The organism is Microbacterium meiriae (assembly GCF_040702565.1).
Lineage (GTDB): Bacteria > Actinomycetota > Actinomycetes > Actinomycetales > Microbacteriaceae > Microbacterium > Microbacterium meiriae.
Window position 1 is genome coordinate 164520 of the sequence record NZ_JBFBLJ010000003.1, and the last position, 110366, is coordinate 274885.

At 69.4% G+C, this 110366-nt stretch carries 124 protein-coding genes and 1 tRNA gene (1 of these 125 only partly in view); 107 read left to right on the plus strand and 18 right to left on the minus strand.

The features are described from left to right. Both menD and AB0310_RS14425 read left to right on the plus strand, forming a co-directional pair. On the plus strand, positions 1–202 hold the 3' end of the coding sequence (menD, locus tag AB0310_RS14420) for a 2-succinyl-5-enolpyruvyl-6-hydroxy-3-cyclohexene-1-carboxylic-acid synthase (RefSeq protein WP_366237691.1). The gene continues 1448 nt to the left of window position 1, outside the view; only the last 202 of its 1650 coding nucleotides appear in the window; its start codon lies beyond the left edge, outside the window; its stop codon occupies positions 200–202. A 16-nt stretch (positions 203–218) separates the two neighbouring features. Then, positions 219–1061, plus strand: coding sequence for a polyphosphate kinase 2 family protein (locus AB0310_RS14425; protein WP_280564565.1), 843 nt, complete (start codon positions 219–221; stop codon positions 1059–1061). 12 nt (positions 1062–1073) lie between these two features. Here the strand turns inward: AB0310_RS14425 and AB0310_RS14430 are convergent, their stop codons facing one another. After that, positions 1074–2324, minus strand: a complete 1251-nt coding sequence (locus tag AB0310_RS14430) for an isochorismate synthase (protein WP_366237519.1) — start codon at positions 2322–2324, stop codon at positions 1074–1076. A 55-nt stretch (positions 2325–2379) separates the two neighbouring features. Here AB0310_RS14430 and AB0310_RS14435 point away from each other — a divergent pair, with 55 nt between their 5' ends. Genes AB0310_RS14435 through AB0310_RS14460 form a run of 6 tightly spaced genes read left to right on the plus strand, consistent with a single transcriptional unit; the run spans position 2380 to position 8334 of the window. Next, positions 2380–2943 (plus strand): DUF402 domain-containing protein, encoded by a 564-nt coding sequence (locus AB0310_RS14435; protein WP_187662290.1) that lies wholly within the window; start codon positions 2380–2382, stop codon positions 2941–2943. Beyond that, positions 2940–3659: a class I SAM-dependent methyltransferase gene (locus AB0310_RS14440; protein ID WP_259955222.1), complete on the plus strand. Its 720-nt coding sequence runs from the start codon at positions 2940–2942 to the stop codon at positions 3657–3659. The genes AB0310_RS14435 and AB0310_RS14440 overlap by 4 nt, the downstream gene beginning before the upstream one ends. A 43-nt stretch (positions 3660–3702) precedes the next feature. After that, positions 3703–4764, plus strand: coding sequence for a polyprenyl synthetase family protein (locus AB0310_RS14445; RefSeq protein ID WP_187662288.1), 1062 nt, complete (start codon positions 3703–3705; stop codon positions 4762–4764). Positions 4765–4820: 56 nt separating this feature from the next. Beyond that, complete coding sequence (locus AB0310_RS14450; RefSeq protein WP_187662287.1) at positions 4821–6194, plus strand: FAD-dependent oxidoreductase; 1374 nt, start codon at positions 4821–4823, stop codon at positions 6192–6194. Between the two features lie 60 nt (positions 6195–6254). Further along, the gene (locus AB0310_RS14455) at positions 6255–7286 is read left to right on the plus strand and encodes a hypothetical protein (RefSeq protein ID WP_187662286.1); all 1032 of its coding nucleotides are present in this window, start codon (positions 6255–6257) and stop codon (positions 7284–7286) included. A gap of 37 nt (positions 7287–7323) precedes the next feature. Then, positions 7324–8334 carry an alpha/beta hydrolase gene (locus AB0310_RS14460; protein ID WP_292794183.1) on the plus strand — a complete coding sequence of 337 codons (1011 nt, stop codon included), beginning with the start codon at positions 7324–7326 and terminating at the stop codon, positions 8332–8334. Here the strand turns inward: AB0310_RS14460 and AB0310_RS14465 are convergent. The 3 genes from AB0310_RS14465 to AB0310_RS14475 form a co-directional block, all read right to left on the minus strand. Beyond that, a complete protein-coding gene (locus AB0310_RS14465; RefSeq protein ID WP_366237520.1) occupies positions 8325–8957 on the minus strand; it encodes a GntR family transcriptional regulator in 633 nt (210 codons plus the stop codon). The two genes, AB0310_RS14460 and AB0310_RS14465, sit on opposite strands and share 10 nt — an antisense overlap. Positions 8958–9371: 414 nt before the next feature. Continuing rightward, a complete protein-coding gene (locus AB0310_RS14470) occupies positions 9372–9860 on the minus strand; it encodes a YajQ family cyclic di-GMP-binding protein (protein ID WP_187662263.1) in 489 nt (162 codons plus the stop codon). A 192-nt stretch (positions 9861–10052) separates the two neighbouring features. Beyond that, entirely contained in the window at positions 10053–10475 is a 423-nt protein-coding gene (locus AB0310_RS14475) for a hypothetical protein (RefSeq protein WP_366237521.1), read from the minus strand. Positions 10476–10709: 234 nt separating this feature from the next. Between AB0310_RS14475 and AB0310_RS14480 the strand changes: the two genes are divergently transcribed. The 44 genes from AB0310_RS14480 (at position 10710) to rplQ (ending at position 40595) form a co-directional block, all read left to right on the plus strand. Continuing rightward, positions 10710–11921 carry a sugar ABC transporter substrate-binding protein gene (locus AB0310_RS14480; protein WP_187662260.1) on the plus strand — a complete coding sequence of 404 codons (1212 nt, stop codon included), beginning with the start codon at positions 10710–10712 and terminating at the stop codon, positions 11919–11921. A gap of 72 nt (positions 11922–11993) precedes the next feature. Beyond that, entirely contained in the window at positions 11994–13598 is a 1605-nt protein-coding gene (gene malF / locus AB0310_RS14485) for a maltose ABC transporter permease MalF (protein ID WP_366237522.1), read from the plus strand. Positions 13599–13600: 2 nt separating this feature from the next. Then, positions 13601–14509, plus strand: a complete 909-nt coding sequence (locus tag AB0310_RS14490) for a sugar ABC transporter permease (protein ID WP_187662258.1) — start codon at positions 13601–13603, stop codon at positions 14507–14509. Positions 14510–14557: 48 nt separating this feature from the next. After that, positions 14558–14884, plus strand: a complete 327-nt coding sequence (locus AB0310_RS14495; protein ID WP_187662257.1) for a PadR family transcriptional regulator — start codon at positions 14558–14560, stop codon at positions 14882–14884. A 2-nt stretch (positions 14885–14886) separates the two neighbouring features. After that, positions 14887–15537: an HAAS signaling domain-containing protein gene (locus AB0310_RS14500; protein ID WP_187662256.1), complete on the plus strand. Its 651-nt coding sequence runs from the start codon at positions 14887–14889 to the stop codon at positions 15535–15537. 64 nt (positions 15538–15601) lie between these two features. Continuing rightward, on the plus strand, positions 15602–15754 hold the full coding sequence (locus AB0310_RS14505) for a hypothetical protein (RefSeq protein ID WP_177173821.1): 153 nt from the start codon (positions 15602–15604) through the stop codon (positions 15752–15754). Between the two features lie 113 nt (positions 15755–15867). After that, positions 15868–16983 (plus strand): acyltransferase family protein, encoded by a 1116-nt coding sequence (locus tag AB0310_RS14510; protein WP_366237523.1) that lies wholly within the window; start codon positions 15868–15870, stop codon positions 16981–16983. After that, the gene (locus AB0310_RS14515) at positions 16983–17483 is read left to right on the plus strand and encodes a DUF6121 family protein (RefSeq protein ID WP_522727345.1); all 501 of its coding nucleotides are present in this window, start codon (positions 16983–16985) and stop codon (positions 17481–17483) included. Before AB0310_RS14510 ends, AB0310_RS14515 begins: the two co-directional genes overlap by 1 nt. 49 nt (positions 17484–17532) lie before the next feature. Beyond that, positions 17533–18180: a hypothetical protein gene (locus tag AB0310_RS14520; protein WP_062765222.1), complete on the plus strand. Its 648-nt coding sequence runs from the start codon at positions 17533–17535 to the stop codon at positions 18178–18180. Between the two features lie 227 nt (positions 18181–18407). Continuing rightward, positions 18408–18776 carry a 30S ribosomal protein S12 gene (gene rpsL, locus AB0310_RS14525; RefSeq protein ID WP_018187369.1) on the plus strand — a complete coding sequence of 123 codons (369 nt, stop codon included), beginning with the start codon at positions 18408–18410 and terminating at the stop codon, positions 18774–18776. 5 nt (positions 18777–18781) lie between these two features. Next, positions 18782–19252: a 30S ribosomal protein S7 gene (gene rpsG / locus AB0310_RS14530; protein WP_017201608.1), complete on the plus strand. Its 471-nt coding sequence runs from the start codon at positions 18782–18784 to the stop codon at positions 19250–19252. A gap of 96 nt (positions 19253–19348) precedes the next feature. After that, positions 19349–21463 carry an elongation factor G gene (gene fusA / locus AB0310_RS14535; RefSeq protein WP_025102411.1) on the plus strand — a complete coding sequence of 705 codons (2115 nt, stop codon included), beginning with the start codon at positions 19349–19351 and terminating at the stop codon, positions 21461–21463. A 164-nt stretch (positions 21464–21627) separates the two neighbouring features. Continuing rightward, positions 21628–22821, plus strand: coding sequence for an elongation factor Tu (gene tuf, locus AB0310_RS14540; RefSeq protein ID WP_025102410.1), 1194 nt, complete (start codon positions 21628–21630; stop codon positions 22819–22821). A 148-nt stretch (positions 22822–22969) separates the two neighbouring features. Further along, positions 22970–23182: a hypothetical protein gene (locus AB0310_RS14545; protein WP_062632875.1), complete on the plus strand. Its 213-nt coding sequence runs from the start codon at positions 22970–22972 to the stop codon at positions 23180–23182. A gap of 861 nt (positions 23183–24043) precedes the next feature. Continuing rightward, complete coding sequence (gene rpsJ / locus AB0310_RS14550; RefSeq protein WP_017201594.1) at positions 24044–24352, plus strand: 30S ribosomal protein S10; 309 nt, start codon at positions 24044–24046, stop codon at positions 24350–24352. Between the two features lie 8 nt (positions 24353–24360). Next, positions 24361–25020, plus strand: coding sequence for a 50S ribosomal protein L3 (gene rplC, locus AB0310_RS14555; protein WP_025102408.1), 660 nt, complete (start codon positions 24361–24363; stop codon positions 25018–25020). Positions 25021–25022: 2 nt separating this feature from the next. Continuing rightward, positions 25023–25685, plus strand: coding sequence for a 50S ribosomal protein L4 (gene rplD / locus AB0310_RS14560; RefSeq protein ID WP_187662253.1), 663 nt, complete (start codon positions 25023–25025; stop codon positions 25683–25685). Further along, positions 25682–26005 carry a 50S ribosomal protein L23 gene (gene rplW, locus AB0310_RS14565; protein ID WP_025102406.1) on the plus strand — a complete coding sequence of 108 codons (324 nt, stop codon included), beginning with the start codon at positions 25682–25684 and terminating at the stop codon, positions 26003–26005. Before rplD ends, rplW begins: the two co-directional genes overlap by 4 nt. A gap of 21 nt (positions 26006–26026) precedes the next feature. Next, positions 26027–26866 (plus strand): 50S ribosomal protein L2, encoded by an 840-nt coding sequence (rplB, locus tag AB0310_RS14570; protein ID WP_025102405.1) that lies wholly within the window; start codon positions 26027–26029, stop codon positions 26864–26866. 12 nt (positions 26867–26878) lie between these two features. Beyond that, on the plus strand, positions 26879–27160 hold the full coding sequence (gene rpsS / locus AB0310_RS14575; RefSeq protein ID WP_017201589.1) for a 30S ribosomal protein S19: 282 nt from the start codon (positions 26879–26881) through the stop codon (positions 27158–27160). 25 nt (positions 27161–27185) lie between these two features. Continuing rightward, complete coding sequence (rplV, locus tag AB0310_RS14580; RefSeq protein ID WP_060927232.1) at positions 27186–27584, plus strand: 50S ribosomal protein L22; 399 nt, start codon at positions 27186–27188, stop codon at positions 27582–27584. Further along, positions 27584–28336 carry a 30S ribosomal protein S3 gene (gene rpsC, locus AB0310_RS14585; protein WP_025102403.1) on the plus strand — a complete coding sequence of 251 codons (753 nt, stop codon included), beginning with the start codon at positions 27584–27586 and terminating at the stop codon, positions 28334–28336. Before rplV ends, rpsC begins: the two co-directional genes overlap by 1 nt. Next, the gene (gene rplP / locus AB0310_RS14590) at positions 28336–28755 is read left to right on the plus strand and encodes a 50S ribosomal protein L16 (protein ID WP_187662252.1); all 420 of its coding nucleotides are present in this window, start codon (positions 28336–28338) and stop codon (positions 28753–28755) included. The genes rpsC and rplP overlap by 1 nt, the downstream gene beginning before the upstream one ends. Further along, complete coding sequence (rpmC, locus tag AB0310_RS14595) at positions 28755–29072, plus strand: 50S ribosomal protein L29 (RefSeq protein ID WP_025102401.1); 318 nt, start codon at positions 28755–28757, stop codon at positions 29070–29072. Before rplP ends, rpmC begins: the two co-directional genes overlap by 1 nt. Continuing rightward, the gene (gene rpsQ / locus AB0310_RS14600) at positions 29072–29404 is read left to right on the plus strand and encodes a 30S ribosomal protein S17 (protein ID WP_021201120.1); all 333 of its coding nucleotides are present in this window, start codon (positions 29072–29074) and stop codon (positions 29402–29404) included. The genes rpmC and rpsQ overlap by 1 nt, the downstream gene beginning before the upstream one ends. Next, positions 29401–29769 (plus strand): 50S ribosomal protein L14, encoded by a 369-nt coding sequence (gene rplN, locus AB0310_RS14605; RefSeq protein WP_025102399.1) that lies wholly within the window; start codon positions 29401–29403, stop codon positions 29767–29769. The genes rpsQ and rplN overlap by 4 nt, the downstream gene beginning before the upstream one ends. A 2-nt stretch (positions 29770–29771) precedes the next feature. Next, complete coding sequence (rplX, locus tag AB0310_RS14610; protein ID WP_187662251.1) at positions 29772–30131, plus strand: 50S ribosomal protein L24; 360 nt, start codon at positions 29772–29774, stop codon at positions 30129–30131. Next, positions 30131–30721 carry a 50S ribosomal protein L5 gene (rplE, locus tag AB0310_RS14615; protein WP_187662250.1) on the plus strand — a complete coding sequence of 197 codons (591 nt, stop codon included), beginning with the start codon at positions 30131–30133 and terminating at the stop codon, positions 30719–30721. Before rplX ends, rplE begins: the two co-directional genes overlap by 1 nt. A 133-nt stretch (positions 30722–30854) precedes the next feature. Then, a complete protein-coding gene (rpsH, locus tag AB0310_RS14620; protein ID WP_025102396.1) occupies positions 30855–31253 on the plus strand; it encodes a 30S ribosomal protein S8 in 399 nt (132 codons plus the stop codon). Positions 31254–31259: 6 nt separating this feature from the next. After that, complete coding sequence (gene rplF, locus AB0310_RS14625; RefSeq protein ID WP_187662249.1) at positions 31260–31796, plus strand: 50S ribosomal protein L6; 537 nt, start codon at positions 31260–31262, stop codon at positions 31794–31796. Between the two features lie 2 nt (positions 31797–31798). Continuing rightward, complete coding sequence (rplR, locus tag AB0310_RS14630; protein ID WP_187662248.1) at positions 31799–32158, plus strand: 50S ribosomal protein L18; 360 nt, start codon at positions 31799–31801, stop codon at positions 32156–32158. 20 nt (positions 32159–32178) lie between these two features. Beyond that, complete coding sequence (rpsE, locus tag AB0310_RS14635; RefSeq protein WP_269474805.1) at positions 32179–32853, plus strand: 30S ribosomal protein S5; 675 nt, start codon at positions 32179–32181, stop codon at positions 32851–32853. Continuing rightward, on the plus strand, positions 32853–33038 hold the full coding sequence (rpmD, locus tag AB0310_RS14640; protein WP_017201575.1) for a 50S ribosomal protein L30: 186 nt from the start codon (positions 32853–32855) through the stop codon (positions 33036–33038). The genes rpsE and rpmD overlap by 1 nt, the downstream gene beginning before the upstream one ends. Further along, a complete protein-coding gene (gene rplO, locus AB0310_RS14645) occupies positions 33038–33655 on the plus strand; it encodes a 50S ribosomal protein L15 (RefSeq protein ID WP_232089087.1) in 618 nt (205 codons plus the stop codon). The genes rpmD and rplO overlap by 1 nt, the downstream gene beginning before the upstream one ends. Before the next feature lie 152 nt (positions 33656–33807). Next, entirely contained in the window at positions 33808–35130 is a 1323-nt protein-coding gene (gene secY / locus AB0310_RS14650; protein WP_187662246.1) for a preprotein translocase subunit SecY, read from the plus strand. After that, positions 35127–35771: an adenylate kinase gene (locus AB0310_RS14655; protein WP_187662245.1), complete on the plus strand. Its 645-nt coding sequence runs from the start codon at positions 35127–35129 to the stop codon at positions 35769–35771. Before secY ends, AB0310_RS14655 begins: the two co-directional genes overlap by 4 nt. 1 nt (position 35772) lies before the next feature. Continuing rightward, positions 35773–36624, plus strand: a complete 852-nt coding sequence (gene map / locus AB0310_RS14660; protein ID WP_187662244.1) for a type I methionyl aminopeptidase — start codon at positions 35773–35775, stop codon at positions 36622–36624. Further along, positions 36624–37295 (plus strand): DsbA family protein, encoded by a 672-nt coding sequence (locus AB0310_RS14665; RefSeq protein ID WP_187662243.1) that lies wholly within the window; start codon positions 36624–36626, stop codon positions 37293–37295. Before map ends, AB0310_RS14665 begins: the two co-directional genes overlap by 1 nt. 173 nt (positions 37296–37468) lie before the next feature. Then, the gene (infA, locus tag AB0310_RS14670; protein ID WP_017201569.1) at positions 37469–37690 is read left to right on the plus strand and encodes a translation initiation factor IF-1; all 222 of its coding nucleotides are present in this window, start codon (positions 37469–37471) and stop codon (positions 37688–37690) included. Positions 37691–37754: 64 nt separating this feature from the next. Continuing rightward, positions 37755–37871, plus strand: coding sequence for a 50S ribosomal protein L36 (gene rpmJ, locus AB0310_RS14675; protein ID WP_005050492.1), 117 nt, complete (start codon positions 37755–37757; stop codon positions 37869–37871). Between the two features lie 193 nt (positions 37872–38064). After that, positions 38065–38439, plus strand: coding sequence for a 30S ribosomal protein S13 (gene rpsM / locus AB0310_RS14680; RefSeq protein ID WP_187662242.1), 375 nt, complete (start codon positions 38065–38067; stop codon positions 38437–38439). A gap of 30 nt (positions 38440–38469) precedes the next feature. Further along, positions 38470–38868, plus strand: coding sequence for a 30S ribosomal protein S11 (gene rpsK, locus AB0310_RS14685; RefSeq protein WP_017829189.1), 399 nt, complete (start codon positions 38470–38472; stop codon positions 38866–38868). 130 nt (positions 38869–38998) lie between these two features. Continuing rightward, on the plus strand, positions 38999–39988 hold the full coding sequence (locus AB0310_RS14690; RefSeq protein ID WP_025102386.1) for a DNA-directed RNA polymerase subunit alpha: 990 nt from the start codon (positions 38999–39001) through the stop codon (positions 39986–39988). 34 nt (positions 39989–40022) lie between these two features. After that, positions 40023–40595: a 50S ribosomal protein L17 gene (gene rplQ, locus AB0310_RS14695; RefSeq protein ID WP_187662241.1), complete on the plus strand. Its 573-nt coding sequence runs from the start codon at positions 40023–40025 to the stop codon at positions 40593–40595. A 55-nt stretch (positions 40596–40650) separates the two neighbouring features. Here the strand turns inward: rplQ and AB0310_RS14700 are convergent, their stop codons facing one another. Further along, a complete protein-coding gene (locus AB0310_RS14700) occupies positions 40651–41871 on the minus strand; it encodes a PAS domain-containing protein (RefSeq protein ID WP_187662240.1) in 1221 nt (406 codons plus the stop codon). A gap of 160 nt (positions 41872–42031) precedes the next feature. Between AB0310_RS14700 and AB0310_RS14705 the strand changes: the two genes are divergently transcribed. From AB0310_RS14705 to AB0310_RS14790, 18 genes are all read left to right on the plus strand, one after another. After that, positions 42032–43051, plus strand: a complete 1020-nt coding sequence (locus AB0310_RS14705) for a Bug family tripartite tricarboxylate transporter substrate binding protein (RefSeq protein WP_280564620.1) — start codon at positions 42032–42034, stop codon at positions 43049–43051. A 1-nt stretch (position 43052) separates the two neighbouring features. Then, positions 43053–43613 (plus strand): tripartite tricarboxylate transporter TctB family protein, encoded by a 561-nt coding sequence (locus AB0310_RS14710; RefSeq protein WP_366237525.1) that lies wholly within the window; start codon positions 43053–43055, stop codon positions 43611–43613. Next, entirely contained in the window at positions 43613–45160 is a 1548-nt protein-coding gene (locus AB0310_RS14715) for a tripartite tricarboxylate transporter permease (RefSeq protein ID WP_366237526.1), read from the plus strand. The genes AB0310_RS14710 and AB0310_RS14715 overlap by 1 nt, the downstream gene beginning before the upstream one ends. Positions 45161–45206: 46 nt before the next feature. After that, the gene (locus AB0310_RS14720) at positions 45207–46004 is read left to right on the plus strand and encodes a sulfite exporter TauE/SafE family protein (RefSeq protein ID WP_366237527.1); all 798 of its coding nucleotides are present in this window, start codon (positions 45207–45209) and stop codon (positions 46002–46004) included. Between the two features lie 190 nt (positions 46005–46194). Continuing rightward, a complete protein-coding gene (locus AB0310_RS14725) occupies positions 46195–47199 on the plus strand; it encodes an SIS domain-containing protein (RefSeq protein ID WP_366237528.1) in 1005 nt (334 codons plus the stop codon). Positions 47200–47218: 19 nt separating this feature from the next. Further along, positions 47219–48502, plus strand: a complete 1284-nt coding sequence (locus AB0310_RS14730; RefSeq protein WP_366237529.1) for an ABC transporter substrate-binding protein — start codon at positions 47219–47221, stop codon at positions 48500–48502. 64 nt (positions 48503–48566) lie between these two features. Next, positions 48567–49448 carry a carbohydrate ABC transporter permease gene (locus tag AB0310_RS14735; RefSeq protein ID WP_187662233.1) on the plus strand — a complete coding sequence of 294 codons (882 nt, stop codon included), beginning with the start codon at positions 48567–48569 and terminating at the stop codon, positions 49446–49448. 1 nt (position 49449) lies between these two features. Then, positions 49450–50292: a carbohydrate ABC transporter permease gene (locus tag AB0310_RS14740; protein ID WP_187662232.1), complete on the plus strand. Its 843-nt coding sequence runs from the start codon at positions 49450–49452 to the stop codon at positions 50290–50292. Next, on the plus strand, positions 50289–51203 hold the full coding sequence (locus tag AB0310_RS14745; RefSeq protein WP_292797502.1) for a PfkB family carbohydrate kinase: 915 nt from the start codon (positions 50289–50291) through the stop codon (positions 51201–51203). Before AB0310_RS14740 ends, AB0310_RS14745 begins: the two co-directional genes overlap by 4 nt. 14 nt (positions 51204–51217) lie before the next feature. Continuing rightward, positions 51218–51955: a GntR family transcriptional regulator gene (locus AB0310_RS14750; RefSeq protein ID WP_025102374.1), complete on the plus strand. Its 738-nt coding sequence runs from the start codon at positions 51218–51220 to the stop codon at positions 51953–51955. Positions 51956–52046: 91 nt separating this feature from the next. Next, positions 52047–52502, plus strand: a complete 456-nt coding sequence (locus tag AB0310_RS14755) for an FAS1-like dehydratase domain-containing protein (RefSeq protein ID WP_259954427.1) — start codon at positions 52047–52049, stop codon at positions 52500–52502. Further along, entirely contained in the window at positions 52499–52903 is a 405-nt protein-coding gene (locus AB0310_RS14760; protein ID WP_062632840.1) for a MaoC/PaaZ C-terminal domain-containing protein, read from the plus strand. The genes AB0310_RS14755 and AB0310_RS14760 overlap by 4 nt, the downstream gene beginning before the upstream one ends. After that, the gene (locus tag AB0310_RS14765; RefSeq protein WP_187662229.1) at positions 52900–54030 is read left to right on the plus strand and encodes a UDP-N-acetylmuramate dehydrogenase; all 1131 of its coding nucleotides are present in this window, start codon (positions 52900–52902) and stop codon (positions 54028–54030) included. The genes AB0310_RS14760 and AB0310_RS14765 overlap by 4 nt, the downstream gene beginning before the upstream one ends. Next, positions 54027–54737 carry a FadR/GntR family transcriptional regulator gene (locus tag AB0310_RS14770; protein WP_187662228.1) on the plus strand — a complete coding sequence of 237 codons (711 nt, stop codon included), beginning with the start codon at positions 54027–54029 and terminating at the stop codon, positions 54735–54737. The genes AB0310_RS14765 and AB0310_RS14770 overlap by 4 nt, the downstream gene beginning before the upstream one ends. Before the next feature lie 136 nt (positions 54738–54873). After that, positions 54874–56301 (plus strand): four-carbon acid sugar kinase family protein, encoded by a 1428-nt coding sequence (locus tag AB0310_RS14775; protein ID WP_259954424.1) that lies wholly within the window; start codon positions 54874–54876, stop codon positions 56299–56301. After that, on the plus strand, positions 56298–57188 hold the full coding sequence (locus tag AB0310_RS14780; RefSeq protein ID WP_259954422.1) for an NAD(P)-dependent oxidoreductase: 891 nt from the start codon (positions 56298–56300) through the stop codon (positions 57186–57188). Before AB0310_RS14775 ends, AB0310_RS14780 begins: the two co-directional genes overlap by 4 nt. Before the next feature lie 39 nt (positions 57189–57227). Continuing rightward, positions 57228–58649 carry a GntP family transporter gene (locus AB0310_RS14785; protein WP_187662225.1) on the plus strand — a complete coding sequence of 474 codons (1422 nt, stop codon included), beginning with the start codon at positions 57228–57230 and terminating at the stop codon, positions 58647–58649. A gap of 94 nt (positions 58650–58743) precedes the next feature. Beyond that, a complete protein-coding gene (locus tag AB0310_RS14790) occupies positions 58744–59145 on the plus strand; it encodes a VOC family protein (protein ID WP_187662224.1) in 402 nt (133 codons plus the stop codon). Between the two features lie 83 nt (positions 59146–59228). Here AB0310_RS14790 and AB0310_RS14795 read toward each other — a convergent pair whose 3' ends face one another. Further along, positions 59229–60458: a pyridoxal phosphate-dependent aminotransferase gene (locus tag AB0310_RS14795; RefSeq protein WP_187662223.1), complete on the minus strand. Its 1230-nt coding sequence runs from the start codon at positions 60456–60458 to the stop codon at positions 59229–59231. Positions 60459–60539: 81 nt separating this feature from the next. Beyond that, on the minus strand, positions 60540–61634 hold the full coding sequence (ald, locus tag AB0310_RS14800) for an alanine dehydrogenase (RefSeq protein WP_268776668.1): 1095 nt from the start codon (positions 61632–61634) through the stop codon (positions 60540–60542). Positions 61635–61740: 106 nt separating this feature from the next. Between ald and AB0310_RS14805 the strand changes: the two genes are divergently transcribed. Further along, complete coding sequence (locus AB0310_RS14805; RefSeq protein WP_187662221.1) at positions 61741–62259, plus strand: Lrp/AsnC family transcriptional regulator; 519 nt, start codon at positions 61741–61743, stop codon at positions 62257–62259. A 16-nt stretch (positions 62260–62275) separates the two neighbouring features. Here the strand turns inward: AB0310_RS14805 and AB0310_RS14810 are convergent, their stop codons facing one another. The 3 genes from AB0310_RS14810 to aceA form a co-directional block, all read right to left on the minus strand. Next, positions 62276–62707, minus strand: a complete 432-nt coding sequence (locus AB0310_RS14810) for a hypothetical protein (RefSeq protein WP_366237530.1) — start codon at positions 62705–62707, stop codon at positions 62276–62278. A gap of 89 nt (positions 62708–62796) precedes the next feature. Then, positions 62797–64431 (minus strand): malate synthase A, encoded by a 1635-nt coding sequence (gene aceB / locus AB0310_RS14815; RefSeq protein ID WP_187662219.1) that lies wholly within the window; start codon positions 64429–64431, stop codon positions 62797–62799. 126 nt (positions 64432–64557) lie between these two features. Continuing rightward, the gene (gene aceA / locus AB0310_RS14820; RefSeq protein ID WP_363446757.1) at positions 64558–65883 is read right to left on the minus strand and encodes an isocitrate lyase; all 1326 of its coding nucleotides are present in this window, start codon (positions 65881–65883) and stop codon (positions 64558–64560) included. Positions 65884–66129: 246 nt separating this feature from the next. Here aceA and AB0310_RS14825 point away from each other — a divergent pair, with 246 nt between their 5' ends. The 7 genes from AB0310_RS14825 (at position 66130) to AB0310_RS14855 (ending at position 74049) form a co-directional block, all read left to right on the plus strand. Continuing rightward, on the plus strand, positions 66130–67575 hold the full coding sequence (locus tag AB0310_RS14825) for a helix-turn-helix domain-containing protein (RefSeq protein WP_366237531.1): 1446 nt from the start codon (positions 66130–66132) through the stop codon (positions 67573–67575). A 22-nt stretch (positions 67576–67597) separates the two neighbouring features. Beyond that, positions 67598–68725, plus strand: a complete 1128-nt coding sequence (locus AB0310_RS14830; protein WP_366237532.1) for a DUF6226 family protein — start codon at positions 67598–67600, stop codon at positions 68723–68725. A 218-nt stretch (positions 68726–68943) separates the two neighbouring features. Further along, positions 68944–70047 carry an ABC transporter substrate-binding protein gene (locus tag AB0310_RS14835; RefSeq protein WP_259954413.1) on the plus strand — a complete coding sequence of 368 codons (1104 nt, stop codon included), beginning with the start codon at positions 68944–68946 and terminating at the stop codon, positions 70045–70047. Further along, positions 70047–70844 carry an ABC transporter ATP-binding protein gene (locus AB0310_RS14840; protein WP_187662214.1) on the plus strand — a complete coding sequence of 266 codons (798 nt, stop codon included), beginning with the start codon at positions 70047–70049 and terminating at the stop codon, positions 70842–70844. The genes AB0310_RS14835 and AB0310_RS14840 overlap by 1 nt, the downstream gene beginning before the upstream one ends. Next, the gene (locus tag AB0310_RS14845; protein ID WP_187662213.1) at positions 70837–71685 is read left to right on the plus strand and encodes an ABC transporter permease; all 849 of its coding nucleotides are present in this window, start codon (positions 70837–70839) and stop codon (positions 71683–71685) included. Before AB0310_RS14840 ends, AB0310_RS14845 begins: the two co-directional genes overlap by 8 nt. Positions 71686–71792: 107 nt before the next feature. Then, complete coding sequence (locus AB0310_RS14850) at positions 71793–73172, plus strand: NtaA/DmoA family FMN-dependent monooxygenase (RefSeq protein ID WP_280564653.1); 1380 nt, start codon at positions 71793–71795, stop codon at positions 73170–73172. After that, positions 73165–74049 carry a ribokinase gene (locus tag AB0310_RS14855; RefSeq protein WP_187662211.1) on the plus strand — a complete coding sequence of 295 codons (885 nt, stop codon included), beginning with the start codon at positions 73165–73167 and terminating at the stop codon, positions 74047–74049. Before AB0310_RS14850 ends, AB0310_RS14855 begins: the two co-directional genes overlap by 8 nt. Before the next feature lie 22 nt (positions 74050–74071). Here the strand turns inward: AB0310_RS14855 and AB0310_RS14860 are convergent, their stop codons facing one another. Then, complete coding sequence (locus tag AB0310_RS14860) at positions 74072–74659, minus strand: PadR family transcriptional regulator (RefSeq protein ID WP_187662210.1); 588 nt, start codon at positions 74657–74659, stop codon at positions 74072–74074. Between the two features lie 103 nt (positions 74660–74762). Here AB0310_RS14860 and AB0310_RS14865 point away from each other — a divergent pair, with 103 nt between their 5' ends. Together AB0310_RS14865 and AB0310_RS14870 are read left to right on the plus strand one after the other, a co-directional pair. Beyond that, positions 74763–75272 carry a flavin reductase family protein gene (locus tag AB0310_RS14865; RefSeq protein WP_187662209.1) on the plus strand — a complete coding sequence of 170 codons (510 nt, stop codon included), beginning with the start codon at positions 74763–74765 and terminating at the stop codon, positions 75270–75272. Next, positions 75269–75682, plus strand: a complete 414-nt coding sequence (locus AB0310_RS14870; protein ID WP_280564656.1) for a riboflavin kinase — start codon at positions 75269–75271, stop codon at positions 75680–75682. Before AB0310_RS14865 ends, AB0310_RS14870 begins: the two co-directional genes overlap by 4 nt. Here the strand turns inward: AB0310_RS14870 and AB0310_RS14875 are convergent, their stop codons facing one another. Next, entirely contained in the window at positions 75683–76333 is a 651-nt protein-coding gene (locus AB0310_RS14875; RefSeq protein WP_366237533.1) for an amino acid deaminase, read from the minus strand. A gap of 118 nt (positions 76334–76451) precedes the next feature. Between AB0310_RS14875 and AB0310_RS14880 the strand changes: the two genes are divergently transcribed. The 6 genes from AB0310_RS14880 to AB0310_RS14905 are packed head-to-tail and all read left to right on the plus strand — an operon-like array spanning position 76452 to position 81436. Next, positions 76452–77144 (plus strand): HAD family hydrolase, encoded by a 693-nt coding sequence (locus AB0310_RS14880; RefSeq protein ID WP_187662206.1) that lies wholly within the window; start codon positions 76452–76454, stop codon positions 77142–77144. A gap of 2 nt (positions 77145–77146) precedes the next feature. Next, positions 77147–78136, plus strand: coding sequence for a phosphate/phosphite/phosphonate ABC transporter substrate-binding protein (gene phnD, locus AB0310_RS14885; protein ID WP_280564663.1), 990 nt, complete (start codon positions 77147–77149; stop codon positions 78134–78136). 1 nt (position 78137) lies between these two features. Next, entirely contained in the window at positions 78138–78962 is an 825-nt protein-coding gene (gene phnC / locus AB0310_RS14890; protein ID WP_232089084.1) for a phosphonate ABC transporter ATP-binding protein, read from the plus strand. Between the two features lie 26 nt (positions 78963–78988). Continuing rightward, on the plus strand, positions 78989–79783 hold the full coding sequence (phnE, locus tag AB0310_RS14895) for a phosphonate ABC transporter, permease protein PhnE (RefSeq protein WP_363590150.1): 795 nt from the start codon (positions 78989–78991) through the stop codon (positions 79781–79783). Next, positions 79780–80595: a phosphonate ABC transporter, permease protein PhnE gene (phnE, locus tag AB0310_RS14900; protein ID WP_280564668.1), complete on the plus strand. Its 816-nt coding sequence runs from the start codon at positions 79780–79782 to the stop codon at positions 80593–80595. Before phnE (AB0310_RS14895) ends, phnE (AB0310_RS14900) begins: the two co-directional genes overlap by 4 nt. Continuing rightward, entirely contained in the window at positions 80582–81436 is an 855-nt protein-coding gene (locus AB0310_RS14905) for a MurR/RpiR family transcriptional regulator (protein ID WP_259951349.1), read from the plus strand. Before phnE (AB0310_RS14900) ends, AB0310_RS14905 begins: the two co-directional genes overlap by 14 nt. Before the next feature lie 130 nt (positions 81437–81566). On the opposite strand, the gene AB0310_RS14910 is transcribed toward AB0310_RS14905, so the two are convergent. Continuing rightward, positions 81567–83075, minus strand: a complete 1509-nt coding sequence (locus tag AB0310_RS14910; protein ID WP_366237534.1) for a PucR family transcriptional regulator — start codon at positions 83073–83075, stop codon at positions 81567–81569. Positions 83076–83168: 93 nt separating this feature from the next. On the opposite strand from AB0310_RS14910, the gene gabT reads away from it, so the two are divergent. The 8 genes from gabT (at position 83169) to poxB (ending at position 93641) form a co-directional block, all read left to right on the plus strand. Then, positions 83169–84530 carry a 4-aminobutyrate--2-oxoglutarate transaminase gene (gabT, locus tag AB0310_RS14915; protein WP_366237535.1) on the plus strand — a complete coding sequence of 454 codons (1362 nt, stop codon included), beginning with the start codon at positions 83169–83171 and terminating at the stop codon, positions 84528–84530. Between the two features lie 91 nt (positions 84531–84621). After that, positions 84622–86004 (plus strand): flavin monoamine oxidase family protein, encoded by a 1383-nt coding sequence (locus tag AB0310_RS14920; protein WP_101848465.1) that lies wholly within the window; start codon positions 84622–84624, stop codon positions 86002–86004. Next, a complete protein-coding gene (locus AB0310_RS14925; protein WP_366237536.1) occupies positions 86004–86888 on the plus strand; it encodes a universal stress protein in 885 nt (294 codons plus the stop codon). The genes AB0310_RS14920 and AB0310_RS14925 overlap by 1 nt, the downstream gene beginning before the upstream one ends. Next, on the plus strand, positions 86888–88444 hold the full coding sequence (locus tag AB0310_RS14930) for an APC family permease (RefSeq protein ID WP_025102346.1): 1557 nt from the start codon (positions 86888–86890) through the stop codon (positions 88442–88444). Before AB0310_RS14925 ends, AB0310_RS14930 begins: the two co-directional genes overlap by 1 nt. A gap of 14 nt (positions 88445–88458) precedes the next feature. Beyond that, the gene (locus AB0310_RS14935; RefSeq protein WP_187662198.1) at positions 88459–89925 is read left to right on the plus strand and encodes an NAD-dependent succinate-semialdehyde dehydrogenase; all 1467 of its coding nucleotides are present in this window, start codon (positions 88459–88461) and stop codon (positions 89923–89925) included. Between the two features lie 25 nt (positions 89926–89950). Continuing rightward, positions 89951–91315, plus strand: a complete 1365-nt coding sequence (locus AB0310_RS14940; protein WP_366237537.1) for an NAD-dependent succinate-semialdehyde dehydrogenase — start codon at positions 89951–89953, stop codon at positions 91313–91315. Between the two features lie 123 nt (positions 91316–91438). Continuing rightward, on the plus strand, positions 91439–91876 hold the full coding sequence (locus AB0310_RS14945; RefSeq protein WP_315637815.1) for a pyridoxamine 5'-phosphate oxidase family protein: 438 nt from the start codon (positions 91439–91441) through the stop codon (positions 91874–91876). Positions 91877–91916: 40 nt separating this feature from the next. Then, on the plus strand, positions 91917–93641 hold the full coding sequence (gene poxB, locus AB0310_RS14950; protein WP_366237538.1) for a ubiquinone-dependent pyruvate dehydrogenase: 1725 nt from the start codon (positions 91917–91919) through the stop codon (positions 93639–93641). A gap of 61 nt (positions 93642–93702) precedes the next feature. On the opposite strand, the gene AB0310_RS14955 is transcribed toward poxB, so the two are convergent. After that, the gene (locus AB0310_RS14955) at positions 93703–96495 is read right to left on the minus strand and encodes a hypothetical protein (protein ID WP_366237539.1); all 2793 of its coding nucleotides are present in this window, start codon (positions 96493–96495) and stop codon (positions 93703–93705) included. Positions 96496–96523: 28 nt separating this feature from the next. Next, positions 96524–98344, minus strand: a complete 1821-nt coding sequence (locus AB0310_RS14960) for an HSP90 family protein (RefSeq protein ID WP_366237540.1) — start codon at positions 98342–98344, stop codon at positions 96524–96526. A 192-nt stretch (positions 98345–98536) separates the two neighbouring features. Between AB0310_RS14960 and AB0310_RS14965 the strand changes: the two genes are divergently transcribed. The 9 genes from AB0310_RS14965 (at position 98537) to AB0310_RS15005 (ending at position 104297) form a co-directional block, all read left to right on the plus strand. Further along, a tRNA-Trp gene (locus tag AB0310_RS14965) sits at positions 98537–98609 on the plus strand. Positions 98610–98648: 39 nt separating this feature from the next. Further along, a complete protein-coding gene (gene secE, locus AB0310_RS14970; RefSeq protein WP_025102339.1) occupies positions 98649–98921 on the plus strand; it encodes a preprotein translocase subunit SecE in 273 nt (90 codons plus the stop codon). A 42-nt stretch (positions 98922–98963) separates the two neighbouring features. Beyond that, a complete protein-coding gene (gene nusG / locus AB0310_RS14975) occupies positions 98964–99998 on the plus strand; it encodes a transcription termination/antitermination protein NusG (protein ID WP_025102338.1) in 1035 nt (344 codons plus the stop codon). 305 nt (positions 99999–100303) lie between these two features. Further along, positions 100304–100735 (plus strand): 50S ribosomal protein L11, encoded by a 432-nt coding sequence (gene rplK, locus AB0310_RS14980; protein WP_025102337.1) that lies wholly within the window; start codon positions 100304–100306, stop codon positions 100733–100735. An 11-nt stretch (positions 100736–100746) separates the two neighbouring features. Then, positions 100747–101436 (plus strand): 50S ribosomal protein L1, encoded by a 690-nt coding sequence (gene rplA / locus AB0310_RS14985; protein WP_025102336.1) that lies wholly within the window; start codon positions 100747–100749, stop codon positions 101434–101436. Between the two features lie 189 nt (positions 101437–101625). Then, positions 101626–102441 (plus strand): amino acid ABC transporter substrate-binding protein, encoded by an 816-nt coding sequence (locus AB0310_RS14990; RefSeq protein WP_366237541.1) that lies wholly within the window; start codon positions 101626–101628, stop codon positions 102439–102441. A 3-nt stretch (positions 102442–102444) separates the two neighbouring features. Next, the gene (locus AB0310_RS14995; protein WP_187662191.1) at positions 102445–103110 is read left to right on the plus strand and encodes an amino acid ABC transporter permease; all 666 of its coding nucleotides are present in this window, start codon (positions 102445–102447) and stop codon (positions 103108–103110) included. After that, entirely contained in the window at positions 103097–103900 is an 804-nt protein-coding gene (locus AB0310_RS15000) for an amino acid ABC transporter ATP-binding protein (protein ID WP_269474804.1), read from the plus strand. The genes AB0310_RS14995 and AB0310_RS15000 overlap by 14 nt, the downstream gene beginning before the upstream one ends. Before the next feature lie 31 nt (positions 103901–103931). Next, a complete protein-coding gene (locus tag AB0310_RS15005) occupies positions 103932–104297 on the plus strand; it encodes an iron chaperone (protein WP_313366738.1) in 366 nt (121 codons plus the stop codon). Positions 104298–104301: 4 nt separating this feature from the next. Here AB0310_RS15005 and lysE read toward each other — a convergent pair whose 3' ends face one another. Further along, on the minus strand, positions 104302–104955 hold the full coding sequence (gene lysE / locus AB0310_RS15010) for an L-lysine exporter (RefSeq protein ID WP_187662189.1): 654 nt from the start codon (positions 104953–104955) through the stop codon (positions 104302–104304). 69 nt (positions 104956–105024) lie between these two features. On the opposite strand from lysE, the gene AB0310_RS15015 reads away from it, so the two are divergent. Then, positions 105025–105909: a LysR family transcriptional regulator ArgP gene (locus AB0310_RS15015; protein ID WP_366237692.1), complete on the plus strand. Its 885-nt coding sequence runs from the start codon at positions 105025–105027 to the stop codon at positions 105907–105909. A gap of 34 nt (positions 105910–105943) precedes the next feature. On the opposite strand, the gene AB0310_RS15020 is transcribed toward AB0310_RS15015, so the two are convergent. Then, entirely contained in the window at positions 105944–106624 is a 681-nt protein-coding gene (locus AB0310_RS15020; RefSeq protein ID WP_187662188.1) for a YqaJ viral recombinase family protein, read from the minus strand. Positions 106625–106872: 248 nt separating this feature from the next. Between AB0310_RS15020 and AB0310_RS15025 the strand changes: the two genes are divergently transcribed. From AB0310_RS15025 to rplL, 3 genes are all read left to right on the plus strand, one after another. Then, positions 106873–107847: a hypothetical protein gene (locus AB0310_RS15025; RefSeq protein ID WP_366237542.1), complete on the plus strand. Its 975-nt coding sequence runs from the start codon at positions 106873–106875 to the stop codon at positions 107845–107847. Positions 107848–108185: 338 nt separating this feature from the next. Next, entirely contained in the window at positions 108186–108674 is a 489-nt protein-coding gene (gene rplJ / locus AB0310_RS15030; RefSeq protein ID WP_025104226.1) for a 50S ribosomal protein L10, read from the plus strand. A gap of 48 nt (positions 108675–108722) precedes the next feature. Then, positions 108723–109106: a 50S ribosomal protein L7/L12 gene (gene rplL, locus AB0310_RS15035; RefSeq protein ID WP_025104227.1), complete on the plus strand. Its 384-nt coding sequence runs from the start codon at positions 108723–108725 to the stop codon at positions 109104–109106. 67 nt (positions 109107–109173) lie between these two features. Here rplL and AB0310_RS15040 read toward each other — a convergent pair whose 3' ends face one another. Beyond that, positions 109174–110178 (minus strand): LacI family DNA-binding transcriptional regulator, encoded by a 1005-nt coding sequence (locus AB0310_RS15040; RefSeq protein ID WP_268776698.1) that lies wholly within the window; start codon positions 110176–110178, stop codon positions 109174–109176. Positions 110179–110366 lie beyond the last annotated feature (188 nt).

Genomic DNA, 110366 nt, shown 5'->3' on the forward strand with positions numbered 1-110366 from the left:
CGACGGCCTGGAGGTGGCGGGCACCGCCCCCTCCGCGCACCTGGATCGTGTGTTCTACACCCCGCACGGTGTCCGCGTGGAGCACCTCGCGCTCGCCTACGGCTGGGAGTATCAGCGGGTCACCACGCGCACCGCTCTCGACCAGGCGCTGACGACGCCGCGCGGCGGTCGCCAGATCATCGAGGTGCCGCTGCCGCGGTGACTGGCATCATGTGCGTATGAACGCGCACACCTGGACGCAGAACCTGCGGGTGCGGCCCGGCTTCCGCCTCGCCGACGTCGACCCCGAGAGCAAGCCCGGCTACGACCACGGCAAGTCCCGCGGCACGGCCGACCTCGAAGCGGGTCTCGAGCAGCTGAACGACCTGCAGGAGCGGCTGTTCGCCGAGAGCCGGGTGGGCACGGCGCAGGATGCGGTGCTGCTCGTCCTGCAGGCGATGGACTCCGCGGGCAAGGGCGGCATCGTGCGGCACGTGGTCGGCGGTGTCGATCCGCAGGGCGTGGCGCTGGCGGCGTTCAAGGCGCCGACGGAGGAGGAACGCCGGCACGACTTCCTGTGGCGGGTCGAGAAGCGGCTCCCGGAGCCCGGGTTCATCGGGGTGTTCGACCGCTCGCACTACGAGGACGTGCTCATCGGACGGGTGCGGCAGCTGGCCGATCCCGCGGAGATCGAACGCCGCTACGATGCGATCAACGCGTTCGAGGAGCGCGTCGCGGCCTCCGGCGTCCGCATCGTCAAGGTCATGCTGCACATCTCGCCGGAGGAGCAGAAGGCGCGGCTCATGGAGCGTCTGGAACGCCCGGACAAGCACTGGAAGTACAACCCGGGCGACGTCGACGAGCGGATGCTCTGGCCGCAGTACATGGAGGCGTACCAGACCGTCTTCGACCGCACGTCGACGGAGGCCGCTCCCTGGTACGTCGTGCCGGCGAACGCGAAATGGTACGCCCGGCTGGCCGTGCAGGAGCTGCTGCTCGCCGCCCTCGAGGACATCGATCCCCAGTGGCCGGTCGCCGGCTTCGATGTCGAGGCCGAGAAGAAGCGCCTCGCCGCGAGCTGACCGCGGCGGACGTCAGGCCAGCGCGTCGACGAGGGGACGGAACTTCACCCGCGTCTCGAGGAGTTCGCTCTCCGGATCCGATCCGGCGACGATCCCGGCCCCGGCGTAGGCGGTGACCGTGATCGCGTCCTCGGCCGTCGTGAACTGTGCGCACCGCAGGGCGATGGCCCACTCGCCGTTGCCGTCCGCGTCGACCCAGCCGACCGGCCCGGCGTAGCGGCCGCGGTCGAACGGCTCGAGCTCCCGGATGGCGGCGATGGCCGTCGGTGTCGGAGTGCCCGCGACGGCCGCGGTCGGGTGCAGGGCGCGCACGAGGTCGAGGGCCGAGCGGCCGTTCTCCATCTCGCCTTCCACGTCGGTCGCGAGATGGAAGAGGTTGGGCAGCTTGAGGAGGAAGGGCTGCTCGCTCGCCGCCAGCGCCCTCGTGTATGGGCGGAGCGACGCGAGCACGCTCTGCACGGCGTACTGGTGCTCGTCGAGGTCCTTGGTGCTGGAGGCGAGGTGCGCGGACGCGGCGGTGTCCGCGTCGGCATCCGCTCCGCGTCCGATCGTGCCGGCGAGCACGCGGGCGGTCACCGTCCGGTCCTGCACGGTGACGAGGGTCTCCGGGCTCGCGCCGATGAGCCCGTCAACCGCGAAGACCCAGGTGTCCGGGTACCCGGTGGCCAGTGCCCGGACGAGTCGCCGCAGGTCGGAGCCCGCGGGGATGGTGCCCTGGAGGTCGCGGGCGAGGACCACCTTGCTGAGCTCGCCGTCCGCGATGCGGGCGAGCGCTCCCCGCACGGCGTCCTGGTAGCCCTGGGGGCTCTGCGCTCCCGGGCCCACGGTGCCGGCCCAGTGCGGTCCGTACTCCGCGGTCTCGACGGCGCCCGGCGCACGGTCGTCGCTGCGACGGATGCGGGTCTCCCAGAAGCGGTCCCCGTGGCGGCCGAGGATCCGCGACGGGATCACGAGCACGCTGTCGGCGTGCGAGTCCTCGTCGAAGGTGAAGGCCCCGAACGCGACGAGCCCGGTCCCGGGGAGTCGCAGCGGATCGGAGACCGCGGCCTCCGCCGAGAGCCCCTGCCAGAGCGCCGCGAGGGATTCGGCGCGGGTGCGTCCCTCCTCGGCCGGCGGGCGGAGCTCGGCGAGCGGCTCGCCCACCGCCACGATCCCGTCGCCGCGGCGGAACCAGGCGAGCGGGCGGGCGGGGTCCGCGAAGGAGAGGAGGTCTTCGACCGGGTCGATCTCTCGGGTCTCCACGACCAGGGGGGTGTGCTGCACGACTCCAGCCTATTCCGCGGGGCGTCGGCGGAGCCCGCGGACGTAGGGTGGGCGGATGAGCGATGCGCGTCCCGCAGCCGGTGCCGAGATGATCTTCCAGTGGCGCAAGTGGGACGGGTCGCCGCACTGGCGTCACGAGTGCGTGTACCTCGGCGCCGACCGGTGGGGCGACTGGGTGGGGCAGCCCGCCGGCTGGCACAGCGCCCGTCCGGGGGCGGAGTTCCATGCGGCCACGCCCAACGTCACCCTCGTCCCGCCGAGCGCCGACTTCGCGCTCACCGTCAATCGCCGCCACCCCCGGGGCATGCGCGTCTACATCGATCTCGGGTGGGACGTCCGGTGGTCGGACGATCCCCTGCTCGCGATCGGCATCGACATGGATCTCGACGTCGTCCGCGTGGAGGGCGAGCGCGGCACCTGGGTCGATGACCGGGACGAATGGGCGGAGCACAGCGCCCGCTACGGGTACCCGGCCACCGTCATGCGGCATCTGGAGGAGCTGGCGCTCGACCTCGAGACGCGGGTCAGGGAGCGCACGGCGCCGTTCGACGACGCCACGGCCGATCCGTGGCTGGACCGGCTGGAAGCGCTGGAGCTCGCGCCTAGACTGGACGCGTGACCGCGAACGACAAGAACCGCGCCGATCTCGGCAAGGACCCCGCCCGCGTCAGCGGCATGTTCGACCAGGTCGCCGCCGGGTACGACCGCACGAACACGGCGATGACGTTCGGCAACGACGCGCTGTGGCGGGCCGCGACCACCCGCGCCGTCGCCCCGAAGCCGGGGGAGCGCATCCTCGACCTCGGCGCGGGGACCGCGTCTTCCTCCGCCTCCCTCGCCCGCAGCGGCGCGCAGGTCGTCGCGGCGGACTTCTCGCCCGGCATGCTCGCCGAGGGTCAGCGCCGCCACGGAGCGATGCGGAACCTCTCCTTCGTGCAGGCGGACGCCACGGCCCTGCCGTTCGCGGACGACGAGTTCGACGCGGTGACGATGTCCTACGCGCTGCGGAACGTCAACGACCCGAAGAAGGCACTGCGCGAGCTCTACCGGGTGACCAAGCCGGGCGGCCGCCTCGTCATCAACGAGTTCTCCACGCCGCCCGGGAAGCTCTTCCGCGGGGCCTACCGGTTCTACAACGCGCAGGTGCTCCCGCGCGTGGCCCGCGTCGCCGGCACGAACGGCGACGCCTACGACTATCTGAACGAGTCGATCCGCGACTGGCCCGACCAGAAGCGGCTGTCCGAATGGATCAGGGAGGCGGGCTGGCGCGACGTCGCGTACCGCAACCTCACCTTCGGCATCGTGGCCCTGCACCGGGCTCGCAAGCCCGCGTGACCACGGCGCGAACGGCGGCACCCGACGCAGGTAGGCTGGGACCGTGACTTCGAGCCCCAGCGCCCCGGGTTCGCGACTCGCGAGCCGTCTCGGCTTCAGCGATCGCGTCTTCGTCGGTCCCGCCGCGCGTCGCATCGCCCGCACCATCGAGGACGGACTGGAGCTGGTGGAGACCGGGCTCGCGGACGACGTCCGCGTCGCCGACCCGCTCGCCGACGCCGCCAGCCGCTACCTCTACGAGGCCGGTGGCAAGCGCATCCGTCCCGTGCTCACGCTGCTCGCGGCCCAACTCGGCGACGGGAACACCCGAGAGGTGATCGACGTCGCGAAGGCGCTGGAGATCACGCACCTCGGGTCGCTCTACCACGATGACGTCATGGACGGCGCCGACCGCCGACGGGGGGTTCCCGCCGCGCAGACGGTGTGGGGCAACAACATCGCCATCCTCACCGGCGACATCCTCTTCTCGCGGGCCAGCCAGCTCATGTCCCGCCTGGGTGAGCGGGCCATCCGACTCCAGGCCGATACGTTCGAGCGCCTGGTCCTCGGGCAGATGCACGAGACCCTCGGCCCGCAGCCGGACGACGACCCGATCGCGTTCTACATCCAGGTCCTCGCCGACAAGACCGGTTCGCTGATCGCGGCGGCCACCCAGGGCGGCGTGATCTTCTCGAACGCCCCCGCGGAGTACGAGGAGCCGCTGCGCGCCTACGGCGAGAAGATCGGTGTCGCCTTCCAGCTGCTCGACGACGTGATCGACCTGTCGGCCAAGCCCGAGGAGACCGGCAAGGTCCCGGGGACCGACCTCCGCGCCGGCGTCCCGACCATGCCGTACCTCCTGCTCAAGGCGGAGGACGACGACGCCGCGGCCGATCTCGCCGCCCGCATCGACGACGGCGTGGCCCTCATCGCCGACGGCGCCGACCCCGCCATCCTCGACGGACCGCTGGACGAGCTCCGCGACCACGCCGTCACCCAGAAGACACTCGAGCTCGCCCACGCCTGGACGCAGGAGGCGATCGACGCCCTCACCGCCCTTCCGCGCGGCACCGTGCGCGAAGCGCTCACCCGATTCGCCGAGACCCTCGCCGAGCGCTCCAGCTGACATCGCGCGGGCCGAAGGCCCGGGTGTCTGCCGCGACGGCACACGAAAGGACCTCCATGACCAAGCTGAGACTGGCCATCGTCGGTGCAGGCCCCGCGGGCATCTACGCCGCGGACATCCTGCTGAAGGCCGAGCGCAAGTTCGACGTGTCCATCGACCTGTTCGAGCAGCTCCCCGCCCCCTACGGACTCGTCCGGTACGGCGTCGCCCCCGACCACCCGCGCATCAAGGGCATCATCACCGCCCTGCGCGACGTGCTCGACCGCGGCGACATCCGTCTCTTCGGCAACGTCCGCTTCGGTGAGGACATCACGCTCGACGACCTCAAGAAGCACTACAACGCGGTCATCTTCGCTACCGGAGCGATCCGCGACACGTCGCTGGACATCCCCGGCATCGACGCGGTGGGCTCCTACGGCGCCGCCGACTACGTGAGCTGGTTCGACGGGCACCCCGACGTGCCGCGCGAGTGGCCGCTGGACGCCGCGTCGGTGGCGGTCCTCGGCAACGGCAACGTCGCCCTCGACGTCTCCCGCATGCTCGCGAAGCACGCCGAAGACCTCCTCGTCACCGAGGTCCCCGAGAACGTGTACGAGGGCCTCAAGGCGAGCGCCGTCACGGACGTGCACGTGTTCGGCCGCCGAGGCCCGGCTCAGGTGAAGTTCACGCCGCTGGAGCTCCGCGAACTGGGGGAGCTGCGCGACGTCGACATGGTCGTCTACGACGAGGACTTCGACTACGACGAGGCCTCGAAGGACGCGGTCGCGAGCAACAAGCAGGTCATGGTCATCGACCGCATCCTGCAGTCGTGGCGCACGCGCGACTCCGTCAACAATGCCGGCGGCACGGCATCGCGCCGCCTGCACCTGCATTTCTGGGCCCGCCCGGTCGAGGTCCGCACCGACGAGAACGGCCGTGTCGCGGCCCTCGTGTACGAGCGCACCCAGCCGGACGGCCAGGGTGGTGCGGTCGGCACCGGGGAGCTGCGCGAGGTGCCCGTGCAGGCGCTGTACCGCGCGATCGGCTACTTCGGCTCGCCGCTGCCCGGTGTCCCCTTCGACAAGAAGCACGGCGTCATCCCGAACCACGAGGGCCAGGTGCTCGCGAAGGACTCCAACGATCGCGTGCCCGGCGTGTACGCGACCGGCTGGATCAAGCGCGGCCCGGTCGGCCTCATCGGCCACACGAAGTCCGACGCCATGGAGACCGTCCGTCACCTCATCAACGACCAGGGGTCGTGGTGGCACCCGGAGGACCCGTCCGAGGAGGCCATCCCGGCACTGCTCGCCGAGCGCGGCGTCGCCTGGACCGATCTGGACGGCTGGCACCGCCTCGACGAGCACGAGATCGGCCTCGGCGCGCCCCAGGAGCGGGCGCGTGTGAAGGTCGTCCCGCGCGACGAGATGGTGCGCGTCTCCCGCGGCGAGTGAGTCGTCTCGGCGCCGGGGCGTGCTCCCGGCGCCGGGTCCCCGCAGCCCTAGGCTGAGGCCATGCGACCTCGTGCACTCCTGGCCCTCGGCGCCGTGGCCGTGCTCCTGCTGTCCGGCTGTGCGCCCGAACCCGAGGTGAAGCCGACCGGGACGCCGTCGGCCGCGATCACGCCCGCCCCGACGGACGCGGCGGCGCAGGCGCCCACCCCGGCTTTCGACGTGGACTGCGCCGATGTCGAGGCGGCGATGTCGACCGCCGGCGGCGATGTCGGCGGTGAGGTGGCCGAGGTGCTCGGCGTGTGGTCGTCGCCGAGCTGGTACCCCGGTCCGGCGCAGCACATGTTCCAGCGGGCGGGCGGTATCGCCTGCTCGGCGGGAACGGCGGAGCACAACTGGGAGGTCACGATCCTCCCCGGGGCCGAGGAAACGGTCGCGGGCGCGGAGTCGCGCGGCGGCTACTACGGTGAGGAATCCCGCTGCGAGACCGGCGGGTACTGCTTCTTCCAGCTCCTCGACGGCGAGGTGCTCGTGTCGGCGACCGTCGTGGACCCGGAGAAGGGGCCGGACGACACCGCGGCGTTCGAGGAGGCCCTGCGCGCGCTCGGCGCCGCGGCCGTGGCGTCGCTGCGGGAGGTGGATGTGACGGAGAGCCCGGTGGAGGGTGTGGACTGCACGCGGTTCCTCACCGCGACGGAGCTCGCGGAGCAGGTCGACGCCGAGGTGTACGTGGTCGACGCGTTCGGCGGGTGGTCCATCCCGGCCGAGGTCTACCAGGAGCGCAACGGTGCGCGGATCTGTTACTACGCCTCCGGGGACGACGAATACGCCGCGCAGGGGTACATCATGCTCACCACGCTGCCCGGTGGCGCGTGGGCGTTCGACGAGCTCGAGGGCGAGGAGGAGATCGAGGTCGAGGGAGCGGATGCCGCCCGTACCGGCGTCGACGAACTCCGCCGTCCGGTGCTGGATCTCCGCGTGGGCGCGGACTGGCTGCGTCTCACGACGTTCGACGGGTCCGGAATCGACGACCTCGCGCCGATCGCGGCCACCATCGCGGACGACTTCGCCGTGGCCCGTCCCGGCGGACAATGACCGCCGTGGGCTAGCCTGGGCGCGAGGGGGAGGACGCATGGCCGAGTGGGTTCCGGATGTTCTCGGCGATGAGTTCGCCCAGCTCACCCTCGACCTCGGCAGCGACGAGCAGGGTCCTGTGGTCGCCACTCTCGTGCGGGCTCTGCCGACTCCCGTCCCGTGGTGGGAGCGTGCCCGGCGCCGTCGCCCGCTGCTGGAGGGCGTGGACGTGCTGTACGTCCACGGATGGTCGGACTACTTCTTCCAGAAGCGGTTGGCGCGGTTCTGGACGGCTCGCGGCGCCCGCTTCTTCGCCCTCGATCTGCGCAAGTACGGGCGCAGTCTTCGGGAAGGACAGACCCCGGGCTACATCACCGATCTGTCCACCTATGATGAGGACATCGCCGCGGCCCTGGACGCCATGGGACGCGGCGACGGCGGCGAGGAGAGCGGTCGCCGTCTGATCCTGTTCGGACACTCGACCGGTGGCCTGACGCTGAGCCTGTGGGCATCGCGGCATCCCGGTGCGGCCGATGCCCTCGTCCTCAACAGTCCCTGGCTCGAGTTCCAGTTCGCCCCCGTGCGGGCCGCCATCGCTCCGATGGTGGAGTTCCAGGCGCGGATCCGGCCGCTCGACGTCGCGCCGCAGATCGACCTCGGCTACTACACGCGGGCGCAGCAGGAGGTGGCCGACCCGGACGACCCGATGGAGGTCAACACCGCGTGGCGCCCGGTTCAGACGATGGCCGTCTACGCCGGCTGGCTCAACGCGATCCTCTCCGGGCACAAGACCGTCGCGGCAGGTCTGAACATCGCGGCACCGGTCTGCGTGCTGCTGTCGGCGCGGTTCGTTCCGCCGACCCGCTGGTCGGAGGAGCTCACCTCGGCCGACTCCGTTCTCGTCGTCGACGACATCGCCCGCGCGGCCCTGCGGCTGGGTTCCACGGTGACGGTCGAACGGATCGACGGCGCCCTGCACGACGTCTTCCTGTCCCGGCACGACGCCCGGGAGGACGCCTACCGTCGCCTGCACCGCTGGGTCGTCGGCTGGCGCGCCGCTCACACGTAGTACATCGCGCGGGCGAGAAGCTCCGCCTCGTCGCCGTCACCGCTGCGCACCGCCTCGGCGAAATCGGCATACACCTCGCGCATGCGTTCGCGATCGCCGGGACGCACGACCCATCCGCGCAGGTTCCGGGTCACGGCCACGGCGACATCGTCGATGAGCATCCGGTGCTGGCGGTTGCCGCTGTGGTCGGCGAGGTAGGCGAAGACCGCCCACCGCGCCCGCGCCGTCGACGCCCCGTCGGTGAGCGATTCCTGCATCCGTGCGATGAGATCCTGCACGCGCTCGCGGTGGACGGCGCTCAGTCTCGGCACCGCCATCCGCGCCGTGATGCCGCCCTGGTAGCCGGCGAACTCCAGCGATTCGGCCACCACCTGCGGCGTGACCATCGTCACCTCCGTGTACCGGCTCGGGTACATCGTCACCAGTCCCAGTCGCTCCAGGCGCTGGAGTGCTTCGCGCACCGGCGTCCGCGAGACGTGGAGTTCGTCCGCCACGTCGACGTCCCGGATCCGGTCACCCTCGGCGAACTCTCCCTCCGTGATCAGCCGCCCGATGTGGTGGAACACCTCATCCGCCAGCAGCTGCTTGTTCTCTCCGATGCTCTTCGACTCGATCTGCCCCATGGCCCAGCCCCCGGTCGTTCTTGGTCTGCCACCGGCGTCCACTCCCGGGCGGTGAGGGGAGCGACGGTCGCAGGATTGCCGTCATGCCTCCACGGGGGGCCGATCCGCGTGGGGGCGCGCAGCGGGCGGGGAGGCTTGTCATGAACCCGGGACCGGTCGACGTGCGACGCCGGCAGACCCCAGGCCGACGCGAGCTTCGGGGGCCCGCGCCGCTCCCTCCCCTGAGCCGGCATGGCATCCTCGAAGCGCATCCACCGCGGCGATCGGGTGTCGGACGGGGATGGCGTCGGAGTCGTGACGAGTCACGACCGCTTCCAGTCTCGACGAAGAACACCGATATCCCGATATGCGTTGACCGGAGAAAAGAAGGGGCTCGGGATGACTCCCGAGCCCCGATCGCCGACGCGAGTGTTGTCAGCGGTAGTTGATGAACTGCAGATCGATGTCGAGGTCGCTGCCCTTGAGGAGCGCGATCACGGACTGAAGGTCGTCGCGGCTCTTGGACTGCACGCGCAGCTCGTCGCCCTGGATCTGGCTCTTCACGCCCTTGGGGCCCTCATCGCGGATGATCTTGCCGATCTTCTTCGCGTTCTCGGACGAGATGCCGTCCTTCAGGCTCGACAGGATGCGGAACTCCTTGCCGCTGGCGAAGGGCTCGCCCGAGTCGAGGCTCTTCAGCGAGATGCCGCGCTTGATGAGCTTGGACTGGAAAACGTCGAGGACGGCGTTCGCGCGCTCCTCCGTGTTCGCGGTGATGAGGATCTGCTCGCCGCTCCAGGCGATCGAAGCGCCGGTCCCCTTGAAGTCGTAGCGCTGCTCCACCTCTTTGCGCGCCTGGTTCAGGGCGTTCTCGGCCTCCTGGCGATCCACTTTCGAGACGATGTCAAAGGAACTGTCAGCCATGACTCAACTGTATCCGCGGGTGTGCGGAAAGTCCCGTGGGTGAGGCACGACTTCCTCCTTCTGCCCGGCGTCACCGCCGTCATCCGCGACGGCGAGCAGTTCCTGCTGGCCCGGCACGCGCACTCCGGCGCGTGGAGTCTGTTCGGGGCCGGCGCGCGCTGGCCCTCTGGCTCCCGCCCGGGGCGGGGCCCGCTAGCTTCCGGTCGCCGTGTAGACGTTGTCGGACACCCGAGTCATCCCGTCTGGAGCAGGCGCATCGTCGGGGACCACGGTGAACGTGCCCGTGACGCCTCCGATCGAGAAAGGGGCCCCGTTCCCACCGCACCCGATCACCCACGTGTCAGCGTCGACGTAGGCGAGGAGACACGCTGCGGCATCGTCACGAGCGCGAGCGAGCCACAGGGACGTCCCGTCGCCTTCTCCGACGAACCGGGCTGTCGCCTGGTCCACGTCGTCCCACGCGTAGCCGGGCAGATCGGCAGGAACCTCGTCCCGCGCCTCGGCTTCGCGATCGAGCACGGAGTATGCGCCTCCCGCAGCCGTGCACCCGCTGAGTGCGACCGCGGACAGGACGACGGCGAGGGCGGCAGCAGACGGTCGAACGTGGAATCCCATCCGGCGATGCTCTCGCAGATGAGCCCCATGCGGAACCCCGCAGACTCTGCCGCGGAGCCTCGAAAGGTCTGACCTCTGTCCGATATGGAAGCGTTTTCATAACGCGTGCCTCGCGTCGGGCCGATCACGGGTTGATATCAACGCCTTCGCGGATTGTGATCGCCTCTCGAAACGATGCATACTGTAAGCGCTTGCAGTCTTGCAGGCGCTCAGCACTGAGAGAGGCACACACCAATGAAGGTGAACAAGAGGGGCATGGTCGCCGCGGGCGCCATCGCCATCGTTTCGGCTCTGACGCTCGCCGGCTGCTCGACCGGCTCCGGCGGCGACGACTCTTCCTCCGGTGGAGACAGCGGCGGCACGCTGACCGTCTGGGTCGACGCCGAGCGGGTCGACGCGCTGCAGGGCGCGGCGGACGCGTACCAGGAGAAGACCGGTGTCACGGTCAAGCTGGTGGGGAAGTCCGTCGACGACATGAAGGACGACTTCATCCAGCAGGTCCCGACCGGCAAGGGCCCCGACGTGGTCATGGGCGCTCACGACTGGCTCGGCGAGCTCTCGACCAACGGTGTCGTCGCGCCGATCGAGCTCGGCGACAGCTCGGAGGACTACCTCCCCGTCGCCCTCCAGGCGGCGACCTACGAGGGCACCGTCTACATGCTTCCGTACGCCGTCGAGAACATCGCCGTGCTGCGCAACGCCGACCTCGTCCCCGAGCCCGCGACGAGCTTCGACGACATGGTCTCGAAGGGCACGTTCGTCGTGGAGCAGGGCGCCGAGGGCAACCCGTACCACCTGTACCCGTTCCAGACCGCGTTCGATGCACCGGTCTTCGGCACCGACGACAGCGGCAGCTACGACCCCACCGACCTGCAGCTCGGCAGCGAGGGCGGCTTCGCCTTCGCCGACTGGCTGGGTGCACAGGGCGCCGCAGGCACGCTGAACACCGACATCGACGGCGAGATCGCCAAGCAGCAGTTCCTCGACGGCACCGCCGCCTTCTGGCTGACCGGTCCGTGGAACGTGGGCGCGGCCACCGATGCGGGCATCAACGTCGAGATCGACCCGATCCCGAGCCCGACGGGCGAGACGGCCTCGCCGTTCGCCGGCGTCAAGGGCTTCTTCGTGAGCGCCGAGTCGAAGAACAAGGTCGCCGCGAACGACTTCCTCGTCAACTACCTCGGCACGGAGGACGTGCAGCTGGAGCTGTTCACGGCCGGCAACGTCCTCCCGGCCCTCACGGCTGCCGCCGACACCGCGGCGTCCGACCCGATCATCGCCGGCTTCCAGGCCGTCGGTGCCGACGCGGTCCCCATGCCGGCGATCCCCGCCATGGGTGCGGTCTGGCAGTTCTGGGGTGTGGCCGAGGCCGCCATCATCAACGGCGAGGACCCGCAGGCGACGTGGCAGAAGCTCGTCGACGACGTGACCGCCGCGATCGAGTAACGGCCGACCAGATGACGACCCTGCCGGGGCGGGCCGCCCAGCCCGCCCCGGCAGGACCATGACGAGGACGACATGACAGATACCGAAGAGCGCACCGCGCCCCCCACGCCTCGGCAGCGCCAGGCGGCGAAGATCGCCGAGGCGGCCTCCCGACCCCTCGGGTGGATGCTGCTCAAGATCCTGTTGCTGGCCATCGTGGACGCGATCGCCGTCTACGCCGTGTTCGTGCTGCTCGTGCAGCGGGAGTGGCTCGTGCTCGGCCTCGTCGTCGCGGTGACGGTCGTCGTCAACTACATCTACTTCTCCCGCAAGCGCATCGCGGCGAAGTACCTCACCCCCGGGATCATCTTCCTGGTCCTGTTCCAGGTCTTCACGCTCCTCTACACGGGCTACATCGGCTTCACGAACTACGGCACCGGCCACAACGGGAGCAAGGAGCAGGCGATCTCGTCGCTGCTCGCCTCCGCGCAGGAGCGCGTCGAGGACTCTCCGACGTACCCCGTCACCGTGGTGGAGCAGTTCGGAACCTACGGCCTCCTCGTCACGGATCCCGAGGACGGCGACGCCCTCCTCGGCACCGCGGAGCAGCCCCTCGCCGAGGTCGACGCGCAGTTCGAAGGCGGCAAGGCCGTCGCCGTCGACGGGTGGACCACGCTTCCGCTCGCCACCGTCTTCACGCTGTCGGAGGAGCTGGAGCAGCTCTCCGTCCCGTTCAGCGACGATCCGAATGAGGGCAGCCTCCGCGCCCCCGACGGGCAGAACGGCTACCTCTACGTCTCGACGCTGGCGTACGACGCCGATGCCGACACGATCACGGACACCGCGACCGGCACCGTCTACAGAGATACCGGCGACGGCGCGTTCACCGCCGAGGACGGCGAGCAGCTGCTGCCCGGCTGGCAGACGACGGTCGGCGTCGACAACTTCGTCCGCGCGGTGACCGACGAGTCCATCCGCGGCCCGCTCATCTCCGTCACCGTCTGGACCTTCGTCTTCGCGCTGGTGTCCGTCGCGACGACCTTCTTCCTCGGCCTGCTGCTCGCGCTGGTCTTCAACAACACCCGGATGCGCTTCCGCAACGGCTACCGCATCATCCTCATCCTTCCGTACGCCTTCCCCGCGTTCCTCTCCGCGCTCGTCTGGGCCGGGATGATGAACGAGAGCTTCGGGTTCATCAACCAGGTGCTGTTCGGCGGCGCGGCCATCCCGTGGCTCACCGACCCGGTGCTGGCGAAGGTGTCCGTGCTGCTGGTGAACCTCTGGCTCGGCTTCCCCTACATGTTCCTCGTCTGCATGGGGGCGCTGCAGGGCATCCCGGAGGACGTCAACGAGGCCGCCGTGATGGACGGCGCGAACCCGTGGCAGGTCTTCCGCCGGATCAAGCTGCCGCTGCTGCTGGTGACCGTCGCGCCGCTGCTGATCTCGTCGTTCGCGTTCAACTTCAACAACTTCAACCTGATCTACATGCTGACCAAGGGAGGCCCGCGCTTCAGCGATGTGTCGATCCCCGTGGGCCACACCGACATCCTGATCTCGATGGTCTACAAGGTGGCCTTCACCGGACAGACCCGCGATTACGGGCTTGCCTCCGCCTTCACGATCCTGATCTTCGTCGTGGTCGCGACGATCTCGATCATCAGCTTCCGCAAGACCAAGGCCCTCGAGGAGCTGAACTGACAATGAGCACCGTCCGCAGCACCGCCACAGCCCGCCGCACCGCCCCGCCGCGTCGCTCGTTCGGCGCCTGGTTCGCCGACACCGGATGGCGCCACCTCGTCGCCATCGTGGTGAGCGCCTTCGCCCTCTTTCCGCTCCTGTACGTCGTGTCGGCGTCGCTCAACCCGCAGGGCACGCTCACCGGGTCGAACCAGCTCTTCTCGGCCATCGGGATCGACAGCTACGTGCGCATCCTCAGCGACCCGCAGAACCCGTATGGTACGTGGTTCCTGAACACCCTGCTCATCGCGGTCGTGACGGGCGCGGTCACCGTCTTCATCGGAGCCTGTGCGGCATATGCGTTCTCCCGCATGCGCTTCGCCGGGCGCCGCGTGGGACTGGTCACCATCGTCGTGGTGCAGATGTTCCCGCAGCTGCTCGCGGTCGTCGCGATCTTCCTGCTGATGTCGACGCTGGGGGACTGGTTCCCGGCGATCGGCCTGAACACGCATACGGGGCTGATCCTGGTGTACCTCGGCGGCGCGCTGGGCGTGAACACGTACCTCATGTACGGGTTCTTCAACACGATCCCGAAGGAGATCGACGAGGCCGCCCGCATCGACGGCGCGGGGCACGCGCGGATCTTCTTCACGATCATCCTGCGCCTGGTCGCCCCGATCCTCGCGGTCGTCGGTCTGCTCTCCTTCATCGGCACGGTGAACGAGTACGTGATCGCCAGCGTCATGCTGGTCGACGTGGATCAGCAGACCCTCGTCGTCGGTCTGACCAAGCTGGTGGCGAACCCCCGCTACGCCGACTGGTCGGCCTTCTCCGCCGGTGCGGTCATGGCGGCGATACCGGTGATGGTGCTCTTCCTCTTCCTGCAGAAGTACATCGTGGGCGGTCTGACCGCGGGGGCGACCAAGGGCTGATCTCGCACCGTTCGGTGCTAGCGTGCGTCACATGCTACCTTGTGAGGCATGACAGCTGATGTCGGGGCGCAGATGCGCAAAGGAGTGGTCGAGTACTGCGTGCTCGGCTTGCTCTCGCGTGAGCCCATGTACGGCTGGCAGCTGTCGGAGGCACTCACCGGAGCCGGGCTGATCGCCAGCATCGGCACGCTCTACCCGTTGCTCGGGCGCTTGCGGGACAACGGCTGGGTGACGACGTTCGACCGGCCGTCCGGAAGCGGTCCGGCGCGCAAGTACTACCGGCTCACGGATGCCGGTATCGATCAGCTCGCGCGCTTCCGGGCGCAGTGGGCGCCGTTCGCCCGTGCCGTCACGGGCATGGTGGGGGAAGGATGACCATGACCGAGAAGACCGCAGCCGAGTTGCGTGACGACTACCTGGCCCGGCTCGACGAGGCGATGCGCGGACTTCCGCACGGTGTCGCATCCGACATCCGTGGCGGGATCGCGGAGGAGCTCGACGGGCTCGACGCGGCAGCGACCGCGGAGCGGATCGACCGCCTGGGAGATCCGAGGGGGATCGCCCGCGAGGCGGAGGACGAGGTGCCGACCGCGCCGCCCCTCGTGCTCCCCGCGCCCGCCCCCGCGCCCTCGGCTCCGCGCACGCCGACGACCGCGACGCGGGGTTTCGCGATCGCGGCGGCGCTCACCCTGAGCTTCGGCGGAATCGTGGTGCCGGTCGTCGGCTGGTTCGTGGGCGCGGTGCTCGTGAGCCTCAGCCCGCTGTGGCGCACGTGGGAGAAGGCCGTCGCGATCCTGGTGCCCTTCGTCGCCACCGGGCTGTCCTTCCTGATCGCCTCGACGATGACCGGATTCTCCACCGGATCGGCGTCCGGCAGCTCGAGCGACGGCGACGTGATGTCGGAGGTGGTGAACCCGCTCGTCCCCGCTTTCGGCGAATGGCACCTCCTCCTCCTGCTGGGCGGACTGCTGGTACCGATCTCGGGACTCTGGCTGCTGTGGCGGATGCGCGGCCGCGGCACCCGCTGAGCGACACCACCTCGACGCGGCGTTGCTCCGCACCCGCGCGGGGGCTGGGGCCTACGGTGGGACCATGGCGCGAGTGGGGGGACGAAACCTCGGGATGAGCTGGTTCGCCGGCATCGTGTGCGCAGGGATCGTCGCCGGACTCGTCTGGCTCTCACTGCCGATGGTGCCGATCCTCGCGCAGTTCGCCGGGGACGCCCTCCGCAACACCTTCCCGTGAATCGCGCAGACCCGCGGAAGCACGCGTATGGCGACACGTCGGCACGCCTAAGGAAGCGTCGGGAGCCGCGGCGGTAATCTCGCACTGCACATCCCCGATGAGAGGCGCATCCCATGAGTGATCCCGAGGCTCGTCAGCCCGAGAAGTCGAACGACGTCGACGACGTCGTCGGCAGCGCGAACGCCGGTCTCGACGCCGCGGCGGCGGCCCGCGGAGATGTCCCCGGCCACGTCGACGACGCACGTGCGGATGACTCCCGCGCCGCAGACACCACCGCGGCCTCCTCCGAGCCTGCGGCCGACCAGGCCGCGACGCGTCAGGAGCCCGCCGTCGACCCCGATCTCGCCGCGTTCGAGGCCGCCGAGCGCGACCACCCCGGTACTTTCAGCTCCGCCGCCCCGGCGCCCTCGCGCACCGACGGCGACCGCTTCGACGCCGATGGCCGTGAGGCGGGCCTCCGCGACGCCGACCGCCGCGATGCGACCCCGGAGACCTCGCTGTACGCGACGCCGGAGACCTCGCTGTACTCCACGCCGAGCACTCCCGCGCACGAGGAGTCGGCCATGGCCGGCGCAGCCTACGCGTCGCACGCTGACGACACCGACACCAGGATCGTGCCGTCCGAGCCGCTCACGAACGGCGCGGCCGCCGCACCGCAGCAGCCGCAGCCGATCTTCGTGCAGGCACCGGAGCCGCCGCGCGAGCGCGGCAACCGGGGCACCGCCGGCGCGATCGGCCTGCTCGCCACCGTCGCCTTCGCGCTGCTCTACCTCGCCACCACGCTCGGCCTCGTCGCCCTCGCCGGCGACGTGAACGGGGAGAACATCGGCGAAGCGCTCGTCGCCCCGCTGCTCACCTGGGGGTTCTGGACCCCGGTGGTCGTGTTCTTCCTCGGCTTCTGGCTCCTCGGAGCCATCATCAACCGCGGCCGCTGGGGCCTGTGGGTGGTGTTCGGCATCGTCGTCGGGCTCATCGCCTACGCCGGGCACATCCTGGGTCAGCTCTTCGAGGCGCCCTTCTGGAAGCTCACCGCATCGCAGGGTCTCGAAGTCGCGGGGGAGCAGCTGTTGGCCCCGCTCGCCATCGCGGCCTTCGTCTTCGCCCGCGAGCTCACCATCTGGTTCGGCGCCTGGGTGGCCCGCAGCGGTGCCCGCAAGACCGAGCTGAACGAGGAGGCGCAGCGCGAGTACGAGCGCACCCTCGAGGCCGGTCCCACCCTGTCGAGGTAATCACGAACACCACCACACCGAACCCCCGCGGGCCCGAGTCCGCGGGGGTTTCGGCTGTCCTCGCGGCGGTGATGGCCACCATCGCCTTCTTCGCCCTCGCCGTCTTCGGACTCGGTGCGCTGAGCGTCGCCACCGACCGGGACATCATCGGCGTTCCAGGTCTTGGCCAGGTGCCCGGAGTGTCGGGCATGGTCGCGGCCGTGGTGGTCCTCGCGCTCGTCCTCTGGGCGACGGTGCGACGAGGGCATGCCTCCTTCGGCTCTGCTCCGGTGATCGCCCTGCTCACGGCGCTGGTGCACCTGATCACCGTCTGGATCGCCGTGCTCGTCGCGACGAGCGATGTGGTCGTGGCCACGGCCGTCGCCGGCGACCTCGTCCGCGGTGGCGCGAGCATCGTGCTCCTCGCCGCGGCGGCGGTGGCGGCGTGGGGCGGCATCGCCCTCCGCCGGACCAGGTCGGCGCAGCCGCGATGGCCGTGGGAGCGCGACGAGGAGGAGTGACACCCCGCAAATCCGCACGGTGAGCGGCGACGCGCCGTACGCTGGTGGGGTGGAGCGCTCATTGGAGACGCAGGTCGACCAGGCCGTCGAGGCCTGGTTGCGCTGGGTGCCGCGCTGGGAGCCGGCGACGCACCGCGGCCGCACCGCGCCGTGCCGGCGCTGCCTCGGCTCGCCCATCCTCGCCGCCGCGGGCATCGCGGGCACCACGCCGCATGGCGTCCAGCACGGCCTGTCGACGCGCATCAAGACGATCGTCGACCACGCGGTCGCGGAGTACACCGCGCGCAACCTGCCGACCCTGCAGCGTGAACTCGATCAGCAGGCCGCGCGCAACCGGGCTCGCAGCTACCGGCCGACGGAGGACCTCGATCCCGAGTTCGAGGGCATGCCGCTGGATCCGGAGCCGGTGCCGGGCGCCCCCTTCCTCTTCACGATCGCGGGTCTCGCCGACGATTCGGCCGCCGAGTTGCCGCCCCTGCCCCCGCTGTCGGACGAGGCCAAGACCGCTCTGCGACAGGAAGTCGCCTTGGCGGACGAGTACGCGAACCTCGTCGGGCGCGAGATCTGCGGGATCCTGCTCCGACACCGGATCACGATCCAGGCGGCGGTGTCGCGACACGTCGAGCCGCAGATCGAAGCGCTCCTGGCCGAGCTCACGGAGTCGCTGGACTCGCCGTTCGACCCCGACATCCCCTGACTTCGGGCGGCGCCGCGGAGCGCGACCGTCATTTGACCGTCAGGTTACGCGGCATTACACTTGATCAGGTGTGTGCACGTCCTGACGTGCGCGCTGGGCGTCGGCACCTCGCCGGTCCGCCCCCACGGCATACCCACCACACCAAAAGCTCGTCGGTTCCGGCGTGCCGGTGGGTCATGATGTGAAACCCATCACGCTGTCACCGTGCAGCACTATGAGGAGAGAACGTGCCAACCATTCAGCAGTTGGTTCGCAAGGGTCGCTCGCCCAAGGTCACGAAGACCAAGGCGCCCGCGCTCAAGGCGAACCCGCAGCAGGCCGGGGTCTGCACCCGCGTCTACACCACCACCCCGAAGAAGCCGAACTCGGCGATGCGCAAGGTCGCTCGTGTGAAGCTCCGCAACGGGACCGAGGTCACCGCGTACATCCCGGGTGAGGGCCACAACCTGCAGGAGCACTCCCTGGTGCTCGTCCGCGGCGGTCGTGTGAAGGACCTCCCCGGTGTGCGTTACAAGATCGTCCGTGGTGCCCTGGACACCCAGGCCGTCAAGAACCGTAAGCAGGCTCGTTCCCGCTACGGCGCGAAGAAGGGTTGAGTTAGATGCCTCGTAAGGGTCCCGCCCCCAAGCGCCCCGTCGTCAACGACCCGGTCTACGGCGCACCGATCGTCACCTCGCTGGTGAACAAGATCCTCGTCGACGGCAAGAAGTCGCTGGCCGAGTCGATCGTCTACGGCGCCCTCCGCGGCGTCGAGGCGAAGAACGGCCAGGACGCCGTCGCCACCCTGAAGAAGGCGCTCGACAACGTGCGCCCCACGCTCGAGGTCCGCAGCCGCCGTGTCGGTGGCTCGACCTACCAGGTTCCGGTCGAGGTCAAGCCGCACCGTGCGAACACCCTCGCGCTGCGCTGGCTCGTGAGCTACGCCAAGGGTCGTCGTGAGAAGACGATGACCGAGCGTCTTCAGAACGAGATCCTGGACGCGTCGAACGGCCTGGGTGCCGCGGTCAAGCGCCGTGAGGACACCCACAAGATGGCCGAGTCGAACCGCGCGTTCGCTCACTACCGCTGGTAACCCCTTCGACGGGCTCAGGGACCCTTCCGCGTTCCTGGGCCCGTCGCACCCCCTCTTCGCAGTACACCTGCTGCTCCAATAGATAAGGACACTCCTGTGGCACAAGACGTGCTCACGGACCTGAGCAAGGTCCGCAACATCGGCATCATGGCGCACATCGATGCCGGCAAGACCACGACGACCGAGCGCATCCTGTTCTACACGGGCGTCAACCACAAGCTCGGCGAGACGCACGACGGCGCGTCGACCACCGACTGGATGGAGCAGGAGAAGGAGCGCGGCATCACGATCACGTCTGCCGCCGTGACCTGCTTCTGGAACAAGAACCAGATCAACATCATCGACACCCCCGGTCACGTGGACTTCACGGTCGAGGTGGAGCGCTCGCTCCGCGTCCTCGACGGCGCGGTCGCCGTGTTCGACGGCAAGGAGGGCGTCGAGCCCCAGTCCGAGACCGTGTGGCGTCAGGCCGACAAGTACAACGTCCCCCGCATCTGCTTCGTCAACAAGATGGACAAGCTCGGCGCGGACTTCTACTTCACGGTCGACACGATCATCAACCGCCTCGGCGCGAAGCCGCTGGTGCTGCAGCTCCCGATCGGTGCCGAGAACGACTTCGTCGGCGTCATCGACCTCGTCGAGATGCGTGCTCTGGTCTGGCCCGGCGACGCCAAGGGTGACGTGACCATGGGCGCCTCCTACGAGGTGCAGGAGATCCCGGCCGACCTCAAGGACAAGGCCGAGGACTACCGCCAGCAGCTGCTGGAGACGGTCGCCGAGACCGACGAGGAGCTTCTCGAGAAGTTCTTCGGCGGCGAGGAGCTCACCGTCGCGGAGATCAAGGGCGCCATCCGCAAGATGGTCGTCGCCAGCGAGATCTACCCGGTCCTCTGCGGCTCCGCCTTCAAGAACCGCGGTGTGCAGCCGATGCTGGACGCCGTCGTCGACTACCTCCCGTCCCCGCTGGACGTGCCCGCCATCGAGGCGCACGACCCGAAGGACGAGGAGAAGATCATCGAGCGTCACCCCGACGCGAAGGACCCGTTCGCGGCCCTGGCCTTCAAGGTCGCCGTGCACCCGTTCTTCGGTCGTCTGACGTACGTGCGCGTCTACTCGGGCGAGCTCGAGTCGGGTGCCCAGGTCATCAACTCGACCAAGGGCAAGAAGGAGCGCATCGGGAAGATCTTCCAGATGCACGCCAACAAGGAGAACCCGGTCGACAAGCTGACCGCCGGCAACATCTACGCCGTCATCGGCCTGAAGGACACCACCACCGGTGACACCCTCGCCGACATCGCGCAGCCGGTCGTCCTCGAGTCGATGACGTTCCCGGAGCCGGTGATCGAGGTCGCCATCGAGCCGAAGACCAAGGCCGACCAGGAGAAGCTGGGTCTCGCGATCCAGAAGCTCGCTGAGGAGGACCCGACCTTCCGCACGGAGCTCAACCCCGAGACCGGTCAGACGACCATCAAGGGTATGGGCGAGCTGCACCTCGACATCCTCGTGGACCGCATGAAGCGCGAGTTCCGCGTCGAGGCGAACGTCGGCAAGCCGCAGGTCGCGTACCGCGAGACGATCCGCAAGGCCGTCGAGAAGCACGACTACACGCACAAGAAGCAGACCGGTGGATCGGGCCAGTTCGCCAAGATCCAGTTCAACATCGAGCCGCTCGAGCTCGACGGCGAGAAGACGTACGAGTTCGTGAACGCGGTCACCGGTGGCCGTATCCCGCGCGAGTACATCGGCTCGATCGACGCCGGTTTCCAGGACGCCATGAACGTCGGTGTCCTCGCGGGCTACCCGATGGTGGGCGTCAAGGCGACCATCGTCGACGGTGCGGCGCACGACGTCGACTCCTCGGAGATGGCGTTCAAGATCGCGGGCTCCATGGGCTTCAAGGAGGCCGCTCGCCGTGCCAACCCCGTGCTGCTCGAGCCGCTGATGGCCGTCGAGGTCCGTACTCCGGAGGAGTACATGGGCGACGTCATCGGCGACCTGAACTCGCGTCGTGGCCAGATCCAGTCGATGGAGGACGCCGCCGGCGTCAAGGTCGTGCGCGCCGCGGTGCCGCTGTCCGAGATGTTCGGCTACATCGGCGACCTGCGCTCGAAGACCTCGGGCCGTGCCGTCTACTCCATGGAGTTCGACAGCTACGCCGAGGTCCCGCGCGCGGTGGCCGACGAGATCGTCCAGAAGGCCAAGGGCGAGTAATTCTTCTGGGAGCCCTGGGTCGCTGAGCCTGTCGACGCACCCGGGGTTCCCAGGTCACCTACAACTTCACATTCCCTCTCTACTAAACTGAGAACCTAACCCGTAGAGAACCGGTCGCAAACCAGTGCCCGGCATCTCTACAACGACGTCCTGAGGAGGACCCAGTGGCTAAGGCCAAGTTCGAGCGGACCAAGCCGCACGTCAACATCGGAACGATCGGTCACGTCGACCACGGCAAGACCACGCTCTCCGCAGCGATCTCGAAGGTGCTTGCCGACAAGTACCCGTCCGACACGAACGTGCAGCGCGACTTCGCTTCCATCGACTCGGCGCCGGAAGAGCGCCAGCGCGGTATCACGATCAACATCTCGCACATCGAGTACGAGACCCCGAAGCGCCACTACGCACACGTTGACGCCCCCGGCCACGCCGACTACGTCAAGAACATGATCACGGGTGCGGCGCAGATGGACGGCGCGATCCTCGTCGTCGCGGCCACCGACGGCCCGATGGCGCAGACGCGCGAGCACGTTCTGCTCGCCAAGCAGGTCGGCGTCCCCTACCTGCTCGTCGCGCTGAACAAGTCCGACGCGGTCGACGACGAGGAGATCCTGGAGCTCGTCGAGCTCGAGGTCCGCGAGCTGCTCTCGAGCCAGGGCTTCGACGGCGACAACGCTCCCGTCGTCCGTGTCTCCGCTCTCAAGGCCCTCGAGGGCGACGAGAAGTGGGTCGACGCGATCCTCGAGCTCATGCAGGCTGTCGACGACAGCGTTCCGGACCCGGAGCGTGACCGCGACAAGCCGTTCCTCATGCCCGTCGAGGACGTCTTCACGATCACCGGTCGTGGCACCGTCGTCACGGGTCGCGCCGAGCGTGGCACCCTGGCCATCAACTCCGAGGTCGAGATCGTGGGTCTGCGCCCGACGCAGAAGACGACCGTCACCGGTATCGAGATGTTCCACAAGCAGCTCGACGAGGCATGGGCCGGCGAGAACTGTGGTCTGCTCCTCCGCGGCACCAAGCGCGAGGACGTGGAGCGCGGTCAGGTCATCGTGAAGCCGGGTTCGGTCACGCCGCACACCAACTTCGAGGGCACGGCCTACATCCTGTCCAAGGACGAGGGTGGCCGCCACAACCCCTTCTACACGAACTACCGTCCGCAGTTCTACTTCCGCACCACGGACGTCACCGGCGTCATCTCGCTGCCCGAGGGCACCGAGATGGTCATGCCCGGCGACACCACCGACATGACGGTCGAGCTGATCCAGCCGATCGCCATGGAGGAGGGCCTCGGCTTCGCCATCCGTGAGGGTGGTCGTACGGTCGGCGCCGGTACGGTGACGAAGATCATCAAGTAAGCATCCGCTTCCTCGCAGAGGGGTCGAGCCTTCGGGCTCGGCCCCTCTGTCGTTTTCCGCATCGAGGGTTCCGTCGCTCGGCTCTGCCCTGCACAATGAGGTGGTCCGGCGGGATCGCCGGACGCACACACCTCCGAAGGGGATTCACATGGGTATCGAGGACGCCGTCAACAAGGGCAAGGACCTGTACGAGCAGAACAAGGACAAGCTCGCCGAAGCGGTCAAGAGCGAGCAGGCCGAGGACATCAGCGACAAGGTCCTCGACGGCGTCGCCGACTTCGCGAAGAAGATCGCACCCGGCGCCGCCGACAAGATCGACGAGATCCGCGAGAGCGCTGACAAGAGCATCGGCAACGAGTAGAGCCGGACGTCTCCGCGAAGAGCGGCGGTCCCCGCACCCGGGACCGCCGCTCTTCCGCGTCGGGGAGAAGCGCGGCGCCCTCGGATGTGGCGGATTCTCCGAGGGATCGAGTAGGATCGTCTCGACCGCCTGGGGATCTTGCGGTCGGGGCGCCGAAGGGGTTCGGCTCCCGAATCACGCGGGTCATCCGCGTTCACACTGGGGAAAGCGATCTTGGGGATCATCGTGCGACGCGCGCACTCCGTGCGCCTGAGCGTCTCCCCGCCTGCGCGGCGGGTCTTCCGCCGTGCCCTCGGTCGAGGCGTCCGGCGTCCCTTCACGCCGGATTCCTCGCGTTCGGTGTGCCCCCTCGCACCGGACGCCCTCCCCAAGCGGGGCGAGGCATGGGGATGCCTCGCCCCGCGCTCCTCTGCGCGCTGAGCTCCCGCGGCGACGAGGTTCGCTGGGAGTCCGGTGAGCGCGACACGCCCGGGTTTGCAGAAGTGAAATCCGCCGTGGCAGAATAGACAGGTTCGATATTCCGTCGCCGCTGTGCGTGCGCCGGATCACTGCCAGGGCAGTGCATAGACGGCGCCTCCTCCGGGAGGCTGCAGGGTTCTAGGCCGCGGGTAGCAGAACACAATCCCGACACCTTCATCATCGAGGGCACTGCCGTGCGCGGCGGGGGTCGGGCATCCGTTCACCTTCGGGTGGGCGGCTGACAGCAGAACAGTGGTGCAGCCTCTTCGACAGGCTCCCGGGCCGCGAGGTCGAGGAGTCCGAGAAGACGAGTGCCGAGGCGCGAACAGCGCCGACGTGCGTCCAATGCCCCAGGGCCACCCGGTCCAGGACGGTAAGACGCTGAAAGAGAGAGAGCAGACAATGGCGGGACAGAAGATCCGCATTCGCCTGAAGTCGTATGACCACGAGGTCATCGACACGTCCGCACGCAAGATCGTCGACACCGTGACCCGTGCGGGCGCGACCGTCGTCGGCCCCGTGCCCCTTCCGACCGAGAAGAACGTCGTGTGCGTCATCCGGTCGCCCCACAAGTACAAGGACAGCCGCGAGCACTTCGAGATGCGCACCCACAAGCGTCTGATCGACATCGTCGACCCGACGCCCAAGGCCGTCGACTCGCTGATGCGTCTCGACCTGCCGGCTGACGTCAACATCGAGATCAAGCTCTGAGGTCCGCCATGGTTGACATCAACTCCAAGGTTTCCAAGGGCATGCTCGGCACCAAGCTCGGCATGACCCAGGTCTGGAACGAGAACGGCAAGCTCGTTCCCGTCACCGTCATCGAGCTCGCCCCGAACGTGGTCACCCAGATCCGTACCCCCGAGAAGGACGGCTACAACGCCGTGCAGATCGCGTACGGCCAGATCGACCCCCGCAAGGTGAACAAGCCCCTCTCGGCTCACTTCGAGGCTGCCGGCGTCACGCCGCGTCGCCACGTGACCGAGGTCCGCACGGCCGACGCCGCCGACTACACCCTGGGCCAGGAGCTCACGGTGGACGGCACGTTCGAGGCCGGCCAGCTCGTCGACGTCGTCGGCACGAGCAAGGGCAAGGGCACCGCCGGTGTCATGAAGCGCCACAACTTCAAGGGCGTCTCGGCATCGCACGGTGCACACCGCAACCACCGCAAGCCCGGCTCCATCGGCGCATCGTCGACCCCGAGCCGCGTCTTCAAGGGCATGCGCATGGCCGGCCGTATGGGTGGCGAGCGCGTGACCGTCCTCAACCTCACGGTGCACGCCATCGACATCGAGAAGGGACTCATGCTCGTCAAGGGCGCCGTCCCCGGTGCTCGCGGCCGCATCGTCTACGTCCGCAACGCAGTGAAGGGTGCCTGATCATGGCTGACTCCACTCTCGCGCTCGACGTCCTCAAGGCAGACGGCAAGAAGGCAGGCTCCGTCGAGCTTCCCGCCGCTCTGTTCGACGTCAAGACGAACATCCCGCTCATCCACCAGGTCGTCGTCGCGCAGCTCGCGGCGGCTCGCCAGGGCACGCACTCGACCAAGCGTCGTGGTGAGGTCTCCGGTGCCGGCCGCAAGCCCTTCAAGCAGAAGGGCACGGGTAACGCCCGTCAGGGCTCGATCCGCGCGCCGCACATGACCGGCGGTGGCATCGTGCACGGCCCGAAGCCGCGCGACTACTCGCAGCGCACCCCCAAGAAGATGATCGCGGCCGCCCTGCTGGGCGCGCTCAGCGACCGCTTCCGCGGCGACCGCCTGCACGCGATCGACACGTTCGGCACCGACGGCGCGCCGTCGACCAAGGCTGCTGCGGGCTTCCTCGCCCAGGTCGCCACGTCGAAGAACGTCCTCGTGGTCATCGAGCGCGGCGACGAGCTCGCGCTCAAGAGCCTGCGCAACCTCGGCAACGTGCACCTGCTGTCGTACGACCAGCTCAACGCCTACGACGTGCTCGTCTCCGACGACATCGTCTTCACCCAGGCCGCGCTCGAGGGCTTCATCGCCTCCAAGTCCGGCGCCAACCAGGAGGTCTCCGCATGAGCGAGCAGGCATCTGTTCTCCAGACGGCCCTGAACAAGGACCCGCGCGACATCATCCTGAAGCCTGTCGTGTCCGAGAAGAGCTACGGCCTGATCGACGAGGGCAAGTACACGTTCCTCGTCGACCCGCGCGCTTCGAAGACCGAGATCAAGCTCGCCATCGAGAAGATCTTCGGCGTCAAGGTCGCGTCCGTCAACACGATCAACCGCGTCGGCAAGGCCCGTCGCACCCGCTTCGGCACCGGTAAGCGCAAGGACACCAAGCGCGCCATCGTGAGCCTGAAGTCGGGCACCATCGACATCTTCACGGCAATCGGCTGATCCGGGGGATAAAGGACAATCATGGCTATTCGCAAGTACAAGCCCACGACCCCGGGCCGTCGCGGCTCGTCGGTGGCTGACTTCGCCGAGATCACCCGATCGACGCCGGAGAAGTCGCTGCTGCGCCCGATCTCGAAGACCGGTGGTCGCAACAACCAGGGCCGCATCACGACCCGTCACATCGGTGGAGGCCACAAGCGCCAGTACCGCGTCATCGACTTCCGTCGCAATGACAAGGACGGCGTGAACGCCAAGGTCGCTCACATCGAGTACGACCCCAACCGCACCGCGCGCATCGCGCTGCTGCACTACTTCGACGGCGAGAAGCGCTACATCCTCGCGCCGGCGAAGCTGAAGCAGGGCGACATCGTCGAGTCGGGCCCCGCGGCGGACATCAAGCCGGGAAACAACCTCCCGCTGAAGAACATCCCGACGGGTACCGTCATCCACGCCATCGAGCTCCGCCCCGGCGGCGGCGCGAAGATGGCGCGCTCGGCCGGTGCATCGGTCCGCCTCGTCGCCAAGGACGGCCCCTACGCCCAGCTGCGTCTGCCCTCCGGTGAGATCCGTAACGTCGATGCGCGCTGCCGCGCGACCATCGGCGAGGTCGGCAACGCCGAGCAGTCGAACATCAACTGGGGCAAGGCCGGCCGCATGCGCTGGAAGGGCGTCCGCCCGACCGTCCGCGGTGTCGCGATGAACCCGGTCGACCACCCGCACGGTGGTGGTGAGGGCAAGACGTCCGGTGGACGTCACCCCGTCTCCCCGTGGGGTCAGGCCGAGGGCCGCACCCGCCACGCCAACAAGGAAAGCGACAAGTACATCGTGCGTCGTCGCAACGCCGGCAAGAAGCGCAAGTAGGAGTAAGAGAAGATGCCTCGCAGTCTCAAGAAGGGCCCCTTCGTCGACGAGCACCTGCTTCGCAAGGTGGTCGTGCAGAACGAAGCCGGCACGAAGAACGTCATCAAGACCTGGTCCCGCCGGTCCATGATCATCCCGGCCATGCTGGGTCACACGATCGCGGTCCACGACGGTCGCAAGCACATCCCCGTGTTTGTCTCCGAGACCATGGTCGGTCACAAGCTGGGCGAGTTCGCGCCCACCCGCACCTTCCGCGGCCACGAGAAGGACGACAAGAAGGGCCGCCGCCGCTGACGCGGTGGCGATAGAGGAGAGAGAAATGGTGGAGTCCATCGCACGCGTGCGACACATCCGCGTGACCCCTCAGAAGGCTCGTCGTGTCGTCGCGCTCATCAAGGGCAAGCAGGCCCAGGAGGCTCTGGCGATCCTGAAGTTCGCTCAGCAGTCCGCCAGTGAGCCGATCTACAAGCTTGTCGCGTCGGCCATGGCCAACGCGCAGGTCAAGGCGGATCGTGACGGCGAGTACCTCGACGAGCAGGACCTGTACGTGGCTAACGCCTACGTCGACGAGGGCACGACGCTCAAGCGTTTCCAGCCCCGTGCACAGGGTCGCGCTTTCCAGATCAAGAAGCGCACGAGCCACATCACGGTCGTGCTCTCGACGCCGGAGGCGGCTCCTGCCGCGGCCGGCGACAGCAACAAGAAGGCGAGCAAGTAATGGGACAGAAGGTCAACCCGTACGGCTTCCGCCTCGGCATCACCACGGACCACGTGTCGCGCTGGTTCTCCGACTCGACGAAGCCGGGTCAGCGTTACGCCGACTACGTGGCCGAGGACATCAAGATCCGTCGCCTGCTGCAGACGCAGCTCGACCGTGCCGGCGTCTCGAACATCGAGATCGAGCGCACCCGTGACCGCGTCCGCGTCGACATCCACACCGCCCGTCCGGGCATCGTGATCGGTCGTCGTGGTGCAGAGGCCGAGCGCATCCGCGGCGACCTCGAGAAGCTCACGGGCAAGCAGATCCAGCTGAACATCCTCGAGGTCAAGAACCCCGAGGCCGACGCTCAGCTGGTCGCCCAGGGCATCGCCGAGCAGCTCTCGGCTCGTGTGGCGTTCCGCCGCGCGATGCGCAAGGGTCTGCAGGGCGCGCAGCGCGCCGGCGCCAAGGGCATCCGCATCCAGGTCTCGGGCCGTCTCGGCGGCGCCGAGATGAGCCGGTCGGAGTTCTACCGCGAGGGTCGTGTGCCGCTGCACACGCTGCGCGCGAACATCGACTACGGCTTCTACGAGGCCAAGACCACCTTCGGCCGCATCGGCGTGAAGGTGTGGATCTACAAGGGCGACCTCACCGCCAAGGAGCTCGCGCGCGAGCAGGCCAACGCGCCGAAGTCGCGCCGTGACGACCGTGGTGACCGCCGCCGTGCCCCGCGCAACGAGGCACCTGTTGCAGAAGGAGCGTCGGCATAATGCTCATCCCCCGTAAGGTCAAGTACCGCAAGCAGCACCACCCGGGGCGCTCGGGTCAGGCCACCGGCGGCACGAAGGTCTCCTTCGGCGAGTACGGTATCCAGGCCCTCACCCCCGCGTACGTGACGAACCGTCAGATCGAGTCCGCTCGTATCGCGATGACCCGTCACATCAAGCGTGGCGGCAAGGTGTGGATCAACATCTACCCGGACCGTCCGCTCACGAAGAAGCCGGCCGAGACCCGCATGGGTTCCGGTAAGGGTTCCCCCGAGTGGTGGGTCGCCAACGTCAAGCCGGGCCGCGTCCTCTTCGAGGTCGCGGGTGTCGACGAGCAGCTCGCTCGCGAGGCACTGACCCGTGCAATCCACAAGCTGCCGCTCAAGGCACGCATCATCAAGCGCGAGGAGGGCGACGCGTAATGGCGATCGGCACCAAGGAGCTCGCTCCGGCAGAGCTCGACACGTTCGAAGACCAGCGCCTCGTTGAGGAGCTGCGCAAGGCCAAGGAGGAGCTGTTCAACCTCCGTTTCCAGTCGGCCACCGGCCAGCTGGAGAGCCACGGCCGCATCCGCGCCGTCAAGCGCGACATCGCGCGCCTCTACACGGTGATCCGCGAGCGCGAGCTGGGCATCCGTGCGACGCCCGCTCCGGTCGAGGCTCCCGCGAAGAAGGCGACCAAGTCGAAGGCGAAGAAGGCGGACGCCGCCGAGGACGCCCCGAAGGAAGAGGCTGAGTGATGGCCACCAAGAAGGAAGCGACTGTGGAGACGCAGGCCGCAGGACACGAGTCGTCCGAGCACGACGTCCGCGACTCCGCTGCCCGCGGCTACCGCAAGGCCCGCCGTGGCTATGTCGTCAGCGACAAGATGGACAAGACGATCGTCGTCGAGGTCGAGGACCGCGTGAAGCACCCGCTTTACGGCAAGGTCATCCGCCGGACGTCGAAGGTCAAGGCGCACGATGAGGCGAACTCCGCCGGCATCGGCGACCTGGTCCTGATCAACGAGACCCGCCCGCTGAGCGCCACCAAGCGCTGGCGTCTGGTGGAGATTCTGGAGAAGGCCAAGTGATTCAGCAGGAGTCCCGCCTCAAGGTCGCCGACAACACCGGCGCCAAGGAGCTGCTCACGATCCGCGTCCTCGGTGGCTCGCGCCGCCGCTACGCCGGTCTGGGCGACACCATCGTCGCGACCGTCAAGGACGCGATCCCCGGTGGCAACGTCAAGAAGGGCGACGTCGTCAAGGCGGTCATCGTCCGCACCAAGAAGGAGACCCGTCGTCCCGACGGCTCCTACATCAAGTTCGACGAGAACGCCGCCGTCATCCTGAAGAACGACGGGGAGCCCCGCGGCACCCGTATCTTCGGGCCGGTCGGCCGTGAGCTTCGCGACAAGAAGTTCATGAAGATCGTCTCGCTGGCACCGGAGGTCATCTGATCATGGCGAAGATCAAGAAGGGCGACCTGGTTCAGGTCATCTCGGGCGCCAAGCCCGAGCGTGGTGGCGACCGCGGCAAGCAGGGCAAGGTCCTCGACGTCCTCGTCGGGCAGAACCGTGTCGTCGTCGAAGGCGTCAACTACGTCACCAAGCACACGCGCGTCGGTCAGACGCAGCGTGGCACCAAGACGGGTGGCCTCGAGACCGTCGAGGCGCCCATCCACATCTCGAACGTCGCACTCGTCGACCCCTCGACCAAGAAGCCGACCAAGGTCGGCCACCGGGTCGAGGAGCAGACCAAGGACGGCGTGAAGCGCACCGTCCGCGTGCGCTTCGCGAAGAAGAGCGGTAAGGACCTCTGATGGCAACGACCGACGCTGCGGTGGCTGGCAAGATCCAGCCCCGCCTGAAGGCGAAGTACAACGCCGAGATCAAGAAGGCTCTGCAGGACGAGTTCGGCTACGAGAACGTCATGCAGATCCCCGGCCTGGTCAAGGTCGTCGTGAACACCGGTGTCGGCGAGGCTGCTCGCGACAGCAAGGTGATCGATGGGGCGGTCGACGACCTCACCAAGATCACCGGCCAGAAGCCGATCGTCACCAAGGCCCGCAAGTCCATCGCGCAGTTCAAGCTGCGTGAGGGCCAGGCCATCGGCGCGCACGTCACCCTCCGTGGCGACCGTGCGTGGGAGTTCGTGGACCGCCTGGTGTCGCTCGCGCTGCCCCGCATCCGCGACTTCCGCGGTCTGTCGGGCAAGCAGTTCGACGGCAACGGCAACTACACCTTCGGTCTCCAGGAGCAGAGCGTGTTCCACGAGATCGATCAGGACAAGATCGACCGCGTCCGTGGTTTCGACATCACTGTCGTGACCTCGGCGAAGACGGACGACGAGGGACGCGCGCTGCTGCGTCACCTCGGCTTCCCGTTCCGCGCGGACGACGCCCAGGCGTGACCCTTCGACGGGCTCAGTGGTCTCCGTGTCACTGAGCCCGTCGATGTGCACGTACAATTGAAGATTGCGTGCTCATCGCAGGCCGTCTGTCGTGTAACGGCAGCCGGAACCTCATGATCGAAAGTAGACAACAATGACAATGACAGACCCGGTCGCAGACATGCTGACCCGTCTGCGCAACGCGAACTCGGCGCACCACGACACCGTGACGCTGCCGTCGAGCAAGCTCAAGACGCACATCGCAGAGATCCTCCAGCAGGAGGGCTACATCGCCGGTTGGGAGACCTCCGACGCTCGCGTGGGCAAGAACCTTACGCTGACGCTGAAGTACGGTCCGAACCGCGAGCGCTCGATCGCGGGCATCAAGCGCGTGTCGAAGCCCGGCCTGCGCGTGTACGCGAAGTCGACCGAGATCCCCACGGTCCTCGGCGGCCTCGGCGTGGCCATCCTGTCCACCTCCTCCGGTCTCCTCACGGACCGCCAGGCTGAGCAGAAGGGCGTGGGCGGAGAAGTTCTCGCCTACGTGTGGTAATCCGAAATGTCGCGTATTGGACGACTTCCCATCGACGTTCCCGCGGGCGTGACCGTTTCGGTCGACGGCCGTGAGGTCGCGGTGAAGGGCCCCAAGGGTGAGCTCACCCTCACGGTGGCCAGCCCCATCGAGGTGTCGGTCGAGGAGAACCAGGTTCTCGTCACCCGCCCCGACGACGAGCGCGAGTCCCGGTCTCTCCACGGCCTGACCCGCACGCTCATCAACAACAACATCATCGGCGTGACCCAGGGCTACACCAAGGGTCTCGAGGTCGTCGGCACCGGTTACCGCGTGCAGCAGAAGGGGAACTCGGTCGAGTTCGCCCTCGGCTTCTCGCACCCGGTCCTGATCGACCCGCCCGCCGGCATCACGCTCACGGTCGAGGGCACGAACAAGCTCACCGTCAGCGGGATCGACAAGCAGGCCGTCGGTGAGGCGGCTGCGAACATCCGCAAGATCCGCAAGCCCGAACCGTACAAGGGCAAGGGTGTGCGCTACGCCGGCGAGAACGTGCGTCGCAAGGCCGGAAAGAGTGGTAAGTAACCATGGCTCTCAAGTCAAAGTCTGACGCCCGCGCGCGTCGTCACGCCCGTCTTCGCAAGAAGATCGTGGGCACCGAGGTGCGTCCGCGCCTCGTCGTCAACCGTTCGGCGCGTCACGTCTTCGTGCAGCTCGTCGACGACAGCAAGGGCCACACGGTCGCCTCGGCCTCGACGCTCGAGACCGACCTGCGTTCGCTGGATGGCGACAAGACCGCCAAGGCTCGCAAGGTCGGCGAGCTCCTCGCCGAGCGCGCGAAGGCCGCAGGCGTTTCCGAGGCAGTGTTCGACCGTGGCGGCAACCGCTACGCGGGTCGTGTCGCCGCCATCGCCGACGGCGCCCGTGAAGGGGGTCTGGCACTGTGAGTGACAACAAGGAGAACGAAGTGACCGAAGCGGCTGCTGCCACTTCCGAGACGGCCGCCGGCACCACGCAGGCTGAGCCCTCTCGCGACCAGCGGGACGGCCGCCGCGGCGGACGTGACCGTAACCAGGGCGGCCGCGACCGCAACTCGCGCGACCGCGGCGACAACCAGTTCCTGGAGCGCGTCGTCACCATCAACCGCGTCTCGAAGGTCGTGAAGGGTGGTCGTCGCTTCAGCTTCACCGCTCTCGTGGTCGTCGGTGACGGCAACGGTCTGGTGGGCGTCGGCTACGGCAAGGCCCGTGAGGTCCCCCTGGCGATCTCGAAGGGTGTCGAAGAGGCCAAGCGCAACTTCTTCCGCGTCCCGCGCGTCGGCAGCACCATCCCGCACCCCGTGCAGGGTGAGTCGGCCGCCGGTGTGGTGCTCCTGCGCCCCGCCGCTGCCGGTACCGGTGTCATCGCCGGTGGTCCGGTCCGCGCCGTGCTCGAGTGCGCCGGCATCCACGACGTGCTGTCCAAGTCGCTCGGCTCGTCGAACACGATCAACATCGTGCACGCGACGGTCACCGCCCTGAAGGAGCTCGAGGAGCCCCGCGCCGTCGCCGCACGCCGTGGTCTCGAGTTCGACCAGGTCGCCCCGGCCCGGCTCGTCCGCGCCGAGGCCGAGGCCATCGCCGCACAGAAGGTAGGTGCCTGATGGCCGCGCGACTCAAGGTCACGCAGATCAAGTCCAAGGTGAGCGAGAAGCAGAACCAGCGCGACACGCTGCGCAGCCTCGGTCTCAAGCGGATCGGTGACACCACCGTCCGCCCCGACGACGCGCAGACGCGCGGCTACGTCAAGACCGTCGCCCACCTCGTCAAGGTTGAGGAGATCGACTAATGGCTGAGAAGAACGAGGCCGTCGAGGCCGAGAAGGCCACCAAGAAGGCGGCGGCTCCCAAGGCCGACGCTGCCAAGAAGCCCGCCGCGAAGAAGGCACCGGCCAAGACCAGTGCCGCCGACGCCAAGGCTGACGGCTCCGCGAAGGCTGCGCCGAAGAAGGACGCCGCGGCGTCCCGCCCCGGTGTGCTGAAGGTCCACCACCTGCGTCCCGTCCCCGGGTCCAACACCGCGAAGACCCGTGTCGGTCGCGGTGAGGGCTCGAAGGGCAAGACGGCCGGTCGCGGCACGAAGGGCACCAAGGCCCGCAACACCGTGCGCGTCGGCTTCGAGGGTGGCCAGATGCCGCTGCACATGCGCACGCCGAAGCTGCGCGGCTTCAAGAACCCGTTCCGCGTCGAGTACCAGGTCGTGAACCTGGAGAAGCTCGCGGAGCTCTACCCCCAGGGTGGCGACGTCACCGTCAGCGACCTGGTCGCCAAGGGTGCGGTTCGCAAGAACGAGAAGGTCAAGGTTCTCGGCAACGGCGACATCGCCGTGAAGCTCACCGTCGCGGTCGACAAGGTCTCGGGTTCTGCCGAGCAGAAGATCGTGGCTGCGGGCGGATCCGTCAAGTAACCACTGCGGAAGAGGGGTCGGAGATTCTCCGGCCCCTCTTCTGGTTCGGCGGGGGAGAAGCCGACCGCACGCATTCCCCCGGCCTCGGAGTGGGTTACCCTGGTGTTTCAGCCGCCCCTCGGGGTTCGGCCACCTTTTCAGGAGGAACGTTCTTGTTTAGCGCCATCGCGCGGATCTTCCGCACGCCCGACCTGCGTCGGAAGATCGGTTTCACTCTCGCGATCATCGCGATCTACCGCCTCGGCTCGAACGTCCCCGCGCCGTTCGTCAACTTCCCGAACGTCGAGCAGTGTCTCGCGGCCAACGCCGGCACCGAGGGTCTGCTCGGACTCGTCAACCTCTTCTCCGGAGGCGCGCTGCTGCAACTGTCGATCTTCGCGCTCGGCGTCATGCCGTACATCACCGCGACGATCATCACCCAGCTCCTGCGCGTCGTCATCCCGCACTTCGAGGCGCTGCACAAGGAAGGCCAGGCCGGGCAGGCCAAGCTGACCCAGTACACGCGGTACCTCACGATCGCCCTCGCGCTCCTGCAGTCCACGACGCTCGTCACCGTGGCCCGCACCGGCCAGCTCTTCGGTACGACCGACATCGGCGCGTGCACCCAGCTCCTCACGAACGACGTCTGGTGGGCGCAGGTGCTCATCATCATGGCGATGACGGCCGGTACCGGTCTGATCATGTGGTTCGCTGAGCTCGTCACCGAGCGCGGCATCGGCAACGGCATGTCGCTGCTGATCTTCACCTCGATCGCCGCGACGTTCCCCGGCGCGATGTCGATCATCTGGCAGACCCGGGGCTTCGAGGTCTTCCTCCTCGTGCTGCTCGTCGGCATCATCGTGATGGGACTCGTGGTGTTCGTCGAGCAGTCGCAGCGGCGCATCCCCGTGCAGTACGCGAAGCGCATGGTGGGCCGTCGCACCTACGGCGGCACGAACACGTACATCCCGATCAAGGTGAACATGGCCGGTGTGATCCCCGTCATCTTCGCCTCGTCGCTGCTGTACATCCCCGCGCTCATCGCCCAGTTCAACACCCCGCAGGACGGCTCCACCCCGCCCGCGTGGGTCAGCTGGGTCAGCGCGAACTTCACCACCGGCAACAGCCCGATCTACATGGCGGCATACTTCCTGCTGATCATCGGGTTCACCTACTTCTACGTCGCGATCACGTTCAACCCGGTCGAGGTCGCCGACAACATGAAGAAGTACGGCGGCTTCATCCCCGGGATCCGGGCCGGCCGTCCGACCGCGGAGTACCTGGATTACGTGCTCACCCGCATCACGCTCCCCGGTTCCCTTTACCTGGGCCTGATCGCCCTGATCCCGCTCATCGCGCTCGCGACGGTCGGTGCCAACCAGAACTTCCCGTTCGGTGGCGCGTCGATCCTCATCATCGTCGGCGTGGGTCTCGAGACGGTCAAGCAGATCGACGCCCAGCTGCAGCAGCGACACTACGAAGGACTTCTCCGATGACAGTGCCCCACCTGGTCCCTGAGCCCGTCGAAGGGCACCGACCCACTGCCCGTTTGCTCATCGTCGGCCCCCAGGGTTCCGGCAAGGGCACCCAGGGTGTGCGCATCGCCGAGTCCTACGGCATCCCTGTCGTCTCGACCGGCGACATCTTCCGCGCGAACATCAAGGAGGGGACGCCGCTCGGCCAGCAGGTCACCGCGATCCTCGACAAGGGCGACCTGGTGCCGGACGAGCTGACCAGCGAGATCGTGCGCGACCGGCTGAGCCAGGAGGACGCGGAGAACGGCTTCCTCCTCGACGGCTACCCCCGCAACACCGCGCAGGTGGCGCACCTCGATGCGTTCCTCGAAGGACGCGGCGAGGCGCTGGACGCGGTGATCCTCCTCGACGTCCCGCGGGAGGAGAGCATCGCCCGCCTCGCCCTTCGCGCTGCGGAGCAGGGGCGTTCCGACGACACCGACGAGGCCATCGCGCACCGACTCGACATCTACGAGAAGGAGACGGCGCCGATCATCGAGGTCTACAGCAGCCGGGGCATCGTCGACCGCATCGACGGTGTGGGCTCGCTCGAGGAGATCACGGAGCGCATCGCCGCCGCTCTGGCCGCTCGCGGGCTGCGTTCCCCCGCCTCCGCCGCCTGAGATGTTCCGCCGCTCGATCTACAAGACCCCGGCTCAGCTACGAGCCATGGTCGAACCCGGCCTCATCACCGCCGAGGCCCTGGACGCCGTCCGCGCCCTCATCAAGCCGGGGGTGAAGACGATCGAGCTCGACGCCGCCGCGAACCGCGCCATCCTGCAGCGGGGTGCGGAGTCGAACTTCCAGCTCGTCAAGGGGTATCACCACACGATCTGCGTCTCGGTCAACGAGCAGGTCGTGCACGGCATCCCGGGGGAGCGGGTCCTCCAGCCCGGCGACATCGTCTCGGTCGACTGCGGAGCCCAGTTCGAGGGCTGGAACGGGGACAGCGCGATCACCGTCGTCGTCCCGGATCCCGAACACCCTGAGCTCGTGGCCCGCCGTGAGGAGCTCTCGCGTGTGACGGAGGGGTCGATGTGGGCGGGGATCGCCGCGATGGCCTCGGCGTCCTCGATCGACGAGATCGGCGCCGCGATCCAGGACTACATCGAGGCGCAGGGGCCGTCCGCCGTGAGCGGCGAGCCCTACGGCATCCTCCGCGAGTACGTCGGTCACGGCATCGGTCGGAAGATGCACGAGGCGCCCAGCGTCTTCAACTACCGCACGCCCGACCGCGGTGCAGACGTGAAGCCGGGACTCGTGCTCGCCATCGAGCCGATGGTCACCGCCGGGGGTGAGGCGACGTTCGTCGAGGACGACGACTGGACCGTCACGACGGTCGACGGCACCGACGGCTCACATTGGGAACATAGCGTCGCCCTGCATGATGGGGGCATCTGGGTGCTCACTGCGCCCGATGGTGGAAGAGCCGGACTCGCCCCGTTCGGGGTCGAGCCTCGAGAGATCGGAAAGTAATGGCAGCGGCGAAGAGCAACACCAACTGGTTCGCGATCGGCGTCTCCATCGCCGTCGTCGTGGTCCTGGTGGCCCTCGGCGGACTCGTGGTGTTCCTCAACAACCAGGCGACGTCTCCCGGCGCCACCCCGTCCGCCAGCGACAACTTCGACGCCGAGGCCGGCTCCGTCTCCATGGGCGACGGCGACACGACCGTGTCGGTGTTCCTCGACTTCCAGTGCCCGGTCTGCAAGTCCTTCGAGGACCAGTTCGGTGCGGCGCTCGAGGCGAAGGCCCAGAGCGGGGAGATCACGCTCGAGCAGCACCCCATCGCGATCCTCGACCGCTTCTCGCAGGGCACCGAGTTCTCCTCCCGTTCGGCCGGCGCGGCGTTCTGCGTCGCCGAGTCGGACTCCGACCTGTACTTCGACTACGCCAAGGTCCTGTTCGAGAACCAGCCGGCGGAGAACACCCCCGGCCTGACGAACGAACAGCTCGCCGAGTTCGCCACCCAGGTCGGCGCGGGCGACGACGTCGTGTCCTGCATCACGGACGAGACGTACCGCAAGTTCGGCGCCGCACAGGCCAAGAGCAACGACATCCAGGGCACGCCGACCGTCGAGATCGACGGAGAGCGCCTCGACCTGCAGAACCAGGAAGACATGAAGCGGTTCACCGACCTGCTCGGCTGACACCCGCCCATCCGCTCGACGCCCCGTCCGGCCAAGTTGCCGGATGGGGCGTCGTCGGATAACATAGATCTTTGGTGCCTTGTGCCATGCGTTCGGCGTGTCCGATCCGGCCCGGTACCGCACACCACCCACCCACCGCAGATCGACCGATCTGCAGAAGCGTCAGCGAGGCTATGGCTAAGAAAGACGGTGTCATCGAGATCGAGGGCGTGATCTCCGAGGCTCTCCCCAACGCGATGTTCCGCGTTGAGCTCAGCAACGGACACAAGGTCCTGGCAACGATCTCCGGAAAGATGCGGCAGAACTACATCCGCATCATCCCCGAGGACCGTGTGGTCGTGGAGCTCAGCCCCTACGACCTGACACGCGGCCGCATCGTCTACCGCTACCGCTGATCGGTCGAGAAGTAACACCCCAGGCTTCGCGCCTGCCCGGTGAAGACAGCGAACAGGAAACATCATGAAGGTCAACCCCAGCGTCAAGCCGATCTGCGACCACTGCAAGGTGATCCGCCGCCACGGCCGCGTCATGGTGATCTGCAAGAGCAACCCGCGTCACAAGCAGCGCCAGGGCTGAGCGCCCCCGCTGCGTGAGCGCCGCTCTCGCAATCTCATAACTCAATACGAAACGGCAGGATCAGACGCTTCGATCCTTCGACAGGCTCAGGAACCCAGGTTCCCGCCTGTCGGACGACGCGGAGCTGACACCTCGGGGCGGAGGCCCGGGCACCGATCCTGCTCCACACCTCCACAACACCCAGGAGAACCGCATGGCACGTCTTGCCGGCGTTGACATCCCGCGCGACAAGCGCGTGGTGATCGCCCTTACCTACATCTACGGCGTCGGCCGTACCCGCTCGGTTGAGATCCTCAAGGCGACCGACATCGACGAGAGCATCCGCGTGAAGGACCTCAGCGACGACCAGCTCGTCGCCCTCCGCGACTACATCGAAGGCAACTACAAGGTGGAGGGTGACCTGCGCCGCGAGGTCGCCGCAGACATCCGCCGCAAGGTCGAGATCGGCTCCTACGAGGGCATCCGCCACCGTCGTGGTCTCCCGGTCCGCGGTCAGCGCACCAAGACCAACGCCCGTACCCGCAAGGGCCCGAAGCGCACCGTCGCCGGCAAGAAGAAGGCCCGCTAAGCAGCGGCCAGGGACTAGGAGAACACTTTCATGGCTGCACCCAAGGCCGCCGCGCGCAAGCCGCGCCGCAAGGAAAAGAAGAACATCGCGCTGGGCCAGGCCCACATCAAGTCGACGTTCAACAACACCATCGTTTCGATCACCGACCCGTCCGGCGCCGTCATCGCCTGGGCCTCGTCGGGTGGCGTGGGCTTCAAGGGCTCCCGCAAGTCGACCCCGTACGCCGCCGGCATGGCAGCGGAGTCCGCTGCCCGCCAGGCTGCGGAGCACGGCGTGAAGAAGGTCGACGTCCTCGTGAAGGGTCCGGGCTCCGGCCGCGAGACCGCGATCCGCTCGCTGCAGGCCGCCGGCCTCGAGGTGGGTTCGATCCAGGACGTCACCCCGCAGGCGCACAACGGCTGCCGCCCGCCGAAGCGCCGCCGCGTCTGATGCGTGTGCCGAGCCGCTCGTCCTTCGGGTCGAGCGGCTCGGCGCCCCGCGTGGGGCATCGACTTCCACAACTCAAGACCTCACCCCACCACATGTCATATAGCGGGCATGTGATCGAAAGGAACACAGAGTGCTTATTGCACAGCGTCCCACACTGACCGAGGAAAAGATCGTCGAGAACCGGAGCCGGTTCATCATCGAGCCTCTGGAGCCCGGCTTCGGCTACACGATCGGCAACGCGCTGCGCCGCAGCCTGCTGTCGTCGATCCCCGGTGCCGCTGTCACCAGCGTCCGCATCGACGGTGTGCTGCACGAGTTCAGCACGATCCCCGGCGTGAAGGAGGATGTCACCGAGATCATCCTCAACATCAAGCAGCTGGTCGTCTCCAGCGAGCGCGACGAGCCCATCACCGCGTACCTCCGCAAGACCGGTGCCGGTGAAGTGACCGCCGCCGACATCTCGGCTCCGGCCGGTGTCGAGGTGCACAACCCCGAGCTCGTCATCGCGACGCTCAACGACACCGCCAAGTTCGAGCTCGAGCTCACCATCGAGCGCGGCCGTGGCTACGTCTCCGCGACGCAGAACCGCAACGAGTACGCCGAGGCCGGTCAGATCCCGATCGACTCGATCTACTCGCCCGTGCTCAAGGTCAGCTACCGCGTCGACGCCACCCGTGCCGGTGAGCGCACCGACTTCGACAAGCTCATCCTCGACGTCGAGACCAAGTCGGCGATCAGCCCGCGCGACGCCGTCGCCTCGGCTGCCAAGACGCTCACCGAGCTGTTCGGTCTCGCCCGCGAGCTGAACGTCGAGGCCGAGGGCATCGAGATCGGCCCGGCGCCGGTGGAGGCTGTGAACTCCAGCGAGCTGTCGATGCCGATCGAGGACCTCGACCTGTCGGTCCGCTCGTACAACTGCCTGAAGCGTGAGGGCATCAACACCGTTTCTGAGCTCGTCGCCCTGTCGGAGACGCAGCTCATGAACATCCGCAATTTCGGCCAGAAGTCGGTCGACGAGGTGCGCGACAAGCTCATCTCGCTCGGTCTGTCGCTCAAGGATTCGGTGCCCGGTTTCGACGGCGCCCACTTCTACGGCGGCAGCGAAGACGAGTCCTTCTGATACCCGACCCTTTCTGACCAGGAGTTAGACGATTATGCCCAAGCCCACCAAGGGTCCCCGCCTCGGAGGCGGCCCCGCCCACGAGCGCCTGCTGCTTGCCAACCTCGCCGCTGCGCTGTACACCCACAAGTCGATCAAGACGACCGAGACGAAGGCCAAGCGCCTGCGTCCGCTCGCCGAGCGCCTCATCACCTTCGCCAAGCGCGGCGACCTGCACGCCCGCCGTCGCGTGCTGTCGGTCATCGGTGACAAGGAAGTCGTGCACGTCCTGTTCAACGAGATCGCTCCGCTCGTCGCGGACCGCGAGGGTGGCTACACGCGCATCACGAAGGTCGGCAACCGCAAGGGCGACAACGCTCCCATGGCCGTGATCGAGCTCGTCCTCGAGCCCGTCACCCCGAAGGCGAAGTCGACCAAGAAGGCCGCCGCGGCTCCGAAGGACGAGAAGCCCGCCGCCGAGGAGGCTCCCGCCGAGGAGACCGTCGAGGCTCCCGCGGACGAGACCCCTGCCGACGACACGGCTGCCGAGGCCGGCGCCGAGTCGCAGGCCGAGGGCGAGGCCGCTGAGGCCGCCGCCGAGGACGCTGTCGAGAAGAAGTCCGAGTAAGGACCTCTCTCCCCACGAAGCCCGCCGCCCCTTCCGGGGTGGCGGGCTTCGTCGTTCATCGAGGGGCGGTGATCCGGTAGCGTGCCCCCGGCCGTCCCTTCGTGGAGTAGTCCAGCGAGCGCACCGCCTGTCCGGTCGCCGCGAGGTGCTCCAGGTAGCGGCGGGCACTGACGCGGGAGATGGCCAGGTCGTCGCCGATCTCGGTCGCCGAGGCGTCGGGCCGGGCCGCGAGGGCCGCTGAGACCCGCTCCAGCGTCTCCGCGCTCAGACCCTTCGGGAGGCCGTAGCGCTCCCGGAAGGCGATGATGGCGTCGGCCGCCTCGACCCGGCGAACGACGTCGTGCAGCTCGGTGTGGTCGCGGAGCAGGAGCGTCGCCCCCACATCGGCGGAGCCGTTCCCGGACGCCGTGCTCCGGGCGACGAGCACATGCGAGCCGACGATCACGGGGCGTCCCGCGGCCTCGCCCTCGCGGAGCACCGTGGCGAGCTCGGTGCCGAGGACCTCGTCCGCGGCAGCGCCGTCGAGGTCGGCGGCATCGCGACCGAGGAATCGTGCGGCCGCGTCGTTGACCAGGGTGATCCGCCCGGCCCCGTCCACCGTCACGACGCCTTCGCTCAGCCCGTGCAGGGTCGTCTCCTGGTTCTTGACGAGCGCCGCGATCTGGTGCGGCTCGAGACGGTAGATGCGGCGACGGATGAACGACGTCACCCACGCGGCGCCGAAGACCCCGAGCACCGCCGCAGCGAGCATGGCGGAGATGAGTCCCACGAGGTTGCTGGTGAACTCCTCGTTCAGCTCCGACTCCAGGATGCCGACCGAGGCCGTGCCGATCACCGCGCCGTCCTCGTCGCGGATGGGCACCTTCACCCGCCACGACGTCCCGAGCGTGCCGGTCTGCGTGCCCACGAAGATCTCCCCGCCCAGCGGGATCGACGGGTCGGTGGACACCCGCTCCCCGATGCGGTCGGTGTTCGGATGCGAGTATCGGATGCCCTCGTCGTTGGCGACCACCACGTAGGCGAGGTCGGAGGCCTCGCGGATGACCTCGGCGACCGGCTGGATGGCGGCGGCCGGATCCTCGTCGTCGAACGCATCGAGGACGACGGGGAGTGCGGCGACGGACTGGGCGACCGCCTGCATGCGGTCCTTGTAGGCCTCGCGGAGCGCGTTCTCCTGGAACGCTCCGGCGGCGATGCCGGTGCCGAGGGTCACCAGGAACACGATCAGCGCCTGCAGCGCGAGCAGCTGCACGCGGAGCGTCATCTTCGAGGCCACGGGTCCATTCTCCCGGCTGGGTTCCCGGGCCGCGAGCCGCCGGCAGAGGTGTTCGCGACCAATAGTTACGGAACGCGACCAATGGTTTCCGAAGGTTGAGCGTGCGCATCTGCGCCTCGACAGTGGACGGATTGCATCCGAACGCTCAAGGAGGAGCGCCATGAATCATGCCCGCATCGGGACTCTCGCCGCGGCCGTCGCCGCGACCGCCCTCGTCCTCACCTCGTGCTCGACGACCGACGGCGGAGCCGCCGGCTCGGACGGCGGCGATGAGGCGGTCGCCATCACCGACGTGAACATCGTCGTCCCCGCCGACCCGGGCGGAGGGTGGGACCAGACGGGCCGGGCCCTGTCGCAGCTGCTCACGCAGGAGGACATCGTCGGCTCGGCGCCCGTCACCAACGTCGGCGGCGCGGGCGGCACGGTCGGCCTCGCACAGCTCGCCAACGAGAAGGACCCGGCCACGCTCATGGTCATGGGCCTCGTGATGGTGGGAGCGGTGGAGACCAACGCCTCCGCCGTGCGCATCGAGGACATGACACCGATCGCCCGGCTCACGGATGAACCGCTCGTCGTGGTCGTGCCCGCCGACTCGGAGTACGACACTCTGGAAGACCTCGTCGAGGATGTCGTGGACAAGGGCCAGGAGGTCACGATCACCGGCGGTTCCGCGGGAGGAGCCGATCACATCCTCGCCGGGCTGCTGCTCGAGGAGGCAGGGCTCGACGGCGCGGAGATCGCCGAGAAGCTGAACTACACGCCCAACTCGGGCGGCGGCGAGGCGACGTCGCTGATCCTCGGCGGCAAGGTCTCGGCGGGCATCTCCGGTGTCGGCGAGTTCCTGCAGCACATCGAGGCCGGGACCATGAAGGCCCTCGCCGTCTCGTCGGAGGAGCCGGTCACACAGCTGCCGGACGTCGACACGATCACCGACTCCGGATACGACGTCGTGCTCACCAACTGGCGCGGTGTGATCGCCCCGGGCGGGATCAGCGACGCCGAGCGCGCGGAGCTCGAGCGCCTCGTCACCGAGCTGGAGGCGTCCGACGCGTGGAAGGACGAGCTGGAGACGCGGGGGTGGGCGGACGCGTTCCTCACGGGCGCGGAGTTCGACGAGTTCCTGGACGGCAACATCGCCGAGGTCACCACGACGCTGCAGAACATCGGGCTGGTCGGCTGAGATGACGACCGGGTCTTCCGGACCCGGCGAGGAGGTGCGGACCGACGCCCGTCGGTCCGCACGCCTCGTCGCGTCCCTCCCGCGGGGGGAGCTCGTCTTCGCCCTGCTCATGGTGGCCCTCGGCGTGTTCGCGTTCGCCGGGGTCTTCACCATCCATGTGCCCGCAGGCGGCCAGGTGGGGCCCACGGTCTTCCCGCTGTTCGTCTCCGTGCTGCTGCTCGGTTCGTCGCTCGCCGTCGTCGTGAGCATCTTCCGCGGACACCGCGGTGTGCCGGAGGACGGAGAGGACGTCGATCAGAGCCTCCCGACCGACTGGCTGACGCTCGTGAAGATCGTGGCGCTGGTGGTCGCGCACCTGCTCCTCATCGAACCGCTCGGCTGGGCACCCGCCGCGGCCCTGCTGTTCGGCGGCGTCGCCTGGGCGCTCGGCGCGCGGCGCTGGTGGACGGCGCTCCTCATCGGCGCGATCATCGCGCTGGTCGTGCAGGTCGTGTTCGGCGGTCTGCTCGGGCTGTCGCTCCCGTGGGGACCGGCGCTCGGCTGGCTGGGAAGGATGTTCTGATGGACAGCTGGAGTCTGCTCCTCGAGGGGTTCGCGACCGCGCTGCAGCCCCAATACCTCGTCTTCGCCTTCTTCGGCGTGCTGATCGGCACCGCCGTGGGCGTCCTCCCGGGCATCGGGCCGGCGATGACCGTCGCCCTGCTCCTGCCGCTCACCTACACGCTGGAACCGGCCGCCGCCCTGATCACCTTCGCCGGGATCTACTACGGCGGAATGTACGGCGGGTCGACCACGAGCATCCTCCTGAACACGCCGGGGGAGTCGTCGTCGATCGTGACGGCGATCGAGGGCAACAAGATGGCCAAGCTCGGTCGCGGTGCGGCAGCCCTCGCCACCGCCGCGCTCGGGTCGTTCGTCGCGGGCACCCTGGCGACCGTCGGCCTGACGCTGCTCGCCCCGGTACTCGCGCAGTTCGCCGTGAACCTCGGGCCGGCCGACTACGTCGCCCTCATCGTCGTGGCCTTCGTCACGGTCGGTGCGCTCATGGGGTCCTCCGTGTCGCGTGGCCTGCTGTCGCTCGGCGTCGGTCTGTTCCTCGGCCTGGTCGGCACCGACTGGCTCTCGGGGCAGCAGCGCTACACGCTCGGCCTGCTCCCGTTGGCGGACGGCATCGACGTGGTGCTCGTGGCGGTCGGGCTCTTCGCCGTCGGCGAGACGCTCTACGTCGCGGCCCGGCTGCGTCACGGCGCGATCGACGTGATCCCCGTCTCCCGTGGGTGGCGCAGCTGGATGACGAAGGACGACTGGCGTCGGTCGTGGAAGCCCTGGCTCCGCGGCACCGCCATCGGCTTCCCGATCGGCACGATCCCGGCCGGCGGGGCCGACGTGGCGACCTTCCTGTCCTACGCCGCCGAGCGCAAGCTCTCGCGCCGCAAGGACGAGTTCGGCCGCGGGGCCATCGAGGGTGTCGCGGGCCCGGAGTCGGCGAACAACGCGGCTGCCGCGGGCGTGCTCGTGCCGCTGCTGACGCTGGGCCTGCCGACGACGGCGACGGCGGCGATCATCCTCACCGCGTTCCAGACCTACGGCCTGCAGCCCGGGCCGCAGCTGTTCACCGGACAGGCGGACCCCGTCTGGGCGCTGGTGGCGAGCCTCTACATCGGCAACGTGATCCTGCTCGTGCTGAATCTGCCCCTGGTGGGCATGTGGGTGAAGCTCCTGCAGATCCCGCGGCCGTACCTGTACGCCGGCATCCTCCTGTTCGCCGCCTTCGGGGCGTACGCGCTGAACTTCGCGGTCGTGGACATCCTCATCCTGCTCATCATCGGCGTCCTGGGCTACTTCCTGCGGCGGTACGGATTCCCGGTGGCGCCGCTGGTGGTGGGCATGATCCTGGGGCCGATGGGGGAGGAGCAGCTCCGTCGTGCGCTGCAGCTCAGCCAGGGCGACCTGACGACGCTCATCGCGCAGCCGTTCTCCGCGGTCGCCTACGTCATCCTCGCGCTGCTCATCGCCGGCGGGCTGTGGCTGCGGCGCCGGCAGCGACGCTACGAGCAGGCGCTCACGGAGTCCATCGCGGTGCCCGTCACAGCGGACTCGGAGGTCTGACCCGGCACGATTCGAGCGGGGGAGAGGCCGGGAGTAGGCTGATCCGGTGAACGATGCGACGGTCCTGAAACGCGGGCCTCGCGCCTACGCGGCATTCATCGGCATCGGCCTCCTCGCCGGCCTCCTCTCCGGTCTCTTCGGCGTCGGCGGCGGCACGGTCATCGTCCCGCTGCTGGTGCTCCTGCTCGCGTTCGACCAGCGGCTGGCAGCCGGAACCTCGCTGGCGGCGATCGTCCCGACGGCGACCGTCGGCGTCATCTCCTACGCCGCATCGGGCTCCGTCGCCTGGATCCCGGCGCTGATCCTCGCCGCCGGGGCCGTGGTCGGCGCGCAGATCGGCACCCGCCTGCTCCCGCGGATCTCGCAGACCGCCCTCCGCTGGGGCTTCGTCGGCTTCCTCGTCGTCGTGATCGTGAGCCTCTTCCTCGTGATCCCGTCGCGCGACGCCGTCTTCGAGCTCACCTGGCTGACCGGGATCGCCCTGGTGGTCGTCGGAATCGGCACCGGCGTCCTGGCCGGACTCATCGGCGTCGGCGGGGGCGTGATCGTCGTCCCGGTGCTGATGCTGGCCTTCGGGACGAGTGACCTCGTCGCGAAGGGCACTTCGCTGCTCATGATGATCCCCACCGCGATCTCCGGCACGGTCGGCAACCTCCGCAACCGCAACGTCGACCTCGTGGCCGCGCTGCTCATCGGCGTCTCGGCGTGCACGACCACGGCCCTCGGCGCCTGGCTGGCGACCATCGTCGACCCCACCGTCGGCAATCTCCTCTTCGCCGCGTATCTCATGGTGATCGCCGTGCAGATGGCCCTCAAGGCCGTCCGCGGCCGCCGGCGCGGCTGATCCCGCGGCCGCCGGACACCCGGTGTGCGCCGCCGGAAGAAGCGCGCGAGGCCCGCTCTTTCGGTGACTCCGGCGAACGATTTTCGCCGTACCTCTTTACAGGCGTCTTCGTGCTCGCTATCGTCAGTCATCACATGACGTTATATAACGAGTCATGATGTTTGATCGAAGGTCATCAGAAGGGACCATCTTGTCTGCCACCGCTCTGTTCGTCGACTCCGCCGCTATCGAGAACCAGCTCGCTGCGGCCCGCCAGGCGATCGCGACCCGGGACACCATCTCGCGCGTCGTGCTCACCGCCTGCGGCGGCTCCTTTGCCGTCATGCAGCCCATCGAGTACCTGTTCGGCACCAAGGCGGTGTCGCTCGAGGCGACCGCGCTCAATGCGGCCGAGTTCACCAGCCGCGCCTCGTCGCGCGTCGACGCCGACACCCTCGTCCTGCTCTGCTCGCACTCCGGAACCACGCCGGAGACGGTGGCCGCGGCGAGGCACGCACGCGAGCGCGGTGCGCTCACGGTCGCCTTCACGTTCGACCCGACGTCGCCACTCGCCGAGGCATCGGAGCACGTGGTGGCGTATCAGCACGGTGAGGGGAAGAGCGAGGCCCACGTCGGTCCCGCGCTGCTGCTGCGCCTGGCGGCCGGCATCCTGGACGACCGTGAACAGGCCGGCATCGCCGGCGCAGTCGACGAGGCCGTCGCCCAGCTGCCGGCCCTCGTGCCGGCAGCGCGCGAAGCGCACTCCGCTGCCGCCGATGCCTGGGGGTACCGCCACCGTCGCGAGCCCCTGATCTACACGATGGCGGCAGGCTCCAACTACGGCTCCGCCTACTCGTTCGCCATCTGCCTGCTGCAGGAGATGCAGTGGGTGCACTCCGCCGCCATCCATGCCGGCGAGTACTTCCACGGCCCCTTCGAGATCACCGAGGAGGACGTGCCGTTCATCGCCCTCCTCGGACTCGACGAGACGCGGGCCGTCGAGCAGCGCGCGGTGGACTTCGTCACGAAGCACTCGGATCGGGTGCTCGTCCTCGACGCCCAGGAGTTCGGCCTGGACGTCGTCGCTCCGGAGGTGCGCGGCGTCTTCGCCCACCTCCTCTTCAACGTCGTGCTCCGCGCGTACGCGGATGCACTCGCCGACCACCGAGGACACCCCCTCAGCGTGCGCCGCTACATGTGGCGCATGGAGTACTAGGAACGAAAGGATCGCAACGATGCGAACATCAGCCCGGATCGGCCTGGCGGCTGCGGCCGCCGCAGCCCTCGTCCTACCCCTGGCCTCGTGCGCCGGAGGCGAGAGCGAGGCGTCGGACGGCCAGGTGGAGATCAGCTTCTTCCACCGCTGGCCCAACGAGCCGAAGAACTCGTACTACAACGACATGGTGGCGGAGTTCGAGAAGGAGAACCCCGACATCAAGGTCTCCGTCGAGAGCGTGCTCAACGACGCCTACAAGGACAAGGTGAAGGTCGTCGCGGGCTCCGCCAATGCTCCTGACGTCCTGTTCACCTGGAGCGGTTCGTTCGTGGACGAGCTCGTCTCCAATGACGCTCTGCTCGACCTCGGGCCGTGGCTCGAGGAGGACGCGGACTTCCGGGACAGCTTCTACCCGAGTCAGCTGGAGGCCTTCGAGGTCGACGGCACCTCCTACGGCCTGCCGGTGGGGATGCAGTCGAAGCTGTTCTTCTACAACAGGGACGTCTTCGAGGAGCTGGGACTCGAGGCGCCGGCGACGTGGGACGAGTTTATCGACGTCCTGGAGACGATCCAGGACGCCGGTATGACCCCGATCGAGTACGGTGCGCAGGAGCAGTGGACGATCGCGCACTACGTCGGCACGCTGAATCAGCGTGTCGTCGATCCGGAGGTGTTCGCAGCGGATCAGGATCCGGCGACCGGCGAGTTCACGGACGAGGGATATGTCCGGGCACTGGAGCGCTTCCAGGAACTCGCCGAGTACATGAACGACGACCTCACGGCCGTCGGGCATGAGATCGCGCGCAACGCCTGGATCGCGGGGGAGGCGCCGATCATGTACATGCAGAGCGCCGAGGTGGGGTACTTCGGCGACGCGCAGTTCGAGTACGGCACGTTCAACTTCCCCGCCGTCACGGGTGGCAAGGGTGATCCGGCGGAACTGACCGGAGCGCCGGAGGGCTTCGCGATCTCGAAGACCACGGAGCATCCCGAGGAGGCCCAGCGGTTCCTCGAGTTCCTGCTCAGCAAGCAGAGCGGTATCGCCTACGCGGAACGAGCGGGCGAGCTGAGCCCGGTCAAGGGGGCCGTGGAAGAGGCGGATGTGCCCGAGGTCTCACGGGAGCTCGCCCAGGGGATCGTCGGCGCCTCGGCGATGACGACCTGGCTCGACAACGCCTACGATCCGCAGATCGTGCAGGCGTATCTGTCCGAGACCCAGCTGATGCTCAGCGGCCAGCAGACCCCCGAGGGGGTCATGGCCGCCGTGCAGGAAGCGGCGAAGCGCGTGCGCGACGCCTCCTGATCCGCACCGGGGCTGCCGGCACCCGTGGCCGGCAGCCCCTCCCACCTTCGGAAGAGACACCGTGATGAGAACACGCTCCCGAGCCTGGTCGAACCTGCTCTACGTGCTTCCCGCGATCATCCTGATCGGGGTGTTCGTGTACTACCCGCTGGTCGCCAATGCGGCCTTCGGCTTCTTCTCCTTCAGCGCCGGCAGCGGGGAGATGCGCTTCGTCGGCCTCGACAACTTCGCGCGGCTCTTCGGCGATCCGATCATCGCGACGGCCCTGGGCAACAACATCCTGTACGCGGTCGTCTCGATCGTCTGCCAGGTGGGTGGCTCCCTCGTGATCGCCGCCTGGCTGACCCGGCTGCTCGGACCGCGCATGGGCGCGTTCCTGCGCAGCGTGTACTTCCTTCCCGCCGTGATCTCGATGACCGTGATCGCGCTGCTGTTCACGTTCGTGTACAACGCCCGCGGCGGACTCCTCAACGCTCTGCTGGAGGCGATCGGACTCGGCAGCCTGCAGACGGCGTGGCTGGCTGATGTCGACACGGCGATGGGAGCGGTCATCGGCGTCTCCCAGTGGCAGAGCATCGGCTACGTCTGCATGCTCTACGTCGTCGCACTGCAGCAGATCCCGGAGGAATACTACGAAGCCGCGTCGCTGGACGGCGCCGGACGGGTTCGCCAGTTCTTCAGCATCACCGTCCCGCAGGCCAAGGAGATGATCTTCGTCGCGATGATCCTCACCGTCTCCGGCGCTTTCACGGTGTTCAACGAGCCTTACATCCTGACCAAGGGCGGTCCGGGAAACACCACCCAGGTCCTCGCGACCTATATGTACAACCAGGGTTTCTTCCAGAACGAGATGGGCTACGCCTCAGCCATCGCGAGCCTGATCTTCGTGATCACCCTCGTGCTGTCCGTCGTGCAGATGGTCTCGTTCCGAAGCGGGAGGCAATGACATGAGCAGTACCCGGCTTCGTCCAGCGGAACGTGTCCGCCGTGCCCCGGTCCAGGTGATCCTGGCCGTCTACGCCGTCGTGATCGCCTACCCCCTGCTCTGGATGGTGATCTCCTCTTTCAAATCCTCGTCCGAGATCTTCGCCGATCCGTGGGGCCTGCCGTCGGTCTGGCTCGTCCAGAACTACGCCGCCGCCTGGGACCGCGGGATCTCCGACTACTTCGTCAACTCCGTCATCGTCACGATCATCTCCACCGTCGCGACCGTCGCGATCGCGGCCCTGTGCGCCTACGGCATGGTGAGGCTGTCGAGCCGGGTCGCGAACATCGTGCTGATCGTGGCGATGGGCGGGCTGGTGGTGGCGCCCCAGGTGAGCCTCATCCCGCTCTACCGGCTTCTCGACACGATGGGGCTGCTGAACACGTACTGGGCGATGATCCTCCCTTACGTGGCCTTCCGTCTGCCCATGGCGATACTGCTGATCCGTTCGGTGTTCCTCGGCATCCCCCGTGAGCTCGAGGACGCGGCGACCATCGACGGCTGCCGCTCGTTCGGAGTCTTCCGGCACGTCTACCTGCCGTTGAGCGCGTCCGTGCTGACGACCGCTGCCGTCCTCACCGGTTACTTCGCCTGGAACGAGTTCCTGTTCGCGATCGTCTACATCGACGCCGATGCGCTGCGCACCATCCCCGCGGGACTGATGTCGTTCCGCGACTCGCTCTCCACCGAGTGGGGTGTGCTCCTGGCAGGATTGACCATCGCGGCCCTGCCCATCGTGGTCGTGTTCCTCGCGCTGCAGCGGTACTTCGTCGCCGGAGTCGCGGCGGGGAGTGTGAAGGGATGACGATGGATACGGGTCAGCTCAGGGACGCACTCGCCGCGGTGCCGCCCCCCTCGCTCGTCGGCGTCGGGGACAACGTGCTCGACTGCTATCTGCATGAGGACCTGGCCTATCCCGGGGGTAACGCACTGAACGTCGCCGCGTACAGCAGGCTCTTCTTCGGCGGCACCGCCGGATTCGTCGGGATCATGGGGGACGACCGCTTCGCAGAACACGTGCGGGGCGTCCTCGACGAGATCGGAGTGGACGGCGCCCGCGTCAGACGCGTGCGCGGCGCGAACGGCATGGCTTTCGTCGCGCTGGACGAGGACGGCGACCGGCGCTTCGTCGCCTCGAATCGCGGGGGAGTCCAGGCCGAGCTGAGGCTGCGGCTGAGCGAGGCCGATCATGAATACCTCTCCGGCTTCGACCGGGTGCACACCTCGGTCTATTCGTCGTTGGAGCCGGAGCTCCCGGCCATCGCGGAACGGGGGAGCCGCGTGTCGTACGACTATTCCGACGACGCGTCGCCGGACGTGATCCGGGCGACCGCTCCGCACGTCGACGTGGGGTTCTTCTCGGGAGGGGACCGCAGCGATTCCGAGATCGACGACCTCGGCCGCTTCGCAGTGGCCTGCGGCATGGGATCGGCCGTGGTGACGCGGGGTGCCCGCGGCTCCGTGGGCTTCGACGCCACTTCCGTGCGGCGCACCGGTATCCGGGAGGTCGACGCCGTCGATGCGCTCGGGGCCGGGGACGCCTTCCTCACCGGGTTCCTCGCGGCACGGGCGGGTGGGGCCGATCTCGCCGGATGCCTCGAAGTGGCCGCCGTCAGCGGAGCGCTCGCCTGCACGTTGCGCGGGGCGTTCGGATACCCTGTGCATGCGGGGGACGACGCACGCGCGCAGATGCTGCGGCGATACCCGGCGACGTAGAGGAGGGCTCCGACGTGACTCAGCTGTCGTCCGCCGTCGGCTCGACCCCGCTGCACGAGCAGGTGCGAAGCCTGCTGATGCGGGAGATCGACGCCGGGACCTATGCCGAAGGCGAACGGCTTCCGTCCGAACCCGAGTTGTGTGAGCGCTTCGGCGTCAGCCGCATCACCGTGCGGCGGGCGGTGGCCGATCTGGAAGGACTCGGCATCGTGCGCCGACAGCAGGGCCGCGGGACCTTCGTCGCTCCGCGACGCGAGGTGATCGGTGCCATGACCCTGGGTGGCTTCGCAGACACCGTGGTGGCGGACGGGGTCAAATCCCGACGGATCATGCGCGCCGAGACGACCCCCGCCGACGAGAAGCGCGCCCGGCGCCTCGGCGTCCCGGTCGGCGACCCGGTCTTCCGGTTGGTACGCGTCTTCGCTCTCGACGGCATCCCCCTCTCCATCGACGACAGCCGGTATTCACTGACGCGCTTCCCTGATTTCGACCGGCACATCGACCACGACACCTCCACATATCAGGTGCTTCGCGACGTGTACGGCGTGGAGTTCTCGGAGATGTACCGGGAGATCGACGTCGGCTTCACCACCGCCCAGACCGCGGAGTGGCTGGCCCGCCCGGAGCACGATCCGCTCATCGTCGTCCGCAAGCGCGCGCTGGACCGGGCCGGCGAGGTCGTTCACACCTCACGGGTGAAGGTCGTTCCGAGTCGGATGACGTTGAACATGGTGGTCCGCTCCCAGGGGTGAGGCCCGCCGGTCCCCGCGATGTGGCATATCATCCGGGTTTCGGACGGCCCGCGCACGGCGGGCCGTCGGCGGGCCTCGGTAGGATCGACGGGTGGCAGTGAACCAAGAACTCGTCGGCCGGGAGTTCCCGCCGACCGCCCCCTACCTCGTCGGGCGGGAGAAGGTGCGCGAGTTCGCGCGCGCCGTCTTCGCCGACGCCCCCCAGCACACCGACGTCGAGGCCGCCCGTACAGCCGGCTTCGCCGACGTCGTCGCGCCGCCGACCTTCGCGATGGTCCTGCAGGACCTCACGCTCCAGCAGCTGCTGGCCGAGCCGGACTCCGGCATCGTGCTGGCGCGCACGATCCACGCGGAGCAGCGATTCCGCTACACCAGGCCGATCGTCGCGGGAGACGAGCTGACGGCGCAGCTGCGTGTCACCGGCATCCGCATGATGGGCGGGAACGCCATGATCACGAGCGAGGCCGAGATCACCGACGAAGCGGGCGCGCACGTGGTGACCGCCACCAGCGTCCTGCTCGTCGGCGCCGAGGAGGAGACCGCATGAGCGCGTTCACCGTGGGAGACGTGCTCGCCGAGCGCACCGTGCACCTGACGAGGGAGTCGCTCGTCCGCTACGCCGGAGCCTCCGGCGACTTCAACCCGATCCACTACCGCGACGACGTCGCCGCCGCGGTGGGCCTTCCCGGCGTGCTCGCGCACGGCATGCTGACCATGGGCATCGCCTCGTCGGTGGTCGTGGCCGCGCTCGACCCGCAGACCCGGATCCTCGATTACGGCGTGCGCTTCACGAAGCCGGTGGTGGTCGACCCCGAGACCGGCGCCGATGTGCACGTCGTCGCGACGGTCGGCGCCGTGGACGAGGAGTCCGCGCGCATCGACCTCAAGGTCACGACCGGCGACACCACCGTGCTCGTCAAGGCGCAGCTGCGCGTCGCCGTCCGATGAGCGAGGTCGAGCCGATCCGCCTGGCCGAGCTCACCACGCTCCGCACCGGCGCTGCGCCTGCGCACATGCGCGAGGCGACGACGACGGCGGAGCTCGTCTCGGTCCTCCGCGAGACCTGGGCGGAGGGCGACCCCTGGCTGGTGCTCGGAGGGGGCTCGAACCTCTTCGTCGGCGACGAGCCGTTCGAGGGCACCGTCATCCGCATCCGGACCCGGGGCGTCGAGGAGCTTCCGTCGCCGCATCCCGGTCGCGTCCGTCTGCGTGTGCAGGCCGGACACAGCTGGGACGACCTGGTGTCGTACGCGGTCGAGCGCGGGTACGCCGGGCTGGAGGCGATGAGCGGCATCCCCGGCACGGTCGGCGCGTCACCCGTGCAGAACATCGGCGCCTACGGCCAGGAGATCCAGGAGACCCTCGTCGAGGTCGAGCTGATCGATGAGGGCTCCGACGAGATCTCCACCGTGCCGGCGACGGAGCTCGGGCTCGGATTCCGCACCTCGGTGCTCAAGCATCACCACGGCAGCGAGCCGCAGCGTCGTGCCGTGATCCTGTCCGTCACGGTCGATCTGCTGGTCGCCCGCGAGCGCGTGGTGCGCGGGGAGCAGCTGCGTCGCGCCCTCGGCCTGACCGACGACACCCCGGTGCCGCTGACCTGGGTGCGCGAGCGCATCCTCGCCACCCGCGCATCGAAGGGCATGCTGCTCGATGCGGACGACCCGGACACGCATGGCGTCGGCTCCTTCTTCCAGAACGCGATCGTCACGGCCGCTCAGGCCCGGTCCCTCCCGCCGGAGTGCCCGCGGTGGCCGGTGGCCCCCGACCTCGACGCGGTCACCGTCATCCCCCTCGCCTCGTACGACGGGCACGTGCCGCCGACGAAGACCGAGGCCCCCGACGTGAAGGTGAGCGCCGCGTGGCTCATCGAGCAGGCGGGCATCCGCAAGGGGTTCAAGCTGCCCCGCTCGCGGGCGTCCGTCTCGACCAAGCACGCCCTGGCGCTCACCAACCGGGGTGGTGCCACGGCGGCCGAGGTCGCCGAGCTCGCCCGTTTCATCCAGAACCGCGTGCACGCCGAGTTCGGCCTCGTGCTGCAGCCGGAGCCCGTGCTGGTGGGCGTCGACCTGTGACGAAGGTCGAGCGGGTGTCGCGGACGCAGGCGGTCGTGGACGGACTGCTCGACGCCATCATCGCGGGCCGGCTCGAGGCCGGGCAGCCGCTGCCTCCCGAGGGGGAGCTGGCGGAGCAGTTCGGGGTCTCCCGTCTCACGATGCGCGAGGGTGTCCGTCTCCTGCAGGCGCAGGGCGTGATCGTCGCCGTTCCGGGCACCCGGCACCGCATCGCGCCGACCGACGAGTGGACGGGCCTCGACGCGGTCGTCCGGCACGCCCAGAGCGCGGGCGCTCGTGAGCGCTCGTCGCTGGAGATGCTCGAGATGCGCATGATGTTCGAGACCGGAGCAGCGGAGTTCGCGGCGGGTCGGCGCACCGAGGAGCACCTCGCCGAGATGGCCGCACTCCTCGAGGAGATGCAGGCGGCCCACGAGCGGGCCGACGTGGATGCGTTCGTCGCGGCGGACCTCGCCTTCCACGACGTGATCATCCGCGCGGCGGAGAACCGCATCCTCGTCGCCTCGATGCGTCCCCTCACGACGATGCTCCAGGCGACCCGCAGTGAGACGAGCGCCATCCCGGAGATCCGCGAGCACGCGCTGGCCGAGCATGCGGCGGTGCTGGAGGCGATGCGAACCGGCTCCGGCGCGGCCGCTCGTCAGGCCATGCGCAGTCACATGCGCCAGACCCGCGACGACCTGCTGCACTTCGTCCACGGTCGCTGATCCGCGCGCTCCCCGTCGGTTTGGAGCCGCGATGATCGTGAGGTACGCTCGTCGTTATCTGATATCGGATAACGATGCAGATTCCCCTGGTCCGTGGCCCCCACCACGGACCATCTCCCGGAACGAAGGAGTTCGTGTGCACATCGACGCCCTGCTGGCCCCCCTGCCTGCACCTGTCGCCGTCACCGCCGCCGACGTCCGTGCAGAGGTCGATCCCACGGATGTGCTGGTCGTCCTGGACGACGACCCCACCGGCACGCAGTCGGTCGCGAACCTCCCCGTCCTCACCCGGTGGGAGCGTGCCGACCTGGACGAGGCGCTCGCCACCGGCGCCGCCGCGGTATACGTGCTCACGAACACCCGGTCGCTCGACGAAGACGCCGCGGCCATCCGCAACCGCGAGATCGTCGACGTGGCTCTCGCCGCCGCCGAGGCCCAGGGGCGGCGCGTCACGTTCGTCTCGCGCGGCGACTCGACGCTGCGCGGGCACTTCCCGCTCGAGACCGACGTCCTCTCCGCGGAGATCGGCTCCCGCTCCGGTCGCGCCCCCGCGCTGACCCTGCTCGTCCCCGCCTTCCCCGACGCCGGCCGGATCACGGTCGACTCCGTGCACTACTGGGTGACCGACGGCGAGGCGACCCCGGTGGGCGAGACCCCCTTCGCGGCCGACGCGACCTTCGGCTACGCGTCCTCAGACCTGCGCGAATGGGTCGCCGAGAAGACGGGTGGCCGCATCCCGGCGTCCGCGGTCGCGGGCCTCGACATCCGCACCATCCGCGCGGGCGTGGACGCCGTGGCCGGCTTCCTCGCAACCCTGACCGACGGCACGGTCGTCGCGGTCGACGTGGTCGAGGAATCCGATATGCGCGTCGTCGCTCTGGCGCTGCACCGCCTGCGGGACCGCGACGTGCTCCTCCGGGTCGGCCCGCCCTACGTGCGCGCGCACATCGGGCAGGAGATCGCCGATCCGGTACGCGCGGAGGACATCCCCTTCGCGCACGACCGCGGCGGCCTCGTGGTCGTCGGCAGCCACGTGCCGCTCACCACCGCCCAGCTCGAGGCCCTCACGGCAGCTCGACCGAACACCCGCACGATCGAGCTCGACGTGCGCGCCCTCATCGGCCCCGAGCGCGAGACCCACCTCGAGACGCAGGCGCACGCGGTCGCCGACGCCCTCGCCACGGGTACCGTGATCGTGCACACCACCCGCGAACTCGTCACCGGCGCCGACGGTGACGAGAGCCTCGCGATCGCCCGCCGCATCTCCAGCGGAGTGGTCGACCTCGTGCGTCGAGTGCTCGCCATCGCGCCGCCCCGCTTCGTCATCGCGAAGGGCGGCATCACGTCGAGCGACGTCGCCAGTGAAGCGCTCGAGATCCGCCGGGCCACCGTGCTCGGCCCCATGCTGCCCGGCCTCGTGTCGCTGTGGCAGCCGGAGACCGGCCCCGCGGTCGGCATCCCGTACGTCGTGTTCGCCGGCAACGTCGGCGACGCGGACTCCCTCGTCACCGTCGTCGCCACTCTCGCAGGCGACGATGGAAACAACCCGGAAGGACACTCATGACATCCACCGTCGCTGTCATCGGACTCGGCGCCATGGGGCTGCCGATGGCCACCCGCCTCGCCGAGCGCTTCGCCGTGCGCGGCTTCGACATCGCCGCCGAACGCATCGCTCTCGCGGCGGAGGCGGGCGTGACGCCGGCATCGTCCGCAGCCGACGCCGTGGACGGTGCCGACGCGGTGCTCGTCGCCGTGCGCACCGGCGCGCAGCTCGACGCCCTGCTGTTCGGTGAGGACGGGCTCGCCCCGCACCTCGCCGAGGGTGCGGTCGTGATCCTCACCAGCACGGTGGGGACGGACGGCATCGACGCGATCGCCACCCAGCTCGCCGCGCACGGTGCGCAGCTCGTGGACGCCCCGCTCTCCGGTGGTCCGGTCCGGGCGGGGGAGGGCGACCTCCTCATCGTCGTCGGCGCCACCCCGAGCGCTCTGGAGACGGCGCGCCCAGTGCTCGACCAGCTCGCCTCCACGCTGTCCATCGTCGGCGACAAGCCCGGCGACGGCCAGGCGCTGAAGACCGTCAACCAGCTCCTCTGCGGCGTGCACATCGCCGCGGCCGCGGAAGCGCTCGCCCTCGCGGACGCCCTCGGCCTGGACCGCGCCCGCACACTCGACGCGCTGACCGCCGGGGCTGCCAACTCCTTCATGCTCGGCAACCGCGGCCCGCGCGCCCTGCAGGCGTACGACGAGGACGGCGCGGAGGTGCTCAGCCGCCTCGACATCTTCGTCAAGGACCTCGGCATCGTCGGCGACGCCGCGCGCCGTGCGCACCTGTCCACGCCGGTCGCCGCCGCGGCCGAGCAGCTGTTCCTCCTCGGCGAAGCGCAGGGCCTCGGCGCCCTGGACGACTCCGCCGTCATCCGCGTCGTCGCACCCGAACGACTGTCCTGAGCGCGACGTCGCGCCCTCACTGAAAGAAGAGATCCAGAGATGCTTCCTCTTCCGATCCTCATCCTGATCGGCCTGGCGGGCCTCGGCCTGCTGCTCCTGCTCATCATCCGGTTCAAGATGCAGGCGTTCTACGCCCTCATCCTCGTATCGATCATCGTCGGCATCGCGGCAGGCCTGCCGCTGACCACGATCCCCGCCGACGGCGACACCCCCGAGCAGCTCGGCGTCATCCAGGCGATCATCGCCGGTGTCGGCGGCACCCTCGGTTCGGTCGCGGTACTCGTCGCCCTCGGGTCGATGCTCGGCAAGATCATCGAGCTGTCCGGCGGTGCCGAGTCGCTCGCGGGGCGCTTCACCGGCTGGCTGGGCCCGAAGCGCGTCGGCATCGCGCTCGTCATCGCCGCCGGCATCCTGGCGATCCCGGTGTTCTTCGACGCCGGCTTCATCATCCTCATCCCCATCGTGTTCGCCTTCTCGAAGGTGGCCGGTCTCAACCCGATCAAGTTCGGTCTCCCGGTCGCCGGCATCATGCTCGCCGTGCACGTCGCGGTGCCACCGCACCCGGGCATCGTCGGTGGGTCCGCGATCCTCGGCGCCGACATCGGCTGGGTGACGATCTTCGCGCTCGCGATCTCTGTGCCGCTCGCGGTCCTGTCCTACCTCGTGGCGAAGTGGATCAACACCCGTGAGTTCGCGATGCTCGCCGCCACCAAGGAGATGTACGACAACTTCGGCACGGAGAAGTCGACGCTCACCGGCGGACTCGGCGAGGGCGAGAAGGCGCCGGGCGCCGGCACGGTCCTCGGCCTCATCCTCCTGCCGCTCGTGCTCATCATGCTCGGCACCGCCGTGGCGCCGCTGTTCGAGGCGGGCACGTTCTGGAACGGATTCCTCAGCATGGTCGGCCAGCCGATCTTCGCGCTCATGGTCGCGATCGCCGCCGCGATGTACCTGCTCGGCGTGCGCCGCGGCTGGTCGGCTGCGCACCTCGGCGAGGTCATGGAGTCGGCGCTGCCGGCCGCTGCGGTCATCATCCTCGTCACCGGTGCCGGTGGCGCCTTCGGCCGCGTCCTCACCGAGACCGGGATCGGCAGCGCGGTCGCCGAGGTGCTCGCCTCCAGCGGGATGCCCCTGCTGCTCGCGGCCTTCCTCATCTCGCTCATCATGCGTGCGGCTCAGGGGTCGGCCACCGTCGCGATCGCGACGACCGCGGGCCTCCTCCTGCCCTCGGTCTCCGCGATGGGACTCGACACTGTGCACACCGCGCTGCTCGCGGTCGCCATCGGCTACGGTGGCCTCGGCCTCAGCCACGTGAACGACTCCGGCTTCTGGGTGGTCACGCGGTACCTCGGTCTCTCGGTCAAGGACGGCCTGCGCACGTGGACGCCTCTGACGACGGTGCTCGGGGTCTCCGGATTCGTGCTGACCTGGGTGCTGTACGCGGTGATCCCGGTCTCCTGACCGCGCTCGCACGAACGGCCGTCACCTCCGGGTGGCGGCCGTCCGTCGTTCTCGGCAGGTGGTGACCGGAGCCGCCGCGAACTACGCTCGCGGGATGAGCGGACTGATCCCGTACCTGCTGTTCCCCGGCAACGCCGCCGAAGCACTCGGCCATTACCGCGATGTGTTCGGCGGTGAGCTCCAGCTGATGGACTACGCAAGCGCCGGCCGCCACGACGGCCCGGGCGACGCGGTCGCGCACGGACAGCTCGGCGGTCCGGTCGAACTCGCCGGAGCGGACGCGGGAGCCGATGACGACGCCGTCCAGATGAGCGGGATGTTCCTCTCGCTCCTCGGAACAGCCGACCCCGGAACGCTGACCCGCTGGTACGACGAGCTTTCCGGCGGCGGCCGCGTCATCGACCCGCTGCAGCAGCGCCCGTGGGGAGATGTCGACGGCACCCTCGTCGACCGCTACGGCATCCGCTGGCTGATCGGCTTCCACCCCGAAGACTGACCCGAGACCCCGGGTTCACGCCGAGACCCCCTCCTACCTGCGCAGGTACGAGGGGGTCTCGGCGGTAAAGCGGGGTCTCGGGGTCAGGAGGAAGAGGAGGAGAACAGGCGCTGGAGGCGCTGCACGCCCTCGAGGAGCTGGTCGTCGCCGAGCGCGTACGACATGCGGATGTAGCCGGACGGACCGAACGCCTCTCCGGGGACGACGGCGACCTCGGCCTGGTCGAGGATGAGGTCGGCGAGCTCCAGCGACGTCGTCGGGGTCACGCCGCCCCAGGTGCGGCCGAGCAGGCCCTGCACATCGGGGTAGACGTAGAACGCGCCGAGCGGGTTCGGCACCACGAGCCCGTCGATCTTCGACAGCTCCGACACGATGAGCTGACGGCGGCGGTCGAAGGCCTCGCGCATCTTCTCGGCCTCGTCCTGCGGACCGTTGAGCGCCGCGATCGCCGCCTTCTGTGCGACGTTGTTGACGTTGCTCGTGAGGTGCGACTGCAGGTTGCCGGCGATCTTGATGGCGTCGGCCGGGCCCACCATCCAGCCCACGCGCCAGCCGGTCATGGCATAGGTCTTGGCCACGCCGTTGACGAGGATCGTCTGGTTCGCGGCCTCCGGCACGGCATCCACGATCGAGGTCGCCGTCACCGCGGTCCCTGAGCCCGTCGAAGGGTAGGTGAGGTTCTGGTAGATCTCGTCGCTGATGATCCAGATGCCGTGCTCCACGGCCCACTCGCCGATGGCCTTCGTCTCCTCGGCCGTGTACACGGAACCGGTGGGGTTCGACGGCGACACGAAGACGAGGACGGTGGTGCGGTCGGTCCGGGCGGCCTCGAGCTGCTCGACGGTGACCTTGTACTCCTGGTCGGCGCCCGCGAAGACCTCGACCGGGGTGCCGTCGGCGAGACGGATGGCCTCGGGGTACGTGGTCCAGTACGGCGCGGGCAGCAGCACCTCGTCGCCCGGGTTCACGACCGCCTGGAACGCCTGGTACACCGACTGCTTACCGCCGTTGGTGACGATGACCTGACCGGGGGAGACCTCGAGTCCGGAGTCGCGGAGCGTCTTTGCGGCGATCGCCTCGCGGAGCGCCGGGAGGCCGGGAGCAGGGGTGTAGCGATAGCTCGCCGGGTCGGCCAGCGCCTCAGCAGCCGCGTCCACGATGAACTGGGGGGTGGCGAAGTCGGGCTCGCCCGCGGCATACGAGATGACGGGCTTGCCCTCGGCCTTGAGGGCCTTGGCCTTGGCGTCGACCTTGAGGGTCGCGGACTCGGCGATGGCGGACAGCTTGCGGGAGAGAGGAGCGCGTTCGGTCACGGTTACGAGCGTACTCGGGTCGATGCGGCGGATGAGGTGTGGGATGCCGCCAAGATCCGAGGTTCTTTCGGGTTCGACAGGTCAGTCGGTGGAGAGGCCGTGGGCCTGCGCGACGGCGTCCAGCGTGATGCGCCCGCCCTGCACGTTGAGCCCCTTCGCGAGGGCAGCGTCGTCGGAGGCCGCCCGCTCCCAGCCCTTGGCGGCGATGGCCGAGACGTAGGGGAGAGTGGCGTTCGTCAGCGCCCTGGTCGCGGTCGTCGGAACGGCTCCCGGCATGTTCGCGACGCAGTAGTAGATCGAGTCGTGCACCGCGAAGGTCGGGTCGTCGTGCGTGGTCGGACGGGAGCCCTCGAAGCAGCCGCCCTGGTCGATCGCGATGTCGACGAGCACGGATCCCGGCTTCATGGCGGCGACCATGTCGTCGGTCACCAGCTTGGGGGCCGCGGCACCGGGGATGAGGACCGAGCCGATGACGAGATCCGCCGACGTCAGCTCCTCGGCGATGTCGTAGCGGCTCGATGCCCGGGTCTCCAGAGCGCCGCCGTAGCGGTGCTCGAGCTCGCGCAGCCGGGGGAGCGCCACGTCGACGACGGTGACCTTCGATCCGAGTCCGAGCGCGTTCGCGGCCGCGTGCTCTCCGGCGACGCCACCGCCGATGACCACGGTCTTGGCCCGGGGAGTGCCGGCGATGCCGCCCAGCAGCATGCCGCGGCCGCCCTGCGAGCGCAGCAGCGAGTGGGAGCCCATGATGACGGACAGGCGACCGGCGATCTCGCTCATCGGCACGAGCAGGGGCAGCGTGCGGTCGGGCAGCTGCACGGTCTCGTAGGCGACGGCGGTCGTGCCGGCCGCGACGAGGGCCTCGGTCAGCGGACGGTCCGCCGCGAGGTGGAGGTAGGTGAAGAGCGTGAGGTCGGGTCGGAGGAAGCCGTATTCCTCGGCGACGGGTTCCTTGACCTTGATGAGCAGGTCGGCCTCTCCCCAGGCGTCGGCGGCGGTGTCCACGATCTCCGCACCAGCCGCGCGGTACGCGTCGTCGTCGATGCTCGATCCGATGCCGGCACCCGACTGCACGAGCACGCGGTGTCCCTCCCGCACGAGCCGATCGGCGCCGGCCGGGGTGAGGGCGACGCGGTTCTCGTTGTTCTTGACTTCGGTCGGGACGCCGATCTTCATCGATCCTCCAGGTGTCGGGGCGCAGGGTGCAGACAAGGATCGCAGAAACGTCGCGAGATGGACAGAATCAGTGAAGAGTCTTCGGCGACGGGTCGGATCCTGAATAATGCTTCGTATGACCACCGCCTCCGCGTCGTCCGAGCCGAACAGCGTTCGGGCGCCCGCCCTCGACCCCATCGACGCGCGGATCGTGCAGCTCCTCACCGCCGACGGGAGGATGACGAACGCGGAGCTCGCCGGGCGACTGGGAGTCGCGCCGTCGACCGCGCACGCGCGGCTGCGCGGGCTGATCGAGCGCGGGGTCATCACCGGCTTCCATGCGAGCGTCGACGAACGCGAGCTCGGCGCCGGACTCCAGGCGATCATCGGCGTCAGCCTGCGTCCGGCCGCCCGACGGGAGAGCATCGTCGAGTTCGCCGATCGGGTGCGCGCGCTGCCGCAGGTGATCCAGGTGTTCTTCCTCGGCGGTGACGACGACTTCCTCCTGCACATCGCCGTCGCCGACTCCTCGGAGATGCGCGAGTTCGTGCTCGAGCACCTGTCCGCGCAGAGCAGCGTGGCGTCGACCCGCACGAGCATCGTGTTCGATTACCACCGCAACTCGGTCGCCGCGTCGTTCCACTGAGTCGGCGGGCGGCGACTCAGGTCTCGAACGAGGAGGGGACTGCGCAGTAGTCGGCGAAACGCCGGGTGGGATGGGCCGGATCGGTCACGTCGACCAGGGCGTTCGCCGCGGTGTGCGGGGGCTCGTCTCCCGCGAGCTGCCAGAGGACGTAGTTCCACATCCCGCGCGTACTCGGAGCCACGATCGGGCCCGGGCCGGACACGAGGAGCACAGCTCCGCTGTCCGTGGCGCGGAAGGGGCCCACCACGTCGGCGCGGAGGGCGGCTTCGTCCCCCTCAGCGGTGTGCGCACGCTCGACGGTCTGGCCCGCCGTGGTCAAGGCTGTCGCGAGGTCGTCCGCGGCTGCGCGGGAGCGCTCGGCATCCGCGCCGGCGACCGCGAGCAGTCGTCGTCCGCGCGGATAGAGGTGCAGGAACTCCTCGGCGATGCTGCTCCATACGTCGCTCATGGCTCCAGGCTACGCCCGGCAGGGAGGGGGCGGGCCGGGCACGACGCGGCGATGCCGCAGACCCCACGGCCTGCGGCATGCTCGCGTCGTCAGTCCTCGTCGACCAGGAACCGGCTGTAGGCGCCCAGGGTGAGGAAGGTCGGGAACTCCTCACGGAGCGCGACCTCGCGGAAGATCTCGGCGGCGTCGTCGAAGCGGTCGCCCTCGCGCCTGTCGACCTCGCTGAGCACCTCCGCGATCAGCCCCTCGACGTACTCGACCGTGATGGCCGTGCCGTCCTGCGTGGTGCGGTCCTGATGGATCCACTGCCACACCTGCGAGCGGCTGATCTCCGCGGTCGCGGCGTCCTCCATGAGGTTGTCGATGGCCACGGCGCCGAGTCCGCGCAGCCACGCCTCCAGGTAGCGGATGGCGACGGACACGTTGTCCCGCACGCCCTGCGCGGTGATCGGCCGACCGATGTGCAGGTCGAGCAGGTCGCGCGCCTCCACGTGCACGTCGTCGCGCTGACGGTCGACCTGGTTCGGGCGGTCGCCGAGCACGGCGTCGAACTCGGCCTGAGCCGTCGGGATCAGGTCGGGGTGGGCGACCCAGGTGCCGTCGAAGCCGTCGCCGGCCTCGCGCTTCTTGTCAGCCGACACCTTCTCGACCGCGCGTGCCGTCACCTCGGGGTCGCGGCGGTTCGGGATGAACGCGCTCATGCCGCCGATCGCGAAGGCTCCGCGCTTGTGGCAGGTCTGCACGAGCAGCTCGGTGTACGCCCGCATGAAGGGCACCGTCATCGTGACCTCGCTGCGGTCGGGGAGCACGAAGCGGGCGCCGCGGCCGCGGTAGTTCTTGATGATGGAGAAGATGTAGTCCCAGCGTCCGGCGTTGAGGCCCGCGCAGTGATCGCGCAGCTCGTAGAGGATCTCATCCATCTCGAACGCGGCCGGCAGGGTCTCGATCAGCACGGTCGCGCGGATGGTGCCGTGCGGGATGCCGATGTACTCCTCGCTGAAGGAGAACACGTCGTCCCACAGCTTGGCCTCTTCGCTGGACTCGAGCTTGGCGATGTAGAAGTACGGTCCGCGGCCGGCCTCGATCAGCGCCTGCGCGTTGTGCAGGAAGTAGAGACCGAAGTCGACCAGGGAGCCGGATGCCGACGTGGGCCGGCCGGCGCGGTCGATGAAGGTGAGGTGCTTCTCCGGCAGATGCCAGCCACGGGGGCGCATCACGATCGTGGGCGTGCGCTCGGCGGTGACCCGGTACTCCTTGCCCTCGGGGGAGGTGAAGGAGAGCTCGCCGCGGATCGCGTCGCGAAGGGACAGCTGCCCCTCGATGACGTTCTTCCAGGTCGGGCTCGTGGCGTCCTCCTGATCGGCGAGCCACACTCGCGCGCCGGAGTTCAGGGCGTTGACGGTCATCTTCGGATCGGTGGGCCCGGTGATCTCGACGCGGCGGTCCTCGAGTCCCGGTCCGGCGCCGGCGACCCGCCAGGTGGTGTCCTGGCGGATGTGCGCGGTGTCCTCTCGGAACTGCGGGTCGTGTCCGTTGCCGATCTCGAAGCGGCGACGCATCCGGTCGGCCAGCCGGTCGTGGCGGCGGGAGGCGAACCGGTGGTGGAGTTCGGTGAGGAAGGCGATCGCCTCCGGGGTCAGGATCTCGTCGTAGCGGTCGCGCATGGGCCCGGCGATCTCGATCGCGGGGCCCTGTCGGGTCGTCTGCATCGGTGCGGTGGTCATGATGGTGTCCTTTGCCTTATGCCGAGCCCCCGGGTTGTCGTCGAGACCCCGGGCTCCCGGCGTGTGCGGGGCGGGGTCTCGACGAGAACCTGGGGTCTCGGGGGAAGTGGGGGGAGAAAACGGGGGTCAGTGGAACTGGGCGGTCTCGGTGGAGCCGGCGAGGGCGAGGGTCGCGCTGTCGGGATTGAGCGCGGTCGAGATGACGTCGAAGTAGCCGGTGCCCGCCTCGCGCTGGTGCTTGGTGGCGGTGTACCCGTCGGCTTCGGCGGCGAACTCGGCTTCCTGCAGCTCGACGTAGGCGCTCATGGCGCGCTCGGCATAACCGCGGGCGAGGTCGAACATGGAGTGGTTCAGGGCGTGGAACCCGGCCAGGGTGATGAACTGGAACTTGTAGCCCAGGTCTGCCAGCTCCTGCTGGAACGTCGCGATCTCGGCGTCCGACAGGTGGCGCTTCCAGTTGAAGCTCGGGGAGCAGTTGTAGGCCAGGAGCTTACCGGGGAACCGCGCGTGGATGGCCGCGGCGAACTCCCGCGCCAGCTCGATGTCCGGCTCCCCGGTCTCGACCCAGAGCAGGTCGGCGTACGGGGCGAAGGCGAGGCCGCGGCTGATGACCGACTCGATGCCGGGGCGGACCCGGTAGAAGCCCTCGGACGTGCGCTCGCCTGTGGTGAACTCCCGGTCGCGCTCGTCGACGTCGCTCGTGAGCAGATCGGCGGCGAGGGCGTCGGTGCGGGCGATGATGACGGTCGGAACACCGGCGACGTCCGCCGCGAGACGGGCCGCGTTGAGAGTGCGGATGTGCTGCTGCGTGGGCACGAGCACCTTGCCGCCGAGGTGGCCGCACTTCTTCTCGCTCGCGAGCTGGTCCTCCCAGTGGATGCCGGCGGCACCGGACTGGATGAGCGACTGCGCGAGTTCGTACGCGTTCAGCGGTCCGCCGAAGCCGGCCTCGGCGTCGGCGACGATCGGCGCGAGCCAGTCCTGCGTGATCTCACCCTCGGCGTGCTCGAGCTGGTCCTGCCGGAGCAGGGCGTTGTTGATGCGACGCACGACCGCCGGGACCGAGTTCGCCGGATAGAGCGACTGGTCGGGGTAGGTCTGTCCGGCGAGGTTGCCGTCGGCGGCGACCTGCCATCCGGAGAGGTAGATGGCCTTCAGGCCGGCGCGCACCTGCTGCACGGCTTGGCCGCCGGTGTAGGCGCCGAGCGCCCGGATGTAGTCCTCCGTGTGCAGGAGGTTCCAGAGGTTCTCCGCACCGCGGTGGGCGAGGGTGGCGTCCTCGCGGACCGAGCCGCGGATGCGGACGACGTCTTCGGCGGAGTACGTGCGCTCGACACCGTCCCAGCGCGGGTCGGTGTCCCAGATCTCCTGGAGCTCCGCCGCCGTCTGGACCTGATCGCCGGCGCGCAGGCCGGCGGGGCGCGGGGTGGGGGTCGCTGCGGTGTTCGTCATGGTGTCTCCTCGGATGGGAATCGGCGTCGGTGCCGATGGCGTGCCTCCACTCTGTGTGAAGTTCGGCGCCTCTCCGGTGCCGAATTGAGGAGAAGTTTGACTGAATTTCTGTTTTCGTGACAGACTCGGCCCGCACGCACCGCTCACGCGGCCTCGCGGGATCAGGAAAGACCCCGGCCCGGCCCCGCGAGGAGCGTTCCCGATCCCGCACCGACGCGGACGGCGGTGCGGCTGAGAGGAGCCGACATGGACGACGCCACGGAAGAGACCGACGCCCTCACTGTCGGGCGGCGCATCCGCCAGCTGCGCACCGCGCGGGGCATGACGCTCGAAGAGCTCGCAGCCGCGGTCGAGCGGGCGCCGAGCCAGATGTCGATGATCGAGACGGGCAAGCGCGAGCCCAAGCTCACGCAACTCCAGACGATCGCCCGCGCGCTCGGGGTGACCATCGACGCGCTGCTCACGGGGGAGCCGCTCGACGAGCGCAGCGCGATCGAGGTCGCCCTGGAACGCGCGATGAAGGGGCAGACGTTCCAGGCGCTGGGCATCGCGCCGTTCCGCATCGCCAAGAGTGTGCCGACGGAGGCGCTGAAGGCCCTGCTGGCGCTGCAGGGGGAGATCGACCGACTCAAGGACGAGCGCGCCGCGACCCCGGAGGAGGCCCGGCGCGCCAACGTCGAACTGCGGCATCTGATGCGCCGGCAGGACAACCACTTCGCCGAGCTGGAGGCGAAGGCGGCCGAGATCCTCGCGGCCGTCGGCCATCCCGGGGGACCGCTGACCCAGCGCACCGCCTCGGAGATCGCGGCCCATCTCGGCTTCACCCTCCACTACGCCCCCGACCTGCCGCAGACGACCCGCAGCGTCGCCGACCTCGCCAACGGCCGGCTGTACCTGTCGAGCAGCGTCCCGGCGAAGGGAGACGCACGCACCGCGGTGCTGCAGGCGCTGTCGAGCCGCATCCTGGGGCACTCCGAGCCGCGCAGCTACGCCGAGTTCCTCCGGCAGCGGGTGGAGACGAACTACCTCACCGGTGCCCTGCTCATCCCGGAGGCGCACGTCGTCCCCGCTTTGCAGGATGCCAAGCAGCGGAGGGCGATCTCCATCGAAGACCTCCGTGACGCGTACTCGGTGTCGTATGAGACGGCGGCGCACCGGTTCACGAACCTCGCGACGCGGCACCTCGACATCCCCGTGCACTTCCTCAAGGTGCATGAGTCGGGCACCATCACGAAGGCGTACGAGAACGACGACGTGAACTTCCCGACCGACCGGCTCGGCGCCATCGAGGGGCAGATGTGCTGCCGCCGGTGGACCTCCCGGGTGGTGTTCGACGAGGACGACCGGTTCAACCCGTACTACCAGTACACCGACACCGGGAACGGCACCTACTGGTGTACCGCCCGTGTGGAGGCATCGAGCGAGGGTCTGCACTCGGTGAGCGTCGGGGTGCGGTTCGATGACACGAAGTGGTTCGTCGGCAGGGACACCCCGCACCGCGGTGTGTCGAAGCACTCGGTCGAGGTGTGCTGCCGTCGGGCTCCCGCCGAGCTGGAGGAGCGGTGGCGCGAGAACTCCTGGCCCAACGTGAAGACCCCGCGCACGCTGCTGGCGACGCTGCCCACCGGTGCCTTCCCCGGCGTGGACACGACCGATGTGTACGAGTTCCTGGAGTCCCACGCGCCCCGGTGATCCCGCTCGGTACGCTCGGTCGATGAGCAGTGACGTCTTCCCCGGTCCCCTCGGCCCGATGCCCGAGGCGGGTGCCGCCGCGATCCTGTGGATGCCATCGCCGGCGGAGGCCCTGCGGCCGGTCCGCTTCGTCGACGGTTTCGAGCCGTTCGCCGACTTCCTGCGGGGCCTCGGGATCGACCCCGCGCTGCTGGCCGACGACCTCGCGGCGACGTGGGATGTGGTGGCAGCGCGTCCGGAGATCCTCGACCGCCCGGACCTCGCGGCGGCCGCCGCGCGCTTCGTCGGCAACGTCATCGCGGTCGTGCACCCGGCCGCGACCTGGCGGATGACGAGCGAGCCGGAGATCGGGACGAACACCCTCTCCATCCCGGTCGCGGGTCTCGTGCAGGGGATGGTGCAGCAGCCCGACCAGCGGGATGCGTTCCTGCAGATGCTCGCGTCGTGGGAGCAGGACGACATCGATGACGAGGAGATGAGAGCGCTGTCCGCGGAGGGTTCCGCTCCCGCGGTCGTCGTCGTCCCGGCGCGCGCGTACGTCCGGCCCGCTCTCCCGCCCCTGACCTTCCACGACGACCGCGGCGAGGTCATCCGTTACGGACGCCGCTGGCCCGATGGCATCGCGCCGGAGGAGTCGTACTCTCGGGAGAGCCACCCTGAGCGCTTCGCACCGCTGCTTCTCGTGGTCGACGCGCTCGTCGAGCACCTCTCCCGCGAGTACGAGGTCGAGGCGCGGCGAGAGTCGGGGGAGGACGGGACGGAGCGCGTCGTGCTCGAACCGGCGCGCGGTGCGCGAGTCGTCATCACGCCGACCGTTCCCTCCGTCAGCGTCGAGGCGGGCGCCCACTTCCACGCGATCGTGCCGTCGTGCATCTGCGATGCCTGCGACGAGACCGCCGAGACGGCGGCGGACGAGCTGGAGCGGATCCTGCTGTCGGTCGCCGCCGGGGGTTTCCGGGAGAAGTATCCCGTCGGCCGCCGCGCGTGGCTGTACACCGAGATCCGGTCGCCGGACGGCGACCGGCGGGAGAGCAGCTCAGGCCCCGCTCCGGAGATGCCCGCGAAGGCGCGAGAGCGCACGGCCGCCCTGCTGCGCGGGCTCGACGACGGCTGGTGGCCCGCCTGGCCGCTCCGCTCGACCCCGGTCTGAATCCGCCCGTCCCGTCCCGTCCTGGACACTGTTCCTTCTCGTTCTCTCCCCGGGCCACGGATGCACGACCGTGTTGCGCGCGCACGAGCCGAGGCCCGGGGGAGTCGTGCATCCGTCACCGGATCGTGCGGATGGAGTTAGTTTGATCTTGCTTAGTCAAGATTGACTATGTTACTTTCATCGAGCCATCAATGACGAACGGCCGAGAAGGGACCCTCATGGCTACTTCCTCTGCGGAAACCCGATTCCGCACCACTGCCACCCTGACGTGCGTTCTCGCCGCCACGCTGACGCTCGGAGCATGCTCCTCGCCGGCGCCCGGCGGCGATACCGCCCCCACGAGCGCGGGCGGCAGCGACGCCTGCCAGCGCAACCAGGATGCCGGCACCATCACCTACATCTCCGGCTACGGCTACTCCGCCAGCGCCGGGCAGCTCGACGTGTTCCTGGCGAAGGAGCTGGGCTACTTCGACGACCTCTGCCTCGACGTGGAGATCAACGCGTCCGGTGCGAACGGGCAGCAGCTCGTCGCCTCTGGGCAGGCGCAGTTCACCGCTCTCGGCTCCGCCTCCGATGTGATGCTCGCCGCGGCGAACAGCAAGAACCTCACCGCGGTAGCGACCTACGGCACGACCCCGCCGTTCTCGATCTTCGGCAACGAGAAGCTCACCGATCTCACCGACCTCGAAGGCGGCTCGCTGGGGTACTTCATCAACCTCACGCCCATCGCCTCGGCCATGCTCGATGAGGCCGGGGTCGACGTCTCGAAGGTCGAGATGGTGAAGATGACCAACTACGACCCGACCGTCGTGGTGCGCGAGCAGGTCGACGCGATCGTCGGCTACGCCTCCAACCAGCCGCAGACCCTCAAGGCACAGGACCTCCCGTTCAGCGAGTTCCTGCCCTCCGACCTGGGCGTCGAGGGCACGTACAACGTCATGGAGGTGAACTCGCGCTTCCTCGACGAGCACCGTGAGGTCGCCGCCGACTTCATGCGCGCGAGCCTCAAGGCCCTGCAGTTCTGCCTCGACGAGGCGGACGAATGCATCGACATGCTGGCGGCCCTCGCGGAGGAGAACGGCCAGGGTGCGGCGTTCCCGCGCGACCAGCTCGCCCGTACGTGGGAGGTCGAGTCGGCCTGGGTGCGCGAGAGCGCGGGCGGCAACCCCGGCGTGCAGACCGAGGACATGTGGCAGCCCGAGTACGAGATCGTGCAGGAGTACGGCGACGTCAAGGACCTCCCCGCCATCGCCGACATGATGGACCCGGATCTCGTGGCCGACCTGTACGACGGCGACACCCTCGTCTGGGCGGAGAAGTGATGACCGCGGCACACGGCGCGGGCGTCGAGGTCAGGAACGTCTCGAAGTCCTTCGGTGTCGACGGAGCCCAGGTGACGGTGCTCGACGATGTGAGCCTCACGATCGGCATGGGCGAGTTCGTGTCGGTCATCGGTCCCAGCGGATGCGGCAAGTCCACGCTGCTCAAGGTGGTCGCCGGACTCCTCGACGCCGACTCCGGCACCGTCACGATCGACGGCGAGAGCGTCACGGCGGCCTCCCGCGACAAGAAGATCGGTCTCGTCCCGCAGTCCCCGGCGCTCCTGCCGTGGAAGACGGTGCGCGAGAACGTCGAGCTCCCCGTGCGGATCAACCGCGGGGCCAACGGCGACCGCGCCCTCCGCGACCCCGCCGAGCTGCTGTCGACCTTCGGGCTCGGCCATGCGCTGAAGAAGTACCCGGGGCAGCTCTCCGGCGGTATGCAGCAGCGCGCCGCCATCGCCAGGGCCTTCGTGTTCGACCCGGCGATCATGCTGATGGACGAGCCGTTCTCCGCCCTCGACGAGATGAACCGCGACCTGCAGCGCATCGCCCTGCTGGACTTCTGGCAGTCGAACCGCAAGGCCGTGATGTTCGTCACGCACTCGGTGCCGGAGGCGATCATGCTCTCCGACCGGATCGTGGTGATGGCGGCCCACCCTGGCCGCATCGCCGAGGTGATCGATGTGAACCTTCCGCGGCCCCGGACCGAGGAGGCGTATGCGACGGACGAGTTCCGCGACCTGGAGGCAGTCGTGCGCGGTGCGCTGCGCGCGCAGACGGAGAAGGCCCATGTCTGAGCTGACGATGAGAGACACCACCGCCACCCTCGCCACGGCGCGGCTGAAGGCGCAGCCCCGCCGCGGCATCCCCGGCTGGCTCCGCTGGGGCTCGTGGGGACCGACCCTGATCACGTTCGTGATCGCGGCTCTGCTCTGGCAGATCGTGGCGTGGACCAACCCGTACGTCCTGCCGACGCTGGAGGCCATCGGCGCCAGCCTCGTCGAGGACGCGGGCATGTACTGGTCGAACTTCCTCGTGACGCTGCTGGAGGTCGTCGTCGGGGCCTCCGCCGGCATACTGGCGGGCTTCCTGCTGGCCGTCGTGATGGCCGAGTTCCAGATCATCGAGCGGGCCGTCATGCCGCTGGTCATCATCGTGATGGTGACGCCGATCGTCGCGATCGCCCCGGCGCTGGTCGTCGCCTTCGGGTTCGGCATGGTGCCGAAGTTCATCGTCACCGGCCTCGTGGTGTTCTTCCCGATGCTCGTGAACTCGCTCGCCGGCCTCCGCGACGTGGACCAGAAGGCGTTCGACGTGTTCACGACGCTGCACGCCTCGCGGTGGGAGATCTTCCGCGAGCTGCGGTTCCCCGGCAGCATGCCGTACGTGTTCGCCGGTCTGCGGATCGCACTGCCCCTCGCCGTCGTCGGCGCCGCCGTGGCCGAGTTCGTGGCGGCCGGTCAGCAGGCCGGTCTCGGCTCCCTCGTCACCACCTCGGCGGCACAGGCGAACCTGCCCGTGACCTGGGCGAGCATCGCTCTGCTCTGCCTGCTCGGGGTGCTCCTCATCGTGCTCCTCGCGGTCGTGCGCCGGCGCGTCCTGTGGTGGAGCGACGGCGAGGTCACCGCGAAGGGCTGACCGCACGACCCCCGGTCCCGGGGGCGCGACCCCGCGCCCCCGGGTTCCCCCGGCGTGCCCGGAAACTCCGAACGACTCCATCCCCCACTCCCAGGAAGGCATCCGCCATGACCGCTCAGCACCCCGTGAAGACCCTGCGGCTCGGACTCTTCGAGAACGCCCAGGCGAACGACTCCGGCACCGCGACCTGGCGCCACCCCGACAATCGGCGCTACCTCTTCGACAAGCTCGACTACTGGCGCGACACCGCGCGCCTGGTCGAGAACGCGGGCTTCGACTTCCTCTTCCTCGCCGACGCGTGGGGCTGGGCCGACGTCGCCGGTGAGCGGCCGGAGATCTGCTCCGTCGAGGGCCTGGATCTGCCGCGGCTCGACCCGGCGATCATCCTCGCCGCCCTCATCCCGGAGACCACCCGCCTGGGCCTGGTCGCCACCGGATCGACCCTGCTCGAGCCGCCGTACTCCTTCGCCCGACGCCTGGCCACTCTCGACATCCTGTCCGGGGGCCGGATCGGCTGGAACGTCGTCACCACCGGCACGGCCGACACCGCGGTGCAGGGCTTCGGCGTGCCGATGGTGGGACACGACGAGCGCTATCTGATGGCGGACGACTTCATGCAGGTCGTCTACAAGCTGTGGGAGGAGGCCTGGGAGGAAGGGGCGCTGGAGCGCGACAAGTCCGGTCGCTTCGCCGACCCGGCCAAGGTCCACCGCATCGCGCACGACGGGCCCTACTTCCGCTCGCACGGCTACGGCAACACGCAGCGCTCGCCGCAGGGCACGCCGGTGCTGTTCCAGGCCGGGGCGTCGCCCGCCGGTCGCGAGTTCGGCGGCAAGCACGGCGAGGCGATCTTCGTCGGGAGCGGCTCGGTCGAGCAGCTCCGCACGCATTCCTCGGCGATCCGCGAGGAGGCGGTGAAGAACGGCCGTGCGGCGCACGAGGTGAAGATCATGTCGGCGTTCGCCGCGGTCGTCGGCAGCACCGAGGAGGAGGCCCGCCGCACCTACGCGGAGGTCGCCGATGCGCAGAATCCCGAGGTCACCGTCGCCTCCTACGCCTGGTTCACCGGTCTCGACCTGTCGTCGTACGACCCACGCACGCCGATGTCCGAGCTCCGCACCGAACTCTCGCAGACGCAGGTCGCGCGCTTCGCCGACAAGACGGTGGGCGATGTCCTGGGCGACTGGCACGCGCACGGCGTGGGCGCCCGCCCGATCGTGGGCACGCCGGAGCAGGTGGCGGACCGGATGATGGAGCTCGCCGACGGCGCCGACCTCGACGGCTTCCTCTTCGCTCCGGTGATCCCGCCGGCCTCGACCGCCGACTTCATCGAGCACGTCTTGCCGATCCTCAAGGAGCGCGGGGCGATCGCCGACCCCGCAGCCGAGCCGGAGTCGCTGCGGGAACGGCTGATGGGCACCCCGACGCCCGCGCTCGCCGACTCCCACATCGGGTCGTCGTTCCGGCGGACGATGGCCCGTGTCTGACAGCCTCGCCGGCGTCGCCGTCGTGGGGAGCGCGAACCTCGACCTCGTGGTCGAGGTGTCGCGTCCTCCCCGCGTCGGTGAGACGCTGCTCGGCCGGGCCGGAGGCCGCTTCCCCGGTGGCAAGGGTCTGAACCAGGCTGTCGCCGCGGCCCGCGCGGGAGCCGTGACCACGTTCTGCGGCGTCGTCGGAGCGGACGAGGCCGGCGCCGTTCTGGAGGCGGCGCTGACGGAGGCGGGAGTGGACGCCGCGCTCCGCCGCTCCGCGTCCGCGCCGACCGGGGTCGCGCACGTGCTGGCCTTCGACGACGGCGACAACAGCATCCTCGTGGCGGCGGGGGCGAACGGCGAGCTCACTCCGGAAGACGCCGTGGCCGGGACCGTCGGGGCGGCCGTGATGCTCACTCAGCTCGAGGTGCCCTTCGCCGCGGTCGCCGCCGCCCTGGCCGCCGCACATGCCTCCGGGACCCTCACGATCCTCAACGCCGCCCCCGCGCACCCCGCCGCCGTCGACCTGCTGCCGGAGGTGGACGTGCTGGTCGTGAACGAGACGGAGTGCGCGGAACTCGGCGGCGTCGAGCGGCTCCTCGGCGCCGGCGCCGGGGCGGTCGTGCTCACGGAGGGGGCCGCCGGTGTGACGCTGCATCGGCCAGGGCGCCCCGGCGTGCACGTGCCGGCCTTCCGCATCGACGCCGTCGACACGACGGGAGCCGGGGATGCCTTCTGCGGCGCCCTCGCTGCGGGGCTCGCCCAGGGTCACGACATCGAGCACGCTCTCGTCCGTGCCTGTGCCGCGGGGGCGATCGTCGCCCGTCACCGTGGGGCGACCACTCCGGCGCTGTCCGTCACCGCTCTGGAGGCTCTGGTAGCGCGGCGCTGAGTCCGCGCTGGGCGCGGCGGTATCAGCGCGTAGGGGTGGTCTCCGCCGTCTCGCCGGCGAATGTATACGCTCCGGCACGCAGCCGCTCCAGCAGCGTCAGGAGCCACTCCTTCTCGGCGGTGAGTCGGGCGGTGGAGAGGTCGAAGATCTCGCGCACGTACTCCGGGGTCGTCTCCGAGCGCAGGGTGTCCTGCACGTCGAAGCCGTTCTGCGTGATGATCGCGTCGCTCTTGATGAGCCGGTGCTCGAGGCCGGCGATGACCTCCTGCCGGCTGAGGACGAACATGAACGAGGCCACGGTCATGATCGCCTGGGTGTCGAAGGCCGCGACGTTCCAGAGGTTCTCGCGCAGCATGCGCTGCAGCTCCACCTCGCCGGCCGGGGTGATGCGGTAGGTGGTGCGCGCGGGGCGCTTGCCCTCCGTCTCGGTGCCGCTCTCCGCCACGTAGCCGTCGACTTCGAGCGCGCGGAGGGCGTTGTAGATCGAACCGGGCTGGATGTGCGCCCACTCGTCGACGTGCCAGGTCATGAGCTCGCGGCGTAGGAAGTAGCCGTGCACCGGTTGGAACTGCTTGACGGCACCGAGGACGACGAGGCGGGTGGTCGACATGCGCTTCATGCTAACGGCTCGGTGCGGTGGAACCTGTTGTTTGTATGGTCAAAAATGCATATAATTCAGACTAGTCAAAGTTGACTATCGAAAGGACTTCGTGATGACCACTGCCGTGACCGACGCCCTGCCGCGGGACCGCGCTCTCCGTCGCGCCTTCTCCGTCTACCCGACCGGTGTGGTCGCGCTGGCCGCGCACGTCGAGGACCGCGCCGTCGGTATGGCGGTCAACTCCTTCACCTCGATCTCGCTGGAGCCCGCCCTCGTCGCCGTCAGCGCCGCGCGCACCTCGAAGACGTGGCCCGTGCTGCGCGCCGTCCCCGAACTGGGGATGAGTGTCCTCGCGGCGCACCATGAGCCGCTCAGCCGCTCGCTGTCCGCGCGCGAAGGCGACCGGTTCGGCGGCCATGCGTGGCATCGCTCGGAGGGTGGGGCCGTGCTGATCGACGACGCCGCGCTCTGGCTCACGTGCCGGCTGCACAGCACGTTCGACGGTGGTGACCACGAGATCGCGCTCTACGAGATCCAGGATGTGACGCTCTTCGACGGCGTCGAGCCGCTCGTGTTCCACCAGAGCCGTTACCGTGCCATCTCGCCCGCCGGAGACGTGTGAGCGGACCGGCGCCCCGGGTGCTCTCCGGCCTGGTCGTCCCCGGCGACGGTCGCGGTCGGCTGCTCGGCTTCCCGACCGCGAATCTCGCCCTGTCCGAGCGGTCGCTGCCCGACGATGGGATCTATGCGGCGTGGGCGCTGTTGCCCGGCGACGACCGGCGGTGGGAGGCGACGGCGAGCATCGGCGTCAATCCGACGTTCTGCGGCGACCGGGCGCGGCGTCTCGAGGTGCACCTCCACGACATCGACCGCGACCTCTACGGGCAGCTGCTGTCGGTCGAGCTCGTCGCGCTGCTCCGGCCGACGCTCCGTTTCGATGGGGTCGCGGAGCTCGTCGCCCGGACCGCCGCGGATGTCGCGGCCTCGCGGCGGCTTCTCGCCGCGGAGCGGCGCACGTTCGCGAGGCGCTGACTACGCCGCGTTCCAGCGGAGTCGCGGCAGCGTGGGGAATTCGGTGAGGATCGCCGCCGCGTCGGTCACGGGGAAGAGCGTGACCGGGAGCGGGGGGAGCCCCGGCGATGGTGCGACCGCGTAGGCCAGGGCCGCCGGCCCCTCCGACGCGCTCAGAAAGACCCGACTCTCGCGGCCGGCGACGGCGACCGTGGATCCGTGCAGGCCTGCGGACAGGGCGGCGGCCGCGGCGGTCGCTCGGGCCAGGAGCGTCGGACCGGGGAGCCAGGGGAGGAAGGCGTCCTCGGGGAGTCCGCAGGCGACAGCCAGCGCCGGGGTCAGCCAGCGGTCGCTCTTGAGGCCGTAGGGGGTGGGCTCCCGCGAGAGCAGGTAGCCGTAGCAGTGCAGGAGCCCGGCGTTACCGACCGGCCAGGTCGCCGGCAGGCCCGCGCGCCGGTGGAGTTCGTCGAACAGGGCGGGCGCGATGACGCCCGCGCCGGTGTTCTCGTCGACGGCGGTCGACCGGCCCCACGCGGCGAAGCGCCTCGCATCGCGATCAGCCCGGAGTGAGGCATCGAGCCAGGGCAACGCGTCGATCGCGCTCTGCGCGGCGGCCGGGGTGCTGGTCGCGGCGCGGTCGGCGGCGTGCATGAGGGCAGCGAGTTCGGACACGGCGTTCACCATACGGGAACGACGTGGACGGAGTGTTCACGCGGCGTTCATGCGCTGTGGGCGTTCCGTCCATGTCGTTTGCCCATGCTGGACGGAGCGTCCGCACGGAAGGAACCCCGTGACCACCATCCTCCTCTTCGACTTCGACGGCACGATCGCGCTCGGCGACGGCCCTGTCCTCGCCTACGCCCGACATGTGGCCACCGCGCTGGGCGCGTCGGAGCGGTTCGTCGACGACGTCCGCGTCGCGCTCGCCGTCGCGGGCCCCGACGCCGTCGACGGGTACGACGTCGTCCGCCGCGCGGCGGACAGCTTCGGCGCCGACGGTGCCGTGCTCAGCGCGGCCTACCTGGCGAGCCGCGCCCAGCTCGCCACGGCTGCGGCTCCGGTCACGGTCCCGAGCGGCCTGGTCGAGTTCCTTCGGACCGCCGGCCCCGTAGCGGAGCGCGTGCTGGTGACCAACGCCCCCGCCCTGCGTCTTCCGGAGGCTCTGGAGCACCTCGGGCTCGCGGGACTGTTCGACCGCATCGTGACCGATGCCCGCAAGCCCGCCGGGATGGAGAAGGTCCTCGATGCGCTGCCGCCCGATGCCCGCATCCTGAGCATCGGCGACATGTGGCGAAACGATCTCGCTCCCGCACACGCCCGCGGCCACGCCACCGCGCTGATCGGGGGCTTCGCCGACCCGGCAGCGACCCCGACCTTCCGCGCGGCCGACTTCGCCACTCTCGCACCGCAGCTCGAGGCTTGGCTGCGGGCCACCGACTCCTCCGTTCCGTCCACTTCACACACCCTCACCACCGAAGGATGATCATGCGTACCTCCCCCTTCCGCCGCCCGGTTCTCGGTCTCGCCGCCGCCGGTGCCCTGCTGACCGTCGCGCTCGCCGGGTGCTCCGGCACCACTGCCGGGTCCGACCCGTCCGCCGCCCCCGCCGAGGATCCGGACTCCCTCGTCCTCGCCCTCGTCCCGTCGCAGGACCAGGACGGCCTCGTGGAGACAGCCGCCCCGCTGACCGACTACCTCACGGAAGAGCTCGGGATCGAGGTGACCGGTGTCGTCTCGAAGGACTACCAGGCCGCGGTCGAGGCGATGGGCGCGGGGCAGGCGCAGATCGGCTTCCTGCCGTCGCTGCAGCTCTGGCAGGCGAACGACATGTACGACGCGTCCGTCGTGTTGCAGACCGAGCGCAACGGCAACATCACCTACCCGGCGCAGTTCATGACGAACAACCCCGACAAGTACTGCGAGGACGAGCCGGTCGCGCGTGACGGGATGCTCTTCTGCAACGGCGCCGACGCCATGACCGGACCCGCCGGTCTCGACAGCATCGACAAGGTGGAGGGCGCGAAGGTCGCCGTCCTCGGCCCGGGGTCCCCCGCCGGTTACATCTACCCGATCCTCGCGCTCCAGGAGGCGGGCCTGGACACGGACGCGGACATCGAGCAGATCCCGGTGACTGCGAACGACGCGTCCGTGCTGGCCGTCTACAACGGCGACGCGGAGGTGGGCTTCAGCTTCTGGGACGCCCGCACGATCGTGCAGAAGGACACCCCGGACGTGGGGGAGAAGGTCGTCGTCTTCGCCATGACCGAGGAGATCCCGAACGACGGCGTCGCTCTGTCTGCCGACCTGTCCCCGGAGCTGCAGGAGCGCATCACGACCGCGCTCGAGGAGTTCTCGAACACGGAGGAGGGCTCGACGATCCTGGAGAGCATCTACTCGATCACCAAGCTCGCACCGGCCGACCCCGCGTCGCTCGACGTCGTCGCCCGGGCCGCCGAGGCCCTGGGGCTGCAGTAAATTGTCCGCTCCGCATCACCCGGTGGACGCCGCGGCTCCGGCCGCGGCGTCCACGCCGTGGAACATCCGTCTCGACGATGTGACGGTGCGCTATCCGAACGGCACGATCGGGTTGAACCGCGTCTCACTGGAGATCGCCGCGGGCGAGATGGTCGCCGTCGTCGGGCTCTCCGGCTCGGGGAAGTCGACTCTCATCCGCACGATCAACGGCCTGGTGCCGGTCACGTCCGGCACCCTCGACGTCGGCGGGCATCGCGTCAGCGGCGCCTCCCCGCGCACGCTGCGCCGGCTCCGGGGGGACATCGGCATGGTCTTCCAGGGCTTCAACCTCGCCGGTCGCGCCAGCGTGCTGCACAACGTGCTCGTCGGGCGTCTCGCCCACACGCCGCTGTGGCGCACACTCCTCGGTGCCTATCCTGAGGTTGACCGGCAGCGCGCGTACCACGCGCTCGACCGGGTCGGGATCCTGCCCAAGCTGCACGCGCGGGCCTCCGATCTCTCCGGCGGCCAGCAGCAGCGCGTCGCGATCGCCCGCGCTCTGGCGCAGGAGCCTCGCGTCGTCCTGGCGGACGAGCCGGTGGCGAGCCTCGACCCGCCCACGGCGCACGGCGTGATGAACGACCTGCGGCGCATCAACCGCGATCTCGGCATCACGGTGCTCGTCAACCTCCACCTGCTCGACCTCGCCCGTGAATACGGCGCCCGGATGATCGGCATGCGCGCGGGCGAGATCGTCTACGACGGCCCCGCCGCCGGTGCCTCGGACGCGGACTTCGAGGGCATCTACGGCCGGTCGCTCACCTCGGACGATCGGCTGGACGCGTGACCCCCGTCGTCGACCAGGACACCGCGGTGGCACCGCTCGACGTGCCCGCGCGCCCACCCGGTGCCTGGAAGGGAGCCGCTGTCCTGGCGGGTGTGGTCGCCGTGACGGTCGTGATGTGTCTGCCCGGTGTCGGCATCGGAGTCGACCTCGACGCGATCGCGCGCAACTGGCAGAACGGCGCCGACAAGGTGCTGAAGCTGCTGGTGCCCGACTGGTCGTTCTTCCCGCGCACGGTCCCGCCGCTGATCGAGACCTTGCAGATGGCGGTCATCGCCACCGCCCTGGGCGCCGCCGTGTCCTTGCCCCTGAGCTTCTGGGCGGCGCGGGCGACGAACCCGAACACGGGCGCGAGACTGGTCGTGCGCGGGGTCCTCAACGTCGTGCGCAGTGTTCCCGACCTGCTGTACGCCGCCATCCTCGTGGCGATGGTGGGCGTCGGCGCCCTTCCCGGGATCCTGGCGCTGGTCCTGTTCAACATCGGCATCATCGTCAAGCTCGTCTCCGAGGCGATCGACACGAACGACCGCGGGCCCCTCGAGGCCGGCCGGGCCGTGGGCGCGACGCAGATGCAGATCAACCGGACGCTCGCCCTTCCGGACGCCTGGCCCGCCTTCGCGAACCAGACCCTCTACGTCTTCGAGCTCAACGTGCGCGCATCGACCGTGCTCGGACTCGTCGGCGCGGGCGGGATGGGGCTGCTCATCGACGCCGTCCGCACGTTCTACCGCTACGACCAGCTCTCGCTCATCATCCTCGAGATCCTCATCGTGGTGATCGTGATCGACGTGGTCTCCGACGCCGTCCGACGGAGGCTCGTATGACCGCGCCCCTCACCGCCGTCCCCGCCCGGCCTCGGCGCCCCTGGCTCCTCGTCGGATGGGGCCTCGTGACCGCCGTGATCGTGCTGGCCTTCTGGTCGATCGACATCTCCTGGGCGCGCCTCGCCGATCTCCCGGCGGAGATCGTCCGCTACACCGTGCTCATGTTCGGCGACCCGAACTGGGAGAAGCTCCCCGAGGCCCTGTGGCAGACCTGGCGGAGCATCGAGATGGCCTGGGTCGGCACGGTGCTCGGCATCCTCCTCGCGACACCCCTGAGCCTGCTGGCCGCTCGCGGCTTCGGACCGGTCTGGCTGCGCAATCTGCTTCGCGGGCTGTTCTCGCTCATCCGCGCGGTCCCGGAGATCATCATCGCGATCGTGATCCTCTCGGTGACAGGGCTCACGCCCTTCACGGGAGCCCTGGCGCTCGCACTCAACGGCATCGGCACCCTCGGCAAATGGGGCTATGAGGCCGTCGAAGCCGTGCCCCGTGGCCCCATCGAGGCGGCACACGCGGCCGGCGGCAGCACTCTCCAGGTGCTGCGATGGGGAGTGTGGCCACAGGCGGAACCGGCGTTCTGGTCGTTCTGGCTCTACCGCTTCGAGATCAACGTGCGCTCGTCGGCCGTCCTCGGCCTCATCGGCGTCGGCGGCATCGGTGACATGCTCACCTCCTACACCCAGTACCGTGAGTGGTCGACGGTGGGTGTCCTGCTCATCGTGGTTGTCACGGTGACGATGCTGATCGACGCGGTATCCGGCGCGATCCGCCGCCGGATCATGGAGGGAGCCCGAGCCCGTGTTCGCCCCTAGCTCTCCGCCGAGCGTGCGCATCGCCGCGGTCCGCAACACCTTGCAGCCCGCGGAGCGGCGGGTGGCCGAGCTCATCCTGGACTCCGCCGACGCCGTCGTGGAGTGGACAGCGCAGGAGCTCGCCGACCGGGCGGGTGTCGGCCGCGCCACCGTCGTCCGTGCGTGCCAGGGCTTCGGCTACCGCGGCTACCCGCAGCTCCGGGTCGCGCTGGCCGCCGAGCTCGGCGGGGGGAGCGGTGACGCTGCGGTCGATCACGGGCCGGGTGTGCTGGGGCGGATGCGCGGTGAGATCGACCGTGTCGCGGCGTCCCTCCCCATGCTGGCGAGTCTCCTGGACCCGGCGACCGTCGACGCGGCAGTCGCCGCGACCGCTTCCGCGCGACGTGTGCTGGTCCTGGCGAACGGTCTCTCGTCGCCGATCGCGAGCGATCTGGCGATGCGGCTCACGGCGGCAGGGCGACCGGCGGAGTTCATCGCCGACGCCATCGCCCAGCAGATCGCGGCTCGGCATCTCACGGAGCAGGACGTGTGCGTCATCGTCAGTGGTTCCGGAGCCAATGAGGCGAGCCTGCGTGTCGCGACCGCCGCCGCCCGCGGCGGTGCGACGGTGATCGCACTCACCTCGTTCGCGTCCTCCGCGCTGACCGACGCGGCCTCCCTGTCGCTCGTCATCACCCCGGCCGGGGTGAGCTTCCGCGAAGAGCTGCAGCACGCCTCCCGCGTCGCCTTCCTCGTGTTCGCCGAGGTTTTCGCGGCCGCGGTCACCTCCGCCCGCGGCGACGCCGCCGTCCAGGCTCGGGCACACGCCCTCGAAGTGGTCTCCGACAACCTCGACGGCTGAGGGACCGCGGTTCCGGCTGCACGACCTCGGTCCGCGGGCATGACCTGGCGGGCCGATCCGTCGTGCAGGTGTCGCGCGGTCGTGCAGGTGTCGCGGGGGAAGGGGGGAGGCGGGGACGGAAGGGGCCGGGTCAGTCGCGGGCGGTCTGCAGGAGGGCCCACACCTCGGCCCGGGCGGGGAAGGTCGTGAGGTCGACCCCGAGGAGGGCGCCGGCATGGGAGACCCGGGAGCGGAGGGTGTGCCGGTGGATGCCGAGGGCGGCCGCGGCCTGCTCGGCCCGCGTGTCGTGGTCGAGCCAGGTCCGCAGCGCGTGTTCGAGCGCGGTGCCGTGGGCGGCGTCGTGTTCCCGGAGCGGAGCGAGCCGCGACTCCGCGACGAGCCGGGCCTCATCCGTCGCCAGCGCCGTGAGCAGGCTGGATCCGACCGTGTCGGCGTACCGGACGGCGCCGCTCGTGCCCGGCTGTCGGAGAGCGATGAGCGCCTGGGCGTGCGCGCGGGAGAAGGCGTCGTACCCCTCCGGGGCCGAGACGCCGACGCGGGCGCTGAAGCGCGAGGCCGCGTCGTCGAGAAGAGCCTCGTCGGCCGCGGACACGCAGATGACCACGCCGTCCTCGGAGTCCGCGAGGAAGACGGGCGTCCCGTGCTCGACCCGTCGGCGCTCCCACCAGTCGAGGAGAGGCTCGGCCGGGGCATCCCCGGTCACCGCCACCACCACGGGGGCGGGCGGAAGGCTGCCGAGGACACGGCGCGCGAGGCCGGGGTCGTCGCCCAGGAGCGAGCGCAGCAGCTGCGTGTGCAGCCGGCGGCGGCCGCGGGCGAGCTGCTCGCTCTGCTCACGCGCCAGTCCCGCCATCGCGATGACCGAGGTGACGACGGCCCTGGCCTCCTGGTCGAGGGCGTCCGCCGCCACGGCGAGGACGCCGCGCAGGTGCCCGCCCCGCCCCACCGTGAAGAGCATGAAGGTGTGCGCATCGAGGGTGAGGGACTGCCCCGCCTCGAGTCCGCGGTCGAGGATCTCCTGGACCCGCGTCCCGAGCCCTTCCCGGACAGTCGCCGAGAGGGCGTCGCGGGGGTGGGCGACGATCAGGTCGCCCGCCGCGTCGAACATGCCCGCCCAGGCACCGAGTCGACGGCCGAGTTCGGTGATGATCGCCTCGAGCCCGCGCGGCCGGAGGGCGGCGAGGGCGAGGGCGCGCTGGGTGTCCAGCGCCCAGGTGCGCCGGGCGTAGGCCTGCGCCGCGATCGCCTCGGAGTGCGCGCGGGCCACGGCGATGAACGGCGTGCGGTACGGCACCTCGAACAGGGGGATGCCCTGCGCCGCGCACGCCGCGATCAACTCTTCCGGTGTTCCCGAGCGATGCACGTCGGTCCCGAATCCGAGCCCCAGCACGCCGCGCTCGGCGAGCCGGACGACGTAGGGGGCGATGGCCTCCGCGTCGTCGAACTGCGTGCCGGTGGTGAGGAGGACGAGGTCTTCCGCGAGGAAGGGCGTCGGGTCCGCGAGGTCGGAGCTGTGCACCCAGCGCAGCGGCCGGTCGAGCGCGCCGTCCGGCAGATCCGTTGCGGTGGAGACGAGGCGCAGGTCGAGATCCCGGCGGCGCAGCAGGGCGGACAGCGTGGAGGGATCGGCGGGGGCCATACGATCTCCGGTTGTACGAGACGGCGAAATCAATTCTCCGATTGTACGACCCGGCGAATGCGGGCGTCTCCGCTGCCGCCGTACGCTCGCGACATGGCTCTCCTCGACACCGCAGCACCCGCAGTCCCCCTCGGCGGCCCCGACCTCCCGCAGGAGCGTCGCCTCGTCACGGAACTCCCCGGCCCGCGGTCGGCCGAGGTCCTCGCCCGCAAGGCGGACGCGGTCGCCGCCGGTGTCGGTCACACGGTGCCGGTCGCCGCCGTCGCAGCCGGGGGAGGAGTGGTCGTCGACGCCGACGGCAACTCGCTCATCGACCTCGGCTCCGGCATCGCCGTGACCACGGTCGGCAACGCGCACCCGAAGGTGGCCGCCGCCGTGGCCGCGCAGGCGGCGCAGTTCACGCACACCTGCTTCATGATCTCGCCGTACGAGTCGTACGTCGGCGTCGCCGAGGCGCTCAACCGCGTCACCCCCGGCGACTTCGCCAAGAAGAGCGCCCTGTTCAACTCCGGCGCCGAGGCTGTCGAGAACGCGATCAAGATCGCCCGCAAGCACACCGGTCGTCAGGCCGTCGTCGCGTTCGACCACGGCTACCACGGCCGCACGAACCTCACCATGGCGCTGACCGCGAAGTCGATGCCGTACAAGAGCGGCTTCGGTCCGTTCGCCCCCGAGGTGTACCGCGCGCCGATGTCGTACCCGTTCCGCGACGGGCTCGAGGGCGGCGAGGCCGCGGCCCGCGTGATCCTCCAGCTCGAGAAGCAGATCGGCGCTGACAACCTCGCCGCCGTCATCATCGAGCCGATCCAGGGCGAGGGGGGCTTCATCGTCCCCGCCGACGGTTTCCTCCCCGCGATCGTCGACTGGTGCCGCGCGAACGGCGTCGTCTTCATCGCCGACGAGGTGCAGACCGGGTTCGCCCGCACCGGACACATGTTCGCGAGCGAGATCTTCGGCATCGAGCCCGACCTCATCACCACCGCCAAGGGCATCGCGGGCGGGCTGCCGCTCGCCGCCGTGACCGGCCGCGCCGAGATCATGGACGCGTCGCACTCCGGTGGCCTCGGCGGCACCTACGGTGGCAACCCCATCGCGTGCGCCGCGGCGCTCGCGGCCATCGACGTGTTCGAGAACGACGGCGTCATCGAGCGTGCCCGCGAGATCGGCGAGATCCTCCTCGGCCGCCTCACCGCCCTCCAGGCCGAGGACGCCCGCATCGGCGACGTCCGCGGTCATGGCGCGATGGTCGCCGCCGAGTTCGTCGACCCGGAGACCAATGCTCCGGACGCCGCGCTCACGGCTGCTGTGGCCAAGGCGTGCATCGCCCAGGGCGTCATCGTCCTCACCTGCGGCACGTACGGCAACGTCATCCGCTTCCTCCCGCCGCTGTCCATCGGCGACGACCTGCTGAACGAGGGCCTCGACGTCGTGGCCGAGGCGCTCGCCGGCGCCTGACACCCTGTCCGGTCGCGTCCCCGGATCGGGGGATTTCGGGACGCGACCGGTACTTCATCCCCCGCATCCCCCGACGACGAAGGAGTTGCAGATGGCTGAGATCACCCGCGACGTGCTGATCGTGGGCGCCGGAGCCGCAGGGCTCACGGCGGCCAACGACCTGCGGAAGGCCGGGCTGTCGGTCGCCGTGCTGGAGGCCCGCGACCGCGTGGGTGGCCGCCTGTGGACCGACGTGATCGACGGCGCCATGCTGGAGATCGGCGGCCAGTGGGTCTCGCCCGACCAGGACGCGCTCAAGGACACGATCGAGGAGCTGGGGCTCGAGACCTACAGCCGGTACCGCGAGGGCGACAGCGTCTACGTCGGCCCGGACGGACAGGCCCACCGCTTCACGGGCGAGATGTTCCCGGTGTCGGCGGAGACCGAGGCCGTGATCGCGCGCATCACCGGCATCCTCGACGCCCTCGTCGCCGAGATCGACCCGGACAAGCCGTGGGAGCACCCGAACGCGGCCGAGTGGGACTCGATCTCCTGGGACGCCTGGCTGCGCTCGCAGACCGACGACGACGAAGCCGTGCGTAACCTCGCCTTCGCCACCGGCTCGGCGATGCTGACCAAGCCGACCCACGCCTTCTCGCTGCTGCAGTCGCTGCTCATGGCGGCCTCGGCCGGCTCGTACTCGAACCTCGTCGACGCCGACTTCATCCTCGACAAGCGCGTCGTGGGAGGGCTCCAGCAGGTGCCGCTGCGCCTCGCCGAGCGCCTGGGCGAGGACGTGCTGCTGAACCAGCCCGTCCGCAGCCTGGAGTGGTCGGATGACGGGGTCGTGGCGACCACCGACGACCTCACGGTGCGGGCGCGGTACGCGATCCTCGCGCACGCCCCCATCCTCTACAACCGCATCTCCTTCGTCCCGCCGCTGCCGCGTCGCCAGCACCAGCTGCACCAGCACCTCTCGATGGGCTTCGTCATCAAGGTGCACGCCGTCTACGACCGCCCGTTCTGGCGCGAGCAGGGCCTGAGCGGCACGGCGTTCAGCCCGTACGAGCTCTCGCACGAGGCCTACGACAACAGCAACCACGGCGACGAGCGCGGCACTCTGGTCGGCTTCGTGTCCGATGCGAACGCCGACGGCGTGTTCGAGCTGTCCGCCGAGGAGCGCAAGGAGCGCATCCTCGAGTCGCTGTCGCACTACTACGGTCCCGAGGCGAAGAACCCGGTCGTGTACTACGAGAGCGACTGGGGCAGCGAGGAGTGGACGCGTGGCGCCTACGCCGCGAGCTTCGACCTGGGCGGCCTGCACCGCTACGGCGCCGACCTGCGCACGCCCGTCGGACCGATCCACTTCGCCTGCAGCGACATGGCAGGAGCGGGTTACCAGCACGTCGACGGGGCGATCCGCATGGGCCACTTCGTCGCGGCGAACATCGTCGACGCCCGCCGCGAGGCCGGCGCTCCCGAGAGCATCGGCTGATGACCGGCTCGGTCGTCGTCGGCTACACGGCGACGGATGCGGGGGCGGACGCGGCGGCGCTGGGCGCACGTCTGGCGCGCAGCATCGGTGCGACCCTCCACCTCGTGATCGTGCTGCCGACCGAGGGCACCCGGAGCGCCGCCGTGCCACCGGAGCGCGCCTACGAGGACGTCATCCGGAAGCAGGCGCGGAGCTGGCTGCAGGACGCGGTCGTGCGTCTCCCGCAGGAGCTGGTGCGCAGCGGCCATGTGCGCTTCTCCGAGTCGTTCGCCGAGGGGCTCATCGCCGCCGGTGAGGAGTTCGCCGCCAGCGTCATCGTGATCGGCACGGCCGGCGGCGGCCTCTTCGGCCGGCATCGCCTGGGCAGCGTCGCATCGGAGCTGCTGCACTCCTCGCCGATCCCGGTGGCCCTCGCACCCTCCGGGCTCGCGCAGCAGGACGACCACGTGCTTCCGCGCGTCACGGTCGCCGTCGGCACGCGTCCCGGCGCGGAGGGCGTGCTCGACCAGGCCGTCGCCCTCGCCGGCGCGGCCGAGGTGAGCCTCCGGCTGGTGTCGCTCGTGCCGTTCGACGTGCCGCCGGGACTCGACACCGGCGCGATCCGCCTCGCCGGCAGCGAGCACGCGCACCAGGTGCTGGCCGTGGCGGCCGAGCGCCTGCCGGACGGCCTCGGCGCCGTCGTCGAGGAGGCGCCGGGCGAGACGGTGGAGGACGCCGTGGCCGGGCTCTCCTGGCTCCCCGGCGAGGTCTTCCTCGTCGGCTCCAGCCGGCTGGCGCAGCCACGCCGTCTCTTCCTGGGCTCCACGGCGGCGAAGATGCTGCACGAGCTGCCCGTCCCCATGATCGTCGTCCCGCGCACCCGCATCGAAGCAGGAGACCGCTGATGAGCAGCACCAACCGGGCGACGGAGCCCGCATCCGGCGTCACGACCGGAATCTCGACGAAGGGCCTGAGCGCCGGCACCGTCGGCCTGATCGGCGCCGTCGTGATCGGCATCTCGTGCATCGCCCCCGCCTACACGTTCACGGCCGCCGTCGGCCCCACCGCGTCCGAGGTGGGCGCGCAGATCCCGGCGATCATCCTCGTCGGCTTCATCCCGATGCTCCTCGTGGCCTTCGGCTATCGCGAGCTCAACAACCGCATGCCCGACTCCGGCACTTCCTTCACCTGGGCCGCCAGGGCGTTCGGGCCGTGGGTGGGCTGGATGGCCGGATGGGGCCTCGTGGTCGCCACGATCCTCGTGCTGTCCAACCTCGCCGGGGTCGCGGTCGACTTCCTGTTCCTGCTGCTGTCGCAGATCACGGGCAACGCCGAGATCGCCGATCTCGCCGGCGTCACCTGGATCAACATCGGCGTGTGCCTGCTCTTCATGCTCGGCGCGACGTGGGTGTCGTACCGGGACATGCAGACCACGCAGAAGCTGCAGTACTGGCTGGTCGGATTCCAGATCCTCGTGCTCGTGTTCTTCGCGGTCGCCGCGATCGTGCAGGCCGTGGGCGGCAACGGCTTCGACTACCAGCCGTTCGACCTCAACTGGTTCAACCCGTTCGCGATCTCGTCGTTCAGCGCGGTCGCCGCCGGTCTGTCGCTGTCGATCTTCATCTTCTGGGGCTGGGACGTCACCCTCACCATGAACGAGGAGACGAAGGACCCGGAGAAGACCCCGGGTCGCGCGGCCACCGTCACGGTGCTCACGATCGTCTCGCTCTACCTGCTCCTCGCCGTCGCGATGATCATGTTCGCGGGCGTCGGTACGGGGGAGCTCGGCCTCGGCAACGGCGACATCCAGGAGAACGTGTTCTTCCACCTCTCCGGGCCGATCCTCGGGCCGCTCGCGTTCCTCGTCTCCCTCGCGGTGCTCACGAGCTCGGCGTCGTCGCTGCAGTCGACGTTCGTCGGTCCGGCGCGCACCCTGCTCGCGATGGGTCACTACGGCGCGCTGCCGAAGTCGTTCGCGAAGGTGAGCCCCCGGTTCTTCACCCCGGGCTACGCCACCATCGTGTCGGCCATCGTGGCCTCCGCGTTCTACGCCGTGATGCGCGTGGTCAGCGAGGACACGCTGTGGGACACGATCCTCACGCTCGGCATGATGATCTGCTTCTACTACGGGATCACCGCGTTCGCCTGCGTCTGGTACTTCCGCAAGCAGTGGTTCGACTCGGCGCGGAACGTCTTCTTCACCTTCCTGTTCCCGCTGGTGGGCGGCATCATCCTGGCGATCCTGTTCTTCACCACGCTGATCGACTCCATGGACCCGGCCTACGGCTCCGGGTCGGAGATCGGCGGCATCGGGATCGTCTTCATCCTCGGCATCCTCATCATCGTCGTCGGGATCGCCGTGATGATCTGGAACGCCATCCGCCGCCCCGCCTTCTTCCGCGGTGAGACGCTGGGTATGGACGCTCCGCCCAGCCGCCGTCGTCGTCCCACGTCCGTCTGAAAGAGAGAGAATCCATGAGCACTCAGAACGAGCAGGCGCTGCTCGACAGCATCCCCACCGGCCTCTTCATCGGCGGGGAGTGGATCGAGGGGGAGACCGGCGCGACCTTCGACGTCAAGGACCCCTCGACCAACCAGGTGATCCGCACGATCGCTGACGCCACCCCCGCGGACGGCATCCGGGCGCTCGACGCCGCCGTCGCCGCACAGGACGAGTGGGCCGCGACCGCGCCGCGCGTGCGCGGGGAGATCCTCCGCCGGGCGTTCGACCTCGTGCAGGAGCGCAAGGAGGACCTCGCGCTGCTGATGACGCTCGAGATGGGCAAGCCCCTCGCCGAGGCCCGCGGCGAGGTCGCCTACGGCGGCGAGTTCCTCCGCTGGTTCAGCGAGGAGGCCGTGCGCATCAGCGGCCGCTACGGCCTGAACCCCGAGGGAACCGGTCACATGATCGTGTCGCAGCGCCCCGTGGGACCGTCGTTCTTCGTCACGCCGTGGAACTTCCCGTTCGCTATGGCCACGCGCAAGATCGCCCCGGCCCTCGCCGCCGGCTGCACCGTGGTGATCAAGCCACCGGCACTCACGCCGCTCACGACCATCTTCTTCACGACGCTGCTCGAAGAGGCCGGTCTGCCCAAGGGTGTCGTCAACGTGGTGCAGACCTCGAAGTCGAGTGCCCTGTCGGCGCCGATCATCGCCGACCCGCGCCTGCGCAAGCTCTCCTTCACCGGATCGACCGAGGTCGGCCGCAAGCTCATCGCGCAGGCCGCCGAGGGCGTGCTCCGGGTGTCGATGGAGCTCGGCGGCAACGCCCCGTTCGTCGTGTTCGACGACGCGGACCTGGACAAGGCCGTGGAGGGTGCGCTGGCCGCGAAGTTCCGCAACATCGGTCAGGCCTGCACGGCGGCGAACCGCTTCATCGTGCACAAGGACGTCGCGGGCGAGTTCGCCAAGCGCGTCACCGAGCGCGTCAACGGCATGAAGATCGGTCGCGGCACGGAGGACGGCGTGGCGATCGGCCCGCTCATCGACGAGGACGCCGTGGCCAAGGCCGGCGAGCTCGTGGACGACGCCGTCGAGCGCGGCGCGACCCTGCTCGCGGGCGGCAAGGCGCTCGAGGGCACCGGCACGTTCTACGAGCCCACGGTCCTCACCGACGTCGTCCCCGGTTCCGCGATCCTCCGCGAGGAGATCTTCGGCCCGGTACTCGCGATCGCGACCTTCGAGACGGAGGACGAGGCCGTGCGTCTCGCCAACGACACCGAGTACGGTCTGGTCTCCTACGTGTTCACCGAGAACCTGCAGCGCGGTCAGCGGATGATCGACGCGCTGGAGACGGGCATGATGGGTCTCAACGTGGGTGTCGTCTCGAATGCGGCGGCTCCCTTCGGCGGCGTCAAGCAGTCCGGCGTCGGCCGCGAGGGCGGCTTCGAGGGCATCCACGAGTACCTGTCCACCAAGTACACGCTGATCCCGGTCTCCTGACCGGCACGGCAAGAGGAGGAGAGACATGACCGACTACGCCGTCGTCAACCCCGCCACCGGCGAGACCCTGGCGTCGTACGACACGTTCACCGACGCGCAGATCGAGGAGGCCGTCGCCGCCGCGGACGAGGCGCACCGCGAGTGGTCGCGCTCCACCACGGTCGCCGACCGTGCCGCGCTGCTGCGCCGTGCGGCCGAGCTGCACCGCGAACGCCGCGAGGAGCTGGCCGACATCTTCGTGCGCGAGATGGGCAAGCCCCGGGAGGCCGCACTCGGCGAGGTCGACTTCGCCGCCGACATCGCCGAGTACTACGCGGACCAGGCCGAGGACATCATGGCCGACCAGCCCATCAAGATCCTCGGGGAGGGGTCGGCGATCATCCGCCGCTCCTCGCTGGGACCGCTCGTGGGCATCATGCCGTGGAACTTCCCGGCCTACCAGATCGTGCGCTTCGCGGCGCCGAACCTGATCGTCGGCAACACGATCCTGCTGAAGCCCGCGCCGCAGTGCCCGGAGTCGTCGAGCGCGATCGAGGCGATCTACCACGACGCCGGCTTCCCGAAGGGCGCGTACCAGAACGTGCTCGCGACGAACGACCAGATCGCGGCCATGATCGCGGACCGGCGGGTGCAGGGGGTGTCGCTGACCGGCTCCGAGCGCGCCGGCGCCGCGGTCGCCGAGGTGGCGGGGCGCAACCTCAAGAAGGTCGCGCTGGAGCTGGGCGGGTCCGACCCGTTCATCGTGCTCTCCACCGACGACCTCGACGCCACCGTGCAGGCGGGTGTCGACGCGCGGCTCGACAACAACGGTCAGGCCTGCAACGGCGCCAAGCGCTTCATCATCGTCGACGACCTCTACGACGCGTTCGTGGAGAAGTTCACGGCGGCGATGGCGGCCGTCGAGGCGACCGACCCCACGCTCGACGACACGGTCCTCGGCCCGGTCTCGTCGGAGGCGGCGGCGGAGAACCTGCAGAAGCAGATCGACACGGCCGTGGCCCAGGGCGCGACGCTGCTCACGGGCGGTACGCGCGACGGGGCGTTCTTCGCACCGACGGTGCTCGCCGACGTGACCCCGGAGATGGACGTCTACCGCGAGGAGCTGTTCGGTCCCGCGGCGGTCGTGTACCGTGTCGCGGACGAGGACGCGGCGGTCGCGCTGGCCAACGACACCACGTTCGGCCTCGGCTCCTACGTCTTCACGACGGACGAGGCGCAGGCGGAGCGGGTGGCCGACAAGATCGAGGCGGGCATGGTCTACGTGAACCTCGTGCTCGCCGACAGCCCGGAGCTCCCGTTCGGCGGCATCAAGCGCAGCGGCACGGCACGCGAGCTGGGCCACCTCGCCGCCGACGAGTTCGTCAACAAGAAGCTGATCCGCATCGGCTGATCGTCGACCCACCCCCTTGCGGCCGAGCGGCCCCCTTGCGTACCCACGCAAAGGGGCCGCTCGCACGAGAGGGGCCGGGTCGACGGGGGTGCGCGTCGAGGGCGGACGAGGCACAATGGCGGCATGAGCGCGCACACGGATCCGGTCCAGACCCTCACCGCGGAGCAGAGCTGGGAGCACCTGCGCAGCCAGGAGCTCGGGCGGCTCGTGACCCGGGTCGGCGAGACCATCGACATCTTCCCCGTGAACTATGCCGTGGACGGCGAAGGCCTGCTGTTCCGCACCGCGCCCGGGAGCAAGCTGTTCGAGCTGACGGTCACCGCGGACGTGCTCTTCGAAGTCGACGACCACACGGACACCGCGGCCTGGAGTGTCATCGTGCGCGGACGTGCGGAGGCTCTGGAGACCGACGCCGACATCGAGCGGGCGGAGGCGGCGGGTCTGCGCCCGTGGATCCCGACCGACAAGCGCGTGTACGTGCGCATCGCGCCGGCATCGGTGTCCGGCCGTGCGTTCCGGCGCGATCCGGAGCCTGACCGGGACGGCCCGCAGGAGTACTGAGCCCGGCCCGGGGCGGCCTCGGCGGGCGTAGGGTCGGGGTATGGCCAACGTCGCTGAGAACATCGTCAAGACTCTGAACGCCAACGGAGTCGACCGGGTCTACGGCATCCCGGGCGACTCCCTGAACGGACTCACGGACGCCCTCCGCAAGGACGGCCGGATCCGCTGGGTGCACGTGCGCCACGAGGAGTCCGCCGCCTTCGCCGCCGCGGCCGACGCCGGCACCACCGGAGACCTCGCCGTCGTGGCGGGTTCATGCGGCCCCGGCAACCTGCACCTCATCAACGGCCTGTACGACGCGCAGCGCTCCCGAGTGCCGGTGCTGGCCATCGCCGCCCACATCCCGACCGTCGAGATCGGCACCGGATACTTCCAGGAGACGCATCCGCAGGAGCTGTTCCGCGAGTGCAGCGTGTACGTCGAATACGTCGCGGACCCGTCGCAGATGCCGCGGCTGATGGAGATCGCCATGCGCGCGGCCATCGAGCAGCGCGGCGTCGCGGTCCTCGTGATCCCCGGTGATGTGGCGCTGTCCGAGATCGCGGACGACCGTGCCGTGGTGATCGAGCGCACCCGCCCGCTGATCCAGCCCAGCGGTCCGGAGCTGGAGAAGGCCGCGACCATGCTGAACGCGGCCAAGAAGGTCACCATCCTCGCCGGGGCCGGCGTGGAGGGCGCGCACGACGAGGTGATCGCGCTCGCCGACGCACTCGGTGCCCCCATCGTCCACGCGCTGCGCGGCAAGGAGTTCATCGAGTACGACAACCCGTTCGACGTCGGCATGACGGGGCTGCTCGGATTCGCGTCGGGTTATCGGGCGATGGAGGCGGCGGATACGCTCCTCGTCCTCGGCAGCGACTTCCCGTACGAGCAGTTCTACCCGGAGCACGCGACCACCATCCAGGTCGACATCCGCGGCTCGCAGCTCGGCAAGCGGCACCCGCTCGACCTCGGGCTCGTCGGCGACGTGAAGGCGACCGCCGAGGCCCTGCTGCCCCGACTCGCCCGGAAGGACGACCGCGGCCACCTCGACGACGCCGTGGCCCACTACCGGAAGACGCGGAAGAAGCTCGACGAGCTCGCGGTGCCGGCGAAGGGCGCACGCCCCATCCACCCGCAGTACCTGGCACGCCTGCTGGACGAGTACGCCGCCGACGACGCGATCTTCACCGCCGACGTGGGCTCGCCGACCGTCTGGGCCGCGCGCTACCTGTCCATGACCGAGGGACGCCGGCTGATCGGGTCGTTCACGCACGGCTCGATGGCGAACGCCCTGATGCACGGCATCGGCGCGCAGGTCGCACATCCGGATCGTCAGGTCGTGGCGCTCGCCGGCGACGGCGGCCTCGCGATGATGCTCGGCGAGCTGCTCACGCTCACCCAGAACGGTCTCCCGGTCAAGACGATCGTGGTGAACAATTCATCGCTGAACTTCGTGGAGCTGGAGATGAAGGCCGCCGGCTTCGTCACCTACGGCACGGGGCTCGACAACCCGAGCTTCGCGGCGATCGCCCAGGCCATGGGCATCTTCGCCCGTCGGGTGGAGCGCAGCGAGGATCTGCCGGAGGCGGTCCGTGAGGTCCTCGCGCACGACGGTCCCGCGCTGCTCGACGTCGTGACCGAGCGCCAGGAGCTGTCCATGCCGCCGGCGATCGAGGCCGCGCAGGTCAAGGGCTTCGCGCTCTACGCGATCCGCACGGTCATGTCGGGCCGCGGGGACGAGCTGCTCGACCTCGCACGGGCGAACTGGCGTCAGCTGTTCTGACGCGCTCACCACCGCGACGACGCCGGCTCGGGACCCCTGTGGATCCCGAGCCGGCGGCGTGTCAGTTCTCGACGAGGGCCCTGACCTCTGCGGCCTCGGCGTGCCGTCCCAGTGCCTCCAGCACATCGCCGAGCTCCAGTGCCGCGACCTGACGCAGCGGCGGGAAGCTCTCGGCATGGTCCAGGGCGCTCCGGTAGACGGGTACGGCGTCGGCCGGACGGTCGTTCCCCGCGAGGACGCGCCCCGCGAACAGTTCCGAGCTCCCGGCGGCGCCCTGATCCCCGAGCGCGGCGAAACCATCGGCGGCAGTGAGGGCGGCGGCGACGGACTCGTCGATCCGGCCGAGCTGGGCCAGGGCGCGGCCGCGGGAGTCGGTCACGTCGGCGAGCAGCCAGCCGGCTTCATGCTCCTGGGCGAGCGCGGCGACCTCGTCGAAGAGGGGGAAGGCGCGCTCGTCGCCGCGACCGCCGTAGGCCTGGCCGAGGCTGTGCAGCACCTCGGACAGCGCGCCGACGGCCTCGGGGGTGCGACGAGCGATCTCCGCTGCGCCCTCCAGCAGCCGCACGGCGTCGTCGTGCTCCTCGAAGCGGGCGAGGATCTTCGCCTGCTCCGTCATGGCCATGGCCTGGTCCGCGTGCGCCTCCGCCTGTCCGAACAACTCGGCGGCGTAGCCGTGTGCTCCGACCGCCTGGCCGAACTCTCCGGACTCGGCGAGAGACCGGGCGAGGAGAGAGGCGGTCATGGCACGGGAGCCGGCGGGCGTCTCGGCGTCCTCCTCGCGCTGGAGCACGTCGCCGAAGAGCTCCGCGGCCTCCTCGGCGTCTCCCGCGCGGAGCATCGCCCTGGCCAACCGGAAGTCCACGCCGGTGCGATCGCCGTCATCGTGCAGCCGAGCAGCCAGACGGTAGCGGGCGACGGCCTTCTCGGGCTCCTCGGCGTCCTCCCAGAGCGCGCCCGCGAGCACATGGGCGTCGGCGAGAGCCCGCGTGGCGCCGAGCTCGGCGAGCAGCCGGCACACCTCGTCGGCGTCCGTCGCCCCGTCCTGGTACGCGCCCGTGCCACCCCGCACGCGGGCCCGAGTCTGCAGCGCGTGGGCCCGATGACCGGCGGACAGGTCGTCCTGGGCGAGGAAGCGGTCGAGGAGCGTGCGGCCGGCGTCGAGGTCGCCCTTGCTCAGCACGGCGCCGATCGCCACGAGGGTGGTCGTGTTGGACAGCCGGGTGTCCTCCGCCTCCGCGAACGAGCGGGCCGCGAGCTCGGCGAGGTCGAGGGCCGCGTCCGGCTCCTCGGCCCTGAGGTGCAGCGACGCGCGGCTGATGGCCAGGTCGCCGCGCGACCAGGCCGGCAGACGGTCGGCCGCGGCCAACTCCTCTTCGAGCGCCGCCATGGTCTCGTCGGTGTGCAGCCCGAAGGTCGCGAGCTTCAGACGCTCCTCGAGGTCGGCCTGCGCGTCGTTCCCTGCGGCCCGCAGGGCGGCGATCCGCTCGGGGAGGAGGCGCTCGGCCTCGTCCACGCGATCGAGCGCCACGAGGATGCCGAGGTGCATCGACAGGAGCTGCGCGCGCTGGGCGGGGTCGTCGACCTCCAGGGCGTGCGGCAGCGCGGCGAGGGTCTCCTGCTCGGCGCCGAACTGCGCGAGCTGCATCGCCCGCTCGTACCAGGCCTCCGGATCCGCCGGAGTGGTGGCCGGGGTCGGGGCGACGAACGCATCGGAGCGGATCGGGACGTCATAGCGCTCGTCGGCGAGAGCGCGCATCCGGGCGAGGCTGCGGGCGTGGCCGTCGGTGCCGTCCCGCTCGTCGAACTGCGCCCCGATGCGCTCGGCCGTGGACCAGGCGGCCGCGGCGAGGTCGGCGGCGCTCCACGGGCCGTCGTGGGCCCCGAGCAGCGGCACGAGTGCAGGGGCGTCGGCACCGCGGACCGGGGTGTCGCCGTGGCCGGCGGCGGTGACGCGGTCGAGAGCGACCGCGAACGCCGTGAGGGCGGCGAAGTGCGCGTCGACGTTGAGGCCGTCGTGGGCGAGCCACGCGACGTGCTTCTCGATCAGGGCCAGCGCCCGCGCCTCGTTGCCGGTGATCGCGGCGAACACGATGTTGTTCGCCACGATGCGCAGGTTGTCGGGGTTGTCCTTGGCCAGTCGGTAGCTGCGCAGGTGCGCGGTCTTCGCATCTTCCGTGCGTCCGGCGCGGAGGTACGGGAGGAGGACGCGGGAGAGCGCGTGCTCCGGCTCCTCGCCGCAGGAGAAACCGCCCTCGATCATCTCCTCGACGAGCCGGATGGCGTCGGCGTCGCGATCGGTCTCCGCGAAGAATCCCGCGAACTGGCTGCGGCTGCACGCGTCGCAGTGGCTGTGCTCGTCGCGCGGCGTGGCCTCGAGCTGCACGCGGAGGGCTTCGGCGGCGTCGAACCGGCCGGCGTCCCAGGCGTCCTCGAAGCGGGCGGTCAGCACGCCGCTGAGGCCGAGTCCTGCGGCACGGTAGTGCGACTCCATGTCGTCGAGCACCGCGGCGATCTGCTCCTGCGAGAAGGCGGGGGAGGAGCGCAGCGAGGACGCCATCCACTTGAACTGCCACATCAGGTCGGCGCCGCCGTTGTCGAGGTCGGCGGGGAACCGCTGCGGGTCGGCGTCGTGATGCGCGAGGCACCACGCGAAGGAGTTCAGCATGACGTCGGTGGCACCGACCATGTTCGCCGACGCGGTCTGCCGCATCCGGGCTTCGTATTCCAGCCGTTCGTCGCCGATCTCGATGGCCAGCGCGACCGCCTCCGCCACGAGGGCCTGCTCCGCCGGGCCCCACGGGGTGCGATCGATCTCCTCGATGAGCTGCTGGAAGCGCTTCTTCGGACGTGCCATGGAGGGCCCTTCGGGTAGTCGGGGGGTGTCAGCGCGCGTCGAAGGGGAGAGTGTCCCCCTCGATACCGGCGGAGAGTGAGACGAGGTCGGAGAGGGCGCTGGTCATGAGCGCCCGATCGGCGTCCGAGAGGGGGTGGTGCCCCGCGAGAAGCGCCTGGATGTAGAGCAGCTGGACGGTGCGTGCGAAGACGGCGTCGTCCTCGACGCGGACGAGGGCCCGGACGACGCGGTTCGACCAGTTCAGGCACAGTCGCGCCGTGAGGTCGTCGTCCCGCGACGAGGAGAGCGTCTGGTCGATGCGGTCGAGCACCCCGCCCCAGAGCGTGCTCGCGATGCCCTTGGTGCGCCCGCGGTCGATCGTCCGCAGCACCTCGGGGTCCGCCACGTACAGTCCGGTCAGCTCCGGGCGGTCGATCGCCCGGACGACCACGGCGCAGTCCGAGGACTGCAGGACGGCGCCGGCGCGGGACTCCAGCGCCATCGCGATGTCCCGGTCGTCCAGCGGCGGCGGGTCGAGGCGATCGAGCTCCCCGGTCACGTCGACCTTCTCGACCGTGACCTGCGGGTAGAGGTCGGGGAGCAGCCGGATCAGGTCGGCGTCGTAGAGGTAGCCGCCGTTGACGAGGACCTCGTCGGACGGCGAGATCCCGGCCACCTGGCGGAACTCGTCGACCGTCTGGGTGTAGCGCACGTGCGGGTACCGCTCCACGAGCTCGCCGATCCGCAGCGTGCCGTGCGTGGTCTCCACCGTGAGCCAGCGGGTGATGAAGCGCGCGAGCTCCTCGTCGTGTCGCACCAGGGACTTGAGGCCGACCTCGTGCACGGCGACGAACTGGGCGAGGCGATGCGGTTCACGCAGTCCGAGTTCGAGCACCCAGCGGCGGATCCCGGCGCCGAGCTGTTCGCGGACGTGCTCCAGCGCCGTGTCCTCGACGAGGGATTCGCGGCTCGCGGTCGGTGCGAGGCCGGTGGAGTCGATGACGGCGCGCACGAAGAACGCCCAGTCGGGCAGCACGTCGTCGACGCGTTCCGACAGCAGCATGCGGCCCAGATACATGCGGGTCGCCTGCCGGGCGCCGGGCGGAGGAGCGAAGGGCAGGACGTATGCCAGGCCCTGCGTCCCGGTCGCCGGCTCGGTCAGCGGGATCACGTCCAGCGGCGCCGCACCGAGCAGGTCGCGGCCGTACTGCACGGCCGCTTCGACGTCGGCGGCGGGGTCGAGGAAGGGCGCCTCGCGGGTCACGTCGATGTCCCCGCCGGTCGCATCGATGGTCACCCGCACGGGCAGGAACTCCCCGAACGTGGTCGCGAGCTCGTGCACGGCGGCCGGTCGCAGCAGCTCGTCGGCGTCGAAGCGCGGCACGAGGTGCACGCTGGTGCCGATCGGCAGGTCGTCATCGATCTCCGCGACCCGGAAGGTGCCGTCGGCGCTGCCCGTCCACTCCACCGCGGAGCCGCCTCTGGCGCTGCGGGAGCGGATGACGATGGTGTCGGCGACCATGAAGCAGCTCAGCAGCCCGATGCCGAACTGGCCGAGGAAGTCGCTCCGGGGGAGGTCGAAGATGTCCCGCTTGGAGCTGCGCCCGACGGTCGCGAGGAGATCGGCGACCTCGGCCGCGGTCAGCCCCACCCCGTCATCGCGGAGCACGAACTCGCCCGTCTGTGCGGTGAGCGGCGTGATGCGGATGCGGCCTCCGCCCCCGTCGACCTCGCGGCGCGCCGCGATCGCGTCCCGCGCGTTCTGGAGCAGTTCCCGCAGATAGACCCGGGGACTGGAGTAGATGTGCCTGCTGAGCAGGTCGACGACTCCGCGCAGATCCACCTGGAACTGCTGCACATCCCCACTCACATGCGTCCCTTCCTGCTTCGTCCGCCCGCCGAGCCTAGCAACAACGCGGGTTCCGCTTCCTGTTCGGCACCACGGGATCGATGCCGTATGCTTGGTGAGCAGTTGTTCTCTGCATTCTTTCGCCGTGCCTGGCGTCTTCGACATCGGCCGGTGGCAGGGTGGGGAGGGCATCCCCGAGATCTCCGGGTCTCTAGGGCGGTAGCTCAATTGGCAGAGCAGCGGTCTCCAAAACCGCAGGTTGCAGGTTCGATTCCTGTCCGCCCTGCGCGTCAGCGCACGCTGACACACGAAAGGTACATTCAGGATGGATCAGGACGAACCGCGCGGCGACGTCGTCGCGGCCGGCGCCACGCGCCAGAAGAAGGGCAACCCCTTCTCCCGGTTCTTCGGGGGCATCGCCCTGTTCATCCGCCAGGTCATCGCCGAACTGCGCAAGGTCGTCACCCCGACCCGCAAGGAGCTTTTCAAGTTCACGGGTGTGGTGCTCGTCTTCGTCCTGATCGTCATGGGCATCGTCTACGGTCTCGACTACGTCTTCGGGCTCCTGACGCACTACGTGTTCGGAATCCCTGGCTGATGACCCCCGCGGCATCGGCCGCAGCTATGGAGAAGAAGCAACGTGTCTGAACGATATTCCGACGACGCCGACTGGGCGACCGCCGCAGAGCAGTCCAGCGAGGAGGACGAGGCCCAGGAGGGCAACGTGCTCGCCGCCGAGGAGCTCTCGGTCACCTCTGCCGAGCACGTCGCGGTCCACGTCGAGGACGAGGACGGCGAGCAGGAGACGGAAGACATCGACATCGACATCGACGACCCGGAGGCGGACGCCATCGTGAACGACGCTCTGAACCTGGACGAAGCCGCGGAGTCCGAAGCCGCCGCCGAGGTCCTCAACGATTCCGTGGCCGAAGAGGTCGCGGAGCAGGAGGCCGAGGCCGCCGACGAGGTCACTCCCTACGAGGGGCCCGACGTCAACGGCGAGGACGACCGTCCGGCCGCCGAGTCCGACGAGGACGAGTCGGCTTCCGAGGAAGACCCGTACGAGGCCTTCCGCATGGACCTGCGCATGCTCCCCGGCAAGTGGTACGTCATCCACTCGTACGCCGGCTTCGAGCGCAAGGTCAAGGCGAACATCGAGCAGCGCAAGTCGACGCTCGAGGTCGAGGACGAGATCTACCAGGTCGAGGTCCCGATGGAGGACGTCGTCGAGATCAAGAACGGCCAGCGCAAGATGGTCACCCGCGTGCGCATCCCCGGCTACGTCCTGGTGCGCATGGAGCTCACGGAGGACACCTGGTCGGTCGTGCGGCACACCCCCGGCGTCACCGGCTTCGTGGGCAACGCCCACAACCCGACGCCGCTGCGCTTCGAAGAGGCCTTCAACATGCTGAAGTCCCTCGTCGAGGTCAAGGACGTCCCGACCGCCAAGAACATCGCGGCCAAGGGCGGCGTCGCCGTCGCCCGTCCGCTTCCCGCCGAGGTCGACTTCGAGGTCGGCGAGACCATCACGATCAAGGAGGGCTCGTTCGCGGGTCTTCCCGGTTCGATCAGCGAGATCAAGCCGGAGAGCGGCAAGCTCACGGTCCTCGTCTCCCTCTTCGAGCGCGAGACCCCGGTCGAGCTGTCGTTCGACCAGGTCACCAAGATGATCTGACCGCGGGTCACTGAGCCCGCCGAAGTGCACGAGAACGGCCGTCCCTTCCGGGGCGGCCGTCTTCTCTTCCCCGACCCACCCCGTTCCGTGTCTCCCGCCCCTTTGCGGACGCACGCACGGGGCCGGCTCGCACGCAAGGGGCCGGCTCGCGAGTAGGGGAGTGATCAGGTAGACTTACGTGGTTTGTGCGATAGCCCGCTGGGGTCCCTGAGCTTGTCGAAGGGCGCGCAGACGACCACGGGCCGGAAAGGCCGGAGCCGTGGGAGAAGCGGATGCTCGCATCCGCCTCGAGGAAAGGAAAGAGAATGGCACCGAAGAAGAAGGTGACCGGCCTGATCAAGCTTCAGATCAACGCCGGTGCCGCCAACCCGGCGCCGCCGATCGGCCCCGCGCTCGGTCAGCATGGCGTCAACATCATGGAGTTCTGCAAGGCGTACAACGCCGCGACCGAGTCGCAGCGTGGCAACGTCATCCCCGTCGAGATCACCGTCTACGAGGACCGCAGCTTCACCTTCGTCCTGAAGACCCCGCCCGCGGCGGAGCTCATCAAGAAGGCCGCCGGCGTGCAGAAGGCTTCGGCCACCCCGCACACCGTCAAGGTCGGCAAGATCACCAAGGATCAGGTCCGTCAGATCGCCGAGCAGAAGCAGGCCGACCTGAACGCGAACGACATCGAGGCCGCCTCGAAGATCATCGCCGGCACCGCCCGTTCCATGGGCATCACGGTCGAGGGCTGAGGAGAATAATCATGGCTACCAAGTCCAAGGCTTACAAGGCTGCCGCCGAGAAGATCGAGGCAGACCGTTTCTACACGCCGTCCGAGGCCGTCGCGCTCGCGAAGGAGACCGGTTCGGCGAAGTTCGACTCGACCGTCGAGGTCGCGCTGAAGCTCGCCGTCGACCCGCGCAAGGCGGACCAGATGGTGCGCGGCACCGTCATCCTGCCCCACGGCACCGGCAAGACCGCCCGCGTCATCGTGTTCGCCACCGGCCCCGCGGCCGAGGCGGCGATCGCTGCCGGCGCCGATGAGGTCGGCGGCGCCGAGCTCATCCAGAAGGTCGCCGACGGCTGGACCAACTTCGACTCCGCGGTCTCGACCCCGGAGCTCATGGGCCAGGTCGGCCGTCTCGGCAAGGTGCTCGGTCCCCGTGGTCTGATGCCGAACCCGAAGACCGGCACCGTGACCCCGAACCCGGCCAAGGCCGTCGAGGAGATCAAGGGCGGAAAGATCGAGTTCCGCGTCGACAAGCACGCCAACGTGCACTTCGTCATCGGCAAGGCCTCGTTCTCGGCCGAGCAGCTGAACGAGAACATCGACGCCGCTCTCGAGGAGATCGTCCGCCTCAAGCCGTCCAGCGCCAAGGGCCGTTACATCCAGAAGGGTGCGGTGTCGACCACGTTCGGCCCCGGCATCCCGCTGGACGTCAACGCCATCTGACGCGTCGACGGGTTCGCACCTGTCGCACCGAACGCCCCCGGTCCGCCCGGGGGCGTTCCGCGTTCCCGGGCCGCCCGCGACATCCGGCGTCATCCGATGCGGGGAACGCCCGGAGCGACGCGTACTGTGGGGGAGTTCCCGCGGTCGTCGCGTAAACTCGCACCCGCGCTTCTCACCCCAGGAGGGTCCATGTCCCGTCGTCTCATCGCCGTCACCGCACTCGTCGTCGCCGCTGCCGCCCTGACCGCGTGCAGCGGTTCGAGCACGCCCGCGAGCACGGACGGCGAGAGCGCCGCGGGCTCCGACCTCGGCCTGGTGAAGGACGGCACGCTGACGGTCGCGACCGAGGGCACGTACCGGCCGTTCAGCTTCCACGGCGACGGCGGCTCCGGCGACCTCACCGGCTACGACGTCGAGATCATCCAGGCCGTCGCCGACGAGCTCGGTCTGAAGGTCGAGTTCCAGGAGACACAGTGGGACGCGATCTTCGCGGGGCTCGACGCGGGCCGCTTCGACGTGATCGCGAACCAGGTGTCGATCAACGACGAACGCGAGGCCAAGTACCTCTTCAGCACCCCGTACACGGTGTCGCCCGGCGTGATCGTGGTCAAGGAGGACGACGACTCCATCTCGTCGTTCGACGACCTCGAGGGCAAGACCACGGCGCAGTCCCTCACGAGCAACTGGTACGAGCTGGCCACCGAGTCCGGCGCCAAGGTCGAGGGAGTCGAGGGCTGGGCGCAGGCCGTGGAGCTCCTCCGCCAGGGCCGGGTGGACGCCACCGTCAACGACAAGCTGACCTTCCTCGACTACGAGACGACCAACAGCCCGACCGGCCTGAAGATCGCCGCGGAGACCGACGACGCCGGCGAGCAGGCCTTCGTGTTCACGAAGGACAAGGAGGCGCTCGTCGATGCGGTCGACGAGGCGCTCGACACGCTCCGTGCCGACGGCACACTGGCCGAGATCAGCGAGAAGTACTTCGGCGAGGACGTCTCGCAGTAGGCGATGCAGAATCCCTGGGAGCTCTTCTTCTCCTCGCTCGGGCCGATCGCCTGGGCAGGGCTGACGGCGACGATCCCGCTCGCCCTGGTGTCGTTCGTCCTGGGGCTCGTGATCGCGATCGGCATGGCGCTGATGCGGATCTCGGTGCACCCGGTGGTGTCCGGCATCGCGCGGTTCTACATCTCGGTGATCCGCGGCACGCCGATGCTCGTGCAGCTCTTCGTGATCTTCTACGGCCTGCCGTCCGTCGGGGTGACCCTCGATCCGTGGCCGAGCGCCATCATCGCGCTCTCGCTCAACGTCGGCGGCTACGGCGCCGAGGTCGTGCGGGCGGCGATCCTCTCGGTGCCGAAGGGGCAGTGGGAGGCCGCGTACACGGTCGGCATGAACCGCACCCGCACGCTGACCCGCATCATCCTGCCGCAGGCCGCCCGGGTCTCGGTGCCGCCGTTGTCCAACACGTTCATCTCGCTCGTGAAGGACACCTCCCTCACCTCGCTGATCCTCGTGACGGAGCTGTTCAAGGTGGCGCAGCAGATCGCCTCCACCACGCTCGAGTTCATGGTGCTGTACCTGGCCGCGGCGCTGGTCTACTGGGTGATCTGCCTGGTGCTCTCCTTCGGGCAGAGCGCCCTGGAGAGGAGGCTCGACAGTCGTGTCGCGCACTGACCCCACGGCCGAACCGCTGCTCACCGCACGCGGGCTGCACAAGAGTTTCGGCACCACCGAGGTGCTCCGCGGCTTCGACCTCACATTGCATCGGGGCGAGGTCGTGGTGCTCATCGGGCCCAGCGGCTCGGGCAAGACGACCGTCCTGCGCGCCCTGAACGGGTTGGAGACGCCGGACGCGGGGACCATCGTGATGGCCGGGGGACCGGAGATCGACTTCGCACCGGAGGTGCGCCCGAAACCGCGCGTGGAGAAGCAGCAGCGGCTGGCGCTGCGTGACCGGTCGGCGATGGTGTTCCAGCACCACAACCTGTTCCCGCACCTGACCGTGCTGGAGAACGTCATCGAAGGGCCGTGGCGGGTGCAGGGCCGTCCGAAGACCGAGGTCGTCGCCGAGGCCCAGGCGCTGCTCGCCCGGGTCGGCCTCGCCGACAAGGCGGACGCGCGGCCGCATCAGCTCTCCGGAGGGCAGCAGCAGCGGGTCGGCATCGTGCGGGCGCTGGCCCTGCAACCGGACCTGCTGCTGTTCGACGAGCCGACGAGCGCCCTCGATCCGGAGCTGGTCGGCGAGGTGCTGCTCGTCATCAAGGAGCTCGCCGATGAGGGATGGACGATGGCCGTCGTCACCCACGAGCTGAGCTTCGCCCGCGAAGCCGCAGATCACGTGCTCTTCCTGGACGGCGGCGTCGTCGTGGAGCAGGGGCCGCCTGCTCAGCTGTTCAGCGCCCCGCAGCACGAACGCACGCAACGGTTCCTCACGCGCATCCTCCGTCCGCTCGACGGCGCCTGAGCCCTCGACCCCGAGGGCGATCGGTGGCAGGATGCGGTGCGTGGGCATCATCGACGACTACCTGACCGACCTCGACGCGGCGGACCGCGCAGTGATCGATCGTGTGTACGCGATCGCCACGGAGGAGGTGCCGGATGCGGAGCAGGGCAAGGGGTATGGGATGCCGGCGCTCGTGCTCGCCGGAAAGCCTCTGCTCTCGGTGATGCGTGCGAAGAAGCACATCGGCGTCTACCCGTTCAGCCCCGAGGCGGTCGCTGCCGTGGCGGGCCTCCTCGACGGTCATCCCGAGATCAGCGTCGACAAGGGGACGATCCGGTTCCAGCCGGAGCACCCGCTGCCGGAGGACGCGGTCCGGGCCCTCGTCCGGGCGCGGGTGGCGCAGATCGACGCGGCGTGAGTGGCTAGGCGTCCAGCACCGGGAGCACCAGGCTCACCGCCAACGTGATCATCACGACCGCGATCACCGCGTCGAGGAGACGCCAGGAGCGCGGGGTGCGCAGCCACCGTCCGAGGTAGCGGGCACCGAAGCCGAGGGCGGTGAACCAGAGGAGGCTCGCGATGACCGCCCCTGCCGCGAACAGCCATCGCTCGTCGCCGTGCGTCGCGGCGATCGAGCCGAGCATCAGCACCGTGTCGAGGTACACGTGCGGGTTCAGCCAGGTCAACGCCAGTGTCGTGAGGATCACCGGGGCGAGGCGGGTGCGGGTGAGGGTCCCGGTGCCACCGGACGCCTCGAGGACCGGAGCGTCGCCCCCGTCGACCACCAGCTCCTCGCCGCCACGCCAGGCCCGTCGCGCCGCGAGCAGCCCGTAGCCGAGGAGGAACAGCGCCCCTGCCCAGCGGGCAACGACGACGAGCCAGGGAGCGGCGGACAGCACGAAGCCGAGCCCGGCGACGCCGGCGATGATCAGCACGGCGTCGGAGAGGGCGCAGACGATCACGACGGCGAGGACGTGCTCGCGCCGGATGCCCTGTCGCAGCACGAACACGTTCTGCGCGCCGATCGCGACGATGAGCGACAGGCCGAGGCCGAGGCCGGCGAGAACGGTGAGCATGCATCGAGCCTAGGGATGCTGGCCATGAGGTGCAGCGAAGATTCCTTTCTCACCATTAGCATGGCTGATGTGAGGATCGACCCGGAGCTCGCCGCCACGCTCGCCGCCGTCGCGGACGAGGGGACCCTCGACGCCGCCTCCCGCCGCCTGCGCGTCACCCCGTCCGCGGTCAGTCAGCGGCTCAAGGCGCTCGAGGAGCAGCTCGGGCGGATCCTCCTCGTGCGCAGCAAGCCGGTCCGCCTCACCGAGGCCGGGGAGTCCGTCGTGCGCCTCGCGCGGCAGATCGCGCTCCTGGAGCAGGATGCGCTCGCCGGGGTCGGCATCGAGGAGGGCGGTGGGGGACACCGCATCACGGTGCCTCTCGCCGTCAACGCGGATTCCCTGGCGACCTGGTTCCTCCCGCCGATGGCGCGCCTCTCGGCCGCGCACGACATCGACCTGGACCTGCACCGCGACGATCAGAACTTCACCGCCCGACTGCTCGAATCGGGAACGGTCATGGCCGCGGTGACGAGCGAGGCCACGGCGGTCGCGGGGTGCACGGTCACGCCCCTCGGCGTGCTCGAGTACCGCGCCATGGCCGAGCCTGCCTATGCCCGTCGATGGTTCCCTGACGGCGTGACGCCCGCCGCGCTGGCGCACGCGCCGTTCGTCGACTTCGACCGCCGGGACACCCTGCAGCACGAGTGGCTGGCGGCACGGGGAGTGCCGGCGGCGGGCGTTCCGCGACACTACGTCCCGGCGTCGCACGACTACGCGCTCGCGGTCGGCCTCGGCCTGGGCTGGGGGATGGTGCCGCGACTGCAGGAGGTCCCCGGGCTCGTCGCGCTCGGCGGTCCGACCCTGCGCGTTGCCCTGTACTGGCAGCAGTGGAACCTGCGCTCCGCGCTGCTGGACACGATCGCGGCCGAGGTCGCGGGAGAAGCACGTCGCATACTCGCTCGCGACCCCTGACGGGGCGGGTCGTCCCGAGGCCCTCGGCGTTCGCTCAGTCGGCGAGGGCGAGGGCGCGGAAGGCGTCGCGCTCGCGGAGCTGCTCGCGGCGACTGTCGACCGGGGCGACGGAGCGCGTCGGCACCGCGCGTCCCGTCGTGCGACGGTACAGCTCGTCGATGAGGTCGGTCGCGAGGCCGACGAGTTTGGCGATCTCGCGGTCGTCCCGGTCGATCCACACGCAGCGGGGCTCGTCGTGGATGGGGGAGAAGTCGACGTGCTCCTCCCAGACGAACAGGGTGCGCTCGGCGCCCAGCACGTGCTGCTGCCACCAGACCTGGCGCAGGTACGTGCGCGGGATGCCGCGGAAGGCCTTGTTGGTGGTCTTGATCTCCGCGAGGCTGACGCGACCGTCCGCGTCCACCGAGATGCCATCGGGGGTGGCCAGGTGGCGGTGCTCGACCTCGGCGCGGAACAACGCGGAGGAGGGGAAGATGCCGTGCGTCGCGGCGACCCAGGCGGCGATCTCGGGCTCGCGGCGTCGACCGTGGTCCGTGTAGGCGTTGCCGCCGAACCGCGGCCCCCCGCCGAGCTTGGCGTCGGCGGCACGGGCGATCGAGCGTTCGCTGGTGAGTCCGGCGACGTCGGTGGCCGTGATGCCCCGGGACCGTGCCCTCATCCACGCCACGCGGTCGCGCGAGTCCGCGACGATGCGAGCTTGGAGTTCCGGGGTCACCAGAAGACTCTAACTCTCCCCCACCCCCGTTCCCGCCGTACACGCCGCCCCTCCCGCCCTCCCGACGAGCCACCCCCTTCCGTGCGTCCCGGCCCCCTGCGTGCGCGCACAAGGGGGTGGCTCGAACGCAAAGGGGTGGGTCGAGGACGAGGGGTGTCTTCCTGCACAGGGCGCGGGAGGGAGAGAAAGGGTGTGGGGAACTGCGGGAAGGCGGGGGATCGGCGAGAGGAGAGGGGAGAGTCGGGGGGATGAGACAGGTGAGTGTGGACGAGATCCGGGCGATGCTCCTCGGTCGTCGGCGGCTGGAGGAGGAGGGGTGGGGGTCTCGGACGCTCCACGCCGCGGTGGAAGGGCGGCAGCTGCATCATGTGCGTCGCGGGTGGTACCTCGCGCAACGGGACTGGAGCGATCTCGCCCCGGAGTCCCGGCACCGTGCGGAGGTGGTGGCCGCCGACCTCGCGGCCTCGGGGACGCGGCCCGTGTTCTCGCACGCCTCGGCTGCGGTGCTGTGGGGTCTGCCGCTGTACCGGGTGCGGCCGACGAGGGTCCATGTGACGGCGCCCCCCGACCGTCGCCACAGCATCTCGGGGATCCTGCGGCACGAGGGCGCGGTTGCCGCCGGCGACATCGTGGAGCGCGACGGCATCCGCTGCACCTCCCTCGCCCGGACGGTCGTCGACCTCGCCCGCACGGCCGCTCCGGAGGCGGCTCTCGCCGTCGCGGATGCCGCCCTCGCTCTGGTCGGCGGCGACCCGTGGGAGTTCGACGACACCGCGGCGCAGGCTCTCCTGACGGACCTCGCGGATCGAGTGCGTCGTCCCCGGCTCCGCGGCATCGTGCAGGCCCGTCGGATCGTGGTCCTGGCCGACGGGCGCGCGCAGCTTCCGCTGGAGAGCGTGACGCGGTACCGGCTCCATCAGCTCGGCTTCGGCAGGCCGCGTCTGCAGGTGCCGGTGGACGGACCGCGCGGCGGTCGGTTCTGGATGGACATCGCCGTCGACCAGTCCCGCACCTTCGTGGAGTGCGACGGCCGGGACAAGTACCTGGACGAGGGCCTCCGCGGCGGCCGGCCCGTGTCACAGGTCGTGCTCGACGAGAAGATCCGCGAGGACTGGGTGCGCGGGACCACCGGCTGGCGGGTGGTCCGGGTGACGAGCGAGCACGTCGCCTCCCTCGCCGCGGCCGACGCACACTTCCGCGCCCTCAACCTCTTCGCCCGCTGAGTCGCTGACCCACCCCCTTCCGTGCGCTCCGGCCCGTTGCGTGCAGGCGTAAGGGGCCGGGACGCACGCAAAGGGGTGGGGCGGCGGAGGAGGAGGGACGGAGGAGGAGGGGGATTTGGGGGGAGAGGGAGCGTGGGGTACAGTGGTCATAACCGAAGACCGCTGGTCGTCGTGTGCGCGTGAGTGCACAGGATCGAAGCTCTGCATCGCAGGGGCCCGCGCAGGTGTCACGAACTTCCGAGCTCCGTGCGCTTGCGCCGGAGCTCTTCTCTTTTGCAGGGGGTCGGAGGCCGGCGCCCCACCACCGTGCGGCGCCTCGTACACACCAAGGAGTGACCATGGCGCAGAAGGATGCATCGGTCAACGAGCTCACGAAGTCATTCGAGAACTCGAACGCCGTCCTGCTGACCGAGTACCGCGGTCTGACGGTTGCCCAGCTCAAGCAGCTGCGCAACAGCATCCGTCAGGACGCTGAGTACGCCGTGGTGAAGAACACGCTGACCAAGATCGCCGCCAACAAGGCCGGCATCTCCGCGCTGGACGACGACCTCAAGGGGCCGTCGGCTGTCGCGTTCGTGCACGGTGACTTCGTCGCCACCGCCAAGGCTCTGCGTGACTTCGCCAAGGCCAACCCGCTTCTCGTGATCAAGTCGGGCATCTTCGAGGGCAAAGCCCTCACCGCCGACGAGGTCAACACGTACGCCTCGCTCGAGAGCCGCGAGGTTCTGCTGGCGAAGGCCGCGGGCATGATGAAGGCGACGATGGGCAAGGCTGCGGCCACCATCGACGCGCTTCGCGAAAAGCTGGAGACCGCCGAGGCCGCGTAAGCGACCGGCGATCTCGTCTACAAACCCCATCTATCTAGGAGATACATCATGGCGAAGCTTTCCACCGAGGAGCTGCTCGAGCAGTTCGCCGGCCTGACCCTCATCGAGCTCAACGAGTTCGTGAAGGCGTTCGAGGAGAAGTTCGAGGTCACCGCTGCTGCCCCCGTCGCCGTCGCCGGTGCCGCTGGCGGCGCAGGCGAGGCCGCGGCCGAGGAGGAGAAGGACTCCTTCGACGTCATCCTCGAGGCTGCCGGCGACAAGAAGATCCAGGTCATCAAGGCTGTCCGCGAGCTCACCTCGCTCGGCCTCGGCGAGGCCAAGGCCGTCGTCGACGGTGCTCCGAAGGCCGTCCTCGAGGGCGCCAACAAGGAGACGGCCGAGAAGGCCAAGGCTGCTCTGGAAGAGGCTGGCGCGACCGTCACCCTCAAGTAATTCCAGCGCACCAGCGCTTCTGCGAAGGCCCCGGGTTCCGCCCGGGGCCTTCGTGCGTCCGCGGGGGTCAGCGCGGCGCCGCGGTCGAGCTGCGGACGACGAGCGCCGAGGCGGCTTCGACGCGCTCGACCGGAGCATCCGGCTCGCTCATCCGCCGCATCAGCAGGCGCACGGCTTCCCGTCCCTGATCCCGCGGCGACTGTCCGATCGTGGTGAGGGCGAACATCTCCGCATGCTCGTGGTCGTCGATCCCGACGACGCTGAGCTCGGTCGGCACCGCGATGCCCAGGCGGCGAGCCGCGATCACGGCGCCGATGGCCGCCTCGTCGCACACGCCGACGATGGCGGTCGGACGGTGCCGCCGGTCGCCGAGGAGTCCCGCCGCCGCCGCGTAGCCGCCCGGCATCGTGGGAGCCGAACCGGCGACCCGCGCCCGCGGCGTGAGTCCCGCCGCGTGCAGCGCCTCCCGGTAGCCGGCCAGGCGGCGGGCGTCGCCGTAGCTGAGGTCGGTGTCATCCGTGGCACCGCCCACGAACGCGATGTCGGTGTGCCCGAGGTCGATGAGGTGTTCGGTGGCGATCCGGGCGGCGGCCGCGTCGTCGATCGACACGGCGCTCGATCCCGCGCTGTAGGGGCCCACGCTCACGAGCGGTCGCCCCGTATGGTGCAGCCGTTCCAGCTCGCGGGCGCTGGGCTGGATGCCGACGGCGATGATGCCGTCGAACCTCCGGCCGGGCAGCACGCTCTCGAACAGCCGCTCCCTGGTCTCCGAGCGCTCGGGGACGCCGTAGAGCGAGAGGTCGTAGTCGAGCGCGAGCAGCGATTCCTGCACGCCCGCCAGCAGCTCGGCGAAGAACCACCGATCGACCGGCGGCATCACCAGGCCGATGGTGCCGGTACGCCCCGTGGCCAGGCTCGTGGCGGAGGAGTGCGCGACGTACGCGAGGTCCTGCGCCGCCTCCTCCACCCGCTGCCTGGTCTCCTCCGAGACATAGCCGCGGCCGCTGAGCGCACGACTCGCGGTCGCTTTGGACACACCGGCGCGCATCGCGACGTCGGCGATCGTGCTCATCGTGTCCTCCTCGACCCGGTTCCACGACGGCGAGCGATCGGGCACTCGCCGGGAGCCATCGTAGTCGTTCCACACCGGGGGAGGAACCGGTTCCAGGCGCGCCGGACTGGGAGCGCTCCCACCTTGTCGTCCACTCGGATGTCAAAGGGTTGTGATCTTGTAACCTTCCCCAGTTGTACGGCGCGAAG

What these genes read in the sequence shown, in the direction of transcription:
- rplO (WP_232089087.1), top strand. Translation starts at nt 33,038, where the DNA reads ATGGCTGAGAAGAACGAGGCCGTCGAGGCCGAGAAGGCCACCAAGAAG.
- AB0310_RS14760 (WP_062632840.1), top strand. Translation starts at nt 52,499, where the DNA reads ATGAGCGCGTTCACCGTGGGAGACGTGCTCGCCGAGCGCACCGTGCAC.
- map (WP_187662244.1), top strand. Translation starts at nt 35,773, where the DNA reads ATGTTCCGCCGCTCGATCTACAAGACCCCGGCTCAGCTACGAGCCATG.
- rpmJ (WP_005050492.1), top strand. Translation starts at nt 37,755, where the DNA reads ATGAAGGTCAACCCCAGCGTCAAGCCGATCTGCGACCACTGCAAGGTG.
- AB0310_RS14730 (WP_366237529.1), top strand. Translation starts at nt 47,219, where the DNA reads ATGCGAACATCAGCCCGGATCGGCCTGGCGGCTGCGGCCGCCGCAGCC.
- AB0310_RS14500 (WP_187662256.1), top strand. Translation starts at nt 14,887, where the DNA reads ATGACCGAGAAGACCGCAGCCGAGTTGCGTGACGACTACCTGGCCCGG.
- rplL (WP_025104227.1), top strand. Translation starts at nt 108,723, where the DNA reads ATGGCGAAGCTTTCCACCGAGGAGCTGCTCGAGCAGTTCGCCGGCCTG.
- AB0310_RS14990 (WP_366237541.1), top strand. Translation starts at nt 101,626, where the DNA reads ATGTCCCGTCGTCTCATCGCCGTCACCGCACTCGTCGTCGCCGCTGCC.
- rplE (WP_187662250.1), top strand. Translation starts at nt 30,131, where the DNA reads ATGGCAACGACCGACGCTGCGGTGGCTGGCAAGATCCAGCCCCGCCTG.
- malF (WP_366237522.1), top strand. Translation starts at nt 11,994, where the DNA reads ATGACAGATACCGAAGAGCGCACCGCGCCCCCCACGCCTCGGCAGCGC.
- rplA (WP_025102336.1), top strand. Translation starts at nt 100,747, where the DNA reads ATGGCTACCAAGTCCAAGGCTTACAAGGCTGCCGCCGAGAAGATCGAG.
- AB0310_RS14480 (WP_187662260.1), top strand. Translation starts at nt 10,710, where the DNA reads ATGAAGGTGAACAAGAGGGGCATGGTCGCCGCGGGCGCCATCGCCATC.
- AB0310_RS14925 (WP_366237536.1), top strand. Translation starts at nt 86,004, where the DNA reads ATGACCGGCTCGGTCGTCGTCGGCTACACGGCGACGGATGCGGGGGCG.
- AB0310_RS14735 (WP_187662233.1), top strand. Translation starts at nt 48,567, where the DNA reads ATGAGAACACGCTCCCGAGCCTGGTCGAACCTGCTCTACGTGCTTCCC.
- ald (WP_268776668.1), bottom strand. Translation starts at nt 61,634, where the DNA reads ATGAAGATCGGCGTCCCGACCGAAGTCAAGAACAACGAGAACCGCGTC.
- poxB (WP_366237538.1), top strand. Translation starts at nt 91,917, where the DNA reads ATGGCCAACGTCGCTGAGAACATCGTCAAGACTCTGAACGCCAACGGA.
- AB0310_RS14930 (WP_025102346.1), top strand. Translation starts at nt 86,888, where the DNA reads ATGAGCAGCACCAACCGGGCGACGGAGCCCGCATCCGGCGTCACGACC.
- AB0310_RS14845 (WP_187662213.1), top strand. Translation starts at nt 70,837, where the DNA reads ATGTCTGAGCTGACGATGAGAGACACCACCGCCACCCTCGCCACGGCG.
- AB0310_RS14995 (WP_187662191.1), top strand. Translation starts at nt 102,445, where the DNA reads ATGCAGAATCCCTGGGAGCTCTTCTTCTCCTCGCTCGGGCCGATCGCC.
- rpmD (WP_017201575.1), top strand. Translation starts at nt 32,853, where the DNA reads ATGGCCGCGCGACTCAAGGTCACGCAGATCAAGTCCAAGGTGAGCGAG.
- AB0310_RS14860 (WP_187662210.1), bottom strand. Translation starts at nt 74,659, where the DNA reads ATGTCGACCACCCGCCTCGTCGTCCTCGGTGCCGTCAAGCAGTTCCAA.
- AB0310_RS15025 (WP_366237542.1), top strand. Translation starts at nt 106,873, where the DNA reads ATGAGACAGGTGAGTGTGGACGAGATCCGGGCGATGCTCCTCGGTCGT.
- rplF (WP_187662249.1), top strand. Translation starts at nt 31,260, where the DNA reads ATGTCGCGTATTGGACGACTTCCCATCGACGTTCCCGCGGGCGTGACC.
- infA (WP_017201569.1), top strand. Translation starts at nt 37,469, where the DNA reads ATGGCTAAGAAAGACGGTGTCATCGAGATCGAGGGCGTGATCTCCGAG.
- AB0310_RS14835 (WP_259954413.1), top strand. Translation starts at nt 68,944, where the DNA reads ATGGCTACTTCCTCTGCGGAAACCCGATTCCGCACCACTGCCACCCTG.
- AB0310_RS14910 (WP_366237534.1), bottom strand. Translation starts at nt 83,075, where the DNA reads ATGGCCCCCGCCGATCCCTCCACGCTGTCCGCCCTGCTGCGCCGCCGG.
- AB0310_RS14780 (WP_259954422.1), top strand. Translation starts at nt 56,298, where the DNA reads ATGACATCCACCGTCGCTGTCATCGGACTCGGCGCCATGGGGCTGCCG.
- AB0310_RS14945 (WP_315637815.1), top strand. Translation starts at nt 91,439, where the DNA reads ATGAGCGCGCACACGGATCCGGTCCAGACCCTCACCGCGGAGCAGAGC.
- rpsG (WP_017201608.1), top strand. Translation starts at nt 18,782, where the DNA reads ATGCCTCGTAAGGGTCCCGCCCCCAAGCGCCCCGTCGTCAACGACCCG.
- rplB (WP_025102405.1), top strand. Translation starts at nt 26,027, where the DNA reads ATGGCTATTCGCAAGTACAAGCCCACGACCCCGGGCCGTCGCGGCTCG.
- AB0310_RS14840 (WP_187662214.1), top strand. Translation starts at nt 70,047, where the DNA reads ATGACCGCGGCACACGGCGCGGGCGTCGAGGTCAGGAACGTCTCGAAG.
- rplV (WP_060927232.1), top strand. Translation starts at nt 27,186, where the DNA reads ATGGTGGAGTCCATCGCACGCGTGCGACACATCCGCGTGACCCCTCAG.
- phnE (WP_280564668.1), top strand. Translation starts at nt 79,780, where the DNA reads ATGACCGCGCCCCTCACCGCCGTCCCCGCCCGGCCTCGGCGCCCCTGG.
- secE (WP_025102339.1), top strand. Translation starts at nt 98,649, where the DNA reads ATGGATCAGGACGAACCGCGCGGCGACGTCGTCGCGGCCGGCGCCACG.
- AB0310_RS14465 (WP_366237520.1), bottom strand. Translation starts at nt 8,957, where the DNA reads ATGGGGCAGATCGAGTCGAAGAGCATCGGAGAGAACAAGCAGCTGCTG.
- rpsM (WP_187662242.1), top strand. Translation starts at nt 38,065, where the DNA reads ATGGCACGTCTTGCCGGCGTTGACATCCCGCGCGACAAGCGCGTGGTG.
- rplJ (WP_025104226.1), top strand. Translation starts at nt 108,186, where the DNA reads ATGGCGCAGAAGGATGCATCGGTCAACGAGCTCACGAAGTCATTCGAG.
- phnD (WP_280564663.1), top strand. Translation starts at nt 77,147, where the DNA reads ATGCGTACCTCCCCCTTCCGCCGCCCGGTTCTCGGTCTCGCCGCCGCC.
- AB0310_RS14955 (WP_366237539.1), bottom strand. Translation starts at nt 96,495, where the DNA reads ATGGCACGTCCGAAGAAGCGCTTCCAGCAGCTCATCGAGGAGATCGAT.
- AB0310_RS14455 (WP_187662286.1), top strand. Translation starts at nt 6,255, where the DNA reads ATGCGACCTCGTGCACTCCTGGCCCTCGGCGCCGTGGCCGTGCTCCTG.
- AB0310_RS14715 (WP_366237526.1), top strand. Translation starts at nt 43,613, where the DNA reads ATGGACAGCTGGAGTCTGCTCCTCGAGGGGTTCGCGACCGCGCTGCAG.
- rpsH (WP_025102396.1), top strand. Translation starts at nt 30,855, where the DNA reads ATGACAATGACAGACCCGGTCGCAGACATGCTGACCCGTCTGCGCAAC.
- AB0310_RS14810 (WP_366237530.1), bottom strand. Translation starts at nt 62,707, where the DNA reads ATGAGCGACGTATGGAGCAGCATCGCCGAGGAGTTCCTGCACCTCTAT.
- AB0310_RS14510 (WP_366237523.1), top strand. Translation starts at nt 15,868, where the DNA reads ATGAGTGATCCCGAGGCTCGTCAGCCCGAGAAGTCGAACGACGTCGAC.
- AB0310_RS15005 (WP_313366738.1), top strand. Translation starts at nt 103,932, where the DNA reads ATGCGGTGCGTGGGCATCATCGACGACTACCTGACCGACCTCGACGCG.
- rpmC (WP_025102401.1), top strand. Translation starts at nt 28,755, where the DNA reads ATGGCGATCGGCACCAAGGAGCTCGCTCCGGCAGAGCTCGACACGTTC.
- AB0310_RS14495 (WP_187662257.1), top strand. Translation starts at nt 14,558, where the DNA reads ATGACAGCTGATGTCGGGGCGCAGATGCGCAAAGGAGTGGTCGAGTAC.
- aceB (WP_187662219.1), bottom strand. Translation starts at nt 64,431, where the DNA reads ATGACCACCGCACCGATGCAGACGACCCGACAGGGCCCCGCGATCGAG.
- rpsC (WP_025102403.1), top strand. Translation starts at nt 27,584, where the DNA reads ATGGGACAGAAGGTCAACCCGTACGGCTTCCGCCTCGGCATCACCACG.
- AB0310_RS14705 (WP_280564620.1), top strand. Translation starts at nt 42,032, where the DNA reads ATGAATCATGCCCGCATCGGGACTCTCGCCGCGGCCGTCGCCGCGACC.
- AB0310_RS14745 (WP_292797502.1), top strand. Translation starts at nt 50,289, where the DNA reads ATGACGATGGATACGGGTCAGCTCAGGGACGCACTCGCCGCGGTGCCG.
- lysE (WP_187662189.1), bottom strand. Translation starts at nt 104,955, where the DNA reads ATGCTCACCGTTCTCGCCGGCCTCGGCCTCGGCCTGTCGCTCATCGTC.
- rpsJ (WP_017201594.1), top strand. Translation starts at nt 24,044, where the DNA reads ATGGCGGGACAGAAGATCCGCATTCGCCTGAAGTCGTATGACCACGAG.
- AB0310_RS14435 (WP_187662290.1), top strand. Translation starts at nt 2,380, where the DNA reads ATGAGCGATGCGCGTCCCGCAGCCGGTGCCGAGATGATCTTCCAGTGG.
- AB0310_RS14830 (WP_366237532.1), top strand. Translation starts at nt 67,598, where the DNA reads ATGAGCAGTGACGTCTTCCCCGGTCCCCTCGGCCCGATGCCCGAGGCG.
- AB0310_RS14665 (WP_187662243.1), top strand. Translation starts at nt 36,624, where the DNA reads ATGGCAGCGGCGAAGAGCAACACCAACTGGTTCGCGATCGGCGTCTCC.
- AB0310_RS14505 (WP_177173821.1), top strand. Translation starts at nt 15,602, where the DNA reads ATGGCGCGAGTGGGGGGACGAAACCTCGGGATGAGCTGGTTCGCCGGC.
- rplX (WP_187662251.1), top strand. Translation starts at nt 29,772, where the DNA reads ATGGCGAAGATCAAGAAGGGCGACCTGGTTCAGGTCATCTCGGGCGCC.
- rplK (WP_025102337.1), top strand. Translation starts at nt 100,304, where the DNA reads ATGGCACCGAAGAAGAAGGTGACCGGCCTGATCAAGCTTCAGATCAAC.
- rplD (WP_187662253.1), top strand. Translation starts at nt 25,023, where the DNA reads ATGGCTGACTCCACTCTCGCGCTCGACGTCCTCAAGGCAGACGGCAAG.
- AB0310_RS14490 (WP_187662258.1), top strand. Translation starts at nt 13,601, where the DNA reads ATGAGCACCGTCCGCAGCACCGCCACAGCCCGCCGCACCGCCCCGCCG.
- AB0310_RS14765 (WP_187662229.1), top strand. Translation starts at nt 52,900, where the DNA reads ATGAGCGAGGTCGAGCCGATCCGCCTGGCCGAGCTCACCACGCTCCGC.
- AB0310_RS14475 (WP_366237521.1), bottom strand. Translation starts at nt 10,475, where the DNA reads ATGGGATTCCACGTTCGACCGTCTGCTGCCGCCCTCGCCGTCGTCCTG.
- AB0310_RS14935 (WP_187662198.1), top strand. Translation starts at nt 88,459, where the DNA reads ATGAGCACTCAGAACGAGCAGGCGCTGCTCGACAGCATCCCCACCGGC.
- gabT (WP_366237535.1), top strand. Translation starts at nt 83,169, where the DNA reads ATGGCTCTCCTCGACACCGCAGCACCCGCAGTCCCCCTCGGCGGCCCC.
- rplQ (WP_187662241.1), top strand. Translation starts at nt 40,023, where the DNA reads ATGCCCAAGCCCACCAAGGGTCCCCGCCTCGGAGGCGGCCCCGCCCAC.
- AB0310_RS14470 (WP_187662263.1), bottom strand. Translation starts at nt 9,860, where the DNA reads ATGGCTGACAGTTCCTTTGACATCGTCTCGAAAGTGGATCGCCAGGAG.
- AB0310_RS15040 (WP_268776698.1), bottom strand. Translation starts at nt 110,178, where the DNA reads ATGAGCACGATCGCCGACGTCGCGATGCGCGCCGGTGTGTCCAAAGCG.
- AB0310_RS14805 (WP_187662221.1), top strand. Translation starts at nt 61,741, where the DNA reads ATGCTTCGTATGACCACCGCCTCCGCGTCGTCCGAGCCGAACAGCGTT.
- rpsQ (WP_021201120.1), top strand. Translation starts at nt 29,072, where the DNA reads ATGGCCACCAAGAAGGAAGCGACTGTGGAGACGCAGGCCGCAGGACAC.
- rplC (WP_025102408.1), top strand. Translation starts at nt 24,361, where the DNA reads ATGGTTGACATCAACTCCAAGGTTTCCAAGGGCATGCTCGGCACCAAG.
- AB0310_RS14785 (WP_187662225.1), top strand. Translation starts at nt 57,228, where the DNA reads ATGCTTCCTCTTCCGATCCTCATCCTGATCGGCCTGGCGGGCCTCGGC.
- rpsK (WP_017829189.1), top strand. Translation starts at nt 38,470, where the DNA reads ATGGCTGCACCCAAGGCCGCCGCGCGCAAGCCGCGCCGCAAGGAAAAG.
- AB0310_RS14790 (WP_187662224.1), top strand. Translation starts at nt 58,744, where the DNA reads ATGAGCGGACTGATCCCGTACCTGCTGTTCCCCGGCAACGCCGCCGAA.
- AB0310_RS14655 (WP_187662245.1), top strand. Translation starts at nt 35,127, where the DNA reads ATGACAGTGCCCCACCTGGTCCCTGAGCCCGTCGAAGGGCACCGACCC.
- AB0310_RS14425 (WP_280564565.1), top strand. Translation starts at nt 219, where the DNA reads ATGAACGCGCACACCTGGACGCAGAACCTGCGGGTGCGGCCCGGCTTC.
- AB0310_RS14940 (WP_366237537.1), top strand. Translation starts at nt 89,951, where the DNA reads ATGACCGACTACGCCGTCGTCAACCCCGCCACCGGCGAGACCCTGGCG.
- rplP (WP_187662252.1), top strand. Translation starts at nt 28,336, where the DNA reads ATGCTCATCCCCCGTAAGGTCAAGTACCGCAAGCAGCACCACCCGGGG.
- AB0310_RS14825 (WP_366237531.1), top strand. Translation starts at nt 66,130, where the DNA reads ATGGACGACGCCACGGAAGAGACCGACGCCCTCACTGTCGGGCGGCGC.
- AB0310_RS14450 (WP_187662287.1), top strand. Translation starts at nt 4,821, where the DNA reads ATGACCAAGCTGAGACTGGCCATCGTCGGTGCAGGCCCCGCGGGCATC.
- AB0310_RS14460 (WP_292794183.1), top strand. Translation starts at nt 7,324, where the DNA reads ATGGCCGAGTGGGTTCCGGATGTTCTCGGCGATGAGTTCGCCCAGCTC.
- rplW (WP_025102406.1), top strand. Translation starts at nt 25,682, where the DNA reads ATGAGCGAGCAGGCATCTGTTCTCCAGACGGCCCTGAACAAGGACCCG.
- AB0310_RS14740 (WP_187662232.1), top strand. Translation starts at nt 49,450, where the DNA reads ATGAGCAGTACCCGGCTTCGTCCAGCGGAACGTGTCCGCCGTGCCCCG.
- aceA (WP_363446757.1), bottom strand. Translation starts at nt 65,883, where the DNA reads ATGACGAACACCGCAGCGACCCCCACCCCGCGCCCCGCCGGCCTGCGC.
- AB0310_RS14710 (WP_366237525.1), top strand. Translation starts at nt 43,053, where the DNA reads ATGACGACCGGGTCTTCCGGACCCGGCGAGGAGGTGCGGACCGACGCC.
- AB0310_RS14920 (WP_101848465.1), top strand. Translation starts at nt 84,622, where the DNA reads ATGGCTGAGATCACCCGCGACGTGCTGATCGTGGGCGCCGGAGCCGCA.
- rpsS (WP_017201589.1), top strand. Translation starts at nt 26,879, where the DNA reads ATGCCTCGCAGTCTCAAGAAGGGCCCCTTCGTCGACGAGCACCTGCTT.
- AB0310_RS14865 (WP_187662209.1), top strand. Translation starts at nt 74,763, where the DNA reads ATGACCACTGCCGTGACCGACGCCCTGCCGCGGGACCGCGCTCTCCGT.
- AB0310_RS14545 (WP_062632875.1), top strand. Translation starts at nt 22,970, where the DNA reads ATGGGTATCGAGGACGCCGTCAACAAGGGCAAGGACCTGTACGAGCAG.
- AB0310_RS14850 (WP_280564653.1), top strand. Translation starts at nt 71,793, where the DNA reads ATGACCGCTCAGCACCCCGTGAAGACCCTGCGGCTCGGACTCTTCGAG.
- rplR (WP_187662248.1), top strand. Translation starts at nt 31,799, where the DNA reads ATGGCTCTCAAGTCAAAGTCTGACGCCCGCGCGCGTCGTCACGCCCGT.